This is a genomic window from Bacillus sp. Y3 (assembly GCF_008123875.1).
In the GTDB taxonomy this organism is placed as follows: Bacteria; Bacillota; Bacilli; order Bacillales; family Bacillaceae; genus Bacillus; species Bacillus altitudinis.
In genome coordinates, this window is record NZ_VSSC01000007.1 from 1 (window position 1) to 115,343 (window position 115,343).

101 protein-coding genes and 1 riboswitch (1 of these 102 running past the window's edge) are annotated in these 115,343 nt (G+C 42.6%); of the genes, 25 read left to right on the forward strand and 76 right to left on the reverse strand.

Annotation, left to right across the window (positions count from 1 at the left end):
* From FXF70_RS15890 to FXF70_RS15920, 7 genes are all read right to left on the reverse strand, one after another.
* The coding region (locus tag FXF70_RS15890; RefSeq protein WP_262368856.1) for a non-ribosomal peptide synthetase at positions 1–7,781 on the reverse strand (7,781 nt) is incomplete at its 3' end.
* A gap of 147 nt (positions 7,782–7,928) precedes the next feature.
* A riboswitch (cyclic di-GMP riboswitch) is annotated at positions 7,929–8,022 on the reverse strand.
* Between the two features lie 368 nt (positions 8,023–8,390).
* A complete protein-coding gene (locus FXF70_RS15895) occupies positions 8,391–9,194 on the reverse strand; it encodes an ABC transporter permease (protein ID WP_008347828.1) in 804 nt (267 codons plus the stop codon).
* A complete protein-coding gene (locus FXF70_RS15900; RefSeq protein ID WP_008347830.1) occupies positions 9,187–10,056 on the reverse strand; it encodes an ABC transporter permease in 870 nt (289 codons plus the stop codon). The genes FXF70_RS15895 and FXF70_RS15900 overlap by 8 nt, the downstream gene beginning before the upstream one ends.
* Entirely contained in the window at positions 10,056–11,147 is a 1,092-nt protein-coding gene (locus FXF70_RS15905; protein ID WP_148780701.1) for an ABC transporter ATP-binding protein, read from the reverse strand. Before FXF70_RS15905 ends, FXF70_RS15900 begins: the two co-directional genes overlap by 1 nt.
* A gap of 8 nt (positions 11,148–11,155) precedes the next feature.
* Positions 11,156–12,241, reverse strand: coding sequence for an ABC transporter substrate-binding protein (locus tag FXF70_RS15910; protein WP_148780703.1), 1,086 nt, complete (start codon positions 12,239–12,241; stop codon positions 11,156–11,158).
* Positions 12,238–14,223, reverse strand: coding sequence for a hydantoinase B/oxoprolinase family protein (locus FXF70_RS15915; RefSeq protein ID WP_148780705.1), 1,986 nt, complete (start codon positions 14,221–14,223; stop codon positions 12,238–12,240). The genes FXF70_RS15910 and FXF70_RS15915 overlap by 4 nt, the downstream gene beginning before the upstream one ends.
* On the reverse strand, positions 14,213–16,282 hold the full coding sequence (locus tag FXF70_RS15920; protein WP_148780707.1) for a hydantoinase/oxoprolinase family protein: 2,070 nt from the start codon (positions 16,280–16,282) through the stop codon (positions 14,213–14,215). Before FXF70_RS15920 ends, FXF70_RS15915 begins: the two co-directional genes overlap by 11 nt.
* A gap of 366 nt (positions 16,283–16,648) precedes the next feature.
* Here FXF70_RS15920 and FXF70_RS15930 point away from each other — a divergent pair, with 366 nt between their 5' ends.
* From FXF70_RS15930 to comJ, 3 genes are all read left to right on the forward strand, one after another.
* Positions 16,649–17,077: a NucA/NucB deoxyribonuclease domain-containing protein gene (locus FXF70_RS15930; protein WP_007498233.1), complete on the forward strand. Its 429-nt coding sequence runs from the start codon at positions 16,649–16,651 to the stop codon at positions 17,075–17,077.
* A 126-nt stretch (positions 17,078–17,203) separates the two neighbouring features.
* Entirely contained in the window at positions 17,204–18,901 is a 1,698-nt protein-coding gene (locus tag FXF70_RS15935; protein WP_035703163.1) for a methyl-accepting chemotaxis protein, read from the forward strand.
* Between the two features lie 136 nt (positions 18,902–19,037).
* Positions 19,038–19,424 (forward strand): competence protein ComJ, encoded by a 387-nt coding sequence (gene comJ / locus FXF70_RS15940; protein WP_148780710.1) that lies wholly within the window; start codon positions 19,038–19,040, stop codon positions 19,422–19,424.
* 1 nt (position 19,425) lies between these two features.
* Here comJ and FXF70_RS15945 read toward each other — a convergent pair whose 3' ends face one another.
* Complete coding sequence (locus tag FXF70_RS15945) at positions 19,426–20,232, reverse strand: AAC(3) family N-acetyltransferase (protein ID WP_148780712.1); 807 nt, start codon at positions 20,230–20,232, stop codon at positions 19,426–19,428.
* A 24-nt stretch (positions 20,233–20,256) separates the two neighbouring features.
* Complete coding sequence (locus FXF70_RS15950; protein WP_008347846.1) at positions 20,257–20,676, reverse strand: Lrp/AsnC family transcriptional regulator; 420 nt, start codon at positions 20,674–20,676, stop codon at positions 20,257–20,259.
* Positions 20,677–20,791: 115 nt separating this feature from the next.
* On the opposite strand from FXF70_RS15950, the gene FXF70_RS15955 reads away from it, so the two are divergent.
* Positions 20,792–21,556 (forward strand): MBL fold metallo-hydrolase, encoded by a 765-nt coding sequence (locus FXF70_RS15955; protein ID WP_148780714.1) that lies wholly within the window; start codon positions 20,792–20,794, stop codon positions 21,554–21,556.
* Positions 21,557–21,602: 46 nt separating this feature from the next.
* On the opposite strand, the gene FXF70_RS15960 is transcribed toward FXF70_RS15955, so the two are convergent.
* Positions 21,603–21,932, reverse strand: coding sequence for a YckD family protein (locus tag FXF70_RS15960; RefSeq protein WP_007498247.1), 330 nt, complete (start codon positions 21,930–21,932; stop codon positions 21,603–21,605).
* A 238-nt stretch (positions 21,933–22,170) separates the two neighbouring features.
* On the opposite strand from FXF70_RS15960, the gene FXF70_RS15965 reads away from it, so the two are divergent.
* Positions 22,171–22,986 carry a transporter substrate-binding domain-containing protein gene (locus FXF70_RS15965; RefSeq protein ID WP_395947871.1) on the forward strand — a complete coding sequence of 272 codons (816 nt, stop codon included), beginning with the start codon at positions 22,171–22,173 and terminating at the stop codon, positions 22,984–22,986.
* 12 nt (positions 22,987–22,998) lie between these two features.
* The gene (locus tag FXF70_RS15970) at positions 22,999–23,676 is read left to right on the forward strand and encodes an amino acid ABC transporter permease (RefSeq protein ID WP_008347854.1); all 678 of its coding nucleotides are present in this window, start codon (positions 22,999–23,001) and stop codon (positions 23,674–23,676) included.
* Positions 23,677–23,903: 227 nt separating this feature from the next.
* Here FXF70_RS15970 and FXF70_RS15975 read toward each other — a convergent pair whose 3' ends face one another.
* From FXF70_RS15975 to FXF70_RS15995, 5 genes are all read right to left on the reverse strand, one after another.
* A complete protein-coding gene (locus tag FXF70_RS15975; RefSeq protein ID WP_008342056.1) occupies positions 23,904–25,202 on the reverse strand; it encodes an arsenic transporter in 1,299 nt (432 codons plus the stop codon).
* A gap of 129 nt (positions 25,203–25,331) precedes the next feature.
* On the reverse strand, positions 25,332–26,564 hold the full coding sequence (locus FXF70_RS15980; RefSeq protein ID WP_148780716.1) for a PucR family transcriptional regulator: 1,233 nt from the start codon (positions 26,562–26,564) through the stop codon (positions 25,332–25,334).
* A 125-nt stretch (positions 26,565–26,689) separates the two neighbouring features.
* The gene (gene pruA, locus FXF70_RS15985; protein ID WP_007498254.1) at positions 26,690–28,237 is read right to left on the reverse strand and encodes an L-glutamate gamma-semialdehyde dehydrogenase; all 1,548 of its coding nucleotides are present in this window, start codon (positions 28,235–28,237) and stop codon (positions 26,690–26,692) included.
* A 23-nt stretch (positions 28,238–28,260) separates the two neighbouring features.
* Positions 28,261–29,178 carry a proline dehydrogenase family protein gene (locus tag FXF70_RS15990; protein WP_007498256.1) on the reverse strand — a complete coding sequence of 306 codons (918 nt, stop codon included), beginning with the start codon at positions 29,176–29,178 and terminating at the stop codon, positions 28,261–28,263.
* Positions 29,179–29,339: 161 nt separating this feature from the next.
* Positions 29,340–30,143, reverse strand: coding sequence for a nucleotidyltransferase domain-containing protein (locus FXF70_RS15995; RefSeq protein ID WP_148780718.1), 804 nt, complete (start codon positions 30,141–30,143; stop codon positions 29,340–29,342).
* A 60-nt stretch (positions 30,144–30,203) separates the two neighbouring features.
* On the opposite strand from FXF70_RS15995, the gene FXF70_RS16000 reads away from it, so the two are divergent.
* Positions 30,204–30,518: a hypothetical protein gene (locus FXF70_RS16000; RefSeq protein WP_008342068.1), complete on the forward strand. Its 315-nt coding sequence runs from the start codon at positions 30,204–30,206 to the stop codon at positions 30,516–30,518.
* Between the two features lie 71 nt (positions 30,519–30,589).
* Here the strand turns inward: FXF70_RS16000 and FXF70_RS16005 are convergent, their stop codons facing one another.
* Entirely contained in the window at positions 30,590–31,552 is a 963-nt protein-coding gene (locus FXF70_RS16005) for an acetylxylan esterase (RefSeq protein WP_148780720.1), read from the reverse strand.
* 210 nt (positions 31,553–31,762) lie between these two features.
* Between FXF70_RS16005 and FXF70_RS16010 the strand changes: the two genes are divergently transcribed.
* Positions 31,763–32,548 (forward strand): carbon-nitrogen family hydrolase, encoded by a 786-nt coding sequence (locus FXF70_RS16010; RefSeq protein ID WP_148780722.1) that lies wholly within the window; start codon positions 31,763–31,765, stop codon positions 32,546–32,548.
* Positions 32,549–32,746: 198 nt separating this feature from the next.
* Here the strand turns inward: FXF70_RS16010 and FXF70_RS16015 are convergent, their stop codons facing one another.
* A complete protein-coding gene (locus tag FXF70_RS16015) occupies positions 32,747–33,652 on the reverse strand; it encodes a LysR family transcriptional regulator (protein ID WP_148780802.1) in 906 nt (301 codons plus the stop codon).
* A 118-nt stretch (positions 33,653–33,770) separates the two neighbouring features.
* Between FXF70_RS16015 and FXF70_RS16020 the strand changes: the two genes are divergently transcribed.
* Positions 33,771–34,544: a class I SAM-dependent methyltransferase gene (locus FXF70_RS16020; RefSeq protein WP_144684517.1), complete on the forward strand. Its 774-nt coding sequence runs from the start codon at positions 33,771–33,773 to the stop codon at positions 34,542–34,544.
* Between the two features lie 230 nt (positions 34,545–34,774).
* On the opposite strand, the gene FXF70_RS16025 is transcribed toward FXF70_RS16020, so the two are convergent.
* The 5 genes from FXF70_RS16025 to FXF70_RS16045 all read right to left on the reverse strand — a co-directional run bounded on the left by FXF70_RS16025 (position 34,775) and on the right by FXF70_RS16045 (position 40,132).
* Positions 34,775–36,151, reverse strand: a complete 1,377-nt coding sequence (locus tag FXF70_RS16025) for an MFS transporter (RefSeq protein ID WP_024718969.1) — start codon at positions 36,149–36,151, stop codon at positions 34,775–34,777.
* A 120-nt stretch (positions 36,152–36,271) separates the two neighbouring features.
* Positions 36,272–37,279, reverse strand: coding sequence for a LacI family DNA-binding transcriptional regulator (locus FXF70_RS16030; protein ID WP_148780724.1), 1,008 nt, complete (start codon positions 37,277–37,279; stop codon positions 36,272–36,274).
* A 77-nt stretch (positions 37,280–37,356) separates the two neighbouring features.
* Positions 37,357–38,304, reverse strand: a complete 948-nt coding sequence (locus FXF70_RS16035) for a dihydrodipicolinate synthase family protein (protein ID WP_148780726.1) — start codon at positions 38,302–38,304, stop codon at positions 37,357–37,359.
* A gap of 411 nt (positions 38,305–38,715) precedes the next feature.
* Positions 38,716–39,273: a shikimate kinase gene (locus FXF70_RS16040; RefSeq protein ID WP_007498270.1), complete on the reverse strand. Its 558-nt coding sequence runs from the start codon at positions 39,271–39,273 to the stop codon at positions 38,716–38,718.
* Between the two features lie 85 nt (positions 39,274–39,358).
* Positions 39,359–40,132 carry an IclR family transcriptional regulator gene (locus FXF70_RS16045; protein WP_148780728.1) on the reverse strand — a complete coding sequence of 258 codons (774 nt, stop codon included), beginning with the start codon at positions 40,130–40,132 and terminating at the stop codon, positions 39,359–39,361.
* A gap of 143 nt (positions 40,133–40,275) precedes the next feature.
* On the opposite strand from FXF70_RS16045, the gene FXF70_RS16050 reads away from it, so the two are divergent.
* Positions 40,276–41,637 (forward strand): hypothetical protein, encoded by a 1,362-nt coding sequence (locus tag FXF70_RS16050; protein WP_148780730.1) that lies wholly within the window; start codon positions 40,276–40,278, stop codon positions 41,635–41,637.
* Positions 41,638–41,677: 40 nt separating this feature from the next.
* Here FXF70_RS16050 and FXF70_RS16055 read toward each other — a convergent pair whose 3' ends face one another.
* The 9 genes from FXF70_RS16055 to FXF70_RS16095 form a co-directional block, all read right to left on the reverse strand.
* Positions 41,678–42,988 (reverse strand): MFS transporter, encoded by a 1,311-nt coding sequence (locus FXF70_RS16055; protein ID WP_025206713.1) that lies wholly within the window; start codon positions 42,986–42,988, stop codon positions 41,678–41,680.
* Between the two features lie 45 nt (positions 42,989–43,033).
* Complete coding sequence (locus FXF70_RS16060; protein WP_148780732.1) at positions 43,034–44,236, reverse strand: CaiB/BaiF CoA transferase family protein; 1,203 nt, start codon at positions 44,234–44,236, stop codon at positions 43,034–43,036.
* 87 nt (positions 44,237–44,323) lie between these two features.
* The gene (locus tag FXF70_RS16065; RefSeq protein WP_017366575.1) at positions 44,324–44,704 is read right to left on the reverse strand and encodes a cupin domain-containing protein; all 381 of its coding nucleotides are present in this window, start codon (positions 44,702–44,704) and stop codon (positions 44,324–44,326) included.
* A gap of 23 nt (positions 44,705–44,727) precedes the next feature.
* The gene (locus FXF70_RS16070; RefSeq protein WP_060780740.1) at positions 44,728–46,488 is read right to left on the reverse strand and encodes a thiamine pyrophosphate-binding protein; all 1,761 of its coding nucleotides are present in this window, start codon (positions 46,486–46,488) and stop codon (positions 44,728–44,730) included.
* Positions 46,489–46,526: 38 nt separating this feature from the next.
* Positions 46,527–47,300 carry a type I 3-dehydroquinate dehydratase gene (aroD, locus tag FXF70_RS16075; RefSeq protein ID WP_079920446.1) on the reverse strand — a complete coding sequence of 258 codons (774 nt, stop codon included), beginning with the start codon at positions 47,298–47,300 and terminating at the stop codon, positions 46,527–46,529.
* A 9-nt stretch (positions 47,301–47,309) separates the two neighbouring features.
* Positions 47,310–48,743, reverse strand: a complete 1,434-nt coding sequence (locus tag FXF70_RS16080) for an aldehyde dehydrogenase family protein (RefSeq protein WP_148780734.1) — start codon at positions 48,741–48,743, stop codon at positions 47,310–47,312.
* Positions 48,740–49,597, reverse strand: coding sequence for a citryl-CoA lyase (locus tag FXF70_RS16085; protein ID WP_148780736.1), 858 nt, complete (start codon positions 49,595–49,597; stop codon positions 48,740–48,742). The genes FXF70_RS16080 and FXF70_RS16085 overlap by 4 nt, the downstream gene beginning before the upstream one ends.
* 324 nt (positions 49,598–49,921) lie before the next feature.
* A complete protein-coding gene (gene nadE / locus FXF70_RS16090) occupies positions 49,922–50,743 on the reverse strand; it encodes an ammonia-dependent NAD(+) synthetase (protein ID WP_007498287.1) in 822 nt (273 codons plus the stop codon).
* A 195-nt stretch (positions 50,744–50,938) separates the two neighbouring features.
* Entirely contained in the window at positions 50,939–51,535 is a 597-nt protein-coding gene (locus FXF70_RS16095) for a DUF1989 domain-containing protein (RefSeq protein ID WP_008342104.1), read from the reverse strand.
* Between the two features lie 82 nt (positions 51,536–51,617).
* On the opposite strand from FXF70_RS16095, the gene FXF70_RS16100 reads away from it, so the two are divergent.
* Complete coding sequence (locus FXF70_RS16100; protein ID WP_007498290.1) at positions 51,618–52,967, forward strand: amino acid permease; 1,350 nt, start codon at positions 51,618–51,620, stop codon at positions 52,965–52,967.
* Here the strand turns inward: FXF70_RS16100 and FXF70_RS16105 are convergent.
* The 7 genes from FXF70_RS16105 to FXF70_RS16140 all read right to left on the reverse strand — a co-directional run bounded on the left by FXF70_RS16105 (position 52,962) and on the right by FXF70_RS16140 (position 59,938).
* Positions 52,962–53,720, reverse strand: a complete 759-nt coding sequence (locus FXF70_RS16105) for a YqcI/YcgG family protein (RefSeq protein ID WP_024718983.1) — start codon at positions 53,718–53,720, stop codon at positions 52,962–52,964. The two genes, FXF70_RS16100 and FXF70_RS16105, sit on opposite strands and share 6 nt — an antisense overlap.
* 505 nt (positions 53,721–54,225) lie before the next feature.
* The gene (locus FXF70_RS16115) at positions 54,226–54,609 is read right to left on the reverse strand and encodes a UPF0715 family protein (RefSeq protein WP_129548070.1); all 384 of its coding nucleotides are present in this window, start codon (positions 54,607–54,609) and stop codon (positions 54,226–54,228) included.
* A gap of 119 nt (positions 54,610–54,728) precedes the next feature.
* Complete coding sequence (locus FXF70_RS16120) at positions 54,729–55,358, reverse strand: LysE family translocator (protein WP_008342111.1); 630 nt, start codon at positions 55,356–55,358, stop codon at positions 54,729–54,731.
* A gap of 125 nt (positions 55,359–55,483) precedes the next feature.
* Positions 55,484–56,671: an MFS transporter gene (locus FXF70_RS16125; RefSeq protein ID WP_108611512.1), complete on the reverse strand. Its 1,188-nt coding sequence runs from the start codon at positions 56,669–56,671 to the stop codon at positions 55,484–55,486.
* Positions 56,672–56,728: 57 nt separating this feature from the next.
* A complete protein-coding gene (locus FXF70_RS16130) occupies positions 56,729–57,775 on the reverse strand; it encodes a Gfo/Idh/MocA family protein (RefSeq protein ID WP_007498302.1) in 1,047 nt (348 codons plus the stop codon).
* Entirely contained in the window at positions 57,772–58,638 is an 867-nt protein-coding gene (locus FXF70_RS16135) for an HAD-IIB family hydrolase (protein WP_024718989.1), read from the reverse strand. The genes FXF70_RS16130 and FXF70_RS16135 overlap by 4 nt, the downstream gene beginning before the upstream one ends.
* Entirely contained in the window at positions 58,613–59,938 is a 1,326-nt protein-coding gene (locus FXF70_RS16140; protein ID WP_144684501.1) for a DegT/DnrJ/EryC1/StrS family aminotransferase, read from the reverse strand. The genes FXF70_RS16135 and FXF70_RS16140 overlap by 26 nt, the downstream gene beginning before the upstream one ends.
* A gap of 109 nt (positions 59,939–60,047) precedes the next feature.
* Between FXF70_RS16140 and FXF70_RS16145 the strand changes: the two genes are divergently transcribed.
* Entirely contained in the window at positions 60,048–61,037 is a 990-nt protein-coding gene (locus FXF70_RS16145) for a LacI family DNA-binding transcriptional regulator (RefSeq protein ID WP_046342561.1), read from the forward strand.
* Between the two features lie 249 nt (positions 61,038–61,286).
* On the opposite strand, the gene FXF70_RS16150 is transcribed toward FXF70_RS16145, so the two are convergent.
* From FXF70_RS16150 to FXF70_RS16160, 3 genes are all read right to left on the reverse strand, one after another.
* Entirely contained in the window at positions 61,287–62,909 is a 1,623-nt protein-coding gene (locus FXF70_RS16150) for an L-lactate permease (protein WP_035390535.1), read from the reverse strand.
* A gap of 43 nt (positions 62,910–62,952) precedes the next feature.
* A complete protein-coding gene (locus tag FXF70_RS16155) occupies positions 62,953–63,900 on the reverse strand; it encodes an L-lactate dehydrogenase (protein ID WP_007498309.1) in 948 nt (315 codons plus the stop codon).
* 217 nt (positions 63,901–64,117) lie between these two features.
* Positions 64,118–65,548, reverse strand: a complete 1,431-nt coding sequence (locus tag FXF70_RS16160; RefSeq protein WP_007498311.1) for a YfcC family protein — start codon at positions 65,546–65,548, stop codon at positions 64,118–64,120.
* Between the two features lie 153 nt (positions 65,549–65,701).
* On the opposite strand from FXF70_RS16160, the gene FXF70_RS16165 reads away from it, so the two are divergent.
* Positions 65,702–66,829, forward strand: a complete 1,128-nt coding sequence (locus FXF70_RS16165) for a M20 peptidase aminoacylase family protein (protein WP_148780740.1) — start codon at positions 65,702–65,704, stop codon at positions 66,827–66,829.
* A 47-nt stretch (positions 66,830–66,876) separates the two neighbouring features.
* On the opposite strand, the gene FXF70_RS16170 is transcribed toward FXF70_RS16165, so the two are convergent.
* From FXF70_RS16170 to FXF70_RS16240, 15 genes are all read right to left on the reverse strand, one after another.
* The gene (locus FXF70_RS16170) at positions 66,877–67,599 is read right to left on the reverse strand and encodes an SDR family oxidoreductase (RefSeq protein ID WP_148780743.1); all 723 of its coding nucleotides are present in this window, start codon (positions 67,597–67,599) and stop codon (positions 66,877–66,879) included.
* Between the two features lie 85 nt (positions 67,600–67,684).
* Entirely contained in the window at positions 67,685–68,491 is an 807-nt protein-coding gene (locus FXF70_RS16175) for an alpha/beta fold hydrolase (RefSeq protein WP_262368859.1), read from the reverse strand.
* A gap of 108 nt (positions 68,492–68,599) precedes the next feature.
* Entirely contained in the window at positions 68,600–69,481 is an 882-nt protein-coding gene (locus FXF70_RS16180; protein WP_008342122.1) for a glycine betaine ABC transporter substrate-binding protein, read from the reverse strand.
* Positions 69,481–70,326 (reverse strand): glycine/proline betaine ABC transporter permease subunit OpuAB, encoded by an 846-nt coding sequence (gene opuAB, locus FXF70_RS16185; RefSeq protein WP_024718999.1) that lies wholly within the window; start codon positions 70,324–70,326, stop codon positions 69,481–69,483. The genes FXF70_RS16180 and opuAB overlap by 1 nt, the downstream gene beginning before the upstream one ends.
* Before the next feature lie 10 nt (positions 70,327–70,336).
* Entirely contained in the window at positions 70,337–71,602 is a 1,266-nt protein-coding gene (opuAA, locus tag FXF70_RS16190) for a glycine/proline betaine ABC transporter ATP-binding protein OpuAA (RefSeq protein ID WP_008342124.1), read from the reverse strand.
* 400 nt (positions 71,603–72,002) lie between these two features.
* A complete protein-coding gene (locus FXF70_RS16195; RefSeq protein ID WP_025206695.1) occupies positions 72,003–73,097 on the reverse strand; it encodes a toxic anion resistance protein in 1,095 nt (364 codons plus the stop codon).
* A gap of 14 nt (positions 73,098–73,111) precedes the next feature.
* Positions 73,112–74,728, reverse strand: a complete 1,617-nt coding sequence (locus tag FXF70_RS16200) for a YceG family protein (protein ID WP_096880960.1) — start codon at positions 74,726–74,728, stop codon at positions 73,112–73,114.
* A gap of 70 nt (positions 74,729–74,798) precedes the next feature.
* A complete protein-coding gene (locus tag FXF70_RS16205; protein WP_148780747.1) occupies positions 74,799–75,614 on the reverse strand; it encodes an HAD family hydrolase in 816 nt (271 codons plus the stop codon).
* Entirely contained in the window at positions 75,611–76,720 is a 1,110-nt protein-coding gene (locus FXF70_RS16210) for a cysteine protease StiP family protein (protein WP_017358589.1), read from the reverse strand. The genes FXF70_RS16205 and FXF70_RS16210 overlap by 4 nt, the downstream gene beginning before the upstream one ends.
* On the reverse strand, positions 76,713–78,044 hold the full coding sequence (locus FXF70_RS16215; RefSeq protein WP_148780803.1) for a phosphoribosyltransferase family protein: 1,332 nt from the start codon (positions 78,042–78,044) through the stop codon (positions 76,713–76,715). Before FXF70_RS16215 ends, FXF70_RS16210 begins: the two co-directional genes overlap by 8 nt.
* Positions 78,028–79,221 (reverse strand): HpcH/HpaI aldolase/citrate lyase family protein, encoded by a 1,194-nt coding sequence (locus FXF70_RS16220; RefSeq protein ID WP_148780749.1) that lies wholly within the window; start codon positions 79,219–79,221, stop codon positions 78,028–78,030. The genes FXF70_RS16215 and FXF70_RS16220 overlap by 17 nt, the downstream gene beginning before the upstream one ends.
* Positions 79,222–79,303: 82 nt before the next feature.
* A complete protein-coding gene (locus FXF70_RS16225; RefSeq protein WP_008342130.1) occupies positions 79,304–80,083 on the reverse strand; it encodes a TerC family protein in 780 nt (259 codons plus the stop codon).
* A 140-nt stretch (positions 80,084–80,223) separates the two neighbouring features.
* The gene (locus FXF70_RS16230; RefSeq protein WP_007498343.1) at positions 80,224–80,802 is read right to left on the reverse strand and encodes a TerD family protein; all 579 of its coding nucleotides are present in this window, start codon (positions 80,800–80,802) and stop codon (positions 80,224–80,226) included.
* Positions 80,803–80,843: 41 nt separating this feature from the next.
* Complete coding sequence (locus FXF70_RS16235) at positions 80,844–81,425, reverse strand: TerD family protein (protein WP_008342133.1); 582 nt, start codon at positions 81,423–81,425, stop codon at positions 80,844–80,846.
* Between the two features lie 20 nt (positions 81,426–81,445).
* Positions 81,446–82,048, reverse strand: a complete 603-nt coding sequence (locus FXF70_RS16240; protein ID WP_008342134.1) for a TerD family protein — start codon at positions 82,046–82,048, stop codon at positions 81,446–81,448.
* 417 nt (positions 82,049–82,465) lie between these two features.
* Between FXF70_RS16240 and FXF70_RS16245 the strand changes: the two genes are divergently transcribed.
* Both FXF70_RS16245 and FXF70_RS16250 read left to right on the forward strand, forming a co-directional pair.
* Entirely contained in the window at positions 82,466–83,458 is a 993-nt protein-coding gene (locus FXF70_RS16245) for an LLM class flavin-dependent oxidoreductase (protein WP_148780751.1), read from the forward strand.
* Positions 83,459–83,825: 367 nt separating this feature from the next.
* A complete protein-coding gene (locus tag FXF70_RS16250; RefSeq protein ID WP_035703090.1) occupies positions 83,826–84,866 on the forward strand; it encodes an acyltransferase family protein in 1,041 nt (346 codons plus the stop codon).
* Positions 84,867–84,885: 19 nt separating this feature from the next.
* Here FXF70_RS16250 and FXF70_RS16255 read toward each other — a convergent pair whose 3' ends face one another.
* Both FXF70_RS16255 and FXF70_RS16260 read right to left on the reverse strand, forming a co-directional pair.
* Positions 84,886–85,668, reverse strand: a complete 783-nt coding sequence (locus FXF70_RS16255; protein WP_148780752.1) for a glucose 1-dehydrogenase — start codon at positions 85,666–85,668, stop codon at positions 84,886–84,888.
* A 112-nt stretch (positions 85,669–85,780) separates the two neighbouring features.
* Positions 85,781–86,209 carry a cell wall hydrolase gene (locus FXF70_RS16260; RefSeq protein WP_008342138.1) on the reverse strand — a complete coding sequence of 143 codons (429 nt, stop codon included), beginning with the start codon at positions 86,207–86,209 and terminating at the stop codon, positions 85,781–85,783.
* A gap of 539 nt (positions 86,210–86,748) precedes the next feature.
* Between FXF70_RS16260 and FXF70_RS16265 the strand changes: the two genes are divergently transcribed.
* Positions 86,749–87,810 (forward strand): DUF4352 domain-containing protein, encoded by a 1,062-nt coding sequence (locus tag FXF70_RS16265; RefSeq protein WP_035390550.1) that lies wholly within the window; start codon positions 86,749–86,751, stop codon positions 87,808–87,810.
* A 306-nt stretch (positions 87,811–88,116) separates the two neighbouring features.
* Here the strand turns inward: FXF70_RS16265 and FXF70_RS16275 are convergent, their stop codons facing one another.
* The 3 genes from FXF70_RS16275 to FXF70_RS16285 form a co-directional block, all read right to left on the reverse strand.
* Positions 88,117–88,428: a hypothetical protein gene (locus FXF70_RS16275; protein WP_035390552.1), complete on the reverse strand. Its 312-nt coding sequence runs from the start codon at positions 88,426–88,428 to the stop codon at positions 88,117–88,119.
* Positions 88,429–88,601: 173 nt separating this feature from the next.
* Positions 88,602–89,783 carry an ABC transporter permease gene (locus tag FXF70_RS16280; RefSeq protein WP_046526598.1) on the reverse strand — a complete coding sequence of 394 codons (1,182 nt, stop codon included), beginning with the start codon at positions 89,781–89,783 and terminating at the stop codon, positions 88,602–88,604.
* Entirely contained in the window at positions 89,783–90,523 is a 741-nt protein-coding gene (locus FXF70_RS16285) for an ATP-binding cassette domain-containing protein (protein WP_007498365.1), read from the reverse strand. Before FXF70_RS16285 ends, FXF70_RS16280 begins: the two co-directional genes overlap by 1 nt.
* Before the next feature lie 160 nt (positions 90,524–90,683).
* On the opposite strand from FXF70_RS16285, the gene FXF70_RS16290 reads away from it, so the two are divergent.
* Together FXF70_RS16290 and FXF70_RS16295 are read left to right on the forward strand one after the other, a co-directional pair.
* The gene (locus tag FXF70_RS16290; RefSeq protein ID WP_007498366.1) at positions 90,684–91,385 is read left to right on the forward strand and encodes a LytR/AlgR family response regulator transcription factor; all 702 of its coding nucleotides are present in this window, start codon (positions 90,684–90,686) and stop codon (positions 91,383–91,385) included.
* 11 nt (positions 91,386–91,396) lie between these two features.
* Positions 91,397–92,362 (forward strand): sensor histidine kinase, encoded by a 966-nt coding sequence (locus tag FXF70_RS16295; protein ID WP_148780754.1) that lies wholly within the window; start codon positions 91,397–91,399, stop codon positions 92,360–92,362.
* 36 nt (positions 92,363–92,398) lie between these two features.
* On the opposite strand, the gene FXF70_RS16300 is transcribed toward FXF70_RS16295, so the two are convergent.
* Complete coding sequence (locus FXF70_RS16300; RefSeq protein WP_148780755.1) at positions 92,399–93,328, reverse strand: aldo/keto reductase; 930 nt, start codon at positions 93,326–93,328, stop codon at positions 92,399–92,401.
* Positions 93,329–93,794: 466 nt separating this feature from the next.
* Here FXF70_RS16300 and FXF70_RS16305 point away from each other — a divergent pair, with 466 nt between their 5' ends.
* A complete protein-coding gene (locus FXF70_RS16305; protein WP_046526600.1) occupies positions 93,795–94,835 on the forward strand; it encodes a DUF4352 domain-containing protein in 1,041 nt (346 codons plus the stop codon).
* Between the two features lie 48 nt (positions 94,836–94,883).
* Here the strand turns inward: FXF70_RS16305 and FXF70_RS16310 are convergent, their stop codons facing one another.
* The 3 genes from FXF70_RS16310 to FXF70_RS16320 form a co-directional block, all read right to left on the reverse strand.
* Positions 94,884–95,975 (reverse strand): SEC-C metal-binding domain-containing protein, encoded by a 1,092-nt coding sequence (locus FXF70_RS16310; RefSeq protein WP_148780756.1) that lies wholly within the window; start codon positions 95,973–95,975, stop codon positions 94,884–94,886.
* Positions 95,976–96,168: 193 nt separating this feature from the next.
* Positions 96,169–97,107 carry a response regulator gene (locus tag FXF70_RS16315; protein WP_148780757.1) on the reverse strand — a complete coding sequence of 313 codons (939 nt, stop codon included), beginning with the start codon at positions 97,105–97,107 and terminating at the stop codon, positions 96,169–96,171.
* A 4-nt stretch (positions 97,108–97,111) separates the two neighbouring features.
* Positions 97,112–98,398, reverse strand: coding sequence for an ATP-binding protein (locus tag FXF70_RS16320; protein ID WP_148780758.1), 1,287 nt, complete (start codon positions 98,396–98,398; stop codon positions 97,112–97,114).
* Positions 98,399–98,915: 517 nt separating this feature from the next.
* Here FXF70_RS16320 and FXF70_RS16325 point away from each other — a divergent pair.
* Both FXF70_RS16325 and FXF70_RS16330 read left to right on the forward strand, forming a co-directional pair.
* Entirely contained in the window at positions 98,916–99,896 is a 981-nt protein-coding gene (locus tag FXF70_RS16325) for a glutaminase (RefSeq protein WP_051632373.1), read from the forward strand.
* Positions 99,897–99,929: 33 nt separating this feature from the next.
* Complete coding sequence (locus FXF70_RS16330) at positions 99,930–101,357, forward strand: alanine/glycine:cation symporter family protein (protein ID WP_017358609.1); 1,428 nt, start codon at positions 99,930–99,932, stop codon at positions 101,355–101,357.
* Between the two features lie 39 nt (positions 101,358–101,396).
* Here the strand turns inward: FXF70_RS16330 and FXF70_RS16335 are convergent, their stop codons facing one another.
* From FXF70_RS16335 to FXF70_RS16355, 4 genes are all read right to left on the reverse strand, one after another.
* Entirely contained in the window at positions 101,397–102,257 is an 861-nt protein-coding gene (locus tag FXF70_RS16335) for an alpha/beta fold hydrolase (protein ID WP_148780759.1), read from the reverse strand.
* Between the two features lie 313 nt (positions 102,258–102,570).
* A complete protein-coding gene (locus tag FXF70_RS16345; RefSeq protein ID WP_008342155.1) occupies positions 102,571–102,936 on the reverse strand; it encodes a VOC family protein in 366 nt (121 codons plus the stop codon).
* A 100-nt stretch (positions 102,937–103,036) separates the two neighbouring features.
* The gene (locus FXF70_RS16350) at positions 103,037–104,419 is read right to left on the reverse strand and encodes an amino acid permease (RefSeq protein ID WP_017358611.1); all 1,383 of its coding nucleotides are present in this window, start codon (positions 104,417–104,419) and stop codon (positions 103,037–103,039) included.
* Between the two features lie 67 nt (positions 104,420–104,486).
* Entirely contained in the window at positions 104,487–105,995 is a 1,509-nt protein-coding gene (locus FXF70_RS16355; protein ID WP_017366543.1) for a class I adenylate-forming enzyme family protein, read from the reverse strand.
* 262 nt (positions 105,996–106,257) lie between these two features.
* Between FXF70_RS16355 and FXF70_RS16360 the strand changes: the two genes are divergently transcribed.
* Entirely contained in the window at positions 106,258–106,695 is a 438-nt protein-coding gene (locus FXF70_RS16360; protein ID WP_007498406.1) for a MarR family winged helix-turn-helix transcriptional regulator, read from the forward strand.
* Positions 106,696–106,972: 277 nt separating this feature from the next.
* Here the strand turns inward: FXF70_RS16360 and FXF70_RS16365 are convergent, their stop codons facing one another.
* The 3 genes from FXF70_RS16365 to FXF70_RS16375 all read right to left on the reverse strand — a co-directional run bounded on the left by FXF70_RS16365 (position 106,973) and on the right by FXF70_RS16375 (position 110,169).
* On the reverse strand, positions 106,973–107,995 hold the full coding sequence (locus tag FXF70_RS16365; RefSeq protein WP_148780760.1) for a quercetin 2,3-dioxygenase: 1,023 nt from the start codon (positions 107,993–107,995) through the stop codon (positions 106,973–106,975).
* Positions 107,996–108,075: 80 nt separating this feature from the next.
* Complete coding sequence (locus FXF70_RS16370) at positions 108,076–108,639, reverse strand: TetR/AcrR family transcriptional regulator (RefSeq protein ID WP_148780761.1); 564 nt, start codon at positions 108,637–108,639, stop codon at positions 108,076–108,078.
* Positions 108,640–108,684: 45 nt separating this feature from the next.
* Complete coding sequence (locus FXF70_RS16375) at positions 108,685–110,169, reverse strand: amidase (protein ID WP_148780762.1); 1,485 nt, start codon at positions 110,167–110,169, stop codon at positions 108,685–108,687.
* A 170-nt stretch (positions 110,170–110,339) separates the two neighbouring features.
* On the opposite strand from FXF70_RS16375, the gene FXF70_RS16380 reads away from it, so the two are divergent.
* On the forward strand, positions 110,340–111,971 hold the full coding sequence (locus tag FXF70_RS16380; protein WP_148780763.1) for a S8 family peptidase: 1,632 nt from the start codon (positions 110,340–110,342) through the stop codon (positions 111,969–111,971).
* Positions 111,972–112,008: 37 nt separating this feature from the next.
* Here FXF70_RS16380 and FXF70_RS16385 read toward each other — a convergent pair whose 3' ends face one another.
* Positions 112,009–112,545, reverse strand: a complete 537-nt coding sequence (locus FXF70_RS16385; protein ID WP_008342163.1) for a ribonuclease FAU-1 family protein — start codon at positions 112,543–112,545, stop codon at positions 112,009–112,011.
* 114 nt (positions 112,546–112,659) lie between these two features.
* On the opposite strand from FXF70_RS16385, the gene FXF70_RS16390 reads away from it, so the two are divergent.
* Positions 112,660–112,866, forward strand: a complete 207-nt coding sequence (locus FXF70_RS16390) for a hypothetical protein (RefSeq protein WP_008342164.1) — start codon at positions 112,660–112,662, stop codon at positions 112,864–112,866.
* Between the two features lie 59 nt (positions 112,867–112,925).
* Here FXF70_RS16390 and FXF70_RS16395 read toward each other — a convergent pair whose 3' ends face one another.
* Positions 112,926–113,462 (reverse strand): GNAT family N-acetyltransferase, encoded by a 537-nt coding sequence (locus FXF70_RS16395; RefSeq protein WP_148780764.1) that lies wholly within the window; start codon positions 113,460–113,462, stop codon positions 112,926–112,928.
* Between the two features lie 211 nt (positions 113,463–113,673).
* Between FXF70_RS16395 and FXF70_RS16400 the strand changes: the two genes are divergently transcribed.
* Complete coding sequence (locus FXF70_RS16400; protein WP_148780765.1) at positions 113,674–114,891, forward strand: multidrug effflux MFS transporter; 1,218 nt, start codon at positions 113,674–113,676, stop codon at positions 114,889–114,891.
* Between the two features lie 208 nt (positions 114,892–115,099).
* Here the strand turns inward: FXF70_RS16400 and FXF70_RS19110 are convergent, their stop codons facing one another.
* Positions 115,100–115,270 carry a hypothetical protein gene (locus FXF70_RS19110; protein ID WP_165378688.1) on the reverse strand — a complete coding sequence of 57 codons (171 nt, stop codon included), beginning with the start codon at positions 115,268–115,270 and terminating at the stop codon, positions 115,100–115,102.
* Positions 115,267–115,343 carry the final stretch of a DUF1700 domain-containing protein gene (locus FXF70_RS16410; protein WP_017366536.1) on the reverse strand. It continues 511 nt past the right edge of the window, so the window shows 77 of its 588 coding nt (coding positions 512–588); the start codon falls outside the window, past its right edge; its stop codon occupies positions 115,267–115,269. The genes FXF70_RS19110 and FXF70_RS16410 overlap by 4 nt, the downstream gene beginning before the upstream one ends.

Genomic DNA, 115,343 nt, shown 5'->3' on the forward strand with positions numbered 1-115,343 from the left:
AGAATGCCGATGCGGTCTCCCGGTTTTGTGCCGCTGGACATAAGTCTTGCGGCGACTGTATTCGCCCGGTTGTTCAGCTCTTCATACGTCCAGCTTGTGCCGAAGAAAGTTACGGCTTTTTGATCAGGTACTTCCTGTGACTTCGCCTCAATCAATGCATGAACCGTTTGATCTGTCGGGACATTTAGGATAAGGCCTGACCATTCATCAAGCAGTTTTTGCTGCTGCGCTGGTGATAATAATTGCATCTGATCTAATAATTGATCTGGTGCTGACACCATTTGTTCGATCAAGTAAAGGAAATACTCCTTCCACTTCTCAATCGACGACCGTTCAAAGATAGAAGAATTAAAATCAAACACAAGCTCGATTTGATCGTCAGATTCGTTTCCAGTTAAGGTTAAGTCAAATTTCGCTATGTTCTCATTGAACGGCTGGGGAATGATATCAAGTCCATCCATCGACAAGTCACGAATATCTGCATTTTCCATCGAGAACACCACATCAAAGATTGGATGACGGCTTGTGTCGCGAACCGTTTGCACTTGGTCCACCAATTCTTCAAATGGGTAAAGTTGATGTTCATTTGCCGCTAACACAAGCTCATGAACTGTTGACGCAAATTGAGAAAATGTCTGGTGTCCTTCTGGTTTTGTTCTGAGTGCCAGCGTATTCACAAACATGCCGATGACTGATTGAATATCAGGATGGGTTCTGCCCACCACTGGAGAACCGATCATGATGTCTTCTTGTCTCGAAAGCTTGCTTAAAAGCGTACTGTAGCAAGCAAGCAGTACTGTATACGTTGTACTGTTGAGTGATCTAACCAGCTCATCCAATTGCGCTTTAAGCGCACCGTCTATAGAGAATTCGACGCTGCCCCCTTCAAACGTCTGAACCTTTGGTCTCGGAAGATCCTCAGGCAGTGCCAAAACAGGCAGTTCTCCTTGTAATTGTTCCAACCAAAAAGCCGCTTCAGCCTCTTTTTTCACAAGAGATTCTTCACTGTTTGACCAGACCGCATAATCCTTATATTGAATAGGCAATTCATCAAGTTCGTCTCCTCGATACAAGATCGATAGCTCATCAATTAAAATACCGACAGACGCACCATCTGAAATGATGTGGTGCATATCAATCAACAGATAATGAACACTCTCCGATTCAGACACAAGTCCCACTCTAAGCAGCGGCGCTTTTTCTACATCAAATGGACGGATAAAATCATTCATTAATTGCTGAATGTCTCGGCCTTCCCCTTCGATGTTTTCAATGTTCACAGAAACATTCGTTTCAATTCGCTGAACAGGTTCACCCTGAACGAAGTCAAAGCTCGTACGGAATGCTTCATGACGATGAACAAGCTGGTCAATGGCTTTTTTAAATCGTTTTTCATCAAATACACCTTCAAGCTTTAAAGCAGCTGGCATATGATAGCTCTGCTCGGCATCTGTCATTTTTTGCAGAACAAACAATCTTTTCTGAGCAGATGTCACAGGATAAAAAGCCGCTTCTTCCGCTTTCTCCACTCGTCTGATTTCAGTTCGATCTGTTTGATCCACCGCAAGGGCAAACGCCTCTAAAGTGGGTGATTCAAATAATGTTTTCAACGTACATTCCACATGCATCTCTTCATAGAGCCTGTTCAACATTTTCATGCCGCGCAGTGAATGACCACCGCATTCAAAGAAATGATCACGTCTGCCGATTTTCGGAACTTCAAGAACTTCCTCCCAAATGTGTGCCAATATACGCTCTGTATCTGATTGAGGAGGGACGTATTCATTTGAAGCCTGCTCACTTACATCAGGTACCGGTAATGCTCGTCTATCTACCTTGCCATTCCCCGTTAGTGGCAGCTCGTCTAATTGCATGAAGAAAGCTGGCATCATATAAACAGGGAGTTCTCGTCCTGCTTGCTCACGTAAATCCGACAGCGGAACAGCACCTTCTGCTGTGAAATATGCACACAATGTATCATTTGATATCGCAATGACAACGGCTTCTTTCACTTGCGGATGCTGCAATAGCTGGTGTTCAATTTCCCCAAGCTCGATACGCTGCCCTCGAATCTTGACTTGATGATCGATTCGCCCAATGAATTCAATATCTCCATTTGACAGCCATCGTGCGAGATCGCCCGTTTTGTACATGACTTCACCAGATCGGAAAGGATTTTCAACAAACTTTTCGCTCGTTAGTTCTGGCTGGTGATAATACCCCTTGACCAGTCCGTCACCTGCGACACAAAGCTCTCCAGCTACTCCCGGCGGCTGCACATGTCCAAACTCATCGACAATATAAACAGCTGTTTGACTCACCGGCTTTCCGATCGGAATCGACAGTGCTTGTTCTTCAATGTGATTCACCGGATAATACGTTGTAAAAATCGTGCTTTCAGAAGGTCCATACATATGAATAAGTTTGTCTTCTCCAACCGTTTCAAGGGCTGCCACAACATGCGGCACAGAAGCACGTTCCCCGCCAAACAGCACTTTTCTGACGTTTTTCAGGCTGCCTTTTTTCATATCAATCAGTAAGTGAAATAGAGCGGTCGTGATCATTAAAATACTGACTTTTTCCTTCTCAATCGCGCCAGAAAGCTCATTCATATTTAAAATGTGATCCTTTGGCAAAACAATGAGTTTCGCTCCGTTCAATAAAGCGCCAAACACATCAAACATAAATGCATCAAATACATAGTTTGAAAGGCTCATCAACGTGTCTTCATGATGAATGGTGAGATAATTCGACTGCTTCACTGTTCTCAAAATGTTCCGGTGCGTCACCATGTTCCCTTTAGGTTTGCCTGTCGTACCAGATGTATAGGTTAAATTCGCCAAGTCCAAAGGCGAAACACATACAACTGGATTGCTCTCTGACTGCTGATCAACGGCTTGATCTTCTGTTTCTATGATTTTCCCTTCAAACGCAGTAAGCACAGAACGATGACGCAGCACCTGATGGGTCAGGACAAACTGTGCACCACTATCTGTCAAAAAGTGCTTGATGCGCTCATCAGGGAAGTCAGGATCGATTGGCACATAGACACCGCCAGCCTTTAGCACAGCTAAAACGGACAACACCATCTCATTGGAACGTTCAAAGAATAAAGCCGCTGTCATCCCTTTTTCAAAACCATGTTCACGTAAATAATGAGCCAGCTGGTTCACTCTGCGATTCAGCTCTTGATAAGAAAGAACCTCATCTTTATATTGCAAAGCAGGCTGATGACCATGCTGCTGTACTTGTGATTCAAATTGCGTCACAATGGTTTCTTCCACAGGATAAGGCGTAGGTAACGGGTTCCACATCTTCAATTGAGCCGCTGCCTCTTGTTCAGACAGTAAGCGGTATGATTGAATCGCTTGCTCCGGCATTTCGACCATCTGCTCCAGAAGATAAACATAATGCTTGAGCATCTGCTCGGCAGTACTTCGTTTAAATAACGCCGTACTGTAATCGAGAACAAAGGAAAGACCATGACTTGACTCCGTCGCTTGAAGTGTGAGATCAAACTTTGCAATATGGAAATTGGTTTCCTCGACTTCGACTTTCATCCCTCCAATATGCTGGGTTGTTGAATGATCTGGCGTTAGAGTAAAGACCGTATCAAATAATGGATGGCGGCTAAAATCTCTTTGCACATTTAGCTTTTCAAGCAGCAGCTCGAATGGATATTGCTGATGCTCAAACGCCCTCATCGTCTTTTCCTTTACTTGCTCAATCAACTGCGTCATTGAACCGTTCGGATCTACCTCTGAACGTAAAGCAAGTGTTTGGACAAACATGCCGATCATGTCATTCAAATCTGCATGCACCCGGCCTGCTGTTGGCGTCCCCACCACAAACTCCTTTTGACCTGTGTATTTCGCAAGCAATGTATAGTAAGCAGAAAGCAACACCGTATACAGCGTCGTATGATGATTCGCTGCAAGCTCCTGCAAACGGCCTGTTAACGTCTCATCGATGTTCCTGAGAACGCGGTCTCCAGTGAAAGACTGGACAGCCGGACGCTGATAATCAGTTAGCAGCTGCAAAGCAGGGATATCTCCTGAAAATTCTTTCAGCCAGAATGCTTCATCGATTTGACCGCCTTGCTCTGCCTGTTGTTCTTGCCAAACAGCATAATCTTGATATTGAAGCTTCAATGGCGCTTTCACTAATCCCTCATATACGTCAGACAGCTCACGCAGCATCAAATCAATTGAAAGACCATCTGAAATCAGATGATGCATATCGAAATAGAGAAGATGCTCCCGGTCATGTAAAGACTGTAGACCAACACGCAAAAGCGGAGCCTGCTCAAGATAAAAAGGTCGGACGAATTGACGCATGTTTTCTTCCATCGTACTGCCTGTCACCTGTTCTATTTGAAATGGGACGGATGAAGCTACCCGCTGACGAGGGACTCCTTTGACTGTATGAAAAGAAGTGCGCAGCACATCATGACGTGCGATCAGTTTTTCAAAAGCTCCCTCCAACTTCTCTCGTTGCAGCGTTCCTCTTAATTTCACAACGGCAGGCATATGATAGGCGATGCTCTGCTCCAGCTGAGTCACCATATAAACACGCTGCTGCGCTGGTGACAGTGGATAATCGGCGGCAGTCGGTGCTTTCGGTATGACCACTTGTGAAGACTTTTCCGCTTGTTCAATATAAACAGCAAGTGCTGCAATCGTTTGCTGTTCAAATAAAACAGATAAAGGGACCTCCACTTGAAAAGCCCGCTGAACGAGTGTAAGAACTTTCATCGCTTTGAGTGAATGCCCGCCTATGTCAAAGAATGAGTCGTACACACCTATGTTCTCTTGATGAAGAACGTCTTCCCACAAACGAACAAGCTTCGTTTCTACATCGTTTCTAGGCGCTACATAAACAGCACTGACAGCCTTATCTCCTTTTAATGCAGCAAGCGCACGCCGGTCGACTTTCCCGCTAACTGTCAGTGGAAATGCCTCAAGCTGCTTGAAATAAAGCGGCATCATATAAGCTGGCAGCTGATGTTTGATAGCGGCTTGCAGGGTGTCCACGGAAAGAAATTCTTGTCGTGCTTGATAGTAAGCACTTAAAGCCTTTCCACCGTCCGGTTCATCCACGACAAGCACGACAGCCTGATGGACTCCGTCTACCTGCTCCATGACTGCCTCAATTTCACCTGTTTCGATGCGGTAACCTCTTATTTTTACTTGGTCATCTATTCTTCCAAGGTAATCAATTGTGCCGTCTGGAAGCCATCTCACTACATCACCTGTGCGATACATCCGGTCTTCAGGGAAAAATGGATCTGGTCTGAATGCCTTCTCCGTTAATTCAGGCTGATTCACATAGCCCCGTCCAACTCCTATTCCCGCAATGCATAGTTCTCCCACAGCTCCCTGCACCTGTAGTTGTTCATGTTCATTTAAAATATAAATCCGGTGATGGCCCAGTGGCTTTCCAATTGACACATAGCGCTGTTCTGGTGACTTCTGCAGCTCACTGAGATCTAGACGGTGAACCGCCGCATCCACACACGTTTCTGTCGGACCATACACATTCCACAAGGCAAAATCCGGCTGGCTGACACGCACAGCTTCAATTAGCGCCTGCGCTGCTTTCGCAGGGAGTGCTTCTCCCCCAATCAGCATGTGAGTCAGTGCAAGCCCATCCAAATCAGCTGCAAGTAAAAGCTGCACATGTGCTGGCGTTCCATCTGTTGCTTTGATTTGATGTTCATTGTAATAAGCCGCTAGCTGTACACCGTTTCGTGTCGTTTCTCTTGGCACAATATGAAGCGTATGTCCAAATAAAAGAGCAGCAAAGATTTGTTTAACAGATGCATCGAAATGGAATGGTGCAAGAAGCGCCACTTGAAGCTGATTTGCCCCCTCATACACTTCGTGATGCAGGGCATGAACCAAATGATGCAGCTGAAGATGCTCGATCATCACTCCCTTCGGCTTTCCAGTCGTACCCGATGTATAAATGAGATAAGCCAAATCCTGTGATGTCGTCTGATCGATCAGCTCAGGCAGCGGACGATCTTCTAATTCCATATGCTGCTGGACAATCATTTTTTCCGCAATGGATGAATATCGCTGAACAAACGATTCTTCTGTTAAAACGATAGAAGCACCAGAATCTTCTACAATAAATTGAATGCGTTCCTCAGGTAATGCCGGATCGATCGGTACATATGCACCGCCAGCTTTTAATATCCCAAAAATGGCAGCCATCGCATCTGCCGTCCGTTCCATTAAAACGGCAACTGGTACATCACGCGAGACACCTTTCATCTGTAAAAATCGTGCCAGTTTGTCCGCTTTTTGATACAGCTCTCCATAAGTGAACGTTCCATTTTCCGCTACCACAGCTGCCCGTTCTGAATACGTTTTAGCTACCTCATCAAATAAGTGGTGAACTGGTTTCGCTCCTGGTAAATCAAATGCTTCTCCCTTAGATAATTGAAGCAGCTGCTTTTGTTCATCTGCTGGCAGTAAAGAGAGAGCCCCAATCAGCTGATCTGGCTGAGAGACCGCCGCCTCCAGCAAAATGATCAATCGATCAAACAGCTTACTCATATCGTCTTCACTAAATAGGTCTGTACGGTAATCCAAATCAATGGTCAATGTATCTGTATCCCAGCGGTCTTTCACATGAATCGATATATCATTCATTCCGCTTCCACTAAAAATCGGCTCCGTAATGAACGAAAGATTCTCTTTTTTCTGCCACTGCATGACCTGATACTCTAAAGAAATATCAAACAGGCGTCCTGTAAATCCATCTCTTTCCCTTAAATCATTCATGAGCACATTGTAAGGATATTTTTGATGACGCAAGATCTTCATCTGATCCGCCATGACTTGCTTCACGAAATCAAGAAATGTGAGGGATCCTTGCACAGATGCGCGCATCGGAATGGTCGACACAAACATCCCAATCATCTTTTTTTCCTTTGCATTTGTCCGATTGCCCATAAAAGTTCCAAGGACCACATCCTCCATGCCGCTAAATCGGTGCAAGTAAATATAGACAGCGGACATAAACATAGAAAGCATACTGACTTTCTCTTCTTCACAAAAGACTCGAAGCTTCTCCTTTAAAGAATCAGGAATATCCCCTGAAAATCTCTCCGCATGTAAGCTCATCTCGTAACCTTTATGCGGTGTTAAAGAAGCGAAATCTGGAATATTGGCAAATTGCTCGTTCCAAAAAGCTTGGTCTTTCTGAAAACGTTTAGAAGATTCATACGTTTGCTCACTCATGATGTGATCAACGAAGGAAATGTCTTCAATTGGGGAGATGTCTGTCCCCTGCAGCATGTCATGGTATAGATCAATGATTCGGTTTCCCATCAAGATAATTGAAATACCATCAGCCACAATATGATGTGCTTTACAGAACAGCCAGCACTCTTGATCACTGATTTGAAAGACCGTAAATTCAATTAAGGAACGATCAATCAGTTCCATCGGCTCACGAATCTCCTCGTTCGCCCACGCCCTGACTTCCTTTTCACTCCAGCCTTTCACCAAACGAATCGGCTGTTTTTCATATGGCTTGATATATTGAACGGGCTCCTCCTGCTCATGTTGATACACCAGCCTTAAACGAAGAGAATCAGTTTCACGAATGTACGCTTGAAGCACATCCACGATCAAAGAAGGATTTAGACCTGATACGGATCTTAACTTGGCAAACCCACCCAAATTAGAAATACTTGTGCCTGGATAAAATCTTTCCGTGTAGAATACTCGCTTTTGCGCATGTGTTAAGGGGTAATAAACTGTACTCATTCTCATCCTCCGCTCTTCTATGTTTTCTCCACCAACTGTGATACCCTGCACCCTCTATATCAAAAGAACCAAGTCTATTTCATTAAAATAGACGGAATAACAGAAAAGGAGCCCACCCCGAATAAAACGGAGGGACTCCCATTTTGATTCGGTAACCTGCCGACCATAGCAAAAAAGGAAACTTTTACCTTAGGACATGGCTTTGCGTCTCTATGTTTCCATAGATTTGCCTTTTTCTTCTTTTCTTTTAGATATTTTCTATTTACGTCCACTTTATATGAAATTATTGTTTTTTTCACCGAAAAATGGGTGTAAAGATTCATGCGTTATGCCGAAGGGATCACATCATAATTTACGATATTTACCGAAAATAACTAATAATAGTTGCGTTCCACCGAAAATAAATGACCAATTACCGCAAAAATTTCATGTTTTTCCTTAAATTTTGCAAATATGACCGAAAATGTAGGAGAGAGGTCTCCTATCATGCCTCGCATTTTCTTAAACCTTAAGAACTACATTCCATAAAACTTTGAATATTTTTACCATAAAAAACAATACAAAAAGAGCTGTCATTTCAAATGACAGCTCCTTGTTTCTTCATTATATTTACATCACCTTAGACAGACCAATCGTTTTCTCAATAATGAGCAACGCAATGATAGAAATGATAATAAATATGACAGATATCGCATTGACACTCGGATCAAAAGTTTGCTCAATGTAATTAAACGTCCTCACGGGAATCGTAATGGTTTGAGGTGAAGAAACGAACAAACTAATCGAGATTTCACCAAATGATGTCACAGCAGAAAACACCCCACCTGCGATAATGCCAGGCTTGATCAAGGGCAGTGTCACACGAAAGAAAGTACGTATGGGCCCTGCACCAAGATTCATGGAAGCTAGCTCAAGACGTGGATCAAGATTTGAAACACTGACACCCACGGTTCGTACCACATAAGGAAAACCAATGATGACATGCCCAATGACTAATGCCCACAAAGACCCTGTAAAGCCCATAGCCGTAAACAAATACAGCATCGCAATCCCTAATACCACCTGAGGAATCATAAGAGGTGACAAAATAAAGGCTTGAACAGCTTCCTTTCCCTTAAAGGAAAGCCTTGCTAAAGCATAAGAAGCCATCGTTCCTAAAAGAACAGTAAGCGGCGTCACAATCAATAACAGAATCACGCTGATACGCAAAGATTCCATCCATTCTGGATTCGACACGACCTCATGAAACCAACGAACGGAAAACGAAGTCGGCGGGAATTCAGGAAAAGCATTCGGACTAAAAGCAGAAAGAACAATGACAAGAACAGGTACGGTTAAAAAGAGATAAACGAGTGAGCCTGCGGTCCATATCAGAACCGAAAGCAAACGGTCACTTATTGATTTTTTACGCATGCATCCTCGCCTCCCAACGCTTCAATAGATAGCTTAATAGACTGACGACCGCTAGCACACAAATCAATAAAGTAAAGGACATCGCAGCGGCAAGAGGCAAATTATACACCTGCATGACCTGCTGATAAATGGACAGTGGCAAGAGCGGCTGCATCCGTCCGCCGACTAATAGAGGAGTAATATAACTTCCTGCTGCAAGTGAGAAGACAATAATTGCTCCGGTGATCATGCCTGGAATCGTAAGCGGCAAGGTCACATGAAAAAATGTCCGAATACGACCAGCACCAAGACTCATAGAAGCCGGTCTTAAGTGACGGTCCATATCAGTTAAGCTCGTTGCAATAGGCAGCACTGCAAAAGGCAGCATCACTTGAACATAAGCAATAATGACCGCATTCATATTCCACAGCATCGATAGCGGTTTCTCAATCAGATGTAAATCGATCAGCATGCCATTGATCAAGCCATTTTGCGAAAGAAGCACGATCCATGCAAATGTCCGAATGACGACACTCGTCAAAAGCGGCGATACAAGTAAGATATAGAAAAAAGCCCGCAACCTTGGGTGAGGTGCTTTCACTAGCACATAAGCTGCTGGATATGCCATCAATAAACAAATCACCGTTGTCTGTAAGGCCACCCACACAGTACTTCCAATTGCTTTCACATATGCATCTGTCGTAAAGACATGTAAATATTGAGACAAACTATAGGATTGTAACGTATTCATCATCGAATCCACATCACGAAAACTGAGGACAAACATCATCACAAGCGGAGCAAGAAGGAATACAACTAGAAACAAACAAGCTGGCAGCAGCATAAACCAATGAAAGCGCTGATTCTTTTTTTTGATTCTCATCACGCATGCACCTTCGAATCTAAAAACACAATATCTTCAGGCTGCCAATGAATATGCACAATTTCTCCAACTTGAGGCAGCTCGGGAAACGCTGCGTCTGATGCATGGACAATGATTTCACCTTGATTAAGCCCAACGACCAAACGTAAAGAGTGCCCAATATAACTGACATCTGCCAACACGCCTGTGACATGATTTGGCTGAACTTCATCCCCGCCAGAAGATAACTTGATTCTCTCAGGACGCAGCATGAGTAAATGCTTCTCGCTCTTCTCTTTAAATGCGGCAGCTTTTAGCTGAACTTGCTTCCCGTTTGATTGAATGAAATGTGGAACAGTGTATGTGGAAGTAACTTCATCATACTCCGCTTCAAATAGATTGACCTGTCCGATAAATTCAGCAACAAAACGATTATTTGGCTGACGATATACTTCTAAAGGTGTCCCAATCTGCTGAATTTTCCCCTCACCTAATATCCCAATTCGGTCAGAAAGACTTAGGGCTTCCTCCTGATCATGCGTCACAAGAATAGTCGTAATTCCGACATTCCGTTGAATATTTCGCAGCTCCGTCTGCATATTTTTTCTTAGCTTTGCATCTAGGTTACTGAGTGGTTCATCCAGAAGGAGAACAGCCGGCTGGATAGCAAGTGCACGTGCAATTGCGACCCGTTGCTGCTGACCACCACTTAATTGGTGCGGCATTCGTTTGGCAAATGACTCTAATTGAACAAGAGCCAAGCTCTCCATCACCTTTTGCTTGATTTCCGCCTTCTTTTTCTTTTGAACCTTCAACCCATATGCAACATTATCAAATACGGTGAGATGTGGGAAAAGTGCATAGCTTTGAAAGACCATCCCCGTTTTCCTTTGATAAGGAGGTAAAGTCGTCACATCCTGATCACCAATATAGACGACTCCTTTTGTCGGTTCTAAAAAACCACCAATGATATTGAGTAAAGTTGATTTTCCGCAGCCACTAGGGCCAAGAAGGGAGAAAAACTCTCCCTCTTTTACCGTAAGACTGACATCATCAAGAGCAATCTGCTCGCCAAAATGCTGGCTGATATGTTCTAAATTGATTCCACTCATGCGATCACCTATTTTCCTCCGCCTAGTACTTCATTCCATCGATTTGTCCATTGACCGAGCTCTGAAGTCGCTGTTTCGTAATCTACCCAAGTCAGCTTGCTATAATAATTTTCGCCAACCTTCACTTTTCCCTTAATTTTGTCTCCGTATTTCACATCAGAATTCGACATGCCATAGTAAGATTTATCTGAGAAGGCTTCTTGAGCTTCTTTCCCACTAAGGTAGTTTAATAGCTTATAAGCCGCTTCCTCATGCTGACTTCCCTTTGTTAGCGCCCAGCTCGCAACTGCTGCCACAGCGCCTTCTTTCGGATATGAGAATCCAATATCCATCCCTTCTTCTTCAAGTGCAAATGCTCGGCCATCCCAATATGGAACTGCCGTCACGTCACCACGTTCTAACAGCGTTTGAATAGACCCTGGGTTATCAGGAAAAGCAGCTACACGCCCTTTTAATTGTGCGAGGCTTTTAAATGCTTTATCAATATCCTTAGGATTTGATTCTGTCCCTCCTTGAGCATGGACAAGTGCAGAGAAAAATTGTAAGCCTGCTGAATAAGTTGGGGAAGAAATCGCCACTTTCCCTTTCAGCTGATCGCTCCATAAATCTGTCCAGCTGTTTGGCTCCTGTTTGACAAGATCTTTTCTATAAGCAATTCCAAGCTGTCCCATACTAAAGCCTGCTGCATATTGTTTTCCATCAACAGTGAGTTTCTTTTGAACAGAACGATAAAGCTTTTTCACATTTGGTGCTTGATCTTCATCAATAGGCGCAAGAACGTTTGCCGCAATACCTCTTTGAATCGTATCAGGCTGTAAAATAAGCAAATCATACGGTGGATTTTTACCATTAGATGCTTTTAATTTTGTAAACCATTCAGAATCTGCCCCAGAGACCGTTTGTACTTTAATGCCTGTATCCTTTTCAAACTTTTCGAGGATTGGCTTAATATTCTTTTCCCAATCCCCTCCGTAGACACCAACGATCACAGTCTGCTGCTTTTTACTTTGGTCCTGCCCATTTCCACCGCATGCAGACAGTAGTAACATGACGGATAGGACACCTGCAAATATGGTCATTAATCTTCTTTTCATAATTCGTTTCCCCCTTTTTGTTGATTCAACTGATGAAGTGCTTGAATAATATCCATCTTTGTTAATGGTTCCTGTCTATGACTAAAATGAGAATGAACCGCATGTTTATAGTGCGTACGCTCATTTGCTGGGTATGAACGAAGCTGCACAGCAAGCTCACTGCTGGCTTCGTCCGTCCACACTTTCTCATAAGCTGCTCTTTGTTTTCCAAAATCCCAAGCGACAGCATCAGCATCATTCATCTTTTCACGAAGCCTGCTCGTCTGTTCGTCATCAATTTTCCATTCATTATGATCTCGATAGACTTTGACGCCATATTGCTGAAGTGCTCTTTCTTCACTTAATAGCCCTGCTTCCACTTCATGAAGGACTTTTTCTTTCGTTCTAGAAAATGGATTCCCCCATCCTCCCCCACTTGGTGAAACCAATTGAACAATATCGCCTTTTTCAAGACGCATAACATCAATTTTCGGCTGGTTTTTTGTCTCCCCATTTGGTTTGGTCAATTTCACCTCACCAATTGCTCCTGCACGTCCGCCCATTAACCCCCAAGGTTGAAACTTCATTCGTTCCATTCCTCGTGCCGTCACCATCGATTCTGGCTTGATCATTTCAAATTCTAAACCAATCGCATGTCCCCCTCTATGTTCCCCTGCTCCACCTGTGTTCGGCAGCAGTTCATATCGGTGTACATGAATATCAATATGATGTTCCAAGCTCTCGATAGGTGTATTTTTTAAAAAGCCTGACGAATGATCAATTCCATCGACTCCATCAGTCCCTTTTTGAGCACCGCCGCCTCCGCCTAACGGTTCGACCACAGACATTTTTCTGCCTCCTGTTTGATCATCAGGAACAGAGAGAACGACGATAGCGGATTGACCTGCACCTGCCGCCGGCACTGCTTCAGGCAACAGCTTACCAATAGCACCTAGCACGACATTATACAATCTCATTGTAATGGAATGCCGAATACCGACAGAAGCCGGATATTCTGGATGGACAAGCGTTCCTTTAGGTGAAATCACGTCTATCGGATACGTAATCCCACCATTAATCGGAATAAAAGGATCTTTACTAATAATGTAATTGATCAATCCTTGATATAAGAAGGAGTGCTTTTGACCATTGGTGACAAGATTAAAAGCTGTCTTAACTTGCGGGTCACACTCAGAGAAGTCCAGTGTCAGCTGTTTCCCTTTGACCGTCAGCTTGATCTTTAATCGGATCGGCACGTCCGAAATCATATCATCATCCAAGTAATCAGCGAATTCACTCGTTCCATCAGGAATGGCTTCAATAACTTTTCCTGCGCGATCCTCTGCTTGCTTCAGCAGATCAATCATTCCTTGCTTCACTTCGTTTTTTCCGAATTTCTCGATCATTTCTTTTAGTCTGATTTCTGCTGTATTAACAGCGGCAATCATCGCATTAATATCGCCATCATTTAAATGACTCGCCCGGCTATTAGCTCTTAAAAAGGTACGAACAACCTGATTCTCTTTTCCACCTTCATAGATTTTCACTGGTGGAATTCTTAATCCTTCCTGATGAACATCTGTTGCAGTTGGAGAAATGCTTGAAGGGACAAGACCTCCCACATCACTTACATGAACAAAAGACCAGGCATAACTGACAATTTCATCTTCTATAAAAATAGGTTTGATGATATGAACATCTGGCAAATGAGTCGCTAAACCGTCTGTCGTATAAGGATCATTTGTGATGATAATGTCACCCGGCTGCATCGGTCCGCTTTCTTCAATCGCTTTTTTGAGACTCAGCCCTAAAAAGATCGTGACACCGACTGTTTTTGGGTAAACAAAGAAATCTCCAGAAGGCGTGGCTAATGCTGTGGCAAAATCCGCCGATTCTTTTACGAATGTTGTAAAGGATGTCCGCTCGATGACATGTCCCATGCCTGATGCAATCGCATTAAAATAACTCCTCATCATCTCAAGCTTTGCTGGATCAGTTCCCATGTAAAGCCGCCTCCCTTGAAATCACCAAGTTTCCTGAATGGTCTATGCTGCCTGCCCAGTTTGGCAAAATCAATGTTGTCGTATCATCTTGCTCAATGATGGCAGGTCCTTTCACAACAGCACCTAATGACAAAGTACTCCGATTGTAAACAGATGCTTCGTACTCTTTTTCTTCTATAAAGATTCGTCTGTATGATTGTGGTATTAAAGGCTGTCCGCTGCTTTCATCACCAAGAGAGAAAGGCAGTGGAGGCGTTTCCCCTATAACCCGAACTCGCAAATGAGTAAATTCAATGTTCGCCTGATCATCTCTATGGCCATATTGACGCTCATGCAGGTTGTGGAAAGCTTCAATCAGGTGATAGACGTCTTGTTCCTGCTTTAGCCAATCCACCGATAATGGCAATTCAATCTCAAATGCCTGTCCTTGATAGCGGGCATCTGCTAATAACAAAATGGACGTTTGTTTGATATGTTGAATGTTTTGCTGGCTGAACCAATCCGTTGCTTTGCGAGAAAGCATTTCATAATCTTGTTTTAATTCGTCAATCGTATAGTCTTGTAAGCAGATTTTCTTAGACAACACAGCATCATGGATAAAATCGGCTGTAAGTGCACCTAGCGCACATAATGTTCCTGGACTTGGAGGGACGACCACATTTTTTGCATGAATTTCTCTCGCAAGGAAATTCGCAACAACAGGCCCTGCCCCGCCAAATGCCAACAAACTAAAATCTCTAGGATCAAACCCTTGCTGCTCCATGACATTGCTTAGTTCTGTGTACATATTGGCAACAGCCACTTGAATCAACTGGTCAGCCGCCTGTTCGACCGTTTTATGAAGCTGATCAGCAATTGGCTGAAAGGCTATTTCCGCTGCAGACCGCTGCAATTGTAAATGTCCTCCGGCAAACCGATCTTGATTGAGGTAACCGCATATGAGAAATGCATCGGTTAAAGCAGCTTTTTTTCCCCTTCCATACGAAGCAGGTCCAGGCTGCGAGCCAACTGATTCCGGTCCTGCTTTAAGAAGCCCGCCTTGATCAAGCCATGCGACAGAACCTCCGCCAGCCCCTATCGAATACATTGCAACAGATGGAAGAATGATCGGAAATCCTGAAAGCTGATTCGATTGAGCCATTGTAGGCTGCCCATTTTGAATGATCGAGATATCTGCACTTGTGCCACCAACATCAAACGTAATTAAATTGGGTTCATTTGCAGATGTTGCAATTCTTGCTGCACCAATTACACCAGCTGCCGGGCCAGAAAAAAGTGTTTTAACGGGTGAAGTAGCTGCACTTTCTGCATCCATTAAACCACCATTTGATTGGGTAATGTATGGAGAAATTGGTACACCTTCTTCTTTCAAGCGGCTTTTCAACGTTTGTAAATATTGTTTCACCTTTGGTTGAATGTACAAATTGACAACAGACATCACTGTCCGCTCATATTCCCTCATTTGGGGCCATAACTCAGAAGACGTCAGGACTTCTAACTGTGGGTAATGATGATGAATATAGGCTTTTGCCTGTAATTCATGAACTGGATTCTGATAGCTATGTAAAAAAGAAATGACAATGCCTGCTAGTTTTTTAGAGATGACCTGCTGGACAGCATCATCTAATTGCTGCAGTTGGAGAGGTTTTTTGATCGAACCATCGTGTATGAGCCTTTCAGAGATTGGATATACATGTTTTCGTGGTATCAATGGTTCTGGCAATTGAGAATTGAAGTCATAAGGAATGGGTAGACGTAAACGCTGTAATGACAAAATGTCTTGAAAACCTTCCGTTACAAAAAGGGCTAAATCTGCTCCCTTTCTCTGCAATAATGTATTAAGACCGATTGTCATCCCGTGTACGAGATATTGTATTTTGGATAAATCGACACCTCTTTCTTTTAGAAGTTTCAGCCCATTGATAATTCCTTGAGCTGGGTCATCTGTCACTGTAGGTGTCTTGAGTTCAGTCAGCTCCCCTGTCGCTTCATTCATCAGCGATAAATCAGTAAATGTTCCACCTATGTCTATTCCGAGCCGATAAGAGACATCCGCCATTTGTACTTCCCTCCTGCAATGTAATTGGAATCATATTTTGATAAATTACGACATTTTTTGATATTTGACTCCATATTATTAAAGCATATCGGTCTAGTCAATTTTATTTTTTTGAAATTTCTGTGTGTTAAAATCTTGAAATTAGCCTAAAAACCAATCATAAAGCCATTTTGCATCAGCATATATGTTTTTTGAGCAGCAAAATTAAATTTTTATGAGTTTGTACAACGAGGAAAAGAGCATAAACAGGTAAAAAACGTTTTTCGAACTTTAAAAGACGTTTTTTCAAAACGAGGAGAAATTGGTAAGTAATTCTGCTATACTTCTGTTTACAAAATACGCTAAAGAGAAAGAGAGCTAGCATCTATGAAACTTCTTAAAACCATTCTCTTGCTTTTATTGATTGTCATTGGTATAGCGACAGGCTATGTCCAACTAGGGCAACATAAACAAGAGACGACAAACTCTTCTTATGACAAAACCATTCACTTTCCATCAGATCGATATCCAGAAACCGCGAAGCACATAGAAGAAGCTATTGACGAAGGTCATTCTTCCATTTGCACCATTGATCGAAAAAATAGTGATGAGCAAAGAGACAAATCACTTCATGGCATTCCAACAAAGCGTGGTTATGATCGTGATGAATGGCCAATGGCGATGTGTAAAGAAGGTGGAGCAGGGGCTTCTGTCAAATATGTACGTCCTTCGGATAATAGGGGGGCAGGCTCTTGGGTAAGTCATCAATTATCAGATGATCCTGATGGCACAAGAATCCAATTTATTATCGAGTAGCACTAACTTTCCTTTTTTCATAACAAAAATTTCTGTGTAAGTGCATTCATGTATATCAAACATTTTTTTCATGCCGATAATCTTTAAGGAGGGTTACCCTACCTTATACCTAAAGGAGTAAAAAGCATGAAAAAAAAAGGAAAACTGAGGCTTGGCGCCAAAATAATGCTGATCTTTTTAAGTGTCCTCATCGTATTTTCAGCAGTGGTTGGTTATGTAGTGAACCGCGAAATGACAGAGAACATTAAGCAAATGGCCACCGAAAAAGCAAAAGGCGATCTAAAGCTAGGATACGCTTACCTAACTGAAAAGGTTGCTGGCTCGTGGCAGATAAAAGATGGCAAGCTTTACAAAGGAAATACTCAAATCAATAACCATGACACATTGGTTGATCAATTAGCCGAATATACTGGTGATACAATCACGATTTTCCAAGGAAATACCCGTGTTGCCACAAATGTCATGTTAAACGGGAAACGAGCTGTAGGAACCGAAGTCTCACCTGAAGTAAAGGCCGCCGTTTTGGATAAAGGCGAGAATTATTACGGAACAGCCAATGTTGCGGGGAAAGATTACCAAACGGCTTATATGCCCATCAAAAATGATACAGGGGAAACGATTGGTATTTTCTATACCGGTGCAAATCAAAGCATGATTTCACAAATGCTTCAGTCTTTCTTTATTCAATTTGTCACGGTTCTACTGTTAAGTTTAATTGTTTCTGTTATCATTATTTCTATTTTCACAAAGCGGATTCAGACACGTCTCAAACATATGGCATCTGCTATTAAGAGTGCAGGCGAAGGAAATTTAACCATCAACGTGACAGATCACACAGGCGATGAACTTTCTGAGCTGGCAGGTCACTTTAATAAGATGCGTGAGAAATTAAATCAAACCATTTTAAATGTGATCAAAACATCGGAATTAGTAGCCACTTCTTCTGAGGAGCTGTCAGCTAGCGCAGAAGAAACGAGTGCAGCATCAGAAAAAATTACCCATACCATTCAAGAAGTCGCTCAATCGTCTGAACAGCAATCAGCCCAAATGACAGCTAGTGAGCACACGATGAGACAAGTATCTAACGAGCTGGTAAACATCACTGAAAATGCGGGACAAATGGCAACAAGAAGCCAGTCCGCACAAGAAATGGCCCAAAAAGGTGTACAAAATATCGGTGAAGTCAATTCACAAATGACATCAATTGCAAAATCAATTGAAGAGAACGGTACAGCAATTCAAGCGCTAGAAACACGTTCAGCCGAGATCGATCAGATTTCCAAAGTGATTACAGATATCGCTAACCAAACAAATCTACTTGCTCTTAATGCGGCCATTGAGGCAGCACGCGCAGGTGAACATGGAAAAGGTTTTGCCGTTGTGGCAGACGAAGTGAGGAAGCTCGCAGAAGAATCGCAAACCTCATCCAACATGATTTCACATCTCATTTCTGAAATACAAAAAGAGATGAATCATTCGACGAGTGCCATTAAACGAGTACGAGAGGAAGCGGCTCAAGGGGCTGTTCTTATTTCTCATACAGAGGATTCATTTATTGACATTCAGCAGTCAATGAAGGAAATGGCAGATGGCATTCAACATTTATCAGATGCATCCCAAAAAATCGCAGCTTATACAAATGATGCGAAGCAGACCTTTGCCTCTATCACAGAAGGCGTTAAACTGACGAGTGAACATTCACAACAAGTAGCAGGTTTAACAGAAGAACAATTCGCAGCAATGGAAGAAGTAACAGCTTCATCAGAGGCTCTCGCCCATTTAGCAGGAGACCTAAAAGAAATGGTTTCGCAATTTCACATCTAGATCCCTCAAACAGTAGCGCAAGACGGCGACAATCGTCTTGCTGCCTAACATTCTCTTCAATTATCTTACTTTCAAACATTCACTTTTCAACATGATCGCCAGCTGGACAAATTTTATGAATAAAGGAGTTATCTATATGAATGATTTAAATCAAACGTATCCCCTATCTATCTCCTATCACCAAATCACCGTATACACTGGAAGCACGACGCCACCTGTGATTGATTGGACAGATGACGATATTCTTCAAGGATTCGCAACTGGGGATCGAGGTATTTCTTTTGAAGGCATCAATAATGGAAAGGCTTCTATTATCGTGACATTAAACAGCCATGAGCCTCCATCATCCGTTGATAGAGTCATCACAGTGCCATTTGCTCAATCAAGTGATCATGTTTATCTGACAAGCGTCATGGCACAGGTACTGTCTTTCTCCATTCCAAAAGGAGACTATCAACTCACCTGCTATATATCTGAGCACCCTGATCAAGATCTCTATTATTTTGATTTTCAGACTGCTTAGATCACGCCTGGTCGTACTGCTCAAGCCATTTTTCTGCAAAATCGACTGATTCTCTCATCGGCAATAAATACGAATTAGCTAGCCCGATTTGACTGTGGTTATAACTACATTCTGATTGTAAAAAGTCACGACCAATCTGTTCAAATAGTTCTTCTCTTGTGATGATATCTTGATACTCTTTCCACACCCTCCAACCATTCTCTAAAATGGGGGCCCCTCGTGTCATGAGGTCTTGCTGTGAGATTCGATATTCAGCTAAGTGAAAAGCTGTCACACTTTCGAATGACGTGCCAATTAGCAGCACTTTTGCACCAAGATCGTACATACGTCCAAGAGGTGAATTTTCTCCTAAACCATAAGGAAGCGCATGGTGGTTCAACACTTCATGTTTCCTTTTCCCCCAGGCGGTGAATGAGAAATGAGGATGATTGCTTCTTTCTACGCCTGGGTATTTCCAAAAGGTCTCCGCTACCTTTCCCATTGCTGTTGGAGCTGTGTACGCCGGATCAAATGCAGGCATCGTGTCTTTGATCGGTTTCCACCAAGAATAAGGAACAGGCGGATTGATCCAATCAGCAGGATCAGACAGCTCTAATGTTTGTGCCGGCATAATCAGTGTTCCTTCATCTGTTAAAATATCCATCATAGCTTGGATAACGGCTATAGCTCCTCCATTCACCCAGCCAATAGATGACAAGGATGAGTGGACACATAAGATCATGCCCTTCCTTACACCAAGTTGAACCAAATCCGCTTTGATTCTTTCCTTTGTGATCGGTTCAGCCTGATGTTCAATTAATCTTTTCATCGGTTATTTCCTCCTGCGCCTCATCTATTCTTGATGAGTGAGACGTTTCACAGCGATAGACAATTTATAATTTGCATGCTTTGTTAGCTCCGTTAAAAATTGATCAAGCTCATCATGACTGGAGAAATGTCCTTCAGCCATATAACAGCCCTCTCCACTAATTTTAAACAGGTTTTTGATTTCTTCCTTTTGATGGAGAAACGATAAAAGCGGTTCATGATCATAACTTCGGGTAAAGAGCTGCAAAAATGTTTGGATGTTCTGCTGTGTCCGCCAGTTAATTGAAATGGTATAGGCTTCAATAATCCCCTCTTCTTCAAGCTTTAAAACTCTATTTTTAGCAGCTTGACCGGTTAAATGGACTTTTTCACCAAGTGCTTTCATCGTCAATCGGCTATTCTTTGAGAGTTCTTTTAATATATCCATATCTGTTTTGTCTAGCATTGGCTCACCTCTTTCAAAAATCAAGTCGTTCCGCTGAAAGACTTTCATGACCCTCTGTCACATGAGGCTCTTTTAATATACTGTAAACTTAATAAGAAAAAAAGGAGGCCTTCTAATGAAAATAACACTCATTCGTAATGCTACTTTATACCTTCAATATGGTCCGTCAACATTTTTAATCGATCCCTTTTTAGCAGCAAAAGGAACCTATCCACCGTTCCCGCATACTGCCAATCAACATGTAAACAATCCAATTGTTGAGCTGCCTGCAAACATTGATTTGGACAAGATATTACAGCCGGATGCTGTCCTGCTCACTCATTTACATGTAGATCACTTTGACGACGAGGCAAAAAAGAGATTAGCTCAAACTTTGCCGATCTATACTCAATCAGAGAAAGATCGCACGGAAGTAAAAGAAGCTGGATTTCAGCATGTTACATGCATTGAAGATGAAATGGAAATTTGCGGTGTTCATATCAAACGAACTGGCGGGCAGCACGGGACAGGAGAAACCGCTAAACGGATGGGACAAGTGAGCGGTTTTGTTTTCTCTCATCCTGATGAGCCTACTCTTTATATTGCAGGAGATACCATTTGGTGTGATGAGCCGAAAGAGGTTGTGAATACATGCCAGCCAGATATTATTGTGGTCAATAGTGGGGCTGCCCAATTTTTAGAGGGAGATCCCATTACGATGACAAAGGAAGAGATTGTAGACATTCACCATACTCAACCACAAGCTCAAATCATCGCCTGTCACCTTGAAGCCGTGAATCATTGTTTATTAACAAGAGCGGCATTAACATCTTACATTCAAGAGAATCATGCAGATCAGGCCATTTTTGTCCCTCAAGATGGTGAGACGCTGACCTTTTAACACATAAACAATAAAAACCGGCACCTTGCTGCCGGTTTTCTTGAACTTATGGTCGATGGTGCTGTGGTTTTTTTAGTAATGGAACAAACCCGTTATTTTTTAAGTGATTGTAATGTTCATCCATTCGTTTTGTGATGTGCGTACCTTGTTCCTTCGTTAACACACCATACTGAACGTATTTTTCGATCACTTCTTTTCGTTTAGACAAAATTTGCTGTTCAAGTACTTCAATTTGTTTTTGTTGCTCTGTCGTTAATTTTACTTGATGCGTGACGGGGCGCTTTTCCATTTGTGGTGTTTCTCCATGAGCCGTATTCACTTGAAAACCAAATAATATCACCATCGTTAGTATGATCAAACCACTTGTTTTTTTCATCTCTGTCGTTCCCTCCTTTATTCGATTTTAATTTGCGCATCCTTTCCTTTTTTATACATTATTCACACCGTCAAATTGCACATAATATTCTTACTTTTTCGCTTTTCATCTGAAAACGTTGTCCTAACTGAAAAAGCGTGCTATGTTTTGTTTTGTATAAAAAATAGAGGAGGATTCTTAAATGAGTCGTTTTTATCATAGAAAACCTATATGGGTGCTGCTTGTTGTGTCTGCTCTCATGCTTGTCATGTCTGCTTGCAATCAATCAGGCTCACCTCAGTCTGGAGAATCAAAGTGGGATCAGATTCAAAAGAAAGGGAAAATCGTGGTCGCTACTTCAGGCACCTTGTATCCTACGTCTTACCATGATACATCTAACGGCAAGGATCAATTGACTGGCTATGAAGTGGAAGTCGTCAAAGAAGCATTTAAGCGCCTTGACGTAAAAGTAGAATTTAAAGAAATGGGTTATGATGGTATGCTCAGTGCCATTAATTCAGGTCAGGTGGATGCCGCTGCAAACGATATCGACATCACAGATGACAGGAAAGATAAGTTCGCCTTTTCAACACCTTATAAATACTCATATGGAACCGCTATCGTCAGAAAAGATGATCTGTCAGGTATTAAAACGCTAAAGGATTTAAAAGGAAAGAAAGCAGCAGGTGCTGCAACGACCATTTATATGGATGTTGCCCGTAAGTATGGTGCAAAAGAAGTCATTTATGATAATGCTACAAACGAGCAATATTTAAAGGATGTCGCAAACGGCCGTACAGATGTCATTTTAAATGACTACTACTTGCAAACACTGGCGCTTGCTGCATTCCCTAAGCTAAATATTACGATCCATCCAGACTTAAAATACATGCCGAATGAACAAGGGTTTGTGATGAAAAAAGACAATACAGAGCTGCAAAAAGAATTAAATCGTGTATTAAAAGAGATGAAAAAAGACGGAACCATGAAAAAGATTTCGGAGAAATTCTTTAATCATGCTGACGTCTCAAAGAAAATTGATGTTGATGTCGAAGATGTCGACATTTCTAAATAAGGAGCCGCAGCCGTGGGAGATATTCATTTAGAATATATCTTTAATCCTGCACTGGCAAAAGCGTCATTTCCATTTGTCATGAAAGGCATCTGGCTGACGCTGCTCATTTCTTTTGTGAGCATGTTTTTTGGTACGATTCTAGGCTTTTTTATTGCCCTTGCTCGAATGGCAAATACGTGGTTCCTTCGGCTGCCTGCACGGCTGTATATTTCATTCATGCGTGGGGTTCCCATTCTGGTCATTTTGTTTATCCTTTATTTCGGATTCCCTTACATCGGCATTGAATTTACAGCTGTCACTGCTGCTATTATTGGATTCAGCTTCAATAGTGCTGCATACATTGCCGAAATTAACCGGGCGGCTCTCTCCTCTGTTCCAAGTGGTCAAGTGGAAGCCGCCAAATCACTTGGTCTCAGTTATTGGCAAACGATGCGTGGAGTCATTTTGCCTCAATCCGTGCGCATTGCACTGCCGCCCCTGACCAACGTCATGCTTGATTTAATCAAAGCTTCCTCACTAGCGGCAATGATTACTGTGCCAGAACTCTTCCAGCAAGCAAAAATTGTGGGTGGACGAGAATTTGATTATATGACCATGTATATATTGGTTGCCTTGATTTACTGGGGCATATGCAGTGTGGTCTCATTGCTCCAAGACTTTTTGGAAAAACGCTATGCAAAATATCTATAACAACAAAAAACAGATCCATTGGATCTGCTCAGATTGTTAACAAAGGGCTAAAATGAACTTGATTTTAGCCCTTTGTTTCCTTTTCAGCGTAAAAGAAAACCTTTGCAGTCTAGGAAGGACGAGCACTGGAGCAGAGCGAATTTGACATTCGTGAGCACCAGCGCGCAGGACTGACACCGAATGCGAGGGTTTGTCTTCACGCTGAGCAAATCCATTGGATCTGCTTTTTAATGTATCAACCATAACCACACATACAACCCCAATAACGTGATGATCAGCGTCGGTATGGTTAGAATGATTCCAGCTTTCATGTATGCCCCCCAAGAAATATGCACACCTTTTTTCTTCAAGACATGAAGCCACAGCAATGTCGCCAATGAACCGATTGGGGTCATTTTCGGACCAAGGTTTGAGCCGATGACGTTGGCATAAATCAGTGCATCTCTCATCACACCTGCTGTATCTGTGTGACCGATGGCAATCGCATCAATTAAAACGGTTGGGAGGTTGTTCATGACAGAGGATAACACGGCTGCCAGAACCCCCATAAACATCGTTCCCGCAAGTAAACCGTGTGACGCCCCCTGTTCAATCCACGCCGCTAAAATTTCTGTCAGGCCGACATTTTTCAGCCCATACACCACGACATACATGCCGATAGAGAAAAACACAATCGACCACGGCGCTTCTTTGACGACTCGTTTTGTCGCTACTTGTGGACTCCGTTTCGCCAGCCATAAGAAAGCAATGGCAATGCCTCCTACAATGATTGACACCGGAATGCCTGCCAATTCCCCAGCAAAATATCCAACAAGCAAGCACCCTAACACATACCAAGATAACCGGAACATGCGCAGATCACGAATGGCCGAAGCTGGTTCCTTCGCCTGCGAAACATCGTACGTTTTCGGGATGAGTTTCCGATAAAACACATACAGCACAAGCATACTAGCGCCAAGCGATACAAGGTTTGGGACGAACATGTTTGCTGTATATTCAAGAAAGCCAATATGAAAATAATCGGCTGATACGATATTGACCAAGTTACTAATGACAAATGGCAAAGACGTCGTATCTGCAATAAAGCCGCTTGCCATGACAAATGGCAGGATCATACGCTCATCCAGCTTCAGCGCTCTGACCACAGATAAAACGATCGGGGTTAAGATAAGTGCCGCTCCATCGTTGGCAAAAAAAGCTGCTACCACAGCGCCGAGCAATGTTAAATAAATAAACATGCGGACCCCGTTCCCTCTTGCGGCTTTTGCCATATGAAGTGCCGCCCATTCAAAAAAACCAATCTCATCTAAAATCAATGAAATGATGATAATTCCAATAAATGCAAAGGTGGCGTTCCAGACAATTTGGGTAACTTCCCATACATCGCCCAAATGAACGACCCCAAAAGCAAGAGCAAGAATCGCTCCCCCGCACGCTGACCATCCAATGGTTAAACGTCCTGGCTGCCAAATGACAAGGACGAGGGTCATGATGAAAATCAAAATGGCCAAGGTGACTGATCCCAAAGGTGGCCCTCCTTTCACTTTCCTCATAAAATCTTTATCTATCATACAACGAAATAAGGCAATTGTATGCCATTTTATGATCTCGCATAAAAATCCGCAGGTCATCCTTTGCACCTGCGGAGTCCATACCTATTGATCTTTTTTCATCAGCATCAATTCAATAAATAACTCACAACGCTGGCTAAAATGCCTTAAATCAATAGACGTCATTTCAAAAATTTGTTTCATTCGATAGTTTAGTGTATTTTGATGAATAAACAACTGCTCTGCAGCTGGCTTTAGCTTGCAATTATTCAATAAGTAGACCTCTAAGGTTTTTAAAAATGATGTTTGGCTGTCACGGTCTTTTTCCTTTAGGCGCAACAAATCTGGATTGAAGTCGTTTTTCTTTTTTTGGTGACTGTAAATCGGGTCTAAGAACCGGAAGACCCCCAAATGCTCGTAATCGTATGGAATTAATTCCTGTCCGCCGACAATCTTCACTGCTTTCACGACTTCTATCGCTTCAAATCGACTTGTGCTCATTTTCATGACATCTCGATATTCTCTTCCCATCCCAATATATAAAGGAGATGGGTGGGTATGCGTTTTCGATTGAAGATGGGCGACGACATCCGCAGCGGTCGCTTTTGGTGAGTGGCGATCTGACAAACTGCCTAATATCACGACGATGTCTGCTTGCACAGAGTAGACATGATTGACCTTGTCTTCTAGCTGTAAATAGGTTCTAATCACATCCTTCACATCTTCTGCCGTCTCACTTTTGTTATCGGCGGCATGAACAACCATCACAGTAAAGACAGCTGGCAGTGGAATGCTTAAATTCTCAGCTTCCCATTTTAGCTCTTCTTCTGTATAAAAATGATCATCCATGACCTTTTTGAAGAACTCTTCAATCTTGCCTTCCTTTTTCTCCAACTGTTTCTTATTTTTATAAATAACTTTTCCAACTTGAAACGATGCCTCGTGTAAAAATTGCAGCTCCTCTTGAGAGAGAGAATCCTCAATGTCCTGCACCCAAATAAAGCCGACAACCTCTTGTTTGTGCTTGGCGCTTACAGCCACTCGTCGATTAAACCCGAGCTCATCATGACCATTCACATAAAAAGGATTTGAATCTGTATATAGCTGCTCAATGACCCCTGTTTTTTTTAACCAATCCACCACAGCTCCCGGACATTCCTTTGAGAAAATGGTTTGCTGATTGACTGGGTCGAACTGCTGGATGCTGTAAGAATTATAAGCAAGCAGCTGACATTCAGTACTTTCTAAAATGACTGGTTTCTTTAAATAACCACTAATAAATGCAATTAATTTATCGACATCAAAAAATGTATGAAGCTTTTCTAATATCTCTTCCATCCCGATTGCTCCCTGAATAAGTGATACATTTATCATACTTCTTTCCAGTCAGATTTGTATAGAAACAAGTCGTAGACAGGTAAAAAAAGCATGAACTCGCCTGCACGAGTTCATGCTTTTCCATATTAAAACATTTCGCTGATCGTTTTGGCCTGCATGTGCAGAGCAAGGTAATCTGGACCGCCTGCTTTTGAATCAGTTCCTGACATTTTAAAGCCGCCAAATGGGTGGTAACCCACAATCGCTCCCGTACAGTTACGGTTAAAGTAAAGGTTCCCGACATGGAACTCCTGCTTCGCACGGTTGATGTGATCACGATTATTTGTAATGACCGCACCGGTTAACCCGTATTCTGTGTTGTTGGCTACTTCAAGCGCCTCATCAAAGCTTGAGACTTTTGAGAAAGCTAGGACAGGTCCAAAGATTTCTTCTTGCATTAAACGAGATGTTGGCTCTAGATCTGCAAACACGGTTGGATGAATGAAGTACCCTTCTGAATCATCACTTGTTCCGCCAGTGACTAGACGGCCTTCTTGCTTGCCAATCTCGATATATTCTGTGATCTTGTCAAAGGAAGCTTGATCAATGACAGGTCCCATGTACACATCAGCTGATAACGGATTCGCTGTTGTTTTCGTTTCTGTGATTTCCTTCACTCGCTCAACGACTTGGTCATACAGCTTCTCGTGGACGACAGCACGAGATCCAGCTGAACATTTTTGACCTGAGAATCCGAAGGCTGATGTGAAAATGGCGTTAGCCGCTAATTCAACATCTGCATCCTCATCTACAACGACTGTATCTTTACCGCCCATTTCAGCAATGACACGCTTTAAATGCTGTTGTCCTGGCTGTACTTTTGCCGCACGTTCAAAAATACGTGTGCCCACTTCTCTTGATCCAGTGAATGTAATAAGGCTTGTTTTCGGATGATCTACTAAGTAATCTCCTACTTCTGCTCCGCTACCTGGCACGAAGTTGACAACACCTTTCGGAAGACCTGCTTGCTCCAGTTCTTCTACAAAGCGGGCTGCAATGACAGGCGTCGCACTTGCTGGTTTTAAAACAACTGTATTCCCTGTGACGATTGGTGCAACGGTTGTTCCTGCCATGATCGCAAACAAGAAGTTCCATGGTGGAATGACAAGCGTCACGCCAGTTGGTGTGTACACATATTGATTGCGTTCCCCTTCGCGGCTGTTCACCGGTTTGCCTTTCGCAAGCTCTAGCATTTGACGGGCATAATACTCTAGGAAGTCAATGGCTTCTGCTGTATCTGCATCCGCTTCATTCCAAGGCTTCCCTGCTTCTTTTACGAGAAGGGCTGAATACTCATGCTTTTTACGGCGAATGCTTGCCGCAGCGCGGAATAAGACGCCGGCTCTTTCTTCTGGAGACGTGTAGCGCCATGTTTCAAACGCTTTTGCCGCAGCTTGAATCGCTTGCTCTGCCTCTTCTTTCCCAGCTTTTGATACGGTACCCACGACTTCTTCCTTCTTCGCTGGATTGATCGAGACAATCTTGTCTGTTGTTTCGATTCTTTCTCCATTAATCACAAGCGGATAGGTTTGCCCAAGTGATTCTGTTACTTTTGCTAATGCTTGTTCAAACGCTTGGCGATTTTCTTCCTGGCTAAAATCCGTGAATGGTTCATGCTTGTAAGGTGTTGTCATCTTTGTCACGCTCCCGTTTCAAATTATTTTCTCGTCATCCCTTTTAAAGCAAATGCAATGTTTGCCGGTCGTTCTGCAAGACGTCTCATGTAGTAGCCATACCACTCTCGTCCATACGGGGTGTAGACCCTCATTTGATAGCCTTCCTTCACGAGTGCTTGCTGCGTTTCTGATCTCATGCCATACAGCATTTGAAATTCGAACTGATCTGTCTGTATATTGTGTTTTTTCACAATATGTTTCGTAAATTCGATCATTTGATCGTCATGTGTCGCAATGGCTGTATAATTCCCTGAGAGTAACTGCTTTTCGATCAGCTTCTTGTAATTCTGATCGACGTCTTTTTTGTTTGGATACGCCACTTCGGCAGATTCCTTATAGGCACCCTTTACAAGTCTTAAAAATGGCTGCAACTCATTTAGGTCATCAAGATCTTGTTCTGTTCTGTACAAATACGCCTGCAAAACCGTACTGACATACTCATATTGAGATTTCATTTCTTTAAAAATGTCCAGCGTTTTTTGACAGCGCTGTTCATCCTCCATATCAATTGTCACCATAATACGGTGTTTCTCTGCCGTATCTAAAATGCTTTTCATATTGCGATACACAAGGTCATCGTCAATATCTAAGCCAAGCGATGTCATTTTAAGTGAGACGTGGGAATTGAGTCCCGCCTCTGCAATTCGCTGAATGGTTTGAATACACTCATTCGTCCGCTCATTTGCAATCTCTGCCTTTGTGACAAACTCACCAAGGTGATCAACCGTTACGGCCATACCTTGATCGTTTAATCGTTTGATGACAGGGATAGCGCTCTCAAAATCCTTCCCACCGATGATTTTCTTTGATGCAACAGCACTTCCCCAATTACGAGCAATATGGTTCAAGAGACTGCTCTTTGACAAAAACAAGAAGAAATTTCTTGTGACCGACTCCATAAAGGGCACCTCCCACTCTTTGTAAGCTATGTCTTTATTGTAAGGCTCATGAGCTGTCCGCTACAATATTTGAAGATGACAAAAATTCTGACTTTTTTTGTGGTTTTATCACAATAAGAGATAAAAAAGAGCCTGCCGCTAACCGACTGGCTCTTTCATGCTTACGCCCACACCTCATCAAGGGTAGACTGCAACAGCTTATTTAATTCTTGCATCAGATTATCTTTCGGCTGATTGTAGCTTTTCACCAATTCATCAAAACGCGCCAGCTCTTTGTCGATAAATGGATGGACATGTACAAGGCGGTCCTCTAAATCCATTTCTTCTCCGTCCATTTTACGTTTGAGCAGTTCGTGAATTTCTGCTAACAGCGGGCCTTCCTCCACTAGCTCCTTGAGTAATTCATGAAAGTCCATGGGTGGAACCGTCCGGTAGCGTTCGATCCACTGGCAGGCAAGCAGTGGACGGAGCACATAGAAATACTTCTTGATTCGCACCTGCTCTCCTCGTAAATGCCGGCTTTCATTCCGCTTCGCCATATTGAGGTAATGATACATCAATGCTGCGGGATAAAACGCTCGATCCTTTAATTCTCTCAGCTGCTTGGCTAGAGAGAAGGATTCACCATAAATGATGTCAGAAGACAGCCATTCCATAATGGATGGATTCGATTTATTGAATAAACGCAACGCCTTTCGCAGCTCCCAGCCGCTGATATCAAGCATGTCATCAATCGGCCGTTCTATGACATCTCGATGTTCTTCCATCGCCCAGTACCATTCCTTCCGGGGAACGTATAAAAAGCGAACATCATAATCACTGTCAGTTGAAGGAAATCCCCATGCCCTGCTGCCCGATTCAACGGCGAGACAAATCTTGACGTCATACGTTTTTTCAATGATTTTCAGCTCTTCCTTAATTCTTTCTCTCAAGTGTCCATCAACTCTTTCTATAGAATTCTGCATGACTTCTTCACCTTTTGGGAAAATACGAATAAGACATATATGAAAAAGGAGTTGGATCTGATGTCTATATCTCGCATTATGAAATGGATCACTGGGATTTTTGAAGCTTGCCTTGCTATCCCTGTGATCGGAGGTCTATTCGTTATCAGCAATGGCTATTCACCGCTCATGGTCATGCTTATTCTGCATATTATCACACTCGTCTTATCGAAGCGAGACCAAGGACCAATGATTGGAAGTATTATCGGCATTGTGACATCCTGCCTTGCCTGGATTCCGATTCTCGGATTCATCCTTCACATCATCACAGCCCTTGCCCTGATCGTTACAGCATTAGTGCCTGATGAAAAAACAAGACAGAACACCAGTTATTAAGCTGATCGCTCCAATAGCTGAAAAAAGACAAAGAGCTAAAATGAATGTCATTTTAGCTCTTTGTCATGCTCTTATGTTGATAGAAGCAAATGCTTTTGTAAAAAGGACAGCTTCTCTGTTTGAAAAGCAGGAATAAACTCGTGCCCAAAATATCGGTACACTTTCAGCTCTTTATCTGTTTCTAAATGATTGTATGCCGCAAACACGGTGGATGGCGGTGTCACTTGATCAATCAGACCGATCGCCATCAATGTTGGCTGTTTCACCCAGCCGGCTAAATTGATTAAATCAAAATAACTTAATGTCTCAAATCCCTTTTCTTCAGCTTCAGCATCACTGTTTCTGCGGAAGTATGAATTGATTTCTAAATAAGGCTGCTCCAAGGCAACATCAACTGCACGCTCAAAATTTGATAAGTAAGGATAGTCTGCCACAACGACTTTCGGAATGTCTGAAAGGGCTGCGGCCGCAATCGCTAACGCACCCCCCTGACTTCCACCGATCACGCCGATACGGTGTTCATCTACTTCGGGGAAAGACTGAATGACTTCGAGTGCACGAACAGCATCTAGATAAACGCCTCGATAATAGTACGTATCCTTCGATAAAATGCCTTTTGTCATCCACCCTAATGCATGCCCGCCTGGCGTCACTAATGTGTCTTCACTGCCACCTTGACCACGGACAAGCATTCCAAACGTCGCATAGCCATGAAGCGCCCAGTTGACGATGTCGTGAATGCCGCCGTCATAGCTGGCATTATAGCCATGAAAACGAACGAGCGCTGGATGCGGACCAGTTTGATCAGGCACAGCATAAAAGCCTTCAATTTTAGAATGTCCAAAGCTTTGATACGTCAGGCGGTACACCTTGACGCCTTTCACTGGATAGTCATAAGATTCAAGTGTTGGCTCTGCCTCCACTTGGTGCAGTTCTTCGAGCGATTTCTTCCAAAAGTCTGAGAAATCAGGACGTGCTGTTTTCTTTGGTTTATATTTTTTTAGCTCTTCTAGTGATAAATCGAACAATTGCATATCATACTATTCCCCTTTGTTTTATTAGTTATGAGTATCATACCACTCATTTCTCGATTGAGAAAGTCATTTAACAAAACCTTCTGACATTTCTATTGGCAAAGATGACGGAAAGCTTTATGATAAAGAAACTGGCTTGAAGACTAGATGCTCCAGGCAATATCACCCGAACCATTCATTGCATGAAACGAATAAAGGAGGAAGACCGTCATGAACATCGCCCTGATTCAAATGGACGTACAAATAGGAGAACCTGATGTAAACTTTCAGAAAGCAGAAGCGTTTTTAGAAGAAGCCATCCGCCAACAGCCTGATTTGATTATTCTACCTGAAATGTGGAATACCGGCTATGCGCTGGAACAAGCGGATGAGCTTGCCGATGCAGATGGCGAGCGAACAAAACAACTCTTCTCTTCCTTTGCTCGTCAGCACCAGGTGTATCTCATCGCTGGAAGTGTCTTGAATAAACGGACAACAAATGAAGATATCACCAACACGATGTATGTGTTTAACCGCCAAGGTGAGCTTTTGTTAGATTATGATAAAATTCATTTATTCCGCTTAATGGATGAACACAACTATTTAACCGCCGGTCATCAGCTTGGTTTATTTAACTATGATGAAGATGTCAAGATTGGCACCATGATCTGCTATGACCTCCGCTTCCCTCAGCTTTCTAGGACGCTCGTGAACAAAGGGGCGAAGGTGCTTGTTAATACCGCTCAATGGCCGTCAGCAAGAGTGGACCATTGGCGCAGTCTGCTCATCGCAAGAGCCATTGAGAATCAGTCATTTGTGATTGCGGTGAACCGGACGGGCACAAGCAGAGACACTGAATTCCCTGGTCACTCCATGGTGATTGACCCGCTCGGACGCATCCTACTTGAGACAAATGATGAAGAAGACATTTATTATGCAAACATTGATCTTCAGCTCGTAGATGAAGTGAGACAACAAATCCCCGTCATGACAGATCAGCGGCTGGATTTATATTAGAAAGCAGGGGCTCCCCTGCTTTCAGCGTGTAGACAAACCCTCGCATTCGGTGTCAGTCCTGCGTGCCGGTGCTCACGAATGTTAAATTCGCTCCGCGTCGGTACTCGTCCTTCCTAGACTGCAAAGGTTTTCTATCACACTGAAAAAAAGGTAATAGCAGGGGACTCCCCTGCTTTTTACGTTTAATTAAACGTTTGTTTAAGCTTTTCCTTGATTCTGTTGAAGGTCCATGAAGGCTTGAGCGGCTTTCGTTAAATATCTTTCTTCCACATATGCAAACACAAGTGTGCGGGTTGGGCATGAATCAATGTGTAAATAAGTGACTGCTTTCCTTTCCTCTTGTGCCACCATTTTCGGCACCACCGTCACACCTAGCTCATTTTCAACCAATGCCTGAGCTGTTTGAATATGACTCGTTTCAAATGCAATCCTCGGCCGAAAGCCATGATGACGGCACAGTTCCATGACCACTTGCCGAAAGCCATATCCCTCTTTCAGCATAATAAATGGGGCATCTTCCAGAAGATGAAACGGGACAGACCCTTCTTGATCCGCTTGATTGATGATTTCATTGAGTTCATCCGTCAACCACGGTTGAGCCGTTTGCGGAATGGCGAGGAGAAGCGGCTCTGTCAGCATTTGTTTTGTTTTCAATGATTCATGCTCGACAGGCAGAGAAAGAATCGCAAGATCCAGTTTCCCAGCGAGTAAACGTCTTTCTAGCTCACGAGGCGATTCTTCTATCAAATGAACGTGAACGTGCGGATACGTTTGACAATAGGTTTTTAATAAACTTGGCAGGACATATCCCCCTGTGACAGCTGGCGCACCGATCATCAGTTCTTTCCCCACCTCATAAGCAGCTTCCCCCATCTCACGCAACAAATCATCTCGTTCCTTCAAAATGGTTTCTGCTCTTTTGATCAATCGGTTTCCTTGAGGTGTAGGAATGACTTGTCCATACTTCCGAATAAACAGAGGAGTATCTAATTCCTCCTCAAGTTTTTTAATTTGCTGACTTAACGAGGGCTGTGCAATGTGAAGTTTTTCCGCTGCTTTTGTAAAGCTTTGCTGCCGGTACACTTCCATGACATATTCCATCATTCGTATATCCACTTCTCTCACCTCATAGGTTTTAACTATTCATATCATATCTTTTATGTCTTAGACAAATCAGGGGAAGAACCCTACGATAAAGAAACAACAAAAAGGGGGTAAAGGAATGAATCCATATTCAAAAGCCGAGAAACAATTCTCACAAAATGCAGAGAACTACCGAGATTCACCCATCTTTTCAGCTGGAAAAGAACTTGAATGGATGAAAACGGCGGCGAAGGCAAAGGGCGATGAGCATCTACTTGATATCGGCTGCGCGGCAGGTCATACCGTTTTTTCCTTTTCAGACGTCATCTCTAAAGGAATCGGGATTGATGTCACACACAAAATGATCGAGGTTGCTACAGCACTTGCGGATGAGCGCCAGCTGAACCACATTACGTTTGAGCAGGCATCCGCAGACGCATTGCCCTTTTCTGATGCATCATTTGATCTCGTCACATGCCGATTTGCTGCTCATCACTTCCCACATCTCCCGGCAGCCATGTCTGAAATCAGCCGAGTCTTAAAGAAAGGCGGCAAATTTCTACTTGTGGATCATTATGCACCTGAAAACCAAGCACAGGATGACTTTATTAATCATTTAAATAGACTGAGAGATCCTTCCCATGTGCGAGAAAGCTCGTTATCAGAATGGAAAGAGCTTTTCGCTGACAACCATCTGACGAAAGAAGATATCCGTTACTGGGATCTGCATATTGATTATCAGGACTGGATCATACGAGGACGTACACCAGAAAATGTTCAAAAGGAAATCGTTGCCCACCTTCATGCTGCAGACGATGAAACGAAACAGCTGTTTCAACTGCAATTCGACGAACATCGTCAGCCAACATCCTTTTGCCTAAAAGCCGCACTACTTCAAGGGATCAAACATTAAACTGATCGAAAAAGTCTACCCTAGCCGGTAGACTTTTATATTATGAATATACATTTCCACTATCTGATAGATATTACTTTTCATGTTCGTGACAAGGAGTGTTGCATGATGTTTCTATTATAAGATAATTGAACTGAGGTAGGTTAGGCTTTTTCAAAAGTGTACGTAAATCCTCTGAATAAAAAAAGAACCTACCCTCTTTAGAATAAGTTCTTCACTGCATGCATCACTTACGGTGCAATATCTTCTAATACTTTCTCTCGCGTTTCGATCATTTTAAAAGCAAGAATTGCTCCCACTACAGTCACACTTGCAAAAAGAATAAAAATAGTTGAAACACCGCTCACCTCTAAAATAAAACCTATCATAATAGGAGCGATCGCTGAGGCCAGCCTAAGCCACGCTGTAGCAAATGCCGTACCAATTACCCTCATACGAGTTGGATAGATTTCAGGTGTATATAAATAGAGAAGAACTGTAATGGTCCCCATCATTCCGTAGGCAGCGGACCCTAAATAAATAACGCTTTCTGGAGAATTTGCTCCGCTGATCCATAAAGCCGTTAATAAAGCACCTGTTACGATAAATGCAATGGTTGCCCAGCGCTTCCGTCCTACTTTATCGATTAAAAATGCACAAGCGAATACCCCTATGGTCTGTAAAATATTTGTGAGAGAGGCTGCCCTTAATGAATCTCCAACTGGCAAATTGTAAACCGTATTATAAAGACTCGGTAACCAGTTATTTAATCCATTCGATACAAAGTAGGCAGAAAACCATAGTCCCCATACGATCAATGTTCTTTTACGATAAAAAGTAGAAAAGAGCTCTTTCCAGTCGCCTTTTTCAGTGCTGCTGGACACTTGCTTTGCAACAGGCATTCGTTTGTCCGTACTAGCTTCAATCTCTTCAATGATTCTTTCGGCTTCATCTAACCTGCCTTTTGAAATAAGCCATCTTGGAGATTCACGCAACATGAAAAAGAAGACAAAGACGATTAAACCGCCAATTCCACCAATCAAGAACATCCATTTCCACCCAAAGCTAGGTACAACAAATGCACCAATTTGAGCTGAGATCATTAATCCTAATGGAAAAATCATCTCATAGAGCATAAAAAATCTCCCTCTGCCTTGGGCCCGGGACAACTCATTGATATATGAGGCCGCTACTGGCACTTCTCCTCCTACTCCAATCCCCTGTATAAAACGAAAAATAAAAAGGGCCATAAAGTTACCTGAAAATACACATGCGATACTCATAATAGACATGAGAAATACAGTCCACTTTGCACTAAATACACGGCCACGTCTTTCTGCTAACCATCCAAAGAAAATAGCACCAATCGCTTGTCCGATATAACCAGACCCAATAAGAAGACCAATTTGAGCAGGTGATAAATTCCACATGCCGATGAGAACTGGGAGAACAAACGCTAAAGATAGTGCATCAAAAGCATCAAAAAAGGTAGCAGATCCCATAATGATACGAGGTTTTAAATGCCATCTCGAAAAAGGTACACTTTCCATCCTAGTCAATAGTTGTGAAGCTCTATCAACAACTTGCTCATCATGAGAATTTGAATTTCCGCTGAGTTCTAACGTCATGATATCTCCTCCTTAATAGAGGAAATGATGCAAAAGTACATGCTGATGAGCACAAAAGAAATCGCTTACATTTTAAATGAAGAGACATTCTAAAGCGATCATATGAGTTTTCAGCATCTATCATTTCTTTTTTGGCGTTCCCGTGGTGCCACGATCTACATAGTACATCGGGAAGATATGTTCCATCTTCTCTAACTGTTCTCCTTCTACTAACTGCGTTAGTAAAGAAACCGCTTTTCTTCCCATTCCAACTAAATCAACATGAACAGAAGATAAAGAAGGGTTTAGAAAACTTGCAATGGGCACATCATCAGCACCAACGACAGACAAATCATGAGGTATTGACACATTTGCGATATCTGCCGCTTTCATGACCCCTATCGCCAAAAAATCTGAAGAGCAAACAACTCCAGTCATGTGCTGGTTTCCTTGGAGAAATTGAGAAACCACTTCTACTACTTTTCCCCCATCAAATTCATCTAACTCAAACACAAGCTCTTTGTTCATTGTTAATCCTAAACTTTTCAGTGTACGCTCATACCCCTTGTAATACCTCACACTATGCATCGAACTCATTGGACCATTGACCAGTCCAATGGTTCGATGACCTTTATCAAATAAGGCCGTGACAGATTGGCACACACCTTCTTCATCATCGGGCCTGACACATGGAAATGGAGAATCCTCTAAGTAACTTCCGACAACGATAATGGGAATAGCTAAACTTTTTAACCAATCCATGCTCAATTCTTCATTTCTTGGAGAAAATAAAATAGCACCATCTACAGCCTGCGTTTCAAGTAATCGCTGCTGCTGTACAGATGTAAATGACATCAACATATTGAATTCAGTCTCATCTAATTCCTTCGCTATCCCATCTAAAATCGTCGAAAAAAATGGATTATTCAAAATATATGAACCACGAGGAACCACGACAGCAATATTGCCAGTCTTTCTTTTAACGAGCCCTCTAGCTCCTAAATTAGGACGATAGCCTAATTCATCAATCACTTGTTTGATTCTTTCAGCCGTTTGAGCACCTACTCCTGGTTTGCCACTTAATACTCGGGAAACAGAGGCGATAGATACTCCAGCTTTCAATGCGACATCTTTAATACTTACTGACACATTTCATACCTCCGGGAGTCTGTTGTTTTATACTCTATTATAACCTGACTCACCTTCATCATGAAATCAATGGTCTATTATTTACTAACGTTTTCCTTAAGTAAACCAACACTTTGAAGGCCCTGACGAATCTCTTCTTTTTCCTTTTGAGTTAAAGGTAATACTGGCTTCCTCGCAAGCGAACTGCTGATCAAACCTCGCTGGAACATCGCTTCCTTCATTCGCAGATGAGAGGTAGAGGAAGGTTCATCCATTTTATACACAGCATGCTTTAATTCAAAGATTCTATCGTACACTTTATTAGCCGCTACAAGGTCATGTTCTTCCACACATTTCACAAGCTCAGCAATCAAATCTGGTACAAAGCAGCCAAAACCTACAAGCGCCCCATCAATTCCTTGAACTAATGTTGGCAATAAATATTCATCGTGACATGTGAGCAACGATACATCTGGTGCATGCTTTTTCAGTGCGCGCACATCGACTTCATATTGCGCCATGTCTCTTTGACCGATTTTAAATGAGACAACGTTTGGAATCTCCGACATTTCTAATAATTGACTGGTTGAATAAGAGGTTTTTGTCCATGTTGGATACTGATGGACGATGATTGAAATGTCAATTGCTTCTGCAACATCTTTAAAGAATTGGACAGGTGACTCAGACTGCATACCGAATCTCAGCCATGAATGTGGCGGCATAAGAAGAATACCTTCTCCACCAGCTTCCTCCACTGCTTTTGCATGCTGGATCGCTTCAATTGTCCCTTCAGCAGAAACCCCAGAAATGACAGGAATTTCTCCCTTTAATTCGTCGGCTGCAATACGCACAGCTTCAGCTCGTTCATGTGGCAGCAAAGTCATAATCTCGCCAGTATGTCCATTGACAACGATCCCATTAATCCCTTCGTGCTCCGCCACCCAGCGAACAAGTTTACGAAAAGCAGGTTCATCAATTGAATAGTCATCTTTAAAAGGAATTAAGACTGCCGGGAATACACCGCTCCATTTTTCTTTATTTTTCATCAACAAATTCCTCCCCATCCGTTATAGTAAACGTTTACGGTAAGCGTTTACGTTAATAATCATAGAATGATATAACCGAAGGTGTCAACCAGATTTTTAAAAATTATAATAATTCAAAAAACTATTATTGGAATTTAGATACTATTTTATTTTTTCAAAAAAAGAAAATGAGAGATATATGTCGTTTCCCACATCAATCAAAACACCTCATCATCTTGACCTAGTTGTAGTCTAATCACCACTTTTTTCAAACGGCTAGACACACCACATAAAGGATGCATACATTTTGATATAGTGACGAAGAAAAAAACATCTTTTCTTCTTTTTTTCATCCATCATCCAACTTATACTGTCATTTCTTTGACTACTCTAGATCTAATAGAAAAAGTCTACCCCTTAGGATAGACTTTTTTATTTCGAATATAGATCCCAGCCAAGCTTGAGTGTGTCGACAATATAATTGGCGACTTCTTCAGCTTCTAGATGATCTGTTTCCACTCTTGAGTTATGAAGGGAATAAATTTCGCGGCGCTCTTCAAACAGCTCTTTCATCTCGTCAAGCGTGCGGTTATGAAGAACAGGACGGTTTTCAATTAAAATATCCAGCCGTTGTTTCCAATTCTCCCAAGATAGGTCAAGGAAAAGAACCGTACAATGCTTTAAGCAAGATCGTTTGATTTCTTCCTGTTTAAACGCACCGCCTCCAAGAGACACGATCTTTAGCTGAGTATGTTCACATAAATCGACGATATAGTCCTTTTCAGCCTGTCTGAAGAACGCTTCTCCTTTTTGCTGAAACATTTCTGGAATCGTCATGTTGTACTTTTTCTCAATCTCCTGATCAACATCAATAAAATCTCTATATAACTTTTTGGCAACCAGCTGCCCAATGGTTGTTTTCCCAACGCCCATAAAGCCAATGAGGACAATATTTCGCTGTCTCACAGGAATCTCTCTATTGTTTTTCATGTTCGTGACACGTCCTCCTTACGACAAGGAATGCTACATAATGTTTCTATTATATGATAAATGGACTGAGAAAAGATAGGCATTCTTAAAAATTGTGTTTGACGACGTAACCGAGCTGTTCGGAGAGCTTCTCGGCATGCTCTTTCACTTTTTGCTGCAATTGAGGGATGACATCTTCAGTAAATCGTTGGGTCGGTCCAGATATGGATAAACATGCCTGCACCTCCCCATGAATGTTAAAGATCGGTGCCGCCACTGCCGCCGATCCGACTTCCCGTTCATCAATACTGCAAGCGGTGTGCGTTTCAAGAATATGACGACATTCTTTTCGCCATTCCTCCATCGTCATGTGATCAGCCTCAGACGCGATAACTTGCTGTTGAAACTCTTCGCTTTGGAAAGCAAGCAGCACCTTTCCACCAGCACCAGCGTATAACGGCAGCTTCTCACCGATTTTCACAAGATGCCGAATCGATTGCAGCCCTTCGGCTTGTTCAATACATACCCTGCTTTTGTGATCGAGCACATACAGGTTAACGGTTTCCTTTGTTTCATCACGAAGTGTGTACATGAGCGGTTTTGCCAGTTCCCTCAATTTGATGGACTTCCCAGCAATATAACCGAGAAGATAAAGTCTTTGACCGAGCCGGTACTTCATTGTCTCTTGGTTCTTTTCCACAAAATGATTCATTTCAAGTGCCTTGAGCAGTCTCGTTGTGGTAGACATTGCTAAGTTCATCTCTTTTGAAATGTCCGTTAGCGTCAACTCTTGACGTTCTTCGCTAAAGCAAGAAAGAATATCCAAAGCGCGCTGAACGGTACGCAATCCTGATTCTTCTTTTGACTTCTTATCAGCCATGTTCACTTTCTCCTTTTCCCCTTTGATTTCTTATCGACATGATTGACCAATTTTGCTATAATCCATTTTAAATGTTCCATTAAAAGAAAACAAATTCCACCGTACGGAATAAAACCGATAGATGTTTTGATGGAGGAGATATCATGATCTACCTGCTCATTTTCACACTTCTTATTAGCTTATACATCGTTCATCAACTATTCCCTGCTCCCATTCTCTCCTATTTGGTTGGTCTGCTGGCGGCTGCTTCGCTCACCATTTCCTTTAAGAAGGCCAATGGTCTTTATTTGAAAACGGGTGCTATGTTTCTCTTGATTGGATTGGTGTTATTTTTCTGGTCAGAACAGCCTTTGCATACGCTTTTTCTTCATTTTCATTCCATGCTAGGCTTGCTTTCTTTATTTTTCATGTTGCCATTTATTCATTCTCTCATACATGTTGGACATTTCGATACTCAATTAAATAAACTGCTTACCTTACATACAACGAGTACAAATCAGCTTTATCGCAAGAGTTCTTTTGTCACTCATGTTCTTGGCATGTTTTTAAATATCGCAACGATTCCCTTATTATATACATCCTTGAAACCGTCGCTGAACGCCCTTCAGGAACAAGTCAAACAGCAACTTTATACGCGCAATCTTTTAAGGTCATATGCGCTATGTCTTAGCTGGAGTCCTGTCGAAGTACTGGTGAGTGTCACCATTGATGCAACCAAATTGAAATATTATCAGATTGCACCCGTTACGTTTTGTTTAATGGTGCTTGTACTGTTGACGGATTGGTTGCTGTTTTCTCGTCAAAGCAAACGATTGCCGCATATCATCCAGCCGGCAGAAGCTCACCCCAACCCTCATCGCATCAAGAGAAAAACCCTTCAGCTTGCTTTCATGCTGCTCAGTTTTATGACAGTCGTTTCGCTTGTTGACGCCTGGATTGGGAAAGGTTATCTGTTCGCTGTTGTGCTGACGATTATTCCTTTCGCTCTATTATTCTCGTCTATCATCAAAAAACGAAAACAATATGTAGCCGTCTCTATTCCCCATTGGAAAGAACGAACCCGCCAGCTTTCCAATTATATGTGTCTATTTTTAAGCGCGGGCTTCTTTGTCGATATGCTGCTTGTCACTAACAGCCTGCAGCCGATTCAAGCATTTATCGTCAGTATATCAGATCATGCCATTTGGGTTTATGGGGTCATCGGGCTGTATTTTCTCATCACCGCTCTTTGCGGATTTCACCCGCTTGTTTCGCTTGCTCTATTAGTGAGCTTGATGGCACCTGTCATTCATGAATTGCCTGCACTTCCCATCGCCATCATGCTCATTATCGCTGGAACCTCAACGGTCATGTTTAGCCCATATAATGTATCTGTCTCCCTATTAGCCGATTTAATGAAGGTTAACCCTTACCGAATCACTCGATGGAATATCTGGTTTGCTGGTTTTTATATCAGCATGGGTATCGCATGTGCAACGATCATCACCGTCATCTTTTATTCATAGAAAAAGAGAACCCAATGAGTTCTCTTTTTCTTGCTCTCTATTATTTTAATTGAATCCGCTCAATCTTACCTACAATAAAGATATACGACAACGCTCCGCCTAATGCCACTAAGCTGACGAATAAAATACCGCCGTTGTAAGAGCCTGTCGCCGATACAATGAATCCGATAATCAGCGGGGTGATGATGCCGGATAAGTTAGCAAAAAAGTTGAATACGCCGCCAGCCAGCCCGACCATTTCTCTTGGTGCCACCTCAGACAGCATGGTCCAGGAGATATTAGACAGTCCTTGTGCAAAGGAAGCGATGGATAAAATGGTCAGCACAAGCGGGATATTCGTTGTAAAATTCGCTAAAACAATGGTACTTGTCAGAAGCAGACCGACCACAACCGGCAGCTTTCTCGCTACATTGACCGATACACCCTTTTTAAGCAGCCAGTCAGACACATATCCTCCAAACAGTACCCCAAAGAATGCAGCAATGTATGGCAGAGATGCCGCAAAACCCACTTTGAGAAAGGCCATATTTTTCGCCTCTGCTAAATAGGTCGGAAACCATGTTAAAAAGAAAAAGAGGGTAGACGCAACAGAAAATTGACCAATATAGAGTCCAATCAATTTACGATATTTCAAAAGTGCGGCAAAGTCTGCCCATTTCAGTTTCTCCTGTGATGCCACTGTCAGCCCTTCGCCTTGACGGATCAATTCTAACTCATCTTCATTGATCTTCGGATGCTCTTTCGGTTCGTGATAATACTTGTACCAAAAGAAAGCAAATATAATACCGAGCGCACCAGCAGTGATAAAGACGGTTCTCCAATCGAAAGTTGTCATGATCCAAAAAAGAAGAGGTGTCGCAAATGCAAGCCCCACATACTCTCCAGCGGTATAAACCCCTGTTGCAAATGCGCGTTCACGCCTTGGAAACCATGTGGTCACAATGCGATTATTCGCAGGAAATGCGGGAGATTCTGTAATTCCGATAAACAAACGGCAGCCAAATAAGAAGGCAAAGCTGTTCGCAAACGCCTGTAAACCGGTGAAAATAGACCAAGTCACAAGTGATATTCCATACGTTACCTTTGATCCAAACTTATCAAGAATAAAGCCGCCAGGGATCTGCATGGCTGTATAGGTCCAGCTAAATGCTGAAAAGATGAGGCCTAATAAGGCAGGGTTTAATTGCAATGAAGACTGAATCGCAGGTGCAACAATGGATACACTGGCTCGATCAATATAGTTAATAGCGGTAATAAAAAACAACAGAATCAAGATGCCGAAACGAGCTTTTGTTGGTTTCGCATAAGCAGGCCGCAAGTCGTTCCCCTTCAGTTCTGAATGCACTTTCATAACCATCCTCCTTTGTTTCCGCAGCGTGCGGATCGGTTGAGTGTCTTAAATGACCCCTTTTTCTTCTAACTGTTTACACTCTTCTTCTGTGAAGCCAAGCATTTTCGTTAAAATGTCATAATTATGTTCACCTAAATCAGGCGCAATATGGCGGATACTACCGGGGGTTTTTTCAAACTTCGGAATGATCCCAGGCATCTTCACTTTTCCAAGTCGCGGGTGATGCACCTCGACAATATTTTCTCGTGCTTTAAATTGCGGATGCTCAAAGATATCCCGAATGCTTAGAATCGGACTCACAGGCACACCATGTGTATCTAGAATGTCTAAGACGTCATCTCTTGTTTTGGACGCAATCCACTGCGAGACGATCGCATCCATTTCATCGTTATGCTTCAGCCTGGCTGCATTCACAGAGAATTTCTCGTTCTCTAGTAAATCTAAGCGATTCATCGCCTCTGCCAATCGATTAAAGGTCGAATCTGTACTCGTCACAAGAACCAAATAATGCCCATCCTTTGTCTCATAGGTGCCGGCAGGGCTTGAATGACCGCTTAACCCTGGTGAACGCTCACGCACCTTCCCTAGCTTGTCATATTCAGCAACCAAAAATTCTAACATGCGGAACACAGATTCATAGAGAGCCAAATCCACCATTTGCCCTGTTCCTTCTGGATGTGTGTCACGGTAATACATCGCTGTCACAGTGGCAAACGCCACATAGATTCCTGCGATATAATCCGTAAGGGAAAAGGACGGGCTGACTGGATGCCGATCTGGAAACCCTTGAATATATGTAAAGCCGCTAAATGCCGTCGCAGGTGTACCAAACCCCGCCTTGTCCTTAAATGGACCGGTTTGCCCATAACCGGAAACACGAATCATAATTAAACGAGGGTTGATTTCTTTTAATACATCGTACCCAACGTCCCATTTTTCAAGTGTTCCTGGACGAAAATTTTCAATGATCACATCAACCTGCGCTGCAAGCTTTTTAAAAATATCTTTTGCTTCTTCTTTGTGCAAATCGAGTGTAAGAGATTTCTTATTCCTTGAAAGCCCTGACCACCTCAAAGGTTCACCATCTGCAAAAGGGCCAACATGCCGCAGTGTATCCCCTTTTCCAGGAATCTCGACTTTAATGACCTCTGCACCGAAATCCCCTAGAAGCACCGCGCCGTATGGTGCAGCAATCATTGTAGAAACATCTAATATTTTGATTCCTTCAAGCGGTGTATTCTTATTCATTGCTTGACTCCCTTTCGTTCAATTGATAAAGGGCTAAAATGCTTTCTATTTTAGCCCCTTTTCTTCTTTCTCTCGTGCAAGGTTTTTTTAGTCCTTCGGAAGCTGCCCTTGCGGTGTATAGAGCCAAATTAGCCATAAAGGTTCGTCCCCTGTGTTCACATGCTGATGCGGGACACCATCAGGAATAAACATGAAGTCATTTTGTTTAAATGATTGTCTTTCTCCATCGCAAATGACTTCGCCAGACCCTTTAATCACATAATCAAATTCCTCTGAACCCGGGTGATTGTGTACCGAGCTTGCTTCGCCCGGCTCAAAAATAGTGAGACCTGCCATCATATGCTCTGACCCTACGGTATCTGGTGTTATCGTTTGAAACACTTTTCGAATCATTTTCTCTTCTGGATGATCTAAACCTAACCATAATGGATGACCGTCTTGAAATGGATTTAATACTTTAATTTTCATTGTTTATTCCTCCCTAGTAATGTTTAGTTCACACTGACATGTGAGCGTTTTGTATTTGGTGAATAAATATCATTAATGTTCCAATGTCCATCAGTAGGCACTGGATCATTTTTCATCGCTACATCAATGACACATGGTTCCTGAGAGGCGATCGCTTCAGCCAAAGCTTCTTTGAATTCAGAAGCCGCCGTAATTTTGATTCCCTTCATCCCATAACCTCTCGCAATGGCTGCAAAATCAGGCGAATAGCTTTCTCCATCTTTTCTAAAAACAGTGCCGTATGTCGTTTCATAGTGTGCCATTTGCAAGCCGGCGATCGTCCCAAACGCACTATTGTTCATCACAATCCACACGACAGGAATGTTTTCTTCCATGGCTGTTGCGAGAACAGATGGATTTTGACCGAAACCGCCGTCCCCAACAAGTGATACAACGACACGGTCAGGCTGGGCAATCTTTGCGCCAAGTGCAGCAGGAGCGCCAAATCCCATCGTCGCAAAACCACCTGGGGTTAAAATAGTGCCTGGCGTGTATACAGGAAATTGCTGCCCGACCCCATTTTTATTCCAGCCAACATCGGTTGTAATGAAGGCATCAGGTGGCAATACTTCCCGCACTTCCTGCAAAATACGCTGTGGTTTCATTGGGAAAGACTCATCTTGAATATTCGTCAAATTGCTCTTCTGAAATTCCTCACGATATGCCGCAATGTCCTTTTTCAATTCAGGGCGATCCAGACCTTCTGGCAGCCTCTCTTTCGCCACACGATTGAGTACGGTCAGTGCCTGTTTGAGATCTGCTACTGCTCCAATTTCCACAGGATAATTTCGGCCAATTTCATTCGGATCAATGTCAATATGGATGAGCTTGGTTGATTGGAAATTGAACGTATACTCCGATTCCCACGAACTCGCATCTGCTTCAGCAAAACGGGTGCCTAATGCCAATATATAATCCGCTGCTTTACACTGATCATTGATAAATTTCGTCCCCCAAAACCCTGTCATGCCAAGGGTCATTGGATGATCATCTGGCATCGCCCCTTTCCCCATCAAAGAATGGGCAACAGGGATACTCAAATGGTCAGAAAATGCCTTTAACTCTTCTGCGGCATCGGCTAGTAAAATGCCTCCCCCTACATATAAAAGTGGTTTGTCTGCCTGCAGCAATCGATCTATTATCCGATTCGCTGTTTGATCATCAATAGATGGTTTTTCGACGGTGTGTGTATGATGAGCGATTTGTTCAAATAACGACACATCTAAGTCTTTTGAGAACACATCCATCGGAACTGAAATCAGGACTGGCCCAGGACGGCCGCTTTCAGCTAACTGAAACGCTTTTGATAGAATTTCTGGAAATAATTCCGGAATGTCGACTCGCCATGCTCTTTTCACAAACGGGCGATAAATTTCGTATTGAGAAGCATCGGAATGAAGATTGATTTCTTGGTGTGGGTGCTTTCCGTAGTAATGACTTGGAACATCTCCTGCAATGACAACCATTGGAATGGAATCGAGTGCGGCATTCGCTACGCCTGTTGCCGCATTGGTGAGTCCAGGACCTAAATGACTGAGCACAACAGCCGTCTGTTTCTTCGCTCGTGCATAACCGTCTGCTGCATGCGCCGCTATCTGTTCATGTCTGACATTCACAAATTGAATACGGCTTTTTTCTAACGCTGATAAAAAAGCAATATTCGTATGACCGCACAGACCGAAGATATGCTCAACTCCTCGATTTTCTAAATACTGAATGACCTGTGTAGATATATTCTTCTTCATGTTTCTCTCCTCTCACGGTGCAGCTATGAATCTGCTACTCACTGATTCTTTGAAAACACAATTGATAGAACGGTATTCAAATCCTGTATCGCAACTTGTCCAGGTGCCGAGCTTTCTTTCCCTACAGCAAAGGTCATGACAGACCCAAAGAGTCCACCTACCATTCTTGTGAAGGCGCCATATTCCCCCATCGCCATCGAAATAACGGGGATGGACAGATGCTTTTTCGCCTTGCCTGTCGCAGAGAGCAGTGTCAGTGCATCCTCATAGGAATGCGGCATGACGGCGATCTTTGCAATGTCGGCACCGACCGATTCTGCATTGGTGAATAGTTCCACGAGCCGATCCGCCTCCGGGGTACGCTGGAAATCGTGGTACGACACAATCAAGATGACCCCGTTTCTCTTAGCCGCCTGACTGACTTGCTGGATATGCGAGACATCATGCATTAATTCAAAATCAACGGCAGCCACAAGCTGAGTGGCACAAAGCTCGACAAGCAGGGAAACTTTTTCATCCTCTGAGAGTGAGATGCGTTCGCCGCCCTCTTTTTCAGAACGAATGGTGAATAGAAATGGGATGCTATCTGCCTTTTCGATCATCCCTTTCAGGGTGGTGATGACTTGTTCCTTGTCATTGAGGTGATTGAAAAAATCCGCTCGCCACTCTATCACATCAGGCTTCTTCTCAGCTAACACCTCAACTTCAAGAAACAATTCTTCCTTTGTTTGTCCAATGAGCGGCGTACAAATCATTGGCTGACCGCCTGTCTGCGCACTTTTCACCTTTTGCTGAAAGACATTCACGTCCATCTGCCCCCTTTATAGACCATTTGGCAGCACAACCATTTTGGTTTCGGTCATCTCTTCGATGGCGAAACGCGGGCCTTCCCTTCCAATACCGCTTCGTTTAATCCCGCCATATGGCCAGTGATCTAGTCTGAAATTCGATGTCCCATTGATGACTACGCCGCCAGTTTCAAGCTCTTTTGCTGCGTGTAACGCAACATCCAACTGATTCGTAAAGACACCTGCCTGCAAACCATATCGACTATCGTTTGCTTCTTTGATTGCCTCATCCAGCTCCTCATATGGGAGAATGCTGACAACTGGACCGAACACTTCTTCACAGACGACCTTGGCTTGTTTTGGCGGGTTTAGCAAAATAGCCGGTGTGATGCTTGCGCCATTTCGTTGTCCTCCAGATAGAAGCTCGGCACCCATTTTCTCTGCCTCTTGTATCCATGCCTCCACACGTTTTGCTGCCTGTACATCAACCATACAGCCGATATCACTTTCATTAGACAGCGGATCTCCAACGACGAGCTGTTCTACTTTTTGTTTAAGTGTCTCAGTAAATGTCGACAAAATTTGCTTGTGAACATAAATTCTTTGAACAGAAATACAGCTTTGACCAGAGTTGCTAAAGCCCGTTTTAGCGCAAAGAGAGGCGGCTTGCTCGATATCTGCATCATGATGAACAATCGTCGCTCCATTTCCTCCGAGTTCCAGCAGTACCTTTTTTAATCCAGCCGAGTTTGAAATATGTTCTCCGCCCACCGCACCGCCAGTAAAAGAAACAAGATTGGTTCTTTCATCAGTGACTAACTGTCTGCCGGCGTCTACTCCTCCAATCACAAGCTGCAGGCTCTTTTCAGGAAACCCTGCTTCAAGCAGGAGCTTAACAAACGCTGTGGCAACAGCTGATGTTTGCGGTGCTGGTTTTAAAATAATCGCATTCCCTGCCGCAAAAGCTGGACCGATTTTGTGACAAATTAAGTTGAGAGGCGCATTAAAAGGCGTAATCGCCAGCACAACCCCAACCGGCACTTTAAATGTCATCGCCATTGCTCTCTGTCCACGGGAAGATACATTGCCAGGAATGGTCTCACCGATTAGTCGATTGGCTTCTTCGGCTGACTGCGCCAGCGTTTCAATTGATCGTGAGACTTCATCTCTTGTATTTTTAAGCGGTTTGCCTAATTCTAAAGAAATGAGTTTTGCAAAATGCTCTTTTTGTTCTTCCAATAAGGCGGCTGCCTTTGTTAGAAGCGTTGAGCGTTCTAATGCTGATATTGCCGCTATTTGTTTTTTAGCTTGCTGCGCAATAGAAAGCGCCTGTTCTATATCTTCTGAGGATGCAAGATAGGATGTACCGATCATTTCCCCAGAGTATGGATTGATAATGTCTTCTTTGACATGGTTTGCATCCAGCCATTCGCCGTTTATATATGACAACGCTTTCAATTCACTCAAATTTTCTCACCCTCCTTCAAGTGACGCGTCCCGACCCCCGCATAACGAACCAGTCTTTCTTCATTCGGACAAGGGCCTTTCACTAGGGCACCTTTTGTCAGCTCTTCATATGCATGCGCCACGATGCCCATTCCTCTGGATAAGGAAAAGATGCCTTTTGCCGCTTCAGCTGGAATGCTTAATTCACATTGGATCGCAGCAGATACACCATCTATGTTCATCGTGATTTTTTTCCCTTTTAATTGTTCTAGTTCATGTCTAATCGCCTCAGCTAACCGTAAGTACGTTCCGCTGATATCACCTTGCTGCACATATGTTTGACTCAGCTCATACAGCCGTCTCACTCTCGGATCATCATCATGCAGCTGATGGCCGATTCCCGGAATTTTTTCCTTGCGAGCTAACCACGTCTGACATACTTGCTTTGCAGCAGACTTCATATCTTTTTGTGCATCATAAACCGCTTTGGCTTCGTATAACATACGCATCGCCTTTTCTCCGGCTCCGCCATGAATATCACCTAATAGATTCACCCCTGTTGCAACAGAGGAATTAAACGAAATGCCGCATGTAACCGCCATTCTTGCCGCTGCAATAGACGGTGCCCTTGGCCCATGATCCGCACCTGCGACCAGAACACTTTCAAAAAGAGCTGCCTTCGAATCATCTAGTAATTCACCAACAAGCAGTAAATAAAGCATTTGTGGATACGTTAATTGACCAATAAGCTCTTCAATTGGATAGCCCCGAAGTTCAATTGAATTTTTTTGAATATGACTAATCTCAGTCTCCCACCAAGCGCCTCCTTCTTTGTATATTTCCAGTGCACTTCGATTTTTCATCGTGTGAATCATTCCTTTAGCCTCTTATTTGGAGATGAACGACTCCTTTAATTCCGTCTAGTGGAATTCAATTTCACTTTTTGGAATGTGTTTTTATTGTAAGCGCATTCGTTTTTATCGTCAATCATTTTTTCTGAAAATACTGTCTTTTGATGAGAAATTAAGTGAATCGAACTAATTATTTCACCACTTATTCTTCAATATATCCTTTATTTAGTCAAACAGACTTATGTAGATCGTTCTACTAATTAATGAACCATTTCCGATTCATTCTGTCAAATTCAGCTGAAATTTGACATAAAAAGACCCCTCCATCTTCTGGAGAGGTCACTTATTTTATTTCCACCAGTCGTCAAACATAGAAGCTGGTACTTGACGTTTATGTTCTGATTGAACATAACGTTTTTCAATCGCTTCTGCTGCTTGATCTGAAACTGGTTTTCCTTCTAAGTAATCATCAATTTCATTGTACGTAATACCAAGTTCTGTTTCATCCGTTTGCTGAGGCTTATCATCCAGCAGATCGGCTGTCGGTTTCTTTAAGTATAATCGCTCCGGCGCCTGAAGGGTCTCAAGCAGCAACCGTCCTTGGCGTTTCGTTAAACCTGTGAGCGGAAGGACATCTGCACCGCCATCCCCATACTTCGTGAAAAAGCCCGTCACAGCTTCAGCTGCATGATCCGTTCCAATGACAAGTAAGCCTTCCTGTCCACCGACGGCATACTGTGCGATCATTCTCATGCGTGCTTTGACGTTCCCTTTATTAAAATCAGACAGCGCACCGCCTGTTTCCTTTTGGTATTGTTCACTGAATGCCGTCACGGCAGGCGCGATGTCATATTTCCAAGACTTGTCCGGCTGAATAAATGATAGAGCCAGCTGCGCATCGTCTTCATCCTGCTGCGTGCCATGCGGAAGACGGACTGCAATAAAGACAGCATCCTCTTTTCCTTCTTGACGAAGCTCACTTACAGCGAGCTGAGCGAGACGGCCGGCAAGCGTTGAATCCTGTCCGCCGCTAATACCGAGAACGAATCCTTTTGCACCGGTCTTTTTCAAGTAAGCCTTTAGAAATCCAACCCGTTTTTCGATCTCCTGCTTTGGGTCAATTGAGGGCTGCACATGCAACTCTTGGCTGATTTTTTTCTGCAAACTCATACACTTTTCCTCCTAAGCATCCTCTACATGAAGAGAACAGGTTTTACTTCCAATTCAATTGGTTTACCAACGATTTTAGCCACTTTATTATATCATGTTTTGATAAAGGATATTTTTTAGACGTTCCCCTTTTTCATAAATGATCAAACATTCACAAACGAAATAGACCAAGCCGCTTTGACTGGTCTTTCCTTTTCAATCGATCTCCACTCGGATGGATGTACAGCTTGAGCCATTGCATTTTCCAATGTCGGCAGGACATGCAGACACCGCGACAATGAGGTCCATTTCTGCACGCAGGCGGATGTAATCACCGGAGAGCGATTTTGGCAGCTCGACAGACAACTTTCCTTTGTCATCAATGACTGTATTCATAAAGACATTAAAAGGATAATACATATCCTCTTTTGGAATCCCGAATGGCTCAAAGGCTGTCCTGAGATTATCGTAGCATGTATGCATGACCTCTAGGTGCGTACGCCCATATAAGAGTTGATACATTTCTTGCCGGCACGCAGGCATATATAAATCATGACATTCAACTGTATCTTCAATGACCGTAAACATTGGTTTATATAAATTAGAATAAAGCTGATCTCCCTTTTTCACCTTGGAAGAGAACAGGCTGTCCATTGTAGCGCCTTGATCAAATTTTTCATAAAAATCCTTTTCATGATAGGCCATCACATCTGCTACTTGCTGCCCTTCGACATCAACCACTCGCATACATTGTCCTTTTCCTAACCGAAAACCAAGCCCATCCTTTGGTAAAATCACGTATTCTCCGTTCATCACATGCACTCCTTTCCATGTTGACAGTATGCCCAAAACGTCCTCTTGATCATGTATAAAAAAAAGAGGCGGTCACAAGCTAATGCTATTGAATCAGAAAGGTGTTGCACATGCATTGAAAGAAGAACAATCTTTATCTTGGTGGCAGCTTTCTCTTATCGGAGTCGGCTGTACAATCGGCACTGGTTTCTTCCTTGGTTCCAGCATCGCCATTACAAAGTCCGGTTATTCCGTCTGTATTTCATTTTTGCTTGCGGCAGTCGGCACATATCTCGTCTTTAAACACCTGGCTGCGATGACAGCCGAAAACCCAGATAAGGGATCATTTTGTTCCTATGCCCGAAAAGCCTATGGGCGCTGGGCGGGTTTTAGTAATGGCTGGGTGTATTGGTTTTCAGAAATGCTCATCACAGGGAGTCAGCTGACGGCGATTTCTCTTTTTACTCGTCACTGGTTTCCATCCATTCCACTTTGGGTATTTTCAGCGATTTATTCCGCTCTTGCCCTGCTTGTGATTATCATTGGGCTTTCTTCTTTTCAAAAGACGGAAAATGTCCTTGCCGTGCTGAAGACCGGGGCGATCCTATTGTTTGTCGTCCTTGCCGTTCTTGTTTTATGCGGCATTCTCACAGAGCATAGGCCCACCCTCCACCTGCCAAATAAAGACCATGAATGGATGCCGCTCGGCCCACTCGGTCTATGGAATGGACTGATTTATGCGTTTTATGCTTTCGGGGGGATTGAAGTCATGGGGCTGATGGCGGTTCATTTAAAAGACCCGAAGGACGCCGCAAAATCTGGACGTGTGATGCTGATCATTCTTGCTGTCATTTATATCGTCTCCATCGGACTTGCGCTTTTGCTGGTGCCAGTGACAGCCTTTAACGAGAATAGCAGTCCATTTATTACATCACTGGAGCCATTTCATTTATCCATTTTTCTTCATATCTTTAATGGCATTTTCATTATTGCCGGGTTTTCCACATTGGTTGCCTCCCTCTATGCGGTCACGACGCTGCTTGGCACGATGTCGGAGCATCAGGATGCACCTGCTTGTTTTAAACAAAAAGAACCATCTCATGTCAGATGGTCTTCAATTCTTTTAACTGCTGCAGGGTTGATTGTCTCGATTTTGCTGGCACTCTTTTTGTCCAAACACATTTACGAGCATCTCACAACGGCAGCCGGTTTAACTCTTTTGTACACATGGGTGTTTATTCTGCTTTCAAGCAAAAAACTGTCAAAGCCATCCACTCGCCAAACGTGCGAAATGGTTCTTGCCCTGATCTTAATTGGTGCAGCTGTTTCAGGTACTCTGACAGAGGCAAGCGGACGACCTGGCTTTTTTATTAGCCTTGGAATCATTGCTGTCATTGGCATCATGGTACTCTTTATGAGAAAAAAGTGGAAACAGGATCAGGCCGCATCATAATTTCATCATGTTTTTTAAAGCAGTAAATGGACATTTGGCGGAGGCTGGTTTCTCCGCCTCATCATCTGAAAGAAAGTATTGTTTCCATTCTAAATTTTTCTGATCCCCATACCATTTTAATGCTGGATGTACATCAACTTGATCATACGCCTTCAGCCTCTTCCGAACGAGTTTACTCATTTTTTGACCAAATGTGGTGGAACCGTTCATCTTTTCAAACACCCACCTTGGTTGAAAGGCCCACATCACATAAGGAAAATGACGGCTTTTTCTTAGCTTATGCGCTGGTGTCGCGCATAAAATAAAATAAGGCTCCCCATGAAAACAAAATTCCCATTCATGATTTTCAGGATCTGATGGAATTTCCTCTGGCCATTTCATTTCATCCTTTTGATGTAATTGCTGAACAACCGACCAAAACTGCTCCTCATACTCTTCGAGCGAATACTCCTTCATATCCTGCGGTGTTTCAAAAAAGCAAATGAACGAAGCATATTGACCGGTTTCCCTAGAGCAGCTTTGATATTCCCTTAAAAGCTCTGCTAATTCATTCACGGCCTCTTCTCCCCGCGGATCACCGACAAATCCATAACGCAAATGATCGAGAAAAAATCCTTGTCTGCCTGGTACACACGGAAATGTATCTGCCTCATCCCCTACCATCTCTCCAAACTGTGTGAAGGCATCCTGCTTCCATTCCTCTAGTGATCGTAGATTTTGATCAAGGCAACTTTTTGCATACAGCTGGGCCATTTTCTTCCACCTCGTTTTAGCGTCTTCTCCATAGCCTATGAGGAGGAAAAAGCTGTGGTGACTGTCCTTCAACGACTTTCACTGGACATTCACAGGGTGGTTGATTTGCCGGATGAAGCAGGAATTCACTTCCATTTATCTAATCATGTATGAGTATGCTTCTGCATATCATCATTTAGCCGCCTCTATCTAATAGAGTCGGTCATCATAAAAGAAATGGGTGAATGACATGCGTCTTCTTTTTCTCCATCCGATGTATCTGATCTTATTTACACTACCAGTGATGGCTTTCCTTTGGGGATTTGTTGGTTATCTGCACTTTAACCGGATATGGCCTGTCCTCATATTAACGTCCGTGATCTCGATGATTTTCATCTTCGCTTATACTGGATTTGACCTTAGCAATCTATACTGGGTCCTTCTGATGACGGCTCTTGCTTTTGTATCAAGCGGATTCTCGAAGGTCATACACGTTCATGTTCAGGAGAAAAAACGGGAAAAGCCTTTATGATTGATTTTTCTTTAAAAAAACGGAATCAAGCAGCCAATAAATAAAGGCCGCGCAAAAGCTAAATAGATAAACTTTGTAGCTAATAAAGACGACAACACCATAATCAATCCATAAAGCAAGCGCCGAACAAACCACCCACGCCCCGATAAAATAAACCAATAAATCACGGCGTCGAAACTTCTCAGGATGACGGTGTAAAACCATTTGGATAGGTGCAGCAAATAGGACATAAGCGATCAAAATAAAAAGACTGGTGACCTCCACATAACTGAATCCAGATTCAGGTGGGGCAAACAATATGGTATAAACGAATGTCGCTGTGATCACAGACAAAATCAGCATACACACATAGTTGAATGCTGGCAGGAACATACGCATGGCAAAAACTCCTTCAATTTTATGTATCTTCCATCATTATTGAAGAGTGTCCTATTATTGTCAAATATGAAAAAGGGCTAAAATGATTTAGATTTTAGCCCTTTTTCTTATCAACCATTCTATCCAATGAGCGCCATGATCCCTTGATATCCAAAGTAAGCACCGAAGCCGAGTAAAGAGAGACCTGCCAGAACGGATAAGCCGTGCAAAATCCGTTCATTTAAATACCGTCTAAACGTACTGGCGAGCAACGCCATACAGAAATCCCATAAGAGCATGCCGATGAAAATAGCGATGCTGTACATCAGCATTTGAGATGCCCCGTACTTTTCAATCGTATTGGCTAAAATACTGCCATAGATCCCAAGCCAAAATAATATACTAAGCGGATTGGAAAGGGAAATGAAAAATCCCGTCATGAACGAATGCCCGATCGACGTGTTTCCTCCGTCCTTCTTTGGGCTTTCATGCAAATTGATTTTACGAAGGCTTTCAATACCGGTATAGGTCAGAACGAAAAAGCCGAACAGCCACAAAAAGGTTTTCACAAGAGGTGCAGTCAAAAGCTGGGCGACACCAAAATAGATGAGGATCATATAGACAATATCCGCAGCCATAGCCCCCACACCAAAAATCCAAGCGTGCCAAAATCCACTTTTAATCCCTCTGTCGATTTGGGCTGCATTGACTGGCCCAACAGGCGCTGAAAGTGACAACCCTAAAAAGATATAACCAAAAAACACCGCCACATAGACGTCCTCCTTTTGATGCTGACTTGTACATGTTATTCACGCTTTCGTTGTTTTAGTACAAGTCCTTCGTCACCTTTTCTGAAGATAAGCTATACAAAAGGAGGAGCCACCAGATCAGCTGCTTATCGATCTGCTTTCATCGCCGGCGGCTGTGTGGGTATGGTTTCTTTTTTCCGAGATCGATTCATTTGAATGGCAGCCGCAAAAAGGAGAACAGCTAAAAAGGCGAAAACAAAGACGGCGCTTGCCGCACCTGCCCACTCAAGGCTAAACCCAATCAAAAAGGACAAACAGGCTCCACCTAAACTAGCGGCGGCAATAAAATAACTCGTTGCCTCGTCGATGGCATTTTCAATCATTAATGCAGAAGCCGTCAAGGCAATGGGGAACATGCCAGCTGCGCACAGACCGATGAAAAAGATAAGAATCAGCTGCGCAGCGATGTGGGTGGCTAGAGCAAATACGGCGAGCAGCACAATCATAAGTGCTGCACTTAGTTTTAAAAAACGCAGCGGATGCAGCTGATCGGCTTTTCTCGCAATGACAGTTCTGCCAATGACGATCGCTGTCCAAAAAGTAGAGACCGCAAAAAGACCCCAGTTATCTCCCCCTTTTTCCAGCATGATCGACGGTAAAAAATTCGCAAAGTTCGTTTCAATTCCTGCGTAGAAAAACGCAAAACAGATCATAAGCACGACAATCATTCGATTCCCTCGATCAAACAGCAAAGATGGTTTCTTCATGTCTTGAGAAGGAGCTGCCATCTGTCCTTGAGGGAGTTTATTCATAAAAGTAAGCCACAGCATAAGGAAAAAAGTCAGTGCACCGACTTGAAATAAAAACACATAATGCCACGTTTCCTCTGTCACAGTCAACAGAATCAATAGAGGAAATAATAATGCACCTAATCCAAAAAAGACCTCCATGATGCTGATTCGCTTTGCACTGTTTGCCATTGAAATGACATACGCCCCGGCCGTCGTCTCAAGACTGCCTGCACCGCTCCCAAGGAAAAAACCTGCCACCACAAGAATCGTCCAGCCCGGCACTAAAAGGCCAAGAAGAAGCGCTCCGATCATCAGCAGCAATCCCATCGTCAGAACAGTGCCGTAGCCTTTTTTCCTCACAAGAATGGGCGACAAAAGAACGCCTGTCAAAAAGCCAATAAACTGAAAGAAGATTAAAGAAGATAATTCCCCAGGACCCTTATCATAACTAGACAGCAAATAAGGCGTTAAACTGCCAAAAAACACATGAATGGTCCCAATAAAAAAATAAAAGATACAGCCAAAATAAAACACCTTTTTCATCTTTTCACTTCCTCTAAAAAGGAGCGGAGTCATGATATCCTCCGCTCCACCTCTTCATTAATATGCACGGGCAGAGACGACAGCCTCTTCCCTCTCGAAGCATGTATTCAGCGCAGCCTGCGCGCGATAACCATCTTCAAAATCAGCTACCTTCATATGAGATGGATATGAGTTTGTATTTACCCAATGCATCAGCTGATCACGGAATGTATCAGACCATCCATAAAATTCATTTGGTGGATCTGTCAGCAATGTTTGCGGCATTTGATGACGCTCTACACACAAGCCATCACTGATCTCATATTCGTTTTTCATGTTTGTATGGTATTTAAAAACCTTGTCATGCCCCACTACTTCTACACTAAATCCACATTCCTCGGGCTGCGTACTTTTGGACGTCACCAAATGAAAGAACACTTGATTCTCCATTTGCCCAAAAATTTCGGTATGGTCATCGACCTGTACCTTTTTCTCTTCCTTTTCCTTTACATGTGTCAGCATCTTCGTATTAAGGGATTCTTTTTTCATTTCACTGCCAAATAAGTACCACAGCATATCAATCAAATGAATCCCTAAATCTCCTAATGCACCGCTTGTACGCAGACTTTCACCGCTGTCTCTCCACGAAAATGTCTTTCTTCTAAGGGCACTATTTTTCTTAAAATGTGTCCGTACTGTCAAAACGCGTCCTAATTCACCATTGGCGATCAAGTTCTTCAAAATATTCACAAAGGATAAATAGCGATAGTTAAAACCCATACTGGCTTGAACCTGGAACTGTTTGGCTGTCTCCACCATTTCCTTCGCTTCTTTTAACGATACAGCCATCGGTTTTTCGCATAAAATCGGCTGTCCTGCTCTAAGCGCCTGAAGGGCATGGTCCTTGTGACAGAAGTTAGGGGAAGCAATGATCAATCCATCTGATGCATCCGCTAGTGTTTCGATACTGGCATACACCCGTCCGCCGTACTGTTTAATAAATCCTTGTGCGACGGATTCGTGCAAGTCATAGACCCCAGATAATTCTGCACCTTTGATCGTTGATAATGCTCTAGCATGTGCTTTTGCAATATTCCCTGCTCCAACAATTCCAATTTTCTTCATGAATGTGCCTCCTCATGTTTATACATCACTGTTTTCAATGTTTCATAGATTCCTTTTGCATACCCATGATGACAAATTTGATGATGGTGCCGTTTGGCTTCGGCTGTTGCATTTTGGACAAGAAAGCCGTGCGTGACGGATTGAAGCATCCGCAGGTCATTCCCACTATCACCAAAAGCAAAGCCCTTATCTTTTGACAGGTTATATTGATTCAGCATAAACCGAACGATTTCATCCTTCCCTGTTCCCACTGGTAAAAAATCAACGTCATAGCAATCCGCAGGGTCACCCGCAAGTGGGTTGCATTTGTTGATGTTCACCGCCACACCCCGCTCCTTCGCAAGTGTTTGGATGAACGATAGATGATGGAGATCTGTTCGTTCATCCTGCTCCTGATAATAGAAATTCTTTTTATACCCAGAGCTGCCTAGCTGCGTTTGCGGCCTAAGGGTAATCCCCTTTTCACGTACGGCTTGCAGAATATCTTCAATTTTTTCGTCTGAAAAGCCTTGTGCATCAAGCCGTTTCATCCATTCTGCATCCGGCTGTCCAAATTTCCCATCTGATGTATACACGATTTCAGTTCCTAAATTCGACGCAATAAAATGCGGGAATTGATAGAAACCGCCTTTCTCCATTTTGCTCGTAACAGAATCGAGGCTGCTTCCCGTCACCCAGCCCAGCATGAGCTGTCCGGCTTCGCTCTTTTCTGCCACAAAAGCTTCCAGCCGTTTTACATCCTCTCTCTGCTCCTCGGTCATTCCGTGAGAATAATAGGTCTCATCGAAATCACAGAAGACGATCCACTGCGGATGTTGCGGTTGATGCACAAGCTTTTTATTGAATGGAAGATTTGATAACATGATGGACCCCCTCGATGACTTTCTCCTGATCTTGCAGCGGCATTCCTGGGTAAAGCGGCAAGTGGAGTAATTGCTGTACGGCTTTTTCCGTATGTGGTAGTTCCGTTTGTCTATACTTTTGAGAAACAAGATTCGTTTGATGCTGATGCGATAAAATTGGGTAATAGACGTCTGTTTCTATGCCCATTTCTAATAATTTCTCTGCCAGCTCATCTCGGCTTCCCTTCACCACTCTGATCGGGAATAGATGCCATACATGATCGTCTGTCAGCTTCGGAAGCTTAATATAGCCTTCGTCTTCCAGCGTTTGCAGCTGATCTATGTATCTCTTTGCCAAGTAAAAGCGTTTAAAGTTTTGTAAACCTAAATATTTCATTCGTTCTAGCCCGATTGCGGCCTGTAAGTTATCAATCTTAGAATTAAAGCCATAGTCACTGCGCTTCACGTTTTTCTTTCCTGGTTCAAAACCGTGATAGCTGATTTCCATGCATTTTTCTGCTAGGGCTTCATCATTTGTCGCGATGGCTCCTGCCTTCCCGCAAACTCCAAGGTTTTTGTAAGGATTAAAGCTGAGAACAAGTCCATCCCCAAATGCCCCAAGCCCGCTGCTGCCAATCGCCTGACAGCCATCCTCAATGATCGATAGACCATGCCGTTTTGCAATCGTCGAAATGGCCTTCATATCCGCTTGCTTTCCATACAAATGAACCGGGAGAATACATACTGTCTTATCTGTGATATGCTTTTCTATTTCATTCGGCGCTAGGCAGTAGGTGTCTGGATCAATATCGACATAGACTGGAACCGCCCCAATCGCAAGCACTGCATTTTCTGTTGCAGCAAAGCTGTTGGCAGGCAAGATGACCTCATCTCCAGGATGGACGCCTGCTGATATTAAACTGATCATTAAGGCATCTGTTCCACTTGATGTGGCAATGACATATTTTTTCCCTAAGTATGCTGCGAGCGTCTTTTCAAACTTTGGAATATAAGGGCCTGATGTAAAACGGCCTGAACTTAATACTTCTTTCAGCACCTGCATAATATCATCGATCTCATCCTCTGAAATCAGTTTATCGACCGGCAGGAACGGTATCTTTTTTTCCTTATTTTGTTTATAATGGAAGAGAATTTTTTCCAAACCTGTACGCGCAATATCTTGCTCAAGGAACGCAGCAAGCTTATCATTCGCTAGATTCTTTTCAACTGAATCAGCCTTTACTTGAACACCTTGATTGATCATATCCAGCAACGGTAGATAATCCTTGCTTTTACCTGATATCTTCGTCAATATTTGCATTCCATTCCCTCCAATTAATCAATTCCATTTGTTAATATTTAACTTGTTTCACATTGTAAATGATGTTATCGATTTCAGAACAATAACTTTGTGTAAAGGATTTGTTAATATGTGTACAATTTATGAAATTGCCAAACGCTGCGGGGTTTCAACGACCACTGTTTCTCGGGTGCTGAACAACCATCCATATGTATCCGAAGAAAAGCGCCAGCACATTTTACAGGTGATGAAGGAAATGGAGTATACACCAAGCTCAGCAGCCCGCACCCTTCGGTCACATCAGACAAAAACCATTGCTGTGTCTGTTCCAGCTGTGGACCATCCTTTTTTTGCACAATTGATTAAAGGCATTTCAAAGGAAGCACTGGATCAAGGGTATAAAGCCATCGTGCTCCAGACGTTTTATCAAGAATCAGTAGAACTTGAAGGGCTTCAATTATTAAAAAGAAAAGAAGTAGATGGTGTCATATTGGGGGCGTTAGAAAATAAGTGGGAAACAATCGAGCCATTTTTATCAAACGGCCCGATCGTCATGGCAAATGAGTATCATCAAACAGCAGACATTCCGATTATCGGATATGATGAGCGGGAAGCTGCCTATAAAGCGGTTGACTACTTGATTCAATCAGGGCGTACATCCATTGGATTTTGCTTTGATACAGAAAGCAGTGAAGCGCAAAAACAAAGAAAGCAAGGCTATCTTGATGCGCTTTCTGATCACGGTTTGCCGCTTAAAGAAGATTGGCTGTTCGGCGAGGCTTTTACCATTGAGGACGGCTTTCGTTTAATGGACTTAATCCACAGGATGCCGGATGCGCCGGATGCGATTTTCACCGGCAATGATCAAGTGGCAGCAGGCCTCATTAAACAAGCCATTTCATATGGATATGACATTCCTAAAGATTTAGCGGTGATCGGTTATGACAATCAAGACATTTGCGAGGTGACAGCTCCAACGATCACGACCATCGACATCCCTATCGTCGAGCTTGGCCAGCAGTCTGTCAAACAAATGATTCAGCTGTTGCAAGATCAAAAACCATTACAACGTGAACATATTCAGCTACCTACTCGGCTTGTCACACGAGAATCTACATAAAAAAAAGACTGAGAAATCTCTCAGTCTCAGCGTGTAGACAAACCCTCGCATTCTTTGTCAGTCCTGCGCTCTGGTGCTCACGAAACCCGAATTCGCTCCGCTCCAGTGCTCGTCCTTCCTAGACTGAAAAGGTTTTCTTTCACGCTGAAAAGAAGACAAAGGACTAAAAAAAGTACATTTTAGCCCTTTGTTAACAATCTGAAGACTGAGAAATCTCTCAGTCTTCCATTTTTCAATCAATCGATCAACCTATACAAATTGAGCAAGAATGAATGTCCATATACATACGATGCCGAGCAAAATGAAGCTGTACTTCACTGTTTTTTGGAAGAGCTCAGATTCTTTACCTGTTTCTCCAACAGCTGCTGTTGCAATGGCAATAGATTGTGGAGAAATTAATTTCGCCATCACACCACCGGTCGTATTTGCCCCGATTAACAAACCTGCCTGAGAGCCGATTTGAGAAGCGGTGACTGCTTGAAGGTTACCGAATAAGGCATTGTTACTCACAACAGATCCCGTAATAAACACGCCGATCCAGCCAAGCACTGGGCTGACAAGCGGGAATAAATCGCCTGTTTTAGCAAGCGCTAGTCCGATAGCAGAACTTAGGCCTGCAAAATTCGCCAAATTGGCAAAGCCCATGACAAAACAAATCGTAAGAACAGGAACCCAAAGCTCTTTGACCGCTGCATTCAAGCAGGCAGACCCTTCTTTTAATGTAATATGTCTGCTGAACAATCCTGTCAGCATCACCGCAATTAGAATGGCGGTACCTGTTGCACTAATAACATCAATTTTAAAGATCGCATCAATCGGTGTTTCTGTTTGAGCAATTGGCGGTAATTTCACAATTTGCTGATGCAGAAACGGCATTTTCACTAAAATGGTTGTCCAATTAAGCGGGCCTCCCTCAGCAAACAGTGCTTTAAACGCTGGCAGACTCCATACTGTAATGACAGCCGTTAAGATATAAAACGGAGACCAAGCCTTCAGCACCTCAACTCCGCTAAACGTTTGTTTTTGTTCAATGGCCGGCGCGCCTTCTTCACGGTAAATGTGTTTTGGCTGCCATTTTCGAAGAAATAGTGCCAGAATTCCCATACTCGCTAAAGCTGAAATAATATTGGCAAGCTCAGGACCCATGGTGACCATTGTAACAGCCTGCAGAATCGCGTAGCTTCCACTCACAACAAGCAAGGCTGGAAGCGTTTCTTTGATCCCTTTAAAGCCGTCTACAATGAGAATCAGCAGAAACGGGATACAGAAAGAAATAAACGGAATGGTGTACACAAGGGTTTGAGACAGCTCAAGCGGCGTCATATTTCCCATTTGCGCCCCTGTAATAACCGGGATACCTACTGCACCAAAAGCGCCAGACGCAGCATTCGCAATCAAACAGAGCATTGCGGCTTTTAGTGGTTTAAACCCAAGCTCTGTTAAAAGAGCGGCACTAATCGCAATCGGTACACCGAATCCAGCGGCTCCCTCTAAAAATGCGTTAAAACTAAAACCAATTAATAAGAGCTGTAACCGTTGATCTTGAGAAATTCCTGCAATACTAGAACGAATGACATCGAACTTTCCAGACTTCACAGCAATTTTATAGAGCCATACGGCCATGATGACGATATATCCAATCGGCCACAGCCCATTAGATACACCGAGCACCACAGCAGATAATGCTTTTTCAATTGGCATATGAAAGAAGAAAACAGCTGTTACAAAACTGACGATCAAGGTAAAACAAGCGGCTAATACCCCTTTTAACTTAAATACAGTTAATGCTAGTAGGAAAAACAAGATTGGAAGCATGGCCACCAATGCACTGACGAACTCATTACCAAACGGATCATATATTTGCTGCCACATAGTGATTCATCCTTTTCTGCTCAGATAGGTTGCCTTTGATTGATTAAAAATGAGGAGCTAAAATTTCTTTTAACACATTCACACTATGTGCGAATTTTTCTTTTTCTGTGTCGTTCAGTGCGAGCTCCATCACTTCTGTTGCACCATTTCGGTTCACGAGGGCAGGTACACCAATGTAGACATCTTCTGCTCCATATTCTCCATCTAAATAAGTGCTGACAGTCAAAATGCTGTTTTCATTGTGCAAAATGGCTCTAGTAATACGGGCTAAACTCATCGCTACGCCGTAATAAGTCGCGCCTTTTTTCTCAATAATTTGGTAAGCAGCATGACGGACATTTTCCATGATGTCGTCTAAATCTTCTTGTTTGTATTGGTCATTTCTCTTCATTAATTCTGTGATCGGTACACTTCCGATATTCGCATGGCTCCAAACAGCAAGCTCTGTATCCCCATGCTCTCCAATGATGTACGCATGCACATTGTGCGCCGCTGCTTCAAAGTACTCACTAAGCATGTATCTGAATCTTGCCGTATCAAGCGTTGTTCCACTACCAATCACTCGTTCTTTTGGCAGTCCGCTGAATTTCCAAGTCGCATATGTCAAAATATCAACTGGGTTCGTAGCAACTAAGAAAATACCATCGAATCCGCTTTTCATCACATTGTCTACAATGCCTTTAAATATATTTAAATTTTTCTCAACAAGATCAAGTCTCGTTTCACCTGGCTTTTGGTTTGCGCCAGCGCAGATACATACAATGTCAGCATCCTGACAATCCTCATAATCTCCATACCAAGTATTCACAGGATGCGGGGCGAATGCTTTCCCGTGGTTTAAATCCATGACGTCACCCATTGCTTTATCTTGATTCAAATCGATGACTACCAATTCATCTGTGATTGCTTGATTTATTAATGTAAAGGCATAACTGCTGCCGACAAAACCTGCTCCAATAAGTGCTACTTTGTTTACTTTTTCGTTTGTCATTTATCTCATCCTCCTGAGTAAAACTAGGTTGTTTTTCTTATGTGAAGTATTTCACATTCTTATTGTGCAACACTTCACAAACTTTTGCAAGGGGATTGCTCAAAAAAATAATGTTGCCATTTTGTGAACACTCATATTGTGGTTTTAAACCGCTGTCCCCATACATGTTCTCATAAGAAAAAAGCCGCCAAACACTCTTTGGCAGCTTCTCTCTTATTTAATAAGGTCCCCAATTGATCATGACACCGATACAAATAAAGACAAGGCCGATGACGAACCAAATGAGCGCAAGCGGCACCATAAAACGCAGCCATTTCACGTATGGAATCCCACTTGCAGCCAAGACAGCCATCAACACACCTGAAGTCGGATTCACGCAGTTGACCACCCCTTCACCGAGCATCACTGCTTCTACCGCTACTTGTCTCGTGATACCCATTAAATCAGCAAGCGGCGCAAGAATCGGTATAAAGACAACCGCTTCTCCTGATCCTGATGAAATCAAAAAGTGAAGGAGCGCACTGGCGATATACATGCCGATCGCACCAGCGATTGGACTAAACCCTGTCAGCATACTCGCAAGTCCATTCACCACAGTATCAAGCAGCTTGCCGTTTTCCAAAATGACTGAAATGCAGCGTGCCATGCCAACAATGAGTGCGCCGTATACAAGGCTTTGACAGCCGACAATAAACGTTTTTGCAATATCATTGGCAGCTAATCCCCCAAGCAGTCCAGCAGCAATGGCCATGAAAATAAACACACCAGCCATTTCCTTATCGGTCCAGCCAAGCTGAAGCGCACCATACAAAAAACCCCCAAGCGACAAACCACACACCGCTAAAATCAGCTTATGTCTGCCGGTGAATTCAGGCTTGTCCACAGATTCCGCATCAGCTCCTCCTAGCCCTTTAGCTGGAAACCACTCGTCACCAAGCAGGCTTCCCTTTTCTTTATTTTTCAAGCGTTTTGTATATAAATAGATGTACACAATACTAGATAGGAGAAAACAAAGATAAATGATGACACGCAGACCAATACCAGAAAAAATCGGCAGTTCTGCAATCGTTTGTGATAAACCTAATGGAGATGGAGACAAAATGGTTGCGTTAAAACCTGCATAACAGCCGATGTAAATAACCGCCGCTCCCGCCACTGCATCCCACTTTAAAGAACGTGCCACAATGATTCCAATAGGAATAAAGCCAATGACCGAGTTCACCACAATTCCGGTCGTCCCAAGTACAGAAAACAATCCGCCAACAATACAAATAAACAATAGCTGTTTCGTTTGGAACCGGCTGATGACATTGTGAATCATCCCGTTAATGGCACCTGTCTTTTCCAAAATCGCAATGGTTCCTCCAGTAAAAAGAATCAGAAAAATAATAGAGGATGAACCAACCATCCCTTCTTGAATCGCTGTAAAAAAACCAACCGGACTAACTGGTGATTGATCTATACGGTGATAACTGCCAGGAACAGCTGTTGTGATCTCTCCTGACGTTTTCCGATCAAATTCACCGGCTGGTACAAAATACGTTGCGATCGTACAAATTAAAGCAATCATAAATAAGAGTACATACGCATCCGGCATCTGAAGTTTTCTTTTTTGTTTCTCAGGTGCTGATACTGTTGCTGTTTTCATCTGTCAAAACCCCTTTGTCCCGATCGGAATTTCACTTAATTTTCTGAATAATCAAATGATGTGTTATATTATAAACACTGATGATATTTAAGATCAATATTATTTCACTAAAAGAATGTTTTGGCAGATTATCTGTCAGCAAGGAGGCTTCTCATGACAACTTTGACAAACGAGATGAAACAAACCGTGACAGACATCTTTGAACATCTGCACGCCCATCCAGAAATCAGCTGGGAAGAGACAAATACGACAGCTTATATTGAAGCTCTATTAAAGAAATTAGGCTGTAAAACGAGAACATTTGAAGACTGTACAGGGGTAATTGGTGAAATTGGGGAAGGCGCACCAGTGGTTGCTGTGAGAGCCGATATTGACGCATTGTGGCAGGAAGTAGATGGCGTATTTCAAGCCAACCATTCATGCGGACACGATGCTCATATGACGATGGCACTTGGGACATTCATGGCATTGAAAGATAAAGAACTTCCAATTGGCACGATCCGATTCATTTTTCAGCCTGCCGAAGAAAGAGGCGGCGGCGCTTTAAAGATGATCGAAAAAGGTGTGTTAGCTGACGTCGATTATTTATACGGGGTGCATGTGCGCCCAATTCAAGAAACCTTAAACGGACGCTGCGCTCCTGCCATTTTGCACGGATCAAGTAATCATTACGTCGGGACCATTCTAGGGGAGGAAGCTCACGGTGCACGCCCGCACCTTGGGGTCAACGTCATCGAAGTTGCATCTACGCTTGTGCAGAGACTGGCGCATATCCATGTCGATCCACGAGTCGCCCATTCTGTGAAAATGACCAATTTAAATGCAGGCGGCGGCAGCTCAAACATCATACCTGGCAAGGCCTCTTTTACACTCGACGTTCGGGCACAGACAAACGAAGTGATGGATGAATTAGAAAAGGAAATTGAAAGAGCATGCCATTCTGTAGCAGATGCTTTTGGCGCCTCTATCACACTTTCAACTGATCATCGTCTTCCAGCTGCGACATTAAATGAAGAAGCTGTGGAGATCATGTCACATGCCATAGAGCAAGTGCTAGGCAAAGAACAGCTCGATCCACCGATCGTGACGACAGGCGGAGAGGACTTTCATTTTTATGCAGCAAAGGTTCCTCATATTAAATCGACGATGCTCGGTTTAGGCTGTGATTTAAAACCTGGGCTTCATCACCCTTATATGACATTCGATCGCTCTGCGATTTTTACCGGCATTGAGATTTTGACGGAAGCTGTATACGAAACACTTCAGCAGCATTCATCGTAAAATAAAAAAACCACCCGTCTTTCCTGAAGCGGGTGGTCTCCTTTATTTTACGCATTCACATCTGTCATCGCCGGGACATTGATTTCTTTCACACAGGACACCCTGGATAGATGAATAACACATCTCGCCAGCTCGACAATATCTTGTACAGGTATTCTCGTTTCATCATACAGAGCAATGGCTTTTTCAGCGCCATCTTCGTACGGAACTTCTGCCGCCAGCTCCCCTGGATTGATACAGGTAACGGATATTTTATCTTTCCTTACGTGCTCTCTTAGTGCGTTCACAATACCACGAAGCCCAAATTTAGAAGCAACAAAAGAAACCTGAGACAAATTCGTATGGTCAAGTCCCGAAGTAGAACCAATGACGATGATCTTTCCATTCTCAGATGTCCTTACGTGCGGAAGCAGAGCTTGGATGTAGGTAATCGTTGAGGTAACGTTCACATTGATTAAATGAGCGATATCCTCCGGTTGATCAAGATCGAAAGAATAATCATCTTCAAAGCCGCGTTTCTCCCATAAACCGACGTTATAAATGAGTATATCAATTGTCTGATCCTTCAATGCTTCGAGCATAAAAGGGATATGGGTTTGGCTTGATAAATCGATCTTCAGCCAGATTCTACGCACTCCGTCATCTATATTCAAACTGCTTGGTTCACTTCGTGACACAATCCATACTGTATCTCCACTTGAAGGAAGACCTTTTACAAAGGCATCCCCTAATCCTTGACTCGCACCGAATATGATATAGTTTTTACTCATGCTTCCTCCTTCATGGCTCACTTACGAGCTTCCATCCATACACCCATTCATCTGTAAGCGTTTTATACCTATATCATACAGTGTCTTATACATGCCTGCCCCTTTTATGCTCATCTTTACTTTCTAAATGGCCTAGCTTCCTTATTTCCTTTAATTCCTCTGGTAACGCACGCGCTTCTATAAAGCTTTTGATCATGTCGACAAAAAGTTCTTTCTTTTCAAAAGTAAACGTATGTCCAATGTCAGGAACGATGAACCCGGCTGCATTCGGGTGTGCATTCGTGATTTTTTCTGCTGACCTAGTCATAATTCCCTTTTCCTTTTCTCCCACTGTCACAAGAATCCGTGCCTTCGCTTGTTGAAACGTCTCAGGGAGCTTGTAATGAAGATTTTCTTGAAACATCGTAAGCAACGTCTTCTTCTGCAATTGTTTGGAATCCGCTGCATAATGATCCAGTACATCGTTTGGAAGTCCCATCTTTTCTGCTTGCAGCTGGATGAACCAATCTTTCTTTAATAACGGATATGTAAGAGGTAAAATGGGCCTTACCATCAAATAGAGCCATGGTAATGGCAACACAAGGGCGCTATTGATGATGGCGATGTCTGCGATGTCTGGCTCTCTCGATAACACATCAACGGCTACCTGTGCACCTAGAGAGAAGCCAATTAGAATGACTGTACGACCATGTGCATGCTCCTTTATCCATGAAATGATTTCAAAAGCACTTTCTCGCATGGAAAACGACGTTTCATTTGCTCTTGTCCCGTGACCAATAAAATCAGGGGTATAGCATTCATACGTTTCCTTGAATATTTCCATATGCTCCTGCCACATCCAGCTGCTTACGCCTCCACCGTGCAGGAAAATCATCATTGGTTTTTCCACCATCGACAACTCATCCACCATCCTTATATATAAGAAAAAGCAGTCGCTTTTTGAGCAGACTGCTTTTTCCATATGCTCCCTTCTATTATAAGGGAACTGTTATACAATTGGCTATTTTTTCAAATCTTCGATCGAGTTGACGTTTTTCATATAAGTCGGAACAACGAGACCCATGCGAAGACCCTTCATACTTGTACCGAGATCATCATATTTTCCTTTAAACTTCGCTGCATACGTTTTATGCGTATTTGGAAGCCATGCAGATAATGATGCATCAGCACTTCCGGTTGCAATTGCAGTCCACATTGGGCCCGCTTCAACCTGAGTCAAGGTCACTTTAAAGCCAAGTTCACGCAATACCTCTGCGGCCACATTGGTACTTGCAATCTCACTATCCCACGCAACGTAGGCAAGATTGATTTTGTCACCGTTTGACTTTTTCACGCCTTTAGTCCATTTCGCTACTTGATCTTTATGCTTTTTCACATATTTAACAGCAGCATCCTTTGGTTTGACGCCATCCTGAATATCAAGCATCACTTCACCCATGTCATCTTGAGACCATTTAAACTGACTGAGCATTTTGGCTGCTTCCGGCTGATCCTTCGCAAATCCTTTACGAGAAATGGTGTGAATTTCTTCTTCATCACCATATGATTTTTTCGGATCATCCAAATATTTCAAATCGTAGCGGGAAAACATCCAGTGAGGATTCCAGCCAGTGATGATAATCGGTTTTTTACGGTCATACGATTTCTTCAATGTCGCTGTCATCGCTGCACTTGAGGCAGATACAACCGTCCAATCCTCTAAACCGTAATCCTTTTTCGCTTGATCGGTTAAGGCCATAATACCTGAACCCGGATCAATCCCGATAATCGTTTTATTGACCTGCTGTGCTGCACTTGCATTTGAATCTGATTGTGCACCACAAGCCGCTAGTAAAAAGACAAGCAGGGCGGTCATCCCAATGTAGAGAGACTTTTTCCACATTAAGCATTCCCCCTGGTTTTTTTCGTTTTAATGTTTTGTGTAATACGATCCAGTGTAATCGCTACGATAACAATGGCAATACCAGCTTCAAAACCAATCCCTGTTTTCAGCTGCGTTACTGCACTATATACTTCCGAACCAAGTCCTGGTGCACCAACCATTGCCGCAATGACGACCATGGATAGAGCAAGCATGATACTTTGGTTAATCCCAGCTAAGATGGTTTTTGTAGCAAGTGGAAGCTGAACTTTGAACAAACGCTGGAATGTCGTTGAACCAAAAGCTTCTGTTGCTTCAATTAAATCAGATGGTACTTGTTTAATCCCAAGAATGGTCATACGAATCGTTGGCGGCATAGAGAAAATAACCGATGCCACAACCCCAGGAACAACTCCAATATTAAAGAAGAAGATCGCTGGTAAAAGGTATACGAATGCAGGCATTGTCTGCATTAAGTCTAAAATAGGTGTGACAATTTTACGCACCGTTTCCTTCTGTGATGCCCAAATACCGATCGGAACCCCGATCACGATAGAAATGACCACAGCTGTCAGAACGAGCGCAAGTGTTTGCAGCATTGGCTGCCAGTAGCCTAAATAGTCGATCAGTAAGAATCCAATAAGTGTGAAAAGAGCAACTCCTCTTGTACTGATCCACCAAGCAATGCCGGCAAAGATAAGCGTTAAAATAATGGATGGAATGACGCCAAGTGCAGCTACAATACCATTTACTGTTCCAGCTAATCCATTTGTGATGCCATCAAAGAAACCACCAAAGGTTAATGTTAACCAGTCAACAAATTGATCGATATAATCCGCGAACGGAATTCTAGGTAAATCACTCATACTAAACATCTTATTCTACCTCCTGTGCAGAAGGCTCTTGTGCTTTAATTTCCTCTAGCTCGTTAGAAGACATGTTGATATATTCATCATTACCTGATAATGCACCAATCAATGCACCTCTCACCACAATACCCTTCATTCTGTTTTTCTCATCTACAACGGCAATTGGAATGTTCGCATCAGACACCGCGTCAAAGATCTCTGTTAAATACGTTGATTCCAATACTGTCGTAAATTCTTTATCAAGAACAGTTTCTAGCGACGCACCCGTTTCTGCCGCTTTTTTCGCTGCTTGTGCAGAAATAACACCTAATAAATGCTTTTTCTTATCTACTGCATAGATAGACGAAATACCAAGGTTCTTCATGAGCGTGAGCGCAACACGTGCCCCTTTATCAAGCTGAACTGTTTCTGCACGTTTCATAATGTGACCAGCGGTTAATACTTTAGAAAGGTCTACATCTTCAACGAAACGTTCAACATACTCGTTCGATGGGTTCATCAGAATTTCTTCTGGTGTTCCGATTTGAACGATATTCCCGTCTTTCATGAGGACAATGCGGTCGCCAATACGAAGCGCTTCATCTAAATCATGCGTGATGAAAATAATTGTTTTTCCTACAGACGTATGAAGCTCAAGCAATTCATCCTGCATGTCTTTACGAATTAATGGATCTAGTGCGCTGAATGCTTCATCCATTAACAAAATATCAGGGTCATTAGCTAGTGCACGTGCCAATCCAACACGCTGCTGCATACCGCCACTTAATTGATTTGGGTACTGCTCTTCAAAACCTTCAAGTCCAACAAGCTTTAAAGATTCAAGCGCTTTAGAGCGGCGCTGTTCTTTTTCTACACCTTGCAATTCAAGCCCGTATTCTGTATTCTCCAGAATGGTACGATGCGGGAACAATGCGAAGTTTTGGAAGACCATGCTGATCTTTTTCCGTCTAACTTCACGCAATTGATCCTTTGACATATTTGTTATCATATCCCCATCAATATAAATTTCGCCGGAGGTTGGTTCGATTAACCTATTTAGCAGCCGCACAAGTGTGGACTTTCCGCTCCCTGATAGCCCCATGATGACAAATATCTCGCCGTCATAAACATCAAAATTTGCTCGATTGACACCAACTGTTGCGCCGGTCTCTTTTAGGATTTCTCTTTTTGTCTTCCCTTTTTCAAGCATTTGAGATGCTTTTTTAGCATTTTTACCGAAAATTTTAGATACATTATTTATCTTGATTTTGATCTTTCTCTCTTCAGAATTCATTTTTTCCCTCCAAATTAGCATCTTTATAACCGTAACATAAGCGTTATGATGCGAACAATCTTTAGAATTCGCTTATTTCCGTACAATATGTATGAATTCCATATAGAGGTCTGGTGATTACAGTTTATACGCCGTATTACTCGTAAATCCTATAGAATGCTTCATAAACTACATATTTTACGGGGTATTTTCTCTCACCAGACAATATTTTACTGGAAATTCCTTATTGTGCTAAAAAATAAGTCGAATCCTTGTGATAGCGGACTTTTTCTTTCATGGGTGAACCATGCCCCTGAACAGGATTTACCCGAAAAAGGTCACATAAAAACCTTTTTTCTCAAATTTTAATCAAATTCATGAAAAAACTGCCTGCAACTTTCGTTACAGACAGCCTGTTTTTTTAGGACTCTAGGGCAGCTTTCTTAATATTATCTTGAAGCTCAAGCATACGTTTTGTTCCGTCCTCACGTAATCGTTTGTTTTCTTCTTCAATCTGCTTCGTCTCTTTCATCCCTTGTACAATCGTATTAAAGGATGATTCGATCGTTTCAATGTCGATGCTTGGACGACCTGATAATTTAGCAATCTCAACACTTTGACTTGAGATATTTTCAGCATTTCGTTTCAGCATTTCATTCGTTCTTCTGTCCAGTTCACTCATGGAATCAGCCACAAGCTTTTGTCTCTTCACTGTCACCGCTTGAATAATTCCATTTTTGAAAATTGGAATCGTAATGATGAAGGCAGAGTTAATTTTCCCGATTAATTTCGTATTACCACGCTGTAGCAAACGGATTTGCGGTGCCGTTTGAAGTGCCACCATCCGTGCCATATCAAGATCATATACACGCTCTTCAAGCGCTTGAATCCCATTACGAAGCGTATCCAACTCCATTTGTGCCAGCTGGTTTCCCCCCGCCGCTTTTTCTTCATAAGAAGGAACCAATTGTTTTAATTCTTCGATCTTCATTTGCCCTGCGACGACATACTTTTCAAGCTCCATATAGTATTGAATGTTATGCTCATACATTTCTTCAAGCGTAACCGTCGATTTGGTCATTTCATCTTTGTATTTACTAATTTCCACATTGATTTTTTCAATTTCTGCACCGAGCGTTTGATATTTGCTGAAAATCTTCTCGATCATGCTGCCACCGCGTTTAAAGATTTTTGATAACAAACCGCCCTTTGGCTCGTCAAAATCATTTTTATCAAAACGATCCATAATTTTTCCAAGCTGTGTAAGCATCGTTCCTGAGTCTGTGACACTTGTTGAACGCATCATAGAGAGAATACGGTCAGAAAACTTAGAGATTTCGACAGCCGGCTGTTTCCCGTATTCAAGCAGTTCAAGCTGATTTTTGGCATCAATCTGTCTCGCAATGTTTTGGACTTCTGGTTCATTGCGCAGCTGAACGCGAATATCGTCTGCCTTTTCAATCGTGATTTCCTCTTTATCAATTGAAATGATGTCATTTCCGTTTGTATTTGTCATAAGCTTTGATCTCCTTATCGGTTTTTAATGGATTGAAATAACTTTCTCACAATGGACGGCTCTTTAAACTCTTGGTTCATGACCATTTCATCAAGCCAATGTGTATCAAATAATTGATCGTCTATATACCGCTCTATACACTGATAGCCGGCGGGATGATACACGAAGAGATCCACACCCATTTCATTTAGGAAAATCAGGGCAGCCGCATCAGAACGAGTCAGCTCACCATTATATTCCGTATGGTATAAAATCACTTTCGGCACAGTTTGGGCATAATCAAAGGTTTGAATGAGTTCAATTACATCTTGGTTCATATGCAAAAGCTGCTTGAATAAATAAATACGCACATCTAATTCGGTCTCATGGCCTTCTTTTAACAGCTTCGGATGCTGACATATGCGAGAAATGGCCTCTGCGATCGCACGCTGCGTGCCCTCATACAAATGCGAGAACTGCCACACATTGCTTTTCATTAACAAATCAGGGTCAACCTCTCCTGCTTTAGAAAGTGCATGCTGATAATGAAATTGATAATTCGAAGACACTTCTTGTGTGAAAGGGAAATGACGGATCGTTTTCGTTTCTTTCCCCTCCATTAGCGTGTGGATACGGTCCCAATATTCTCGCTTGTCTCTCGTCACCCCCATCATCTTCGCAAAAAGATTCGGAATCTGTATGGTGTCACGGTCTGCTTTGAAATTCGGGCGGATAAACGACCGTTCCTTCGCAATTAAAAACAGCTCATCATACGTTGTCTTTAGCGTAATAGAATGAGGGGTATGATCTCTGAATTGCCATGGCTTATACAGCATGGAATCTTCTGTGTGAAGTACCTCTTCAAGCTCTCTTGTCGAACGGTACGCCACCGTTGATTTCCTCTCAGGCTTTTCAGTAGGGAACGGTTCAAGCTTTGACGTCCCTGGATACTGATCAATAAAAGTCAGCTTTTCTTCTGGATCTAATTCACGAAATTGATCCTTGCCTTCTGGATGAAACAGCACCACATCACAGCCAATCAGCATGACATAGTAAAGAAAATAAAGCTGACTTTTATTCGCCTCTCCATACCAAATGACAGCTGGCATTTTTTCTTCCATATTGCCTTCCTTCAGCCATGGTCCTAGATGATTATTTGAAAACTTCACCACATCTAGCAATACACGGCGGAAATCAGGATGCTGGAATCCCCCTTCATGCAGCTGCTTGAAATGTTCAAACACCTGAATTAACGAAAGGCGAATATGCCGGTTCATCACTGGGTTTGGATGACGGACAATGAGCTGTTCACCATCTAAGAAAGCCACAAATCGATTCACGGACAATCCCTTTTCTTCCTGATTGATCATATGAATCCGCTGGAGCGCTTGAAAGTGTTCCGGCTCAATATGCCGGTTGAGGGTTTCACTTAAAATATGCATGCCGTCAGTTTCGTATAATTCATGTAAATAAATAAAATAATCGGTTGCATCATGCGGAGTTCCAAGGACGCGGGCAGCGAGACGCGGCAAGGATAAGGTGTGCTCGTCCTTGACGTAGCCGTCTCGTTCAGGGAGCGGCTTTTTCAGCAGGTTTTTCCAGGCTTCCTGTTTCGCCCGTGTCTGGGTTACATTGATTTCTTTATAGCTCACGCCGCTCCTTCCTTTCTCCTATATTTTCTCGAAAGCTACTACTATCATATCATTCAGCCTTCTACTTCTGCTATCGAATCGAAGGCTTTTTTGCCGTGTTCATCTTCTTTGCGACAGAAGCGGCGATTTCGTCTGCCGCCGCCATGCCAGAGGCTGTCGTCGGTTCAAACGATAGCTCAGCATCTAAGACTTCCCCATGACTCGGAGCGAAGCCTTTATCTGCTTGACGTATGAGATCAGCATCTAACAAGGAGTCGCCCGCTCCATAAACATATTCAAGGTGTAGCCTTTCTTTTAGAAAAGCAACAGCAGCCCACTTATTGAGCGGCTTTGGAATAAAATACAGCTTTCGGCCTTGAAGGGAAACTTGCCAGCCTCTCTCCTCACCCCACAGCCTTAATTCAGCAAGCGAAATATGAGAAAGAAACTCGTCTTTCATAATCAAATAAAGAAATCTTCCCTCAGCTGTTCGAGTAAGTTTCACCCAAGCGGCAACCGGAAGTTCAGAGATCGCCCGCAGCATATCTCTCACCGGCATACACTCTTGCAGTCTCTCATCTACAATCGCCTGCCACTCCTCAAGCGGCTTACCATGATGAAGGATACAGCCGCCGTTTGTCGTGACGGCATACTCTGGTTTGATCTCTTGCTGAAAAAGAGTGATTCGTTCAAATTGTGCTGTCGTTCTTGTCGTCACTGGGATAAACCAGCCTGCTTGATGAATTGCCTGTAAGGATGCTTTCGTTTCAATAGACATGTAGGAAAGCGGCCGGTCGTCCAGCACCTCAATTAATTCGTATGCTCCCTTGTATGCATACTGCTCCAGCATTCGATGTGAGTATATCAGTGTCCGGTCTAAATCACTGGCAAATGCGATATTCTTCATGACGATTGCTCCAACGGGCGGATGAGCCCGCAGCATGTGTAGGACATGTTGGCATATTCAATGACGGGCACGCCTCTGTCCTCTGCGAGTAGTAAAATGTGCTTGAGCTTTTCCCGAGATCCTGGCTGAATGAGTATTTTCCAAGGAACTCTTCTGAGCAGCACACGGGTCGTCTCACCGACGCCCGGCTTAATCAAATGCGTATTGTCAATTTGGAACTCCTGACCAATTGCTTCAATGGAGGTCATCCCCCGCCAGTCAGGAGGCGTTCCTTGTGCGAGAAGGGTCTCTGCTTTCTCTTTTACATTTGCATCAAGTTCAGAAAACGCTTCTTCAATTGTATTGACATACAAATTAGAGACATCCTCATCAATGAGCTCTTCATAATACTTGGCCCCATGGAAATCATCGGCATGGATCCAGCGGTTGTTTAGCACCGTTCGACTAACTAGGCCAGAGACCGTTGAATTCAAGCAGGCACTTGGAATGAGGAAATCCTCTCTCGTTCCATAAACACTCGTACAATAACCAGGATCAGCCAGCACAGCTAGCTCACTCGAAAGACGAATTCCATATTTCTGTTCAAAATCGAGCACCGCTTTTTGAAGCTCTTTGGAAATAGCACCCTTTCCAGTCCAACCGTCAATAAAGGCAATCTCAAAACCTGGATGTTCTTTGAGGATATAATGCAGCGCATTTTCATCTATTCCACGGTCACGAATAATAGAGATGCTATAATGCGGCAAATCGAGACCATACGTCTTTCTGATATACCGTTTAATGAGCACCCCGATTGGTGTCCCAGCCCGTGCCAAGCTGCACAGAACGGTTTGAAAGCCTCGCTTTTTCACAATTTGTTCTGCGACAATCGCTACGGCTTCCGCTACCTTTTGCTTACTTTCTTCAAGAGATTGATAGAATAAGTCCATATAAGATGCCGTCGGCTTATATTCAATTGGCAGCATTTCTGAGTAATGGGCACCGCTTTGAATAGAGCGCTCCCGCTCTTCTGTACTTTTCTCCATCTCAATCGACGATAAATCCTTGAGTAAGAAGGTTACGTCCTGCTCTGGATAGCTTCCCATCTTTGTATACACGTTAGCCATTCACCTTCACCTCATCTGATAAAGTCACAATATGCACATGCTTCACATGCCGCTCAGCAAATAAGTGGATCAGCGGCATCAAAGCTTCTTGAGACACCTTTTTCTCAAAAAACAAAAAGACATCATCGTACTGATCTTTAGGGATATTGTACACGTAGTGCTGAATGCGGGCATCCTCTGGACTCAAAAATGCGAATCCGTTTTGAACGGCGTACCCTTCCTTTTCAACCGGATGAATCGGACTTCTTGTCGTCGAATGAAAAAGGACACCTTCGCCCATATGAGCTGCAAGTCTCATCGGCACATACATCAATTCTCCTGTTCCTAAGCAGAGTGTCTGTTTTCCTTTTCGTTCTCGCTGAAGCTTCAGCCCAGCCTCAGCAGTTGCTTGATCAATGGCGTCCGTGTCCACTGCGCTTAAACCGAAACGACCTGTTTCATGGATATACGGCGAATGCCCCGCCGGATTGACTGCATGGGAAAGTGAATATGGCACTTGCTTAAAGAAGGATTGAAGAGAATGAAAAGAGAGTTCAGGTCTTTTCTCTTGCGCAGCAATTTCATACGAATAAGCAGGCTCATCCAGCGTTGTCCCCCGAAACATCATCTGCCCTTTTAATAAAGATAATGATGTGATATTTACCCCTAGCTCCTCTTGAAGCTGAAGCATCGCTTCCTCGTGCTCCTCTGTTCTCCAATCTAAAATGGATAGAATCGTATAAGAGGATCTAGGGTGCTTTGCGTGCAGATCCCGAATAATATTCATATTTGTCCGGCCTGTCGTGACCTCATCATCTACTAGCACAATCGGGCGATCCGTCCGAAGTAAGGCGTCATCTGCGTAGCAAAGCTGATCTGTCGCATGAGAATGTTCCTCTTCAAATACGAGTGAAGGATCAAAATCCAACAGCTGTTCACGTGTCGTATGAATGTAAGATGCTCCTTCTATGACGTCATACACACCATGACCAAGCGCAGTTGCCGTTTCAGCAAAGCCAATCACAATCGGCTCGTTTACCGCCGAAAGCTTCTCTTTTTTGAGCGCAGCATAGGCTTCAGTTAACTTAACATGATCATTCGTTTTTAGTGCTTCTACTACATCGTCTTGATGCGGGGGCGTCTTGCCTGTTTGTTCTTTTGCATAAGCCATTGCCAAAAGACCTGAGACGAGGAGTGGTTTCAACGGGTGAACAGGCATATGTTTCCCGAGCACCTTGCTAACAAATAAAAAGGCTCTCTTTTTGTTCACCCGTGCCGCCATGTCAAAAAGATGTTCTTTTTCAAGCTGAAGCGTACCCTCTTTGAGGTTAAGCTCCACCTCCATATGTTCCAAGATGTTCAGCGTATGTGGCTTCTGCTTCTGTGAGTATGTCGATATAGCTTCTATTTTCATGAAACACCCCGTAAATGTCTGACTTCATTAAAATGTTTTCCGCCCAGCGATAGTGCGGCTTCGTTTCGTTCATTTTATTGGAGAAGGTACTCTTCATCACGCCGACTGTACCATCTGCATGCTCTAAAATACTTAATGCATCCATGTACTCTTCCTTTGTGACAACGTACATGCTTTGAACTGGCTTGAGATGTGTTGGATGGATGACTGTCTTGCCATGAATACCGTTTACCACATCCAGCTTTGTCTCTTTGAGCAGACCTTGCATATGATCGAGTTCAGATGAGGAAGATTCACCGCTCTTAGAAATTGCACGGATGAATGGATTTTGTTCTTTTCGTGCCGGTCCAAAATGCTCCCATACAGCTCCTGATATCACAAATGAACGACCAAAATAATTGATGATATCTGTGATCAACTCAGCAATGACTCTGATCTCATAAATGGTGGTCTCGCGATCACGGCGAATGCCGTACAATCCACACAGATCCGTTGCCCCAATGCGAATATTCAAAATATATTCCTCATCATTCAGCATGATCTGCTTTAACTCAGACAACACCTGATATCTCGTTTCTTTTTCTAATAAATCTGGTGTTTCTAAAATGGGCATTCCGTATAGTGTTTTCTGAGTTTGTGCTGAAGCCTGTTTCAAACTGTCCACATATTCCTTTGCATTGTGAACGGAGCACTTTGGAAACACAAAACCAGTCAGTAAATGAAGAGAGGGACCGAGCAAATCTGCCATTTTGAGCAGTTGTTTGGGCGAACGAACTCGAATAAATAAAAGCGGCAAATGCTCAGCCATTTCTGGAGATTGATGAATTGTCTCAGAAAGGCAGGTCAATTGTGCCACTATATTCTGTTCAGCCATGTCCACTTCCTGATCACCAATGGCATCCTCCAAGCAAAACACAACAGAGCAAAGCGCTTCATATTTCTGCGAAAGCAGCATGTCTGCTACATCCTGTCTTGTCGCAGGCATATACAAAGTAGCACCTAATGCATGCGCAAGTACATGCCTTGGCGTCAATGAATGAACTGCCGCCGGCCGCTTAAAAAAAATATCGTGCTGCCTCGTCTCTGATAAAAAACGAAAATATCGCATGCAGTGCCACCTCCTGTTGTAATGACTTGATGATTCAAAAAAGGATGGAGCCGCTAGTCAACTCCATTCCTTTTTGATCGTCCTATTCTTCTTTTGAAGCCGCAGCTTCGTTTGTTACACCTTGATGCTTCTTCTTATTGATTTTATGAACAATAAACGTTCCGATAAACGCTAGGATAATAATCGCAAAGAATGCTAGATGCGGGATTTCAATATGAGCAGCACTTAAGCCCATTTTGATGGCAATAATTCCAATGAGAATAAATGCCGTATTCTCAAGCTCAGGTATACGGTCGATGAGTACAAGGAATAATTGTGCCACTGTACGCATCATGAGAATTCCAAGCATTCCACCTAAAAGAAGAATCCATACTTCCTCAGATACAGCGAATGCAGCAAGAATACTATCTACCGAGAAGGCAAGGTCCATAATTTCTACAGAAATAACAGTTGCCCAGAAGACGCCAAATACACGAATCATCCAGCCTTCTTTTTTCAATTCCTTCGCTTCGTCATCTCCGTCACCTAACCAGAAGTGCTTAATGACCAGCCAAGCTAAGTATGCAGCGCCTAGAACCTTAATCCACCAAAACTTAATAAGCAGCATCCCTACGCCAATGAATAGAAAACGGAAGAAATAAGCGCCAATTAATCCGTAGGTTAATGCCTTTTTACGCTGCTTTTCAGGTAAATGTTTCACCATTACAGCTAATACAAGTGCGTTATCCGCTGACAACAAACCTTCAAGCACGACAAGGGTCCCAATAAGCCCCCAAGAGACAGGGTCTGTTAATACCTCTGCCCACATATGCCAATCAAAAAACGAGGCATACGTGTCCAACATATGTTTCAAAATGTCCAACTGGTTTTCCTCCTATAAGTGTAGAAGCATCAGCAGGCTTTCGCCTGCTGTTATTCTTGATCGCTGTTTCTTTCTCACTTTGGAAAATACCCTCATATGAGTCATTGGCAGCGCCTCTTGAATGAAGTTGTTTCTTCTCTTTACACTTCTAACCCATAATTTTGACAAAGAGCTGCAAGTCCGCCAGAGAATCCGCTTCCGATTGCGTTAAACTTCCAATCGCTGCCGTGTCTGTATAGTTCGCATACGACGACAGCTGTTTCAATTGAGAAGTCCTCCCCTAAATCAAAACGAATCAATTCTTCCCCGCCCTCTTCATTTACAACACGAACAAATGCATTAGAGACTTGTCCAAAATTCTGGCTGCGTGCCTCTGCATCATGAATCGTCACTGTAATTCCGATACGATCAATGTTAGCAGGAATTTTCGAGAAATCAACGAGAATTTGCTCGTCATCTCCATCTCCTTCACCCGTACGGTTATCACCGGTATGAGTAACACTGCCGCTTGGATGCTGCAGATTATTATAGAACACAAAGTCTGTATCTTGTTGACAACGATTGTTTGCATCTACTAAGAAAGCCGAAGCGTCCAAATCAAATTCGGCTCCGCCTGAATATTTATTCGTATCCCAGCCAAGTCCGATCATCACTTTTGTCAGCCCTGGATTGGTTTTCGTTAAATCGACACGTTGTCCTTTTGAAAGCTGAATCGCCATATTCGTATCTCTCCTATCTTCTGAAAATATGAAAACGGGCGTTACCCGATATCTAGGCCGAAGTCTGTTGCAATGCGGGCAAGTCCGCCTTGATAGCCTGATCCAACAGCTGAGAATTTCCACTCTCCGCCATGACGGTATAATTCACCTACAATAATCGCTGTTTCAATTGAAAAGTCTTCTGCCAAATCATAGCGAATGAGCTCTTCATTTGATGCCGCATTTAAAATACGGACGTAAGCGTTAGACACCTGTCCAAAGTTTTGGCTGCGTGCTTCTGCATCATGGATTGTAATGACGAAGGAGATTTTCTCAATACTTGCTGGTACAGTTGAAAGATCAACATTGACCTGCTCGTCATCTCCGTCTCCTTCACCTGTACGGTTATCGCCTGTATGTACGATACTTCCGCCACCGCCAGTTGTTTGATTGTAGAAGACAAAGTCAGATGGAGAGTTTGCTTTCCCTGCTGCATCTAAAAGGAATACGCTTGCGTCTAGATCAAAGTCATGTCCGCCATCATACTTGTTTACATCCCAGCCAAGACCTACGACTACTTTTGTTAAACCTGGATTCGTTTTTGTTAAATCAATTTTTTGACCTTTCGCTAAAGAAATTCCCACTAGGAACCTCTCCCTTCTAATTAAATGTAGTTTCTCGTAATATCGGCAAGCTTCGCATCGTTTGTACCATTTCCTACAGCTACAAACTTCCACTCATTCTCGTGGCGATAAAGCTCTCCAACGATTAATGATGTTTTACCTGCATATTCATCTTTCAAATTATATTTCACTAATTCTTGATTGTTTGAACGGTCAACAATTCGGATGTAAGCATTTTGAATCATACCAAAGTGTTGGTTTCTTCTAAGTGCATCATAAATGTTCACAACGAACACCAATTTATTCACATTGCCTGGTACCTTGCTTAAGTTGACGAGGACTTGTTCATCATCTCCGTCTCCTTCACCTGTCAGGTTGTCACCTGTGTGCTCAACACTGCCGCATTTGCTTTTCAAGTTACCAAAGTAAATCAAATCTTTATTTTCAACAAACTTATCATTTTTCAGCATCAGCACTGAAGCGTCACAATCAATATCAGCACCGCCGCCTCCGCCAAACAGCTTACCTAAAAAACCGCCGCCTTGTGATACAGGGTCCCAGCCAAGTCCAACTAGAATATTGGTTAGTCCTGCTTTTCCTTTTGTTAAATCAATACGTTGACCTTTTTCTAATGTAATCGCCAAATCAATCACTCCTCCAGCATAATAAAAATCTATTTATTAAGCGATGGACCCTATTAAAATCATCATACATGAAAATTCGACAAAATTCATGAAATGACATTGGAGCCTCTTACTCTTTTTTCTATTTACTAGTATATACGATCTATGTATAAAAGAGGTTTCAATATGATGATATTTTTTTTAAGAAAGATCCATGACAAAAATGATTCATGTCGTAAAAGAAGTGTTTCATGTGAAACATTGTCGAATGTTCCCGTTACACAGCCTCTCGCTTAAAAACAGAGCGCGCATCCACTTCATATGTTGATATAGAAAATTCATGTACATAGCTGTGATAAACCCTTTCATTTCCTTCCGTTCATGACTTTCTTTATACTTATGAATAGAATTCAACGTATTGATGAAAGGGTGTTGATGATGCCATCACTTCATATATTAGATCAAGTCGCCATCCCTAAAGGCCAGTCCGCACAAGAAACATTGGTTCATACGACAGAGCTGGCCAAGCTTGCGGAAACACTGGGGTATGAGCGGTATTGGTTTGCTGAACACCACAGCACGAGAGGACTCGCAAGTACAGCGCCTGAAATATTAATGGCACATATTGCTTCACACACATCGACATTGCGCACAGGCTCTGGGGGGATTTTACTCCCGCAGTACAGCCCTTTTAAAGTAGCAGAAGTCACCCGCCAGCTTGAAGCCCTTTACCCTGGGCGGATTGAGATCGGGGTTGGTAAATCCCCAGGCGGAATTGAACGGACGAGACTCGCTTTGACAGACGGCGTGAAGAAAGAACTGTCTCAATTTGACCGCCAACTGGAGGACCTTCTTTTTTACTTATCTGACAGTCTGCCTTCTGGTCATCGGCATGCAGGAGTAAAAGCGGCTCCGCTCGTTGCTTCTTATCCGCCAGTCTGGCTGCTTGGACTCGGGGAAAACAGTGCCATCCAGGCGGCATCACTTGGAATCAACTATATTTTCGGACATTTTATTCATCCTGCACGAGGCCAGCAAGCTTTTGAAGCGTATCGGTCACACTTTTCTCCATCCGTTTTCTCACGTCAGCCTCAGTCTATGTTTGCTGTCTTTGTGATCTGCGCAGACACAGACGAGGAAGCAAGCCGCATTGCCACCAGTACAGACTTATGGCTACTTCGGGTTGAAAAAGGGCTGGACAGTCGCGTTCCTTCTATAGAAGAAGCAGAGAACTATCATTACACTGAGCAAGAAAAGAAAAAAGTGTTACAAAACCGCCAGCGAATGATTGTTGGCTCAAAGCAAACAGTGAAAGAACAGCTGCAAATCTTAATGGACCGCTATCAAACAGGCGAGATCATGATATTAAACAATTCATTTGATCCAATGGAAAAGCAGCGTTCCTTCGAACGAATCGCAGAACTATTTTGAAGCCAATCTTTCATTGGCTTCTCAAATTGTTGACAAAGGGCTAAAATGAACTTTATTTTAGCCCTTTGTCTTCTTTTCAGCGTGATAGAAAACCTTTGCAGTCTAGGAAGGACGAGTACTGGAGCGGAGCGAATTTCACATTCGTGAGCACCAGCACGCAGGACTGACAAAGAATGCGAGGGTTTGTCTACACGCTGATGGGAAATGTAACATCGAGATGTCAAAACGCTTCCTTCTGTCATCTGATCGCAAATGTGTCTTCTAATCGTTAGCGAACTGTAAACGCATTGTAGGTGTACCTTTTATATAGTAGAGGTACATATGAAGTAACGGTTTACAATGCTGAGAAGGAAGGAGATGACTGGCCATGAATAAGCGACTCGACTGGGTGGATGCGGCTAAAGGAATCGGCATTCTGCTCGTCGTTATGGCACATGTACCCATTCCTGATTCATTCAAGCAATTTATATACTCATTTCATATGCCACTCTTCTTTTTACTATCAGGTATGATGTTTCGATCATCCTCACAACCTGCTATATCATTTATACAGAAAAAAGCGAAAAGCTTGCTCTTACCTTATCTCTATTTCTCCATTATTACGTACGTTTTCTGGTTCACGGTGACCCGATTTTTCGCCTTTAAGGGGCAAACAGATATTGATCCCTTCGTTCCATTTACGGGAATTTTCATTTCAAATGCCGATGAAGCAAGACTGACGCATAACCCAGCCATCTGGTTTTTAACGACGCTCTTTTTAGTGGAAATGTTGTTTTTCTTAATGCATCGTCTGACAAAAGGAAAACCAGCTGTATTGATGTTACTGACCGTCCTTTGCGGCGGAGCCGGATATGCTTCCACGCTATTGTTAAACCAGAGTCTCCCTTGGAATGCCAACGTTGCGTTAACGGCTGTTGTGTTTTATTCAATCGGATTTTTAGCAAAACAATGGTTTGTGGAATTAAAAACAGATCCTACCCTTCTGTTATGTACAGGTCTGCTTGTACTGACTGCATATATGCAAAGCTTTAATTCACGAATTGATATGCGGGTCAATGACTATGGAGATCTATTCATTTTTTATGCTTGTGCACTGCTCGGTTCAGCTGCTGTCATTTATTTAAGCTTCAAATTGAAAACGTCCACGATATTGACGTATCTCGGACGTCATTCCATTGTGATTCTCGTCCTGCAATTTGCCGGTATCGATATCATGAAGGCATTTGTTTATTACGGACTAGGCATCAATATCTCTGATACAGCGCAGCTTTCTTGGACACTCTTTTATACGATCGGTACATTGCTGCTCATGGTGCCATGTATCTCTTTCTTGAGCAAGTATCCTATGCTGCTCGGCAAACCAGCAAAGTCAGCACACCGCTACAAAGAAAAAACATCCGCCGGCTAATGGGGCGGATGTTTTGCTATTATTCATCATTTAATTGAGAAGGATAAAGCGTCATTCCTCCATCAACAAATAATGTAGTACCTGTAATATAGGCCGCTTCTTTCGATACGAGAAATGCAGCGGCGGACCCAATCTCTTTCGGATCGCCAAACGTTCTCATTGGAATTTTCTCAAGTTGCTTTTGTTTTTTCTGTTCATCTTGAAGGTCGTCATTTGATTCCGTTGCCATTGTACCTGGTGCAATCGCATTGATCCGAATACCCGCTTCGGCATAATCAAGAGCCAGCGTCTTCGTCATCATATTCATTCCTCCTTTAGAAGTAGAGTAATGAACATTGAACGGACGCGGGATCTCTTGATGGACACTGGATATATTCAAGATTGACCCTTTCACATCATGCTCCATCATATACGCAATCGCTGCCTTTGCTCCTAAAAATGAGCCTGTGATATTCACATCAATGACCTTTTGCCATTGTTCCAACGTCATTTCATGCGGCATTGCTTCTTCACCATTAAATCCCGAATTATTGACGAACACGTCTAGTGCGTCAAAATTCTCCAGCGCGGCATCCATTAACGCCTGAATCCCTTCCTCTTTGGAGACATCTGCGTTTACTTTCACCGCCCTACCTCCATGCTGCTGAATGGCTTGTACTGTTTCTTCAGCACCCTCTTCATCGCCTTTATAATTCACAACCACGTTCATTTGTTCTTGTCCAAACCTCAAGGCGATGGCTTGTCCTATGCCTTTAGAAGAACCTGTCACAATGGCTGTTTTCCCTTTTAAGTCTTGATACATTCTCATTTCCTCCAATCACGTGCTTCATCTTGTTGATACACAATGGTTACCCATTTTAAAAAAAAGAAAAACACAATCCTCTTGAATACAAAGGATTGTGCTGTTCATTAAGCTAAAAGGTGTTATAAACATTCTCACATGTTTCAGCTGTGGGCTGGTAAAAGCAATGTGACTTATACCTTGCCACAAACGGCTGATTGTACCAAGTGGATGGACAATTTCCAGGCGGTTTGAAATACCAAAGGCTGAATTTCGCAGGCCAAAATCGTTCACCATTAATGTTCCTCCGTGCAAGTGTCTTTTCACTTTCTCGTGCTCGCTGATAAAAATAGCCATGCGTGACTGCCTCAAACGCATGCTCCTGATAAATCATTTGTGGAATCGTACGCAGCCCTTTAAAGTCAGAACAGTTGGCACGCAAACGATTGATGCCTACATTTCCTACAAGCAGCATCCCTTGTTTCCCTTCACCTTCCGCTTCGGCTCTCAGCAGTCTGGCCATTAAATCAATATCAGAGCTTGTCGCTCTTACCACTGCCATACATCCACCTCCCATTCATTTCTCTTTTATTTTATGTAGGGTTTCTGTGTAGATGACTGCCATTTTGAAGGGAAAAGACACATTCCGTGTCGAGAGCCTGTCTAAATACCTCAACATTTCGCTGGACAAGTGTCTCTATGTCAACAACACACAAACCTAGTGATCATACACATCACAGGAAAAAATATTCATTACTAACGACTCATTTACAAGTCATAAAAATCCTTCTATTTGCTACATCTTCTTCAAAAACAGTCATTTGAACCTATTCAATAATCCGACTCAAAACCTTAAAATATAAAATGTTGAGTTTTTACAGGAGATTTCAAACAATAAAATACACATTTCTCCTCTCAACTTAGTGTCATTTTTACTACTTGAAGTGGATGAACCTTTCGAACGCACTGAGGTATTGACAGTACTTTCGCTTCATTCTACAGTAAAAAACATACAGTATTTTTCTTTTTGTGCAAAAAGAACGATATGAACTAAAGATTTCCAATGAAATTCACCATAAAACCCGAGGAGGAAAACATCTCATGTTTAAAAAGAAATTATCCCTGTTTCTTCTGATTTTGTGTGTAACTGTTGTCGCTGCTGCTTGTAGTGGTGGAAAAGACAAAACTGCTGCGAAAGAAAGCGATACAAAAAAATCTCTTGATGCAGCTGAAGTAAAAGTAGAAAGTGCTGAGTACACTTTACCACCTCAATACGATACATCTGTTCAGGATGATCAATATGTCCTAAAAGTGAATGTATCTGTAAAAAACATCAGCAAAGAACCATTGAATGTGGATAAAAGCAACTTTACGCTTTACCAAGATGACGCTCAGGTGTCTACCATCTCTCCTGATGACTACAACGAAGTATTATCTTCAAGCTCTCTAAATGCGGGTAAAGTATCAAAAGGTGGTCTTTTCTATGTAGTTGATAAAGAAAAAGACTATCAATTGGTTTACACAGAGCCTGGCTCTGGATCGAAAAAAGATGACAAAACACTAGAATTCGATATTAAAGGAAAAGACTTGATGAAAAAGGCAGATACACTTCAAGCGTCTGCAAAAGCCCTTTCTTCTTATATTGATGTCATGATTTTTGGTAAGAAAAATGACGATTTCGAAAAACTAACAGGTGATAACAAATCAACTGTCGTAAACGAATTTGATAAATCATTCAAACAAGGCTACATTTCTTCTTCTGGTATTTCATCTAGCTCAGCAAAAGACGAAAACCTTGATAAGCTTCTAAAAGCTGTAAAAGAAACATTAGCTGAAAAATCAAAAGTATCAACGAAAACAAAATCAATCAGCGGTGATAAAGCTGTCGTGACTGTGACACTTACACCAATTGATGCAAGCCCGCTTGTCGATCGTTTAAAAGAAAAAGCAACTGAATTCTACAGCAAAAACCGTACAGCATCTTATGATGATGCACAGAAATATCTACTTTCTATCTATCCAGATGAATTTAAAAAATTAGGACCATCATCTTCTGAAGAAACAGTAGAAGTGAACATGAAGAAAAACGATATCGACCAATGGAAACTTGATTTGAACGACTACAAAACAAGCTCATTGGTTGAGAAGTTCATCAAGAACTAAAGAAAAACCCCCGGTTCCCGGGGGTTTTCTTTAGTCTTTTTTTGATTGAAGTCTATATTTGATTCCGACATACAAGCAAGTAAGGAAGAAGATGGTGACCCACACCCACAAGACATTCACCATCAATAATGTGGTGGCTACTACGATCAAAATTGTGAGATCTAGTTTTTTTTCTAGTTTTTTATGCGTGAGAACGAAAATGATTAGTAGAAAAGCGATGAAACAGGTGATTCCATAACTGAAAGCTGCGGGCAATTTTCGCACCTCCTTATTACAAGGCGTATACTGACAAAAGGATACAACATACTATGAAGATGAATTCCCCTTTTCAGCATCATATCCTTTTATGATGTCAATCGGATCAACTGCATCATCTTCTTGTATGTATTCCTCTACATAAGGAGTGATTAATTTCTCGAAACTTTGCTCATCGCCTTCATAGTCAGATGGGAATAAATGTGCAACAGAACTACCTGTTTCTAAAGCTCTATCAATTGCATTTCTCAATTCTATCAGTCCTTTTTTATTCCCTAAAATGAAAGCTTCAAAATGATGTGTTTGCTGAGCATATATATTACATAATCCCAAAACATCATCGTCTTCTACTTGATAACTCATATACAAAACCCCTTTTAAGTAAAATTAAGTAAAATTTTACACGACTGAGCATTTTTATTCTATCACCTCCTTCACATTGTGACCCAATTTTTATCACTCATTTAAACATACAAAACAAAAAACTTGCAGAAAAAATCTACAAGTTCTTCATCTTTATCAATGAAATGATCTTTCTATTTCGCCAGCATCCATTTCTCTTTCATAAACAAGCTTCTCACGATGACAAACAAGATCATCACTGTCAGCGCCGAGGAGCCGAGCGTCAGGGCAATCGACATTGGGTCAACGATGCCAAACATCAATTGCTTGCATAGTGCGTGAATATTAAGGAATGGGATAGCAAAGTAATACGTATCTAGCTGCGTAGCGCCTGCTCTCATGGTGAAAAACATCGGAATCACACCTAGTGTAATGATCATGGACATGTACGATTGTGCTTCTTTCACTGAGCTTGAAACGACACTGAGCAGCAGTTCGATCATGGATACCATGAATGAGAAAATAATTAATGCCGCTAACATAACGCCGATGATGCTCCACACTTGATCTCCAAAGTTCAGCGCTTGTTTCAGTTTTTCTGTAAAAAGCAATGTAGAGAGCAGCAGCATGCCAATCGCCACAATGCCACTTAATATACCAAACATAGAAACAGCTAGCCATTTTCCAATTAAAAGCTGAAGTCTGCTGGCCGGTGTCAGGAATAAAGCTTCAATTGACTTTCTATCCTTTTCACCTGCTACGATATCAAGCGCAGCTGGCAAAGCACCTGAGATCACGGACGTCACTAAAATCATTGGAAGGAGAATCGACAGCAGCATGGTGGTCACCCCGTTTTCTCCATCCCCGTCCTCTCCTTCTTGCACATCAACCGATTGCACCTCAAATGGATGAATCACTGACGATTTGATCTGATCCTGTGCCAAACGCTTTTCTACGACTTGGTTTTGATATTGTTCAAGCAATGATTGCAGCATTTGAACCGCAATCACTGAATCATCATCTGTTGGATACCCATGGACTTTAATGGCAAACGATGTTTGATGCTGAAGCATATCACCTGCATCTTTTGGCATTTCTAGATAAGCATTTGCCTCACCGTCTTTAACGGCTTGCTGCGGGTCATCAAAAGTTTCAAGTTTCAGGTTTTTCACTTCTTTGATCATGTCATTCATATCGGACGGAAGCTTTTCATTGATTGCGACTGTATACGTTTTATCGCCTGGATCAGCGATCATGCTTTCGTAGAAAAACACGAGTCCGAGCATCGTCAAAAGAGGGATCAACACTGTTAAGAGCAGCGTTTTTCTGTCTCTGAGCGAATCTGTCATTTCTTTTAAAAAGACGGTTTTCCACATTATGCATTCCCCCTTGCGAGCTTCGACATAAAGATGTAATTCAAGTCTTCACTTTGTTCCTGTGCATATAATTCTGGAAGCGTTCCTTTGTACACGAGCTCCCCTTGATGAATCATCATGACACTATCACAAAGCAGGCTGACTTCTTCCATGATGTGGCTTGAAAATAGAATCGTTTTATTTTGCTGTTTCAACTGATGAATAAACTCTCTAAAAATATTACTCGATGTGATATCTAAACCTGTTGTCGGTTCGTCAAACAAAATAATGTCAGGGTCATGAATCAATGTTCTGGCAATCGCCACCTTTTGCTTCATCCCTCTTGAAAATCCTTTTACCTTGCGATCCATGTACTGCCTCATCCCGAATCGCTTTGCCAAATCCTCAATTCTTGCTTTGATTTCATGCTGATCTAAGCCATATAATTTCCCAAAGTATTCAAGGTTTTCACGAGCCGTCAAACGGTCATAAAGTCCCGTCTCGCCGCCAAATAAGACCCCAATTCGCTTCTTCACTTCAGTTGCTTCTTTGACTGTATCAAAGCCTGCAACATTGACTGTTCCATGAGTAGGCTCCAATAATGTCGCAACGGCGCGTAATAATGTGGTTTTCCCCGCACCATTTTCTCCTAAGATGCCGACGACTTCTCCTTCCTTCACTGAGAACGTCATATGTTTCATCGCCTTTACGACTTTTTTCTTATCTGTAAACCAGCAACTACAATCGCTGAGAGTAATCATTTGATTCGCCCCTTTCGACTATCTACGTCTATGATAGAAAAAATACCGCCTGTCTGACATAAAAATGTCGCGAAACGTCCTTTTTCTGTCTTGAAATGATCCATTTTAAAAAACAAATGGTAAAATAGACAAATAATAAGAAGAGTCATAGGTGATTTTTATGATAAAAGTAGGTCTTGTCGATGATTACCGAGTGGATTTAGAAAAGCTGCATGCCATTGTCGGCAGAATGGATGCCGTTGACATCGTTTTTGTGACGCAGTCAGCGGAGGATGCATATGAGAAGGTCAAACAGGGCGACATTGATCTATTGTTTGCAGACATTGAGATGCCTGGCATGTCAGGCTATGAATTAGCAGACCTTATTCACTCTCATGCACTGAATGTGGATGTTGTATTTGTGACGGGAAACAGTGGGTATGCTGTCCATGCCTTTGATTTGAATGTCCATGATTATATTATGAAGCCTTATCAAGCTGATCGAATCGCCAAATCCTTAGAGCGCTACATGTCCACCAAGCAGGAGAAAAGCATTCACGGACGGCTTCTCATCAAACAGCAATCAGATATTCATGTACTGCAAAAAAAGGATGTCATCTTTGTTGAACGTACTGGCAGGTCGACGACCATTGTCACAACAACAGGAGATATTCAAACATACCAAACTCTCAACGAGTTAAAAGGTGATTTAGCTGAGAAAGACTTTATCCGCTCCCACCGCTCGTTTATCATCAATATTCATTACATTAAGAACTTTTCGGCGTATGCCAAAAATTCATTTATCGTGTCTTTTGAAGGGACTGATAAAAAAGCCATGATGACGAAGCAGCAATTAGAATACTTTAAGAAATACTACTTTTAAGGAGAACGAACGTGAACGCTTTCTATCTTGGATTTCGCATATATACGCTCATCTGGCTCGGTCTTGCAGTTCATGCTGCTGCTAACGCTGTTCTGCCTTTGTCATCAAGCATGGTGTGGCTTCTGACCTTTTGCATCTTGTGCCTTTACACCTTTTTCATTTACAAAAGGTTTTGGCTAGTTATGAGTGGTTACGTGATATTAGGCGCTTTTGTGCTCATCACCTGTTCAGGCATTTCACTTTTTCTCAATCACGGAAATGGGCTCAGCCATCTTTTAACTGTCATTATCATTTTGACAGCCGATCTCCTTTCCATCAAGATGATGCAAACGGAGCAACGATTAAATGGACGGCTTCAAGAGCTGATTCATGCTGAGTCGAGGACCAATGACTTACTGCTTGAGCTGCGAAGTAAACACCATGAAACAGCTAGACATTTAAATGCCTTTTCCGCATCGAATGACGAGCATGAGATCAAAGATTTGATTCAGCAATATGTGAAACATTTTCCTTGGATCAAAGGGGAAAATGCTTATTTGGCTTCCACCCTTCATTCCTTTTTCCAGCGGGCTGAAAAAGAGGACATCGCCCTTTCACTAGATCTTCAAGCACCCTTTTCTTCTCTTCCTTTTTCTAAGGCGGATCAGGTGAGTTTTACTGGCAACCTGCTTGATAACGCATTAGACGCCGCCATTGAAGCGAAGCAAGCTGGGAACGAGGGAAGCATCTCGATCACGACTTCCATCCGGAGCGGGCTCTTTTTGATTCATTGTGAAAACAGTACGAAGGGAATGGAAAAACACGTATTAGATCATCTGTTCAAGACGTTTGGCCGCTCGACAAAAGGCGGTGATCATCAAGGTATGGGTACTTATATCATTCATCAACTTGTTGAAAAGGCAGACGGCACGCTTGATTTTACGTATCGTTCTCCAAACCTGAGGCTCGTGATCAAGATTCCTCTCACAATGGCATAAAAAAATAAGGTGCTGCTTGGCACCTTATTTTTTATATTATGAAAAGATCTGATCGATTTCGTTGATTTCTTCTTTTGTTAACTGAACATCGTTTGTTTTCAAGTTTTGTAAGACTTGCTCGGCTCGTTTTGCACCCGGAATTATGGCATCAATGCCATCCTGCGCCAATAGCCACGCCAGCGCTACATGAGCTGTTTCGGCATGTTTTGATTGCGCAATGGCCTTCAGCTTGTCTACTTTTTCGAGGTTTTGAAGGAAAGCATCGCCTTGGAAAAGCGGGTCCTTTGCTCGAATATCATCAAATGTCGCATCCTTTGTAAACTTCCCGGTCAACAGGCCTGACGCCAATGGAAAATAAGGGATAAAGGAAATCCCATGCTCCACGCAGTATGGGAGAAGGTCTTGCTCGGCCTGACGTTTCAGCAGAGAATACTCTGATTGAAGCACGTCTAGGTATCCATCTCGATTAAAGGTTTGAAGCTGTTCAAAATCAAGGTTTGATGCCCCAATTGCCCGGATTTTCCCCTCATCCTTCAATTCCTTTAAAGTACCTGCCACTTCATCCAGCGGCGTGCGGCCATCTGGGAAATGCATATAGTACAAATCAATATAATCGGTTTGGAACCTCTTCAGGCTGTCTTCGACTTGCTGTCTTAAGAAATCTCGGCTATTATCCAGTTCGATTTGCCCGTTTACCTCTTTATGAGCCCCTTTTGTCGCAAGAACCAGTTCGTCTCTGCCGCCTCTTTTGGCAATGATCTCACCAATCAATTCTTCTGAACGGCCCAGCCCATAAATAAAAGCAGAATCTAAGAAATTGACACCATGATCAAGAGCTGTTTCTACCAGCTCCCGCCCTGCATCTTCACTCAGATTCGGGAATAAATTATGCCCGCCTACTGCATTTGTTCCAAGCCCTATCGGATTCACCTGTAAATCAGTTCGTCCAAGCGTTACTTTTTTCAAAAGCTCATCTCCCTTATCTGCTTAATCATCCTTATTTTCCCATGAATCATTTTCAACATTCAAGTATTCTGCTCTCTGAAAATCAATCTGAAGGTGGACGCTTTGAAAGAAAAAAGTTTTACGATGTGAATTCTAACACATCTTTTGAAATGAAAAATACCTCCACTTCAAGAATTTTATACAAAAAACATTTAAAACCCATGATAAATAGATAAATTAATTCTTATTAACTAGTATATTCTACTTATTAAATTCCGTTTTTTATAGGTGTTTGTGTAAAAATCTATCAAAGATAGGGACTAAAACCTATTCCTCATCACGAATGAAATTCGATAGAATGAATAGTGCAAATCGTCATTAGGAGATTTTCCCCTTTAACACCCGAATATACCATTCTATCTGTTTCTTTTTTCTCAGTCAGATAGCGGGAAGAAAATGACGAAAGAAAAGCAAAGGAGCATCAACTGTGAATCTTAAAAAAATAAGTGCACTCCTCATGATTTCATTCGTGATGATCATCTCTGCAGCCTGCCAGAGCTCAGCAAAATCAACAAAGGATGACCAAAAATCAACAAAAACAGCAGAGGTAAAAGTGAATAGCTACGAATATACGTTACCAGAAGACTCAACAACTACCCTGCGGGACAATGAATTGGTGTTAAAAGTCAACCTGACGATCACCAACAAAGGTGACAAAGCCCTTTCATTATATAACTCTGATTTCACCCTTTATCAGGACGATGCCAAAGTCTCTGATTTAAAATTCTACGGCAGTAAAGACCGCCTTGATCTTGGGTCATTGAACAAAGGGAAATCACTATCAGGAGCTCTTTATTTCCTAGTAGATAAAGGCAAAAAATATCAGTTCGTGTACCAAGATAGCATCAAGAAAAACAGCGATTCGATCGAAATTGAACTAGATGGCGAAAAGATACTGGATACAGCGAAAAAGCTAGATAACCCAGCAAAAGCGCTATCTGCTTATACAGATATCATTGTTTTTGACAAAAAGAATGATCAATTCTCAGAATTAACAGGTGACAATCAATCAGATGTCGTTAATAAATATCACGAAATGTTTGTAAAAGACTTCAAGAGAAGTGCAGGCATATACGGAAATGAAGTCAGTGACCGCGATATTTTATCCATGTACAAACGCATGCAACATACAATGAAGGATAAAGCGAAAGTGGAAACAAGTGTGAAAACCATCTCAGATGACGAAGCGAAGGTTGTCGCTCAAGTAACCGGTATTGATGCTTCTAACTTAAAAGACAAACTAGACAAACAAAGAGATGAGTTTTACAACGGCAAAATCCGTTCGAAAGAAGAATTGTATAAGAAAAGCTTGAATATGTACGCATCTGAGTTTGAAAAGCTTCCTCCAGTCTCAAGCCCTGCTGAGTATGAAGTGAAAATGAAACGTAACGGAGATGGTCAGTGGAAAATTGACCTCAATGATTATAATACAGAGCAATACATGAGTGGTTTTATTAAAACAAGATGATGAAAAAAAGACGCTGGCTCCTTGAAAGGTGCCGCGTCTTTTTTCATGCTATGATACAGTCGTCTCTTGCTCTTCTTTGACCGCTTTTTCAATGTCTTTAAATCGGCTCGATACAGTGGACGCACTAATACCATACTTTTTAGCAACTTGTGCTTGAGAAAGCGGGGCATCGCTTGCAAGTGAATGAATATAATATTCGATTCCCGCAGCAAATGACGCCGCTTTACGGATCACAGGTGCTTTCTGATCACAGTAAGCTTTCCAAACCGTTAAAGCGCCATCTGTCAGGCTTTGGTCACCGTGCTCTTTCATCCCGTCTTCAATCAGCTTGGCTGTTTCCAGCTGAACATCACTAGCCCAGTCCATCCGATCTGCTGATAGTCCTACTGTACTTCCTTCTGTTTGAGCAGGCGCTTCTGTTTCTTCAACTTCTTGCTTCGCAAACATACACTTCAGCACTTCAGGGAAGGCTTCTCTCATAAATGTGCTGCGTGCTCCTCCGTTTGCCTCATGTGCTTCAACGAGCTGGCGAACCTGAAGAAGAAGCGTATCAGTAAACTCTTTCGCAAACATCGTATATTGAATGAAAAACTCTGCCTTTTCTTCAAACTGAACAGGGAAACCTAGAACAAGACTACCTTTCTCTGGCAGCACAGTTTGATCCGGCTTCACATCAACTTCAACCTTCTCAGCTGTCACCATATTCTCAAAGTATAGAGACTCGTCCGTTTTTTCATTTAATAAAAGCAAAGATGGCTCCATGTCTGTCCAAGATTCCACCACCTGTCTTGTTTTAGGACGGGTAATATCTTCTGCTTTTTTTTTCAGGAATTCTTGGAAGATGGTCTCTTTCTTATCTGTTAATGGGCGGAAGAAAATGCCCCATACACTCAAATGAAAGACTGAGATTTGTTGCGTTTCTTTATCCATATCTGCTAGGAAAGAAAACTCATTAATGAATTGATTGATCGCTCTCTGATGCTTAGAGAACGCATAATTCATTAAATCCTTTTGAACTTGTACAGCTTCCTTAAACACAAGCTCAGACGTTTGTTCTCCGCCTGACTTTTGACCACAGCAATGTTTATATTTTTTTCCGCTTCCGCATGGGCAGAGCGCATTTCGTTTAATTTTTCCCAAAATAAAACCTCCGACATTCTAGTCTAACCTCACTATTTTAACAAACGATTGCACAGGAGGGTTTTATTTTCAAGAAAAAAGAAAAATCAGAATGATCAGATAAATAACAAAGACGTCTAAAAGAGCAAGGCGGCTCATAGTCAAAAGCACTCTGTCTCTGTTTATTTTCTCCAATCATTCCAATAGATTTCCCTCAGCTCATCCCTTCGAATAGCTGCTTTGCTTCAAAATAAAAGATTTGCACGAACTTTTTCGTATTGACTCTGCCTGTTGACCCTGCAGATGAAGAAGTCTTCTGCATTTCTTTCATTCTTTGGCTGACATCAGTGAAATCAAAAAACTTCGACGCATAGTGCTCAAATTTAGGGTTTGAAAAATCTGTGAGCCCTAGTGATGCGAAATGATTTAAGGAATGATGGATGGCTCGTCTAATTCGCTGCTCTGCTGCTTTCACTTCCCGCATCACTTCCACATCCGACGCACCACGACCAAGCTTTCGTTCCGCCGTTTTGATAAATAGCTGCTTTAATGGCGGAAAATTCACCTCATGAGAATTGGCTGTCTGCGTTTCATGTAAGTAGATCAAGATCTCTAGTAAATCCTTAGAGCCACTCTCTCCGACAATTCCTAATTCAGATAGGAGGAATTCCCCTGCCTCTTTCATCGTTCTTCGCTTCGATCCAGTACCTGTCTCATGAGAAATCACCGGCTCTAAAGGCAGCACATGTCGAAGAGAAGTTTGAATATCGTAAATTGATTTTTCGAGCTTGATCCGCTCCATGACCTTTCGAATGACACTGACAATCTCAATTCGATTGACGGGTTTATGAATATAATATTCAATTCCAAGTTCATAGGCTTCTGCCATCATCTCTTTTGCTTCTACTTGAGATATCATGATGACCTTTCCTTTGAATTCAGGGTGAATATGACGTATGGTTTGAATGCCGTCTCTAGCTGGCATTAAAAGATCAATCAGAAGGATGTCTACTTTTTTCAGGTTCAATGAATGCGCTTCTAATCCAATGCCGTCATCAGCTTCATCCACGACCTCTCCTAGATCCTCATCCTCAATGATCTGACCTAAAATCGAGCGTATTGCACGATCATCATCTGCAATGAAAAATCGCATACACTCACCCTCTCTGTATTAAATTTTTTATCGGAAGGACAAGCTGAAAAGCTGTTCCCTTCGTTTCTTTCTGCTCAATCTGGATTTGACCGTCCAGCTCTTGAACCAGCTCTCTCACATAGGATAAGCCAATCCCAGTTGACGGTGTTCCATATGCATCAAATTTTGAGGTATATCCAGGATCAAATACAATCTCTCTCAATTTCTCAGGAATACCCGGTCCATCATCCTCAACCCGAATCTCTATTTTATCATGACTCCCTTTTAATACGAGTGAGATGGCTCCATCATCCTTGATTGCTTCAACTGCATTTGCCATTAAATTATTAATCAGCGATAAGAAAATGAACACATGATACTCATGCAAGTGAATGCCTTTTATATCAGATGTAAAGGAAATGTTCTTCCCGAGAGATAGCGCATATTTCTCTTGAATGCGAATCACGATTTGAACAAGATCCTCTGCCCTCATATAATCTTGCATATTCTCCTTGGAAATTAGCTTTGAAAGCCCAGCGTAAATACGCTGATTGTCCTTTTTGACTTCATGTATTTCCCCTGCAAGCTTGAGCAGCTCCTGACTCACTTTCTTTCCTGCCTCATGTTCATTCAGCAGACGATAGAGCCGATAGGATTCTTGCGTTATGTGCTCTGTATGATTTAACGTTTTCTTTAAATGAACTGTTTCCTCATATAGATTTGAAATGACCATCATCATATGCTCATTTTGCTTCATGATTTGTTTCTCTCTTGATTGTGCCTCATACAGTCTCATCATATTAAAAAAGCTGATGACCACGAAGCTGTGAGCAAATGCAATGAGGATCATATCACTCAGCTTTGAGAAAGTCATGGTTGTATCAAACACTAAAAATTGTACAAACAGCTCAACAAAATCAGCAAGCAGTTCAATCATCAGTCCGATCAGCCCAATAAAAATGGAACGTTGCTTGAAACGTCCTGTACGGACAACAAAGAAAAGCAAAGCATATGTAAAGTAAAAAAAGAAGCTCGGAAACTGCTGATAAAATGACAGAGCCAAATCAGCTTTTTGCTGAATAAGGTCTAAACCTACCCGAAATAGAACAATGGCTGCACCTGTTAAAAACCCTGGCAGCAATGGTCTTGATTTTCTTAAAAGTAATAAGCAAAAGAAAAACGCAGGTGCCCCAAAACTAATGCGAAATGTTTCATTCACAGGATAAAACTTCAGCTCTCCCGCAAGCGGCACAATGACGATCATAAAAATCAAAATAAATGCGTCTTTTTTGACAAGCTGGTTTAAACTCAAATGACTGACATCCCTTCCCCTGTCTACATAGCCACAGTATACAAGGAGACTCTTTGCTTCACAATGAGCAAAAAAATTATTTTCACGGCTTCTTCTCTCTTCAAAATCATTTTTTATGACTATTCTCCGAGGAGGCATGGTGACCTTTCAGCTATTCTACGATTTGGATATTGTCTACAATAATGGGAATTGTTTAGACAATTGCATGCAGACTGATTTTTATTTGTAAGTTTTTCTGTAGATTTTCGTCAGATTGTGTAGTTTCCAAGATAAATTGAATGAACAATTTTAGTGAAACTATATGTAAGCGTTTTCTGATTTTTCACTAAAAACCCTTTTTGTTGTTTCGCCGCCAAAGCCTTCATTTGAACATATATTTAGGTGTAAAGGAGTGGTACAAGCAGCGCATGACAAGTTCTTTGAAGATGTGTAACATGTTTTCGTGCCTATTTGATCGCATTTTTTGTCATCCGCCAATTCAATAGGGTACTTTTTGATTTTTGATTGGAGGAATCGTATGAAAACAGCAATTTCTAATAATACACAACACGCATGCCAGTCTTCTGTTGATCAATGGGCAGAAGAAATACGTCCGTATTACAAAAACGGGCAGAACGCTGGCTACATTCCAGCACTCGGAAAAGTAAATTCCTCTCAACTTGGTATCAGCGTGATAGGCCCAGATGGATCATCTGTACGTTATGGTGATTGGGACGTTCCCTTTACCCTGCAAAGTATCTCAAAAGTCATCAGCTTTATAGCTGCCTGTTTAGGAAGAGGCGTTCCGTACGTCTTGGATCGGGTAGATGTAGAGCCAACTGGTGATGCATTTAATTCCATCTACCGCCTTGAGATGCATAAACCAGGGAAGCCCTTTAATCCAATGATTAATGCTGGAGCTATTACCGTATCCTCCATCCTTCCTGGAAAGACTTCTACAGAAAAGCTAGCATATATTTTCGATTTAATCGAAAACTTAATAGGTAAGCGTCCTTCTGTTAATGAAGAGGTTTATCAATCAGAATGGGCAACTGCACACCGCAACCGGGCACTTGCTTATTATTTAAAAGAAACCAATTACTTAGAATCAGATGTCGAGGACACGTTAGAAGTGTATTTAAAGCAATGTTCCATTGAGGTCACAACAGAGGACATCGCCTTGATTGGACTGATTATTTCAAGTGATGGCTTCCATCCCTTTAAACAAGTCCAAGTCATCCCAAAAGATATCGCAAGACTAACAAAGGCATTGATGCTGACATGCGGCATGTACAATGCGTCTGGTAATTTTGCTGCTTTCGTAGGCGTTCCAGCCAAAAGTGGTGTGTCTGGAGGAATCATGGCTTGCGTTCCGCCAAGCGCAAGAAGAGAATTCCCATTTCAGACAGGCTGCGGTATCGGCATTTATGGTCCTGCCATTGACGATTGTGGAAATAGTATTACCGGTGTCATGATGCTGAAGAAACTCGCCAAAGAGTGGGATCTCAGTATTTTTTAAAAAGAACAGTGATGAATTCGAAGAGGTGATGTTATGAACGAAAAAGCTTTGCTATCTTATTTAACAACTACAAATGATTTTATTTGGACTTATCTAATCATTGCTCTGTTACTTGGAGTAGGGGTCTACTTCACATATAGATCACGCTTCCTGCAAGTCAGAATGCTGAAAGAAATGCTGCGTGTTCTAAAAGAAGGAAGAAAAGAAAAAGAGGGAATCTCACCGTTCCAAGCATTTGCCATCAGTATGGCAGCACGTGTCGGAACAGGGAATATCACAGGGATTGCCATCGCTATTGCGATCGGTGGACCTGGCGCAATCTTCTGGATGTGGATCGTAGCGATTATCGGTTCTGCTTCAAGCTTTGTTGAAAGTACACTAGCTCAGGTGTATAAAGTAAAAGATAAAACAGGATTCCGCGGTGGACCTGCTTATTACATGGAAAAAGGGTTAAATAAGCGCTGGATGGGGATTTTATTTGCCATCCTGATTACGATCTCTTTTGGGATTGTCTTTAACGCCGTGCAATCAAATACAATCACCGTCGCTTTTAAAAACTCTTTTGGCCTAGATCGTTTAACTGTCGGAATCGTTATGGCTGTTATTTTTGCGTTCATTATTTTCAAAGGGATCAAAGCGATTGCAAAAGCATCTGAATATATTGTCGTTTTTCTTGCCGTTGCTTACATCGGGATTGCTTTCTTTGTGATTATCACAAATATCACTGAACTACCAGGTGTCATCAGTACGATTGTGAAGCACGCTTTCGGATTTGAACAGTTTGCCGGCGGTACATTAGGTGGAGCATTGTTACAAGGGATTAAACGCGGTCTCTTCTCAAACGAAGCCGGTATGGGTAGTGCCCCTAACGCAGCAGCAACTGCTGTTACGAGCCACCCCGTCAAACAAGGATTAATCCAAGCATTTGGTGTGTTAACAGATACGTTAATTATTTGTACAAGCACAGCCTTTCTTGTTCTGTTCTCTGATGCGTATAAAACAACCAATCTGGAAGGAATTGAGCTAACTCAGGCTTCATTAAGCCAGCACATTGGCCCTTGGGCTTCTGGATTCCTGGCGATCATGATTTTCTTATTCGCTTTTAGTACGTTAATTGGTAACTATTACTATGGTGAAACGAACATTGAGTTCTTGGGAGCGAATAAAATTTGGCTCAACATCTATCGTGTTGCTGTCATTGGCATGGTTCTATTCGGAGCTGTTGCGACTGTTCCTCTCGTTTGGGGTCTAGCCGACTTATTCATGGGTCTCATGGTCATCGTCAACCTCATTGCCATTACCATGTTGTCCAAAGTCGCCTTTGCAGCACTGAAGGATTACATGAGACAGAAAAAAGAAGGCAAAGATCCTGTTTTCTATAAAAATGCCGTTCCAAACAATGAAGAGATTGAATGCTGGGACGACGAACCTGTTTCCTTGAAAAAGAATCAAATCGGATAAAACAAATAAGCTCTGGTCATATGATCAGAGCTTATTTCTTTATGTTAAAAATTCGAGTATGAGCTTATTCACGACATCTGGTTTTTCATGATTGATCCAATGAGTGGCATCATCGACAAAAATCAGCTGTCCATTTGGGCAAATTTTGATTGTTTCTTTTGCGAGCTTTCTGCTTAGAAACTTGTCCTCCATTCCCCAGATCATGCGGACAGGAACGAGAATTCGTTTGGAAATCGGTTTTTCAAAGCCGCCTTTTTTAATACCTCGATACCAATTCAACATGGACGTAATGGCTCCCGGCTGCGTCCATGCCAGCTTATAGCTTGAGACATCTTCCTTCGTGAACAGATGAGGTCTTGTAGACAGTCCAATTGCTTCATCCAGTCTTTGAAAGTGATTTTCTTGAAGGGCTGCCTCTGGTACATTTGGAAGCTGAAAGAACGCGATATAAGAGCTCTTCTTCCACTGCGGCGGATAAAACGGAAGGACCTTCATCATCACACGAGGATGCGGCATGTTGACGATGATTAATTTCTCTACATATTGAGAACGGGTTGAAGCAAGATGCCAAGCAACAGCTCCGCCCCAATCATGTCCGCCGACAATGGCCTTTTGATTTGGGCTCAGTGCCTTAATTAATCCCACGATATCATCTCTTAATTTGTCTAAGACGTATGATTCGACTCCTTCTGGTTTGTCACTCAGATGGTATCCCCTTTGATCAGGAACAACGACACGATACCCTGCCTCAGCCAGGGGGCGGATTTGATTTTTCCAACCATACCAAAACTCAGGAAATCCATGCAGCAGAACCAGCAGTGGGCCATCTTCAGGACCAGCCATTGCTGTATGGAGCTTTATGCCGTTTGTTTGAATATATTGAAACTCAACTTGATCCATTCCTTTTCCACCCTTTCCCCATGTCTTATCATTCTTCCAACATAGCATATTTTCCATTTTTCAGAAAATAAAAACACTCACAAAAAAACCTTCACAAGGGTGAAGGTCTCAGATTGTTGACAAAGGGCTAAAATGAACTTTATTTTAGCCCTTTGTCTTCTTTTCAGCGTGATAGAAAACCTTTGCAGCCCTAGGAAGAACGAGTACTGGCGCGGAGCGAATTTCACATTCGTGAGCACCAGCACGCAGGACTGACACCGAATGCGAGGGTTTGTCTACATGCTGAAACCTTCTCAAGGGTGAAGGTCTTTATTTATTTCATATAATTCAGCACCCATATCAGACCATTCTTCCGATCTTGTACTTGTCCATGAAGTGCGCCAAAAAACGTATCCTGTAATTCCACAAGGACATCTCCGTCAGCTTCAAGCGCCTCGTATACAGCCTTTAACTCTTCCTCATTGTCAAACTGCATGATCAATCGAAGATTCTCCGGTTTTGGTGTGCGGCCAAATGTATCTGAAAAGTGGAGCAGTGATTCTCCAAGGTGTAGCTCAGCATGCAATACACGGTCTTGATGTTCATTTAAGATACGAATATCTCCGCCAAAAATTCCTTGATAATATTGAAGAGATTCTTTGACGTCTTCTACAACAATATAAGGACTAACGCTGATCATTTCCCTCATCCTCCTCTTGTTCCGTTCATTATCTCTTATATAGCTTATCCCAAATCGTATGAAAAAAGGCACAAATCGTCAACGGATTTGCACCTTTTTCTCAAGCAGATTTCGCTAATTCACTGTGTTTGTTAGAATATGCTGCGTACATGACGACACCGATCATCAGCCAAACCCCGAAGTACAGCCATGTCCGGCCTGGTAAATTGAGCATCAGGAACACACAACAGCCCATCGAGATAATTGGCAAAACCGGTACAAACGGAACCCGGAATCCCCTTTCCAGCTGTTTATGTGTCTTTCTCAAAATGAGTACGGATAAGCTCACCATCGCAAACGTTAATAATGCACCGATATTGGCTAGGTTGGACAGATCCTTCAAATCAATAAACCCTGAAATAACAGCTGTCATCCCGCCAATCACCCATATACTTGCAACAGGTGTGTCACTTTTGTTTGTTTTTGAAAACACTTTAGGCAAGAGCCCGTCCCGCCCCATCGCAAAAGCAATTCGAGTTGCCGCATAATTATTGGCGAAAATCACAGCCATCAATCCAATCACAGCACCGACAGAAATAATACCAGCCACGCTATGTTGATGGACACTTTGCAATACATAAGACATTGCCTCTGTCACATTCAACTTCGTATAGTGCACCATACCTGTCATGACCAAACAAACGACAATATAAATGATCGTACAAATGAGCAATGAACCAATAATGCCAATTGGCAGGTTCCGCTGTGGATTTTTCACCTCTTCTGCAGAAGCCGAAATGGCATCGAATCCTAAAAAGGCAAAAAACACAGCAGCGGCACCAGCAATAATCCCTTCCGTACCAAACGGCATGAACGGCTGCCAATTGGCTGGCTCTACATAAAAACCACCTACTACAATGAAAAGAACAATAATGCCAAGTTTCACAAACACCATGATATTATTGAATTTTTTACTTTCTTTTGTTCCTCTAGATAGGATCCACGCAATGAGTAAAGCAATGATAATTGCTGGCAAATTCATATATCCGCCTTGTTCTGGACCAGCTAAAAATTGATGTGGAATTGAGATTCCAAACCCCTCCAGCAGGCTGTTAAAATAACTCGACCAGCCACTCGCTACAGCTGAAGCAGTCAGCATATAAACAGATAATAACGTCCATCCCATGAGATGACCTACGAGTTCACCCATTGTGGTATATGAATAAATGTACGCACTGCCGAACACAGGCAGCGCGGAAGCCATTTCTGCATAACAAAGTGCTGCTAAACTGCACACAATCGCTGCGATCGCAAAGGAGAAAATAACAGCCGGTCCTGCATCCTTAGCTGCTGTAATTCCGGTTAACACCATGACCCCCGTCCCAATCACAGCCCCTATGCCAAGGAGCGTGAGATCGAGCCCGCCCAGTGTTTTCTTTACCTTTTGCTGTCTGCTCTGTTCTAACAAATCGTGAATGTGTTTCTTACGAAGTATATGTCGCAAACCCTTTCCCTCCAAAACGTTAGAAAAACAAAAAAATCATTCAAATTTCATTATAGCAGAATAGGTCCTACGCATTCACAACCAATTCACGTAAATCTTTCTTCATGATTTTACCAAGTTTATTTTTTGGCAGATCCTGCGTGAAATGAATGGAAGGCACTTTGTAATCTGCTAAACGTTCCTTGCAGTAATTCAACACATCTTCTTCGCAGAAATCGACAGATTCGTCTTTTACGATATACGCACTTGGTACTTCACCATATAAGTCATCTGGTACCCCAATGACAGCAGATTCAATTACACCTGGAATTTGATCAATGACCTCTTCCACTTGGTCAGGATAAATATTATCCCCACCGTATAGAATCACATCTTTGTATCTCCCTGTGATGTAAAGAAAACCGTCTTCATCCAGATAGCCTGCATCCCCCATATGGAACCAGCCATCTTTGAGCACTTTCTCTGTCGCTTCAGGTTGATGATAGTAGCCTAAGAAATAAAATGGGCTTCTCATGACGACCTCGCCAATTTCTCCAGCTGGCAGCGCCTCCTCTGTCTCAGGATGCACGATTTTGACTTCTACATCCGGATCCACTTTACCAGCAGAGCCCATTTTATCCTCGCCCATCGCTGGATGCCACGCACTCACAACCCACGCTTCTGTACTTCCATAGCCATGCATCATCTGAATGCCTACTTCTTTGTAATCTTTAATTAAGCGTACCGGTACCTTCGTACCGCCAGAAATTGCAATTTCAAAAGATGAGAGATCGTAAGAACCGCGCTTCATTTCTTCTAGCATGTACGTGTAAGCTGATGGGAAAGCCATCATAAACGTAATTCTTTCTTTCTCAATTGTTTCTAAAATGCGTTTCGGCGTTGCATCATGTAAGAAGACTAACGTATACCCTTCAATTGCAGCTGCAATCAGGTGATTAATTGAACTCATATGATACAGCGGATGACTTGCCAAGTACCGTTTTCCTCTCAGATCAAATCCTCGGTTCCCATGTCTTGTTAAAAATTGATAGATTCGCCCATGTCCGACCATACAACCTTTTGGATTGCCTGTTGTACCTGAAGTGAATAAAATCATGGCCAAATCCTCTTCTGATACCTCTTCAGCAAGATCACTTCCATCATTAGACGCCAATATGTCTTCAAACAGCTGTGTTGTTTTCGCATTAACACCAGATTCCACCATGAGACAATCTTCTAAAGACACATTCACTGCCGCAATGATGTCACGGAATTCACGGTCAAAAAATAAAGCTTTTGGCTCTGCTTTTTTCAAGATACCTTCTAGCTCAAAAGAGGTAAGCTGCCAGCTAAGCGGTACGGCGACAGCACCTGCTTTAATGGCTGCGAGCATAATCGTAGAAAAGTGATGATGGTTTTGACAAATAAAGCACACCCGGTCACCTTTTCGAATTCCTTTACGATGTAAGTAATGCGCCAGCTGATCAATGCGTTTTGCATATTCTTCAAATGTATAAGACACACCTCCGCCAGTTACCGCTTCAATTTGTGAAGAGCGTTCCATTCTGTCGTTTAGTAATGCCTGTAAAGTATTCAATATCTTCATCTCCAAACGTTTGATGTCCAATAGCCAATTTCCAGAGAATTGGATTGGCAGATTTTATCTCATTCACATTCTAAAATAAAAAAAGGTGAAAGTAAAATCATTTCATTTTGGAATTGTTCCTTTTATTAATTGATAATATAGGTAATTTTATAGCCGTCTTCCATTTTGGTTTAAATGATGATGCTTATTATGATAAGATAGACCTAGTAATTGATCGGAAAATGCGAATGCAATAGGAAAAGAGGTATGGAGAATGCAACATTTCGAGCTAGAGGCAAGTTTGTTAGACCATGCACTGACAAAGTATTTAAAGGCGACGAAACGAATAGATGAAGAGAATATCCCGAAAAACGTCACGAATGTAAAAGGGTTCATTTTACGCATCATCTACCGCCATCAATCATGTACTGTGAAAAATATTCTGCAGGAAGTTTCATTATCTCCCTCCGCAACAACAACCGCTCTCAATCACTTAGAAGATGAAGGGCTGATTATCCGCTCTAGAAATAACAATGACCGCCGTACGGTATGGATTACACTCTCTGAATCAGGTGAACAAATCGCCAGACAAATGATCGACAATCGTCAGCTGCTTGTCAATCAACTGTTCAATCACCTATCAGAAGAAGATAAAAAAACATTTTTTGAATTAATCGAAAAAATGATGGACGAGCGTACATTAAAGGCTTAGGAATTATCCTAAGCCTCAGATTTTTGACAAAGGGCTAAAATGAACTTTATTTTAGCCCTTTGTTTGCTTTTAGCGTGATAGAAAACCTTTGCAGTCTAGGAAGGACGCGTACTGGCGCGGAGTGAATGTGACATTAATGAGCACCAGCACGCAGGACTGACACCGAATGCGAGGGTTCATGCATGTAAATAGGGATGCTGTTCCATAAGGGAAATAAAATAACCCGCCGATTGATTCGACAGGCTGTTTATTCAAATCTGTGTAACGCGTTACACAGCTATTTATCTTCGACAAACACCAAATCATACTGAGCAGAGGTCTCCCCATCCTCCATCATGTCCCCTTCCTGTATAAAATAAGGGCACATACCTGGACTTTGTGCTTCTTCAAATTGTTCAAACACTTGCTCAATATAGCCAGGCAGCAGCAAAACCAACATTTTATTTGAATGTGATACGAATTCATACGAGTGAACGGTATTCGGAGGAATATAGGCAAAATCCCCTGGCATCAAGCAAATATTTTCTCCGCTTAACTGAAGATTGATTCTGCCTTCAACACAATAAAGTGCTTCTGTATGCATTTCATGATAATGCGAACGTAACCCTTTTCCCTTTGTCCCTTCAATCACAAAATAACTAAATCCGTCTCCTGTTGTTTCCGTTGTCGCAATCAGCTCATGAAGCTGACCTTCGACCATGTATTGCTTTCCTTCACCAGCCTCCAGCACATATGGCTGCACTGCGCGCGGGAGCTGACTATGAAACAAAACAGCTGGCTTGGTTGTATTGGATAGCTCTCTAATGCCATGCATCAACATGATATCGCTTTCTTTTTCAGCCTGATGAAAGCTGTCTGCATCAAATGGGTGATCAGTCATCGGCCATTCATTCTGCAACAGCCTCTTTCCGATTTGCTGATAGACATCTGTCATTTGCCCGCCCAGTGTATAAGAAATAAACCTTGTTTTGTGACTATGCATTCTATAGCCATGAATTGTTTTGGGCGGAATATGAATATAATCGCAGGCCGTCACCATATACTTTTTACCGTCCAGTATCACTTCCAGCTTCCCTTCCAGCACAAAGATGGTTTCAAATAGCGTCTCATGACAATGCAGCGGAAAGTAAGCACCTTTCCCACCTGTGATTAAGACAAGCTCAAACAGTTGATTTGTTTGATTTGCTTCTGCCAGCACATGTACAAGCTGATTTTCCAAACCATACAGCTCCCCCGAACCGGACACGGTATAAAAAGAGGTATCTTCGGATTGCTTGATCGATTGTGGTTGCTCCGACATCCCATCACTCCTCATGACTAATTGACTATCTTTATTATATAGACCAATTGATATAATAGATAGGCGATATGCGAGAGATTTTACTCTTCTCGCATAAATAAGTGTCTAAGGTAACATTTTACGTGCTCTAAAGGTGTCGTTTGCTTTAATGCAGTAGTCATTGATAATCCGCCGATGACCATTGAATGAAGGAGAGATGCCCGCTCATCCGCTTTTATTTCATCATATCCGCTATTCATCAGCTTTTTTTTGACAAGCTCTTGCCAGCGGATCATTTCTTGTTTGCATGCAGCATGAAGTTTTGTATGTTCAGGTTTTGACTCTGCCGCCAGTAAGACAATCGGTATCCCTCTTTCACTTTCTTGCTCCATAAAACCCCGAATAATATTTGTCATAAAATGATCGACGGCGACATATGGGTCATCAGAATAGGCAAAGCTTGCTTCAATTTGATCGATGACCCTTTGACTCATATATTCAACGGCTGCTATGGCTAGCTCTTCTTTTCCATTTGGAAAGTAATAATAAAGAGATCCTTTCGGCGTGCCGCTCTCTCGAATGATTTGATTCAACCCTGTCGCATGATACCCCTGTTTACGTAAAAGAAGTGCGGCCGTTTGAATGATTTTGTCCTTCGTACTCACGTGTGACACTCCTTTCCTGCATAGACCAACGTCGATGCCATTGTATTATTGATTCAGTAATGGATGCGTTCCTTTCCATAATGAGGATGATTCTATTTCTGACGCCAGTCTGAGCAGCCAGTCCTCTTTTCCTTTCGGTGCTGTCATCTGTACGCCTAAAGGCATGTCTGCTTCTGTGAGATGAACTGGCACACTCATAGATGGCTGGCCGGTTAGGTTAGCCAGCTGTGTAAATGGTGTGTAGGTCAAACTCTTGAGGAACATTTCATAAATCAGATCCTGCTGTGCTTGCATTGAAAGGGATGACACACGTAACAATGCAGCAATTTCTTGATCGTTATGCATCAGCTCGCCAACCTTTGGAGCCGAATAGGCAGTAGCTGGGGTCACATATAGATCGTAGGTTTGATGAAATGCGGCCATTTTTGCAGCGGCCATATCCCATGCATCAAGACTTTCTGTATAAGCAGCAGCCGTCACATTTTTTCCTGCTTCCGCCAGTACCCATGCCACAATATCTGTCTCCTCAGGCTTCACCGGACGCCCGAATGAACGAGCCAGAGAGGTAAATAAGGCAGACATTTCACCGCTGTTCATGACATAATATTGCTGCATCAGATGGACACCATCAATGTCCGGCTTCGCTTCCTCTATTTGATGCCCTTGTTCACTCAGCCATTTCACAGTGTTCAAGACTGCCTGCTTTGCTTCCTCACTCACCTTCGTGCCTACTGGAGAGTCTACACTGTAAGCAATTCGCATCGAAGAGGTTCGTTTCACTAAATCCTCCTGATAGCTACCGTCATATAATGGCGTTTGGAACGCAGCCTCTGGCTGAATGACTTGAAGCAAATCAAGCAGGGCTGCACTGTCTCGAACTGTTTTTGTGAGCGTAAAGTCAATGGAAGCTCCTTGCCACTGCCTTCCTGCACCCGGGCCGACCGGTGTTCTCCCCCTTGTTGGCTTGAGTCCAAATAAACCAGTAAAGGATGCCGGAATCCGAATAGACCCTCCGCCATCACTCGCTCCACCCGCAGGTACGATGCCGCTTGCCACAGCTGCTGCCGTCCCGCCGCTTGAACCGCCCGGAGAATAGTCAGCATTCCAAGGGTTTCTCGTCGGACCATATAAAGAGGGTTCTGTCACATTTCGCAATCCGAATTCAGGTGTGTTTGTATGACCGATCATGAGGAGCCCAGCCTGCTTCAATCGACGGACAAAGTGGGAATCTGTTTGCGCCTTTACATCCTTTAACAGCAAAGCACCCGCCGTCAAAGGTTCATGCTCCAGCCCCTGCGATATATTTTTCAACACAAACGGAACACCAGCAAACGGCTGATCCGCATCTAGTGACTTCATGTCTTTGAACACTTGATCTCGCCTTGTCTGAATCACCGCATTTAGTACTGGATTCACTTCTTCCAATCTAGTAAATGCAGCTTGTACAAGCTCTTCAGGCGTGACCTGCTTTTTCTGCACAAGTGATGCCAGTCCCGTCGCATCATACGTCATATACTCTTTTATATTCATCGGCATGTCCTTCTTTCTCATATTATGATCTCTCTATTGTCTACTAGAATTCTATGAAATTCAATTTCGGGATACGTGTGAAAAAAACTTTCTTTCTAGACTATGATTCTTCTAACCATCCATCTTATTTCTCCGATATAATAAAGAAAAAAAGACGGAGGTCACCTCATATGCAAGGAGCCATTGCCTTGAAAAAGAAAATCGTCGTGGTCATCGCGTTTCTTCTTGCTTTGACAACTGCTTTGCCCTTCCATTCGCAGGCAGCTGCACCACCAAAAGAAACAGATGTCATCATCGTCTATAAAAATCAAAAAGGAAAACAGACGGCTATTCAAGAAAGTGAAAAAGTGAACGCTCAATACATACACCTTCCAGCTGTAGCAGTGACAGCAGATGAGCAAGCTGTCACCTCACTTAAAAAAGACCCGAACATCGCTTATGTTTCAAAAAACGTCAGGGTCAAACTCGCTGCTTCTACCGTGAAAAAAACGGCTGCTGCTACTGGTCAGGATGCTTTGGTACAAAAATCTTATAACTTGCAGAAGCTCAATGTAAAGCAAGCAATCAAAGAAGGCGTGACAGGGAAAAATGTGAAAGTAGCCGTTCTCGATACTGGTATTTTCCCACATGAAGATTTAAAGGTAGCCGGCGGTAAATCATTCGTCGATTACACGTCTTCTTACAAAGATGATGAAGGACATGGAACACATGTCGCCGGTACAATTGGGGCGCTCAATAATGATTACGGTACGGTCGGCGTCGCTTCTGGTGTGAAGCTGTATGCTGTAAAAGTATTAGATAAAAAAGGAGAGGGCGACTTATACAGTCTGCTCCGAGGCATTGATTGGGCGATTAGCAATAAGATGGACATCATCAACCTAAGTCTAGCTTTTGAAGATAACATTCCGATTTTACGTTCAGCAGTTGATGAAGCATACAAAAAAGGACTGCTGGTCGTTGCTGCAAGTGGAAATGATGGAAAGAAGAATGGGATTAGTTATCCTGCCGCATACAATAGCGTCATTGCTGTTTCCGCAACGACAGACAAAGACAAACTCGCCTCCATCTCTAATACGGGGAAAGGAATTGAATTTTCCGCTCCCGGCGAGAACGTCATCAGTACCTATTTGAAAAATGAATATTGGTATGCCACGGGTACATCACAAGCGGCACCGCATGTCACAGGGATGCTGGCGCTCTTAAAACAGCTACATCCTAAGAAAACAAATGTTCAGCTCCGCACTTTATTGCGCAGCTATACAGTCGATCTCGGCGCAAAAGGAAAAGATTCACAATTCGGCTATGGCCGCGTGCAATATGTGCCGCAGTCAACCTTTTTAAAGGCTGCGACAAGCGCAGTCAAGACAGCCGAAACATCTAAAAAACAGACAGATGTTGATCAAGCCAAAACGAAAATTGGCAGACTCACTGCCAGCAAGCAAAAAACCGCACTCACTGACCGAGTCAAAAAAGTCCAAACAGCCATTGATATTCGTGACGCACGAGCGAAGGTCAAATCAGCTGAAAAAAGTAAAACCCAAGGCTCGATTAAAAGTGCCCAAACGGCCATTAAAAAGCTATCCAAAGGCAAAGAAAAAACAAGCCTACAAAACCGGCTCGACAAAGTCAAAAAACAAGTCGCCTATCAAAAGAAAGTGACAGATGCCAAACAAAAAGTAAAAAAAGCGGAAGCCAAACGAACAAAGAAAACAAAAGCAACCGCTCAAAGTGCGGTCAAACAACTAAAAGCATCTAAAACAAAAACTGATTTACAAAAACGACTAAACCGGATCAAGGTTTGATAAAAAAACGATTCCTTTCAGCAAGGAATCGTTTTTTCTATTTCAACATCTTCTGAAACAAGGTGTGATGATATTTCCCTTTCGCATCCAGCCTCACTTGATCGAGGATGTGCGCTAACGAATGGATGACATCATGTAGTGCTCGTTGAACAGAGCCGTGTTCAAAGGAAGCTAAACTCTCCGGCAGTTCATCTTCATCCAAAACAAAGAAATCACCATTCGGAAGAACGAGTAGATCAATCAATAAATCTTCAAAAACAACCGCCTGTTCTTCAAACCATGTATGTCTGACGATATTCACATAAGAGCCAAGTTCATTGCCTTGATCATCTCGCCAAAAATAGACATTGTAAGGCCGGTCCGTCCAATAATAGGCGGTCGTATAACTCCCTTTTGGAATCGTGACAGTGCCATCACCAGCAACCATTGTAAATGGTTCTTGAATTTTATGAAACAACACGACTTGCTGCTCCTGTGCGTCTAACAGCTGACACGTATGTTCCACAACCTGATCATCGTATTTGATTTTTCTCTCGATTACGTCATCCCAAGAATTTGCATATAGCGGAAACAATCGGTCACAACCCCTTCTGCATCTACTTCTTATTCTAGTATACACTGCTTTCTTTTGAAGAAATAAAGGTTCACTACTGCTGCCTATGGAAGACATATGGTGAGGTGAAAACAAATGAACGGAATCACAATCATCGAAACCGTAGCAGAACTCGGACAAATCATCTTGGTTTTTTGTGGCTATGCCCTTTACTGGCGGCTTGTGAAAACGAAAAGAGATCGAAAGCTAACCCCTTATGAACATGTGTTGAAATTCTTTGTCATGTTCGGGTTAATCTCTTGGTGCTTTTCATATATGGCACTGAACGTATGGGTGTCATGAGAAAAAGGAAGAGTCCCGTCCATGCAGGACATACTCTTCCTCTTCTTATTCGGTGTATATTATGAGCCAGCCGGCTGTTCTTTTTTGATCACATACTGATAGCTCTTCACATGCGTCCCATTTTGATTCACAAATTCTTTATCAAGTGCCCGTTCAAAGCCCATTCTTTCATATAAACGAATGGCGGCCTGCATTTTATCCGACGTATGAAGATACAGGACGTTCTCGCCCCACGATTGCGTCAGTTCTATACTTTTACGCAACAATGACTCTGCAATACCTTTTCCTCTCACATCAGGATCTACCCCTAAAAACCGGACAATCGCTGAAGTAATGCCCATCTCCGGCTTGTCATATGCCTGTTCTGATGATCGGAACATTTGAAGGGTCCCCACGACCTTGCCCTCAAGCTCGGCCACAAGCATCAACTCCATGTTTGGGTTATCTACAGCCACTCGCAGCGCTGCAGAATAATTTTGCCAGCCTTCCTCTGTAAATTGAGGCTCATACTGTGCGTATGATTTGATCAGCACATGTGTGATCGCCTCATGATCTTCACTCACTGCTTGACGAATGATCAACTCTTGCTGCTCCATGCCAGCACCTCCTGTTTGTCTATGAATGGATATACGTATCATGCAATCACTGCATGCCGATGATCTGATTCTTTTCTCTACTCATTCAATGTAAAGAGTCTCCTTCGAAAGATCAATGATTTTGCACGAAAACTTCTTTGAAAATTTTGATTGAAATGGAAAGCTTGATTCATTATGCTGATTTGAGGACATATACGAGGAGTGGCATCATATGAATTCTTTATCTTATCCCCAAGAATCGAAAAAAAATCGATTCCTCCTTGCCGCGCTTCTTGGCTCTTTAACAGCCCTTGCACCGCTGGCAATGGATATGTATTTACCTGCTTTACCTAATATCGCCCGTGACTTTGAAGCAAGCACGGCGCTGTCTCAGTTAAGTCTCATGGCTTGTTTGATTGGACTTGCGCTTGGACAGCTCATTGCAGGTCCAATCAGTGATACAGTCGGCAGAAGAAAGCCGCTCATGATTGGATTGATCATTTTTATTGCGGCCTCTCTTTTATGTACAGTGGTCACATCAATTTGGACATTCATTCTTTTAAGGCTGATTCAAGGACTTGCTGGTTCAGCAGGCATTGTCATTGCACGAGCCATCGTGCGAGATCATTATGAAGGCTCAGAAATGACGAAATTCTTTGCTTTGCTCATGTTAGTCAACGGAGTGGCTCCAGCAGCGGCACCGATCGTGGGCGGACAAATGTTACGGTTCACGACGTGGCAGGGAGTGTTTGTTCTGCTAGGAATCCTCGGGACGCTCATGCTCCTAAGATCGATGTTTTCATTGAAAGAAAGCTTACCTGTGGAACGCAGACAGACTGGGGGCTTCAAACAAATCCTAGGTGCGATGAAAATTCTAGCGAGCGATCGACTCTTTGTCGGATATGCTCTCTCACAAGGACTTGTCTTCGCCGCCATGTTTGCGTATATCTCTGGATCACCGTTTGTATTGCAGGAGATTTTCAACCTTTCTCCGCAAGGCTTCAGTGCTGCCTTTGCGGTGAATAGTCTTGGCATCATCACAGCCGGACAAGTATTTGCCCGCGTTGCTGCGAAAATTGGTGAGGAGAAAGTCCTTCGCATCGGGCTGCTGACAGCTGCTTTAGGGGGCGTCACCTTGTGTGTGATGATCTCTATTGATGCAGGGCTTTATGGCATCCTCATCCCGCTCTTTTTTGTGGTCTCAAGCGTTGGGATTGTCGGCACGTCTGCTCCTTCTCTTGCGATGCAACATCACGGTGCGCATGCTGGAAGTGCCGCTGCCCTCATCGGTGTGGCACAAATGCTTCTTGGCGCATGCATGACACCCCTTGTCGGCTTAGCTGGAAGCCAGACTGCCTTTCCCATGGGGCTGATTATTATGCTCTGTGACCTTGGCGCACTTTGCTGTTATTTTTTCTTTGTTGCCAGAGCAAAAAAAAGACCCGCATAAGCGGGTCGCAGATTGTGACAAAGGGCTAAAATGAACTTTATTTTAGCCCTTTGTCTTCTTTTCAGCGTGATAGAAAACCTTTGCAGCCCTAGGAAGGACGAGCATCGGCGCGGAGCGAATTTGACATTCGTGAGCACCGAAGCGCAGGACTGACACCGAATGCGAGGGTTTGTCTACACGCTGAGACCCGCATAAGCGGGTCTTTCATTTATGGCTTGCTCCAATTGATCGTGCGGAAGATATTGTTCTGGTCATTGTTTTGATATGCATCTAGGTCAAAGCCTGAAAGTCCAAAACCAATTGCCATGACAATTCCTCCGGCAACGGTGAAGATGATCCCCCATTTGATGCATTGCTTTTTTAAATCATTCACGTTCATACTCTCACGACCTTCTTTTTAAACATTCCCATGAATGCCTTAGTGGTTTGAACAGTCCCTTGCACAAATAGCT

Excerpts from the sequence above, each read along its gene's own strand:
- FXF70_RS15895 (WP_008347828.1), bottom strand. The coding sequence starts at position 9,194 with ATGCGTAAAAAATCAATAAGTGACCGTTTGCTTTCGGTTCTGATATGG.
- FXF70_RS15900 (WP_008347830.1), bottom strand. The coding sequence starts at position 10,056 with ATGAGAATCAAAAAAAAGAATCAGCGCTTTCATTGGTTTATGCTGCTG.
- FXF70_RS15905 (WP_148780701.1), bottom strand. The coding sequence starts at position 11,147 with ATGAGTGGAATCAATTTAGAACATATCAGCCAGCATTTTGGCGAGCAG.
- FXF70_RS15910 (WP_148780703.1), bottom strand. The coding sequence starts at position 12,241 with ATGAAAAGAAGATTAATGACCATATTTGCAGGTGTCCTATCCGTCATG.
- FXF70_RS15915 (WP_148780705.1), bottom strand. The coding sequence starts at position 14,223 with ATGGGAACTGATCCAGCAAAGCTTGAGATGATGAGGAGTTATTTTAAT.
- FXF70_RS15920 (WP_148780707.1), bottom strand. The coding sequence starts at position 16,282 with ATGGCGGATGTCTCTTATCGGCTCGGAATAGACATAGGTGGAACATTT.
- FXF70_RS15930 (WP_007498233.1), top strand. The coding sequence starts at position 16,649 with ATGAAACTTCTTAAAACCATTCTCTTGCTTTTATTGATTGTCATTGGT.
- FXF70_RS15935 (WP_035703163.1), top strand. The coding sequence starts at position 17,204 with ATGAAAAAAAAAGGAAAACTGAGGCTTGGCGCCAAAATAATGCTGATC.
- comJ (WP_148780710.1), top strand. The coding sequence starts at position 19,038 with ATGAATGATTTAAATCAAACGTATCCCCTATCTATCTCCTATCACCAA.
- FXF70_RS15945 (WP_148780712.1), bottom strand. The coding sequence starts at position 20,232 with ATGAAAAGATTAATTGAACATCAGGCTGAACCGATCACAAAGGAAAGA.
- FXF70_RS15950 (WP_008347846.1), bottom strand. The coding sequence starts at position 20,676 with ATGCTAGACAAAACAGATATGGATATATTAAAAGAACTCTCAAAGAAT.
- FXF70_RS15955 (WP_148780714.1), top strand. The coding sequence starts at position 20,792 with ATGAAAATAACACTCATTCGTAATGCTACTTTATACCTTCAATATGGT.
- FXF70_RS15960 (WP_007498247.1), bottom strand. The coding sequence starts at position 21,932 with ATGAAAAAAACAAGTGGTTTGATCATACTAACGATGGTGATATTATTT.
- FXF70_RS15965 (WP_395947871.1), top strand. The coding sequence starts at position 22,171 with ATGCTTGTCATGTCTGCTTGCAATCAATCAGGCTCACCTCAGTCTGGA.
- FXF70_RS15980 (WP_148780716.1), bottom strand. The coding sequence starts at position 26,564 with ATGGAAGAGATATTAGAAAAGCTTCATACATTTTTTGATGTCGATAAA.
- pruA (WP_007498254.1), bottom strand. The coding sequence starts at position 28,237 with ATGACAACACCTTACAAGCATGAACCATTCACGGATTTTAGCCAGGAA.
- FXF70_RS15990 (WP_007498256.1), bottom strand. The coding sequence starts at position 29,178 with ATGGAGTCGGTCACAAGAAATTTCTTCTTGTTTTTGTCAAAGAGCAGT.
- FXF70_RS15995 (WP_148780718.1), bottom strand. The coding sequence starts at position 30,143 with ATGCAGAATTCTATAGAAAGAGTTGATGGACACTTGAGAGAAAGAATT.
- FXF70_RS16000 (WP_008342068.1), top strand. The coding sequence starts at position 30,204 with ATGTCTATATCTCGCATTATGAAATGGATCACTGGGATTTTTGAAGCT.
- FXF70_RS16005 (WP_148780720.1), bottom strand. The coding sequence starts at position 31,552 with ATGCAATTGTTCGATTTATCACTAGAAGAGCTAAAAAAATATAAACCA.
- FXF70_RS16010 (WP_148780722.1), top strand. The coding sequence starts at position 31,763 with ATGAACATCGCCCTGATTCAAATGGACGTACAAATAGGAGAACCTGAT.
- FXF70_RS16015 (WP_148780802.1), bottom strand. The coding sequence starts at position 33,652 with ATGATGGAATATGTCATGGAAGTGTACCGGCAGCAAAGCTTTACAAAA.
- FXF70_RS16020 (WP_144684517.1), top strand. The coding sequence starts at position 33,771 with ATGAATCCATATTCAAAAGCCGAGAAACAATTCTCACAAAATGCAGAG.
- FXF70_RS16025 (WP_024718969.1), bottom strand. The coding sequence starts at position 36,151 with ATGACGTTAGAACTCAGCGGAAATTCAAATTCTCATGATGAGCAAGTT.
- FXF70_RS16035 (WP_148780726.1), bottom strand. The coding sequence starts at position 38,304 with ATGAAAAATAAAGAAAAATGGAGCGGTGTATTCCCGGCAGTCTTAATT.
- FXF70_RS16040 (WP_007498270.1), bottom strand. The coding sequence starts at position 39,273 with ATGAAAAACAATAGAGAGATTCCTGTGAGACAGCGAAATATTGTCCTC.
- FXF70_RS16045 (WP_148780728.1), bottom strand. The coding sequence starts at position 40,132 with ATGGCTGATAAGAAGTCAAAAGAAGAATCAGGATTGCGTACCGTTCAG.
- FXF70_RS16050 (WP_148780730.1), top strand. The coding sequence starts at position 40,276 with ATGATCTACCTGCTCATTTTCACACTTCTTATTAGCTTATACATCGTT.
- FXF70_RS16055 (WP_025206713.1), bottom strand. The coding sequence starts at position 42,988 with ATGAAAGTGCATTCAGAACTGAAGGGGAACGACTTGCGGCCTGCTTAT.
- FXF70_RS16060 (WP_148780732.1), bottom strand. The coding sequence starts at position 44,236 with ATGAATAAGAATACACCGCTTGAAGGAATCAAAATATTAGATGTTTCT.
- FXF70_RS16065 (WP_017366575.1), bottom strand. The coding sequence starts at position 44,704 with ATGAAAATTAAAGTATTAAATCCATTTCAAGACGGTCATCCATTATGG.
- FXF70_RS16070 (WP_060780740.1), bottom strand. The coding sequence starts at position 46,488 with ATGAAGAAGAATATATCTACACAGGTCATTCAGTATTTAGAAAATCGA.
- aroD (WP_079920446.1), bottom strand. The coding sequence starts at position 47,300 with ATGGACGTGAATGTCTTTCAGCAAAAGGTGAAAAGTGCGCAGACAGGC.
- FXF70_RS16085 (WP_148780736.1), bottom strand. The coding sequence starts at position 49,597 with ATGATTCACACGATGAAAAATCGAAGTGCACTGGAAATATACAAAGAA.
- nadE (WP_007498287.1), bottom strand. The coding sequence starts at position 50,743 with ATGAGTTTGCAGAAAAAAATCAGCCAAGAGTTGCATGTGCAGCCCTCA.
- FXF70_RS16095 (WP_008342104.1), bottom strand. The coding sequence starts at position 51,535 with ATGAACGGAGAATACGTGATTTTACCAAAGGATGGGCTTGGTTTTCGG.
- FXF70_RS16100 (WP_007498290.1), top strand. The coding sequence starts at position 51,618 with ATGCTATTGAATCAGAAAGGTGTTGCACATGCATTGAAAGAAGAACAA.
- FXF70_RS16105 (WP_024718983.1), bottom strand. The coding sequence starts at position 53,720 with ATGGCCCAGCTGTATGCAAAAAGTTGCCTTGATCAAAATCTACGATCA.
- FXF70_RS16115 (WP_129548070.1), bottom strand. The coding sequence starts at position 54,609 with ATGCGTATGTTCCTGCCAGCATTCAACTATGTGTGTATGCTGATTTTG.
- FXF70_RS16125 (WP_108611512.1), bottom strand. The coding sequence starts at position 56,671 with ATGAAAAAGGTGTTTTATTTTGGCTGTATCTTTTATTTTTTTATTGGG.
- FXF70_RS16130 (WP_007498302.1), bottom strand. The coding sequence starts at position 57,775 with ATGAAGAAAATTGGAATTGTTGGAGCAGGGAATATTGCAAAAGCACAT.
- FXF70_RS16135 (WP_024718989.1), bottom strand. The coding sequence starts at position 58,638 with ATGTTATCAAATCTTCCATTCAATAAAAAGCTTGTGCATCAACCGCAA.
- FXF70_RS16140 (WP_144684501.1), bottom strand. The coding sequence starts at position 59,938 with ATGCAAATATTGACGAAGATATCAGGTAAAAGCAAGGATTATCTACCG.
- FXF70_RS16145 (WP_046342561.1), top strand. The coding sequence starts at position 60,048 with ATGTGTACAATTTATGAAATTGCCAAACGCTGCGGGGTTTCAACGACC.
- FXF70_RS16150 (WP_035390535.1), bottom strand. The coding sequence starts at position 62,909 with ATGTGGCAGCAAATATATGATCCGTTTGGTAATGAGTTCGTCAGTGCA.
- FXF70_RS16155 (WP_007498309.1), bottom strand. The coding sequence starts at position 63,900 with ATGACAAACGAAAAAGTAAACAAAGTAGCACTTATTGGAGCAGGTTTT.
- FXF70_RS16160 (WP_007498311.1), bottom strand. The coding sequence starts at position 65,548 with ATGAAAACAGCAACAGTATCAGCACCTGAGAAACAAAAAAGAAAACTT.
- FXF70_RS16165 (WP_148780740.1), top strand. The coding sequence starts at position 65,702 with ATGACAACTTTGACAAACGAGATGAAACAAACCGTGACAGACATCTTT.
- FXF70_RS16170 (WP_148780743.1), bottom strand. The coding sequence starts at position 67,599 with ATGAGTAAAAACTATATCATATTCGGTGCGAGTCAAGGATTAGGGGAT.
- FXF70_RS16175 (WP_262368859.1), bottom strand. The coding sequence starts at position 68,491 with ATGGTGGAAAAACCAATGATGATTTTCCTGCACGGTGGAGGCGTAAGC.
- FXF70_RS16180 (WP_008342122.1), bottom strand. The coding sequence starts at position 69,481 with ATGTGGAAAAAGTCTCTCTACATTGGGATGACCGCCCTGCTTGTCTTT.
- opuAB (WP_024718999.1), bottom strand. The coding sequence starts at position 70,326 with ATGAGTGATTTACCTAGAATTCCGTTCGCGGATTATATCGATCAATTT.
- opuAA (WP_008342124.1), bottom strand. The coding sequence starts at position 71,602 with ATGAATTCTGAAGAGAGAAAGATCAAAATCAAGATAAATAATGTATCT.
- FXF70_RS16195 (WP_025206695.1), bottom strand. The coding sequence starts at position 73,097 with ATGACAAATACAAACGGAAATGACATCATTTCAATTGATAAAGAGGAA.
- FXF70_RS16205 (WP_148780747.1), bottom strand. The coding sequence starts at position 75,614 with ATGAAGAATATCGCATTTGCCAGTGATTTAGACCGGACACTGATATAC.
- FXF70_RS16210 (WP_017358589.1), bottom strand. The coding sequence starts at position 76,720 with ATGGCTAACGTGTATACAAAGATGGGAAGCTATCCAGAGCAGGACGTA.
- FXF70_RS16215 (WP_148780803.1), bottom strand. The coding sequence starts at position 78,044 with ATGGAGGTGGAGCTTAACCTCAAAGAGGGTACGCTTCAGCTTGAAAAA.
- FXF70_RS16220 (WP_148780749.1), bottom strand. The coding sequence starts at position 79,221 with ATGCGATATTTTCGTTTTTTATCAGAGACGAGGCAGCACGATATTTTT.
- FXF70_RS16230 (WP_007498343.1), bottom strand. The coding sequence starts at position 80,802 with ATGGCGATTCAGCTTTCAAAAGGACAACGTGTCGATTTAACGAAAACC.
- FXF70_RS16245 (WP_148780751.1), top strand. The coding sequence starts at position 82,466 with ATGCCATCACTTCATATATTAGATCAAGTCGCCATCCCTAAAGGCCAG.
- FXF70_RS16250 (WP_035703090.1), top strand. The coding sequence starts at position 83,826 with ATGAATAAGCGACTCGACTGGGTGGATGCGGCTAAAGGAATCGGCATT.
- FXF70_RS16255 (WP_148780752.1), bottom strand. The coding sequence starts at position 85,668 with ATGTATCAAGACTTAAAAGGGAAAACAGCCATTGTGACAGGTTCTTCT.
- FXF70_RS16260 (WP_008342138.1), bottom strand. The coding sequence starts at position 86,209 with ATGGCAGTGGTAAGAGCGACAAGCTCTGATATTGATTTAATGGCCAGA.
- FXF70_RS16265 (WP_035390550.1), top strand. The coding sequence starts at position 86,749 with ATGTTTAAAAAGAAATTATCCCTGTTTCTTCTGATTTTGTGTGTAACT.
- FXF70_RS16275 (WP_035390552.1), bottom strand. The coding sequence starts at position 88,428 with ATGAGTTATCAAGTAGAAGACGATGATGTTTTGGGATTATGTAATATA.
- FXF70_RS16280 (WP_046526598.1), bottom strand. The coding sequence starts at position 89,783 with ATGTGGAAAACCGTCTTTTTAAAAGAAATGACAGATTCGCTCAGAGAC.
- FXF70_RS16285 (WP_007498365.1), bottom strand. The coding sequence starts at position 90,523 with ATGATTACTCTCAGCGATTGTAGTTGCTGGTTTACAGATAAGAAAAAA.
- FXF70_RS16290 (WP_007498366.1), top strand. The coding sequence starts at position 90,684 with ATGATAAAAGTAGGTCTTGTCGATGATTACCGAGTGGATTTAGAAAAG.
- FXF70_RS16315 (WP_148780757.1), bottom strand. The coding sequence starts at position 97,107 with ATGCGATTTTTCATTGCAGATGATGATCGTGCAATACGCTCGATTTTA.
- FXF70_RS16325 (WP_051632373.1), top strand. The coding sequence starts at position 98,916 with ATGAAAACAGCAATTTCTAATAATACACAACACGCATGCCAGTCTTCT.
- FXF70_RS16330 (WP_017358609.1), top strand. The coding sequence starts at position 99,930 with ATGAACGAAAAAGCTTTGCTATCTTATTTAACAACTACAAATGATTTT.
- FXF70_RS16335 (WP_148780759.1), bottom strand. The coding sequence starts at position 102,257 with ATGGATCAAGTTGAGTTTCAATATATTCAAACAAACGGCATAAAGCTC.
- FXF70_RS16345 (WP_008342155.1), bottom strand. The coding sequence starts at position 102,936 with ATGATCAGCGTTAGTCCTTATATTGTTGTAGAAGACGTCAAAGAATCT.
- FXF70_RS16360 (WP_007498406.1), top strand. The coding sequence starts at position 106,258 with ATGCAACATTTCGAGCTAGAGGCAAGTTTGTTAGACCATGCACTGACA.
- FXF70_RS16365 (WP_148780760.1), bottom strand. The coding sequence starts at position 107,995 with ATGTCGGAGCAACCACAATCGATCAAGCAATCCGAAGATACCTCTTTT.
- FXF70_RS16375 (WP_148780762.1), bottom strand. The coding sequence starts at position 110,169 with ATGAATATAAAAGAGTATATGACGTATGATGCGACGGGACTGGCATCA.
- FXF70_RS16380 (WP_148780763.1), top strand. The coding sequence starts at position 110,340 with ATGCAAGGAGCCATTGCCTTGAAAAAGAAAATCGTCGTGGTCATCGCG.
- FXF70_RS16390 (WP_008342164.1), top strand. The coding sequence starts at position 112,660 with ATGAACGGAATCACAATCATCGAAACCGTAGCAGAACTCGGACAAATC.
- FXF70_RS16395 (WP_148780764.1), bottom strand. The coding sequence starts at position 113,462 with ATGGAGCAGCAAGAGTTGATCATTCGTCAAGCAGTGAGTGAAGATCAT.
- FXF70_RS16400 (WP_148780765.1), top strand. The coding sequence starts at position 113,674 with ATGAATTCTTTATCTTATCCCCAAGAATCGAAAAAAAATCGATTCCTC.
- FXF70_RS19110 (WP_165378688.1), bottom strand. The coding sequence starts at position 115,270 with ATGAACGTGAATGATTTAAAAAAGCAATGCATCAAATGGGGGATCATC.